This is a genomic window from Bradyrhizobium sp. CCBAU 11430 (genome assembly GCF_028128855.1).
GTDB classification, from domain to species: domain Bacteria; phylum Pseudomonadota; class Alphaproteobacteria; order Rhizobiales; family Xanthobacteraceae; genus Bradyrhizobium; species Bradyrhizobium ottawaense.
The window spans coordinates 315,243-430,585 of record NZ_LBJV01000007.1 but is presented as its reverse complement, the minus strand read 5'-3'; the positions used below and the strand labels follow the sequence as shown (position 1 = coordinate 430,585).

Sequence of the window (115,343 nt, the reverse complement as noted above, 5' to 3'; positions counted from 1 at the left end):
ATCGAAGCCATCCTGATGGGCGTCTGGGAGAATCTCGGCCGCGTCGGCGCCGAATTCGCCCATATGGATCACGTCTGGGATTACGACCGCGACCATCCCGAAAACAGCCGGATCGAACTCCCGGCGCGCAGCATCGAGCTGTTCGACCAGATCCGCGACGACGGCAAGCCGGCGCTGATCTTTGCAGCTCACCTCGCCAATTGGGAGTTGCCGGCGCTCGCCGCCGTCTCGCATGGCCTCGATGCCGCGATCCTCTACCGTCGGCCGAACATCGCATCTGCCGACCGCATCATCCAGGAGATGCGCCAGGTCAACATGGGCACGCTGATCCCGGCCGGGCGCGACGCGCCGCTCCGCCTCGCGCAGGCGCTGAAGGACGGCAAGCACGTCGCCATGCTGATCGACCAATATCTGACCGGCGGCGTCGAGGTCACCTTCTTCGGCCGCAAGACCCGCGCCAACCCGATGCTGGCCCGCCTGCTCCGCCAGGTCGAATGTCCGATCCACGGCGTCCGCATCATCCGCCTGCCCGGCGACCGCTTCACCGCCGAGATCACCGAGGAGGTCCGACCGGTGCGCGATGCCGACGGCAAGATCGACATCCAGGGCACGACCCAGGCGATCACCAGCGTCGTGGAAGGCTGGGTGCGCGAGCATCCCGAGCAGTGGTTGTGGCTGCACCGCAGGTGGCGGTAGTTGCCGTCACTGCGAGGAGCTAAGCGACGAGCAATCCAGAGTGCCCTCACCGAGAGATTCTGGATTGCTTCGCTCCGCTCGCAATGACGAGTGCTGCCCCTCTACCTTCCCGTCTTCACCTTAGTCCACAGCCGGTTGATGATCCGCTGCGTCGCCGGCTCGCGCGCGGTGATGACGAACAGCTTTGCGAGCGTCGCCTCGTCCGGATAGATGTTCTTGTCGTTCAAAATCTTCGGATCGACCAGCTTCTGGCTGGCGAGGTTGCCGCTTGCGTAGGACAGGAAGTCCGAGTTCTTGGCGGCGACGTCCGGACGGTAGAGATAGTTGATCAGCTCGTAGGCTTCCCTCACGTTCTTTGCGTCCGCGGGGATCGCGAGATTGTCGAAGAACATCTGCGCGCCCTCCTTCGGGATCGCGTAGCCGATCTCGATGCCACTGCTGTTGTCTTTCTTGGCCTCGGCCGCGCGGGCGCGCGCCTGCATGATGTCGCCGGACCAGCCGACCACGAAGCAGATCTCGCCGGTCGCGAGCGCGCTGAGATATTCGGAGGAGTGGAATTTGCGCACGGAGGGGCGGACTTTTGCGACGACATCGGCGGCCTTCTCGAGGTCAGCCTGCTTGGTCGAGTTCGGATCGAGCCCGAGATAGTTCAGCGCCGCCGGAAAGATGTCGTCGGCGGAGTCGAGCATGTGGACGCCGCAATCTCTAAATTTGGCGAGGTTCTCCGGCTTGAAGACGATGTCCCAGCTGTCGATCTTCGCGTCGGGCCCCAGGATCTGCTTCACCTTGGCGACATTGTAGCCGATGCCCGTCGTGCCCCACATATAGTTGGCGGCGTAATTGTTGCCGGGATCGTAGGTCGCAAGGTTCTTGGTTACCATCGGCCAGGCATTTTCCAGGTTCGGCAGCTTCGACTTGTCGAGCTTCTGGAAAATGTTGGCCTTGATCTGGCGCTGCAGGAAATAGGCCGTGGGCACCACGACGTCGTAGCCGGACTTGCCGGCCATCAGGCGCGTCTCCAGCGTCTCGTTGGCATCGAAGGTGTCGTAGACCACCTTGATGCCGGTCTCCTTGGTGAAGGCCTCGAGGACGTCTGGCGCCATATAGTTGGACCAGTTGTAGAAATTGACGACCCGCTCCTCGGCCCTGACAGGGGCGGAAAGCAAATTCAGCGTGGCGGCGATCGCGAGGCCAAGGCCAAATCCGCAGCGGCCGACATTCGTCATCTCTACCTCTTGCGACCGCGCACCGCGTCCGACAACCGTTCCAGGGCGGTGTCGAGGGTCTCGTCCTTCTTGGCAAAGCAGAAGCGCACCACTGAGGTCACGGGATCCTGCTCGTAGAAGGCCGAGACCGGGATCGCCGCGACCTTGTAGTCCTTCACGATCCGCCAGCAGAACTCGATGTCGCTCTCGTTGAGCCCGAGCGGCGACAGGTCGACGGTGAGGAAGTAGGTTCCTTGCGACTTCAGCACGGGGAAGCCGAGGCTCTCCAGCCCCTTGGTCAGGCGGTCCCTGCTCCGCGTCAAATCCTTGCGCATCGACAGGAAGTAGTCGTCGGACTTGCCGAGGCCGTAGGCGACGGCGGCCTGCAGGTTCGGCGCGGTGGTGAAGGTCAGGAACTGGTGCACCTTGGCGGCGACGCGCAACAGCGGCGGCGCGGCGCAGACGAACCCGATCTTCCAGCCGGTCAGCGAGAAGATCTTGCCGGCCGAGCCGACCTTGATGGTGCGCTCGCGCATGCCCGGAATAGTGATCAGCGGGATGTGCTTGTGCTCGTCGAAGGTGACGTGCTCCCAGACCTCGTCGCAGATCGCGATGACGTCGAACTCCTGACAGTAGCGCGCCAAGAGCTCGAGATCCTCGCGCGGAAAAACCACCGCGCTGGGATTCAAGGGGTTGTTGAAGAGCACCGCCTTGGTCTTTGAATTGAAGACGCTTTTCAGCATGTCCTCATTCAGCCGCCAGTGCGGCGGCTCCAGCCGCACGAGGCGCGGGATGCCGCCGGCCTGGCGGATGATCGGCAAATAGGAATCATAGACCGGCTGGAAGCACACCACCTCGTCGCCGGGCTGCACCACCGCGAGGATCGCCGAGGTCAGTGCCTCGGTGCCGCCGGAGGTGACCATCACCTCGCTCATCGGATCGAGCTTGAGCCCGTGCCAATGGCCGTAATGGGTCGCGATCGCCTGGCGCAGCTCCGGCAGGCCCATCATCGACGGGTATTGGTTATAGCCGTTCAGCGAGGCCTCGGCCGCGGCGCGGCGGATGTCCTCCGGACCCGGATCGTCGGGAAAGCCCTGGCCGAGATTGATGGCGGCATTGTCGCGCGCGGCCTGCGACATCGCCTCGAAGATGGTGACGGGAAGGTCGGCGAAGACCTTGTTCAGCGAAGAGCTCTTGGACGTCATCGCGGGGCTAGCCACCGACCTTGCTGGGAAGCCCCGCCGCCTTCCAGCCCAGCATGCCGCCGGCCAGATGCTTGTCGTAAGGCAGGCCCGCCGCCTGAGCCGCGAGCGAGGCCGTCACCGAGCGTTTTCCGGAACGGCAGGCGAACACGACGTCCTTGCCTTGGGGATCGGGGATCGCCTTGGGATCGAAGGTCGAGAGCGGCACCACGACGCCGTAGGGATAGGCCTCGGCTTCGACCTCGTTCGGCTCGCGCACGTCGACGAGGAGATAGCGGCCCTCCGCCACACCCTTGGAGACCTCGTCCGGGGTCAGATCCTGCACCTGGTTTGCCACATCATCCTCCAACGTCGCGCGTGCCAGCCGGACCTATCCCGGCCGGCGGCAACCTCGCCTCTCGGCTCACGAAAATCAAGCGCTACAAAGGCTTGAGCCGCGCGGCGCAAGTTAAAGCTAAATCGCAGCGACTTGAAGTGGGGCGTTCAGGACGCCCGAATCTGCTGCTGCACCTCTCACCACTCGTTCGGCGTCATTCCCCCCGAAGGCGGGAAATCCAGCACGCCGCGGCTCCTCGGTCCTAGCCGGGCGATGACAGCGGTGGAACTAGATCGTCACCTGCGTTCCGACCTCGACCACGCGGCCAGAGGGGATCTGGAAATAGTCAGTGGCGTCGTTGGCCGAGCGGCTGAGCGAGATGAACAGCCGGTCCTGCCAGCGCGGCATGCCGGAATGGACGGCGGGCTTGAGCGCTCTGCGCGACAGGAAGAACGAGGTCGACATGATGTCGAACTGCCAGCCGAGCTTGCGGGCGATCGCCAGGGCTTTCGGCACGTTGGGCGATTCCATGAAGCCGAACTTCAGCGTCACCTTGGAGAAGGTCGGTGAGATCTGCTCCAGTTTCACGCGCTCGGCCGGATCGATCCGTGGGGTCTGCGCCGTCTCGATGGTGAGAATGACATTCTTCTCGTGGAGCACTTTGTAGTGCTTCAGACTATGCATCAGCGCGGTCGGCGCGCTGAGCGGGTCGGAGGTCAGGAACACCGCGGTGCCGGGCACCCGCTGCGGCGGCCGCTTCTCCAGCATCGCCACGAGATCGGCGAGCGGGAACTCGAGTTTGCGCGACTTCTCGAACAAGAGGCGGCTGCCGCGCCGCCACGTGTACATCAGGATGATCATGAGCGCGCCGAGCGCCAGCGGCACCCAGCCGCCTTCGAACACCTTGAGCAGGTTGGCGGCCAGGAACGTGAGGTCGAGAAACAGGAACGGCGCAATCAGCGCTCCGGCCGCGAGCGGCGACCAGCGCCAGACCTTCCAGATCACGACGAAGCCCATCATCGCCGTGACCACCATGGTCCCGGTGACCGAGATGCCGTAGGCCGAGGCGAGCGCGCTGGACGAGCGAAACAGGAGCACCAGCAGCACCACCGCGACCAGCAGCAGCTGGTTGATGCGCGGGATGAAGATCTGGCCGGAATGGGCTTCCGACGTATGGCGAATTTCGAAGCGCGGCAACAGGCCGAGCTGGATCGCCTGGCGCGTCAAGGAATAGGCGCCTGTGATGACCGCCTGGCTGGCGATGACGGTCGCCATGGTGGCGAGCACGACCATGCAGCCGCGGAAGAAGCCCTGCGGGAAGAGCTGGAAGAAGGGGCTGACGATGGCGCCGGGATCGCCGAGCACGAGGGCGCCCTGCCCGAGATAGTTCAGCGCGAGCGACGGCAGCACGATGAACAGCCACGCGGTCTGGATCGGTCGCTTGCCGAAATGGCCGAGATCGGCATAGAGCGCCTCAGCCCCGGTGACCGCGAGGAACACCGCGCCCAGCGTCACGAAGCCGATGATGCCGTGGTGGAACATGAAAGAGACCGCATAGAGCGGGTTCAGCGCATACAGCACTTGCGGCTGTTGGATGATCGGATGGATCGCCGCCGCGGCAAGGACCGCAAACCAGACGCACATGATCGGGCCGAAGAAGGCGGCGACGCGGGCGGTTCCGCGCGACTGCACGGCGAACAGGCAGACCAGGATGACCACGGTTAGCGGCACGATATAGGGCTCGAACCGCAGCGTGACGTCCTTCATGCCTTCGATCGCGGACAGCACCGACAGCGCAGGCGTGATCACGGCATCGCCATAGAACAGCGCGCCGGAAATGATGCCGAGCAGGACGACGGTCGCCCCGCCGGTGCCGACCGCGCGCTGGGCCAGCGCCATCAGCGCCAGCGTGCCGCCCTCGCCGTTGTTGTCGGCGCGGAGCAGGATCACGACGTATTTGAGCGTCACCACGACGATCAGTGCCCACAGGATCAGCGAGACCACGCCGAGCACCGCCGCCGGCGTCGGCAGCCCGTCCGCGCCCGATGCCGCCATCACCGCCTCGCGGAACGCGTAGAGCGGGCTGGTGCCGATATCGCCGTAGACGACGCCGATGCTGCCGAGGGTCAGCGCGCCGAAACGGGCGGTGGTATGGGCCTCGCCATGCCCATTGGCCGCCGCCGTTTCCGGGGCGGAAATCACTATGTCGCTTGTCATGGGAGAGCCCAGTGGCCTCTAAAATGCTTCACTGCACAATGGCGGAAGAGCGCGCGGCTTATAGTCCTGCGCTACCGGCATAGCCTAGCCCGATTCCGGGGCTTAGACATGCAAATTTGCATGACTAAGGCAGTTGCGTTCTAGATGGTGACTTGGGTTCCGACTTCAACCACCCGTCCCGTGGGGATCTGGAAGTAATCCGTGGCGTCGTTGGCGGACCGGCTGAGCGCAATGAACAAATGGTCCTGCCACAGCGGCATGCCCGACTGCGCTGACGCCTTCAGCGACCTCCGGGACACGAAGAACGACGTCGACATGATGTCGAACTGCCAGCCCTGCTTGCGCGCGATCGCAAGTGCCTTGGGCACGTTCGGCTGCTCCATGTAGCCGAAGCGCAGCCGGACCTTCGAGAACTTCTCGCTGATCTTCTCCATCCGGAATCGCTCGGACAGATCGACCCGCGGCGTATGCGCGGTCTCGATGGTCAGGATCACGTTGTGCTCGTGCAGCACCTTGTTGTGCTTGAGATTGTGCAGCAGCGCGGTCGGCACAAAGGAGGGATCGCTGGTCAGGAACACCGCGGTGCCCTTGACGATGTGCGGGGGCCGCTTCTCCAGGCTGCGGATCAGATCGTCCAGCGGCACCTCGATCCGGCGCGTCTTCTGGATCAGGATCCCGGAGCCCTTCCGCCAGGTCCAGATCGTTCCCGCCATGGCCACGCCGAACAGCAGCGGCACCCAGGCGCCCTCAAGCAGCTTCAAGAGATTGGCGCTGAAGAAGCTCAGATCGACGATGACGAAGGGCATGATCACGGCCGCAGCCGTGGCAGCGCGCCAGTTCCACAATTTCCAGATCACGATGAAGCCCATGATGCCGTCGGCGACCATGGTGGTGGAGACCGCGATGCCGTAAGCCGACGCCAGATTGCTGGGGGTGTGGAACAAGAGCACCAGCAGCATCACGCCGATCAGCAGCAGTCGATTCACCCGCGGCAGGTAGATCTGGCCGGCGTGAGTCTCGGAGGTGTAGCGGACCTCGAAGCGCGGCAAGAGGCCGAGCTGCACCGCCTGATAGACCAGCGAATAGGCGCCGGTGATCACCGCCTGGCTCGCGATAACGGTCGCGGCCGTCGCAAGCCCGACCAGCGGCAGCACCAGGCTCTCGGGCACCATGCGATAGAACGAGTGCTCGATCGCGCTGGGATCAGACAGCACCAGCGCGCCCTGCCCGAAATAGTTGATCAAGAGCGCGGGCAGCACAAAGAACATCCAGGCCGACTGGATCGGCTTGCGCCCGAAATGGCCGAGATCCGCATAGAGCGCCTCGCCCCCGGTCACCGCCAGGAACACGGCGCCAAGGGTGACGAGGCCAATCGTGCCGTGGGACAGCACGAACTGCACGGCGTAATAGGGATTGATCGCCGCCAGCACCGAGGGATCGTCGGCGATGTGGACCGCTCCCATCACGGCGATGACGGCGAACCAGATCACCATCACCGGCCCGAAGGCCGAGGCCACCAGCGCCGTCCCCTTGCTCTGGACCGCGAACAGCAGCACCAGGATGAGGACGGTGAGCGGCACCACGTAATGCTCGAGCGCGGGGGTTGCGAGCTTCAGGCCTTCGACCGCCGATAGCACCGAGATCGCCGGCGTGATCATGGAATCGCCGATGAACATGGAAGCGCCGACCACGCCGAGGGCGAGCAGGAACCAGCTCCGCCGCCCGAGCGCGCGCTGGCCGAGCGCCATCAGCGAGAGCGTGCCGCCCTCCCCGTTGTTGTCGGCGCGCAGCAGCAGCAGCACGTATTTGGCGGTGACGACGATCAGCAGCGCCCACAGGATCAGCGAGAGCACGCCGAGAACCATGACCCGCGAGACCGGCTCGCCATGAGCGGCGCCCCTGACCGCCTCGTGGAATGCGTAGAGCGGCGAGGTGCCGATATCGCCGAACACGACGCCGATGCTCCCGAGCGTAAGGGACCAAAAGCCCGAGGTGACCGGCCCGTCCTGGGTCTCGGTCTGTGTGATGCTCGCCGTCATGAAGATGGAAAACGCTTCTTCCCTGGAATTGATCCGGCGCCTTTTGACGCTTCCGGTGCGCCTGTCAATCGGCGCACCACCATAGCAGGCGCAGAGCCGGATGCTGTGACGCTGCAGCCACGCTCATTGCCAGCGCGACGACATGCCTCAGGTAGAATGGTAGCGCAAGGGGCCTATTTTCCGGGCAGGATCTCGTCGGAAAAAGGTGCTCACCGTGCCCGGGTGATGCTCACGGCTTCAGATTCGGCGGCAGCGGCGGATCTTCGCGCATCAGGGTGATGGTCACCCGCCGGTTGGCCGCGAGCGAGGGATCGTCCGGAAACAACGGCTGGGTATCTGCCTTGCCGGAGACGGCGAAGATGTGCGACGGCGGCAGGCCCTCGCGTTCGAGGATCTGGCGAACGGCATTGGCGCGGTCGGCCGACAGATCGAAGGCGCCGTAGTCGCTGCGGGTCGGCACGAAGCCGGCCGCTGTGTGGCCGGCGATGGAGACGCGGAGCGGCGTGGCCTTGAGCGGGATCGCGAGCTTCTCGACCAGGCGGCGGGTGCGGTCATAGGGCACCTTGGAGCCGTCGGCGAACATCGAGCGGCCGTCCTGGTCGACGATCTCCAGATTGAGACCCTGCTTGGTCTCCTCGAACATGATGTGCTTGGACATCTCGGTCAGCTCCGGCATGTCCTGCAACGCCTGGCGCAGCGAGGCCGCGGCGAGCGCGAAATTGCGGTCGACCTTGATCTTCGCGCCCGACGTCTTGTCGCGATCTTCCTGGTCCGGGGTCGGCGTGTTGGAGGCATCCTCGGGCTGGATATGGTCGACGTTCTTCAGCCGCGGGCGGGTCGGCAAACCGTCGGACTCGACGATGCCGGCATAGCGCGCCTCGCTCTGCACGCCGAAGGCGTCGCGCATCGATCCCGCGACGATCTTCAGCTTGTTGGCGTCCTGCGTCGAGAACGCCACGAGCATCACGAAGAAGCTCATCATCAGGCCCATGAGGTCGGCGAAGGTCACGAACCAGCCGTGACCGCCTCCATGGGCATCGCCGCGTTTCTTCTTGGCCATGTCTCAAAATCCCGGCGGGCGGGCTTACGCCGGCACCGGCTCGCCCTCGGCGTGGCGATGCTTCTCCGGCAGGTAGGCCAGCAGCATTTCGCGCACCAGGGTCGGGCTCTTGGAGTCGCGGATCATCAGGATGCCGTCGATGATCAGCGTGCGGTTGGTCTCCTCGTCCAGCAGCTTGCCGTGCAGCTTGTCGGCGATCGGCAGACAGAACAGGTTCGCGACCAGCGCGCCGTAGAGCGTGGCGAGCAGCGCGGTCGCCATGAACGGGCCGAGCTTGGAAGGGTCGGTCATGTTGGCGAACATCTGCACCATGCCGATCAGGGTGCCGATCATGCCGAAGGCCGGAGCGCAGTCGCCGATGGCGCGATAAATCTTGCTGCCCTCGTCGAGGTGCATGAGGAAGTTGTCGCGGTCGCGCTCGAGATTGTCGCGGATGAAGTCGAGGTCATAGCCGTCGGCGACGTAGCGGATGCCCTTGGCGAGGAAGGGCTCGTCGGTCTCGACCTTTTCCAGACCCACCGGGCCCTGCTTGCGGGCGATCTCGGCGATGCGGGCGAGCTCGTCGACGAGGTCGTGCGCCGACAGGCGGCTCATGGTGAAGGCGAACTTGGCGCCGAGCGGAAGGCCGTGCAGGAGTGCCGAGAGCGGAAAGCGGATCATGGTGGCGGAGATCGAGCCGCCGAAGATGATGATCATGGCATGTTCGGAGATGAACATGTGAAGGTCGCCGCCCATGAAGATCATCATCGTGATGACGATGATGCCCGCAATGAGCCCGACGCTCGTCATGATATCCATGGGATACTCCAACGCGTACGCAACAACGGCCGTCCTGGCCGCTGGCGCGGCCCAACCCCGAACCGCATCGGAAACCCTAGAGTGCCGCCCTTAAAGCCGCGTAAAGGTTAAGTTGAGCCGGCGCGCCAGACCGGGGCAACGCATCGGGATGAGGCCGGCTTTGCCGACTGCCGACACGAATTTCAACGCTTTGCTAACCATGATTGCGGCGCGCTAGCGTGCCAGGCCCGTCAGCTTCAGGCTCAGTTCGCGCAGGCGCTTGCGGGCAGCTGCATCGTAGCCCTGCGGATTGGCACGCGCCTCGCTCATGCCGTTGAAGAACAGGCCGCTCTTGCCTGCGACATCGTCGCCCCCGACGAGGCGCAGGATCGCCGCGCCGCCCTGCTCCACCGTCGAGATCGGCGTGACGCCGCCGGCGCGCACCATCGTGGTGTTCATGTAGGTCGCCGGATGCAGCGCGTTCACGGTGATGCCCGCGCCCTTCAGTTCGTCCGCGAGATCGATGGTGAACATGATCTGGGAGAGCTTGCTCTGTGCATAGGCACGCGAACCGCTGTAGCCTTTCGTGATCATGACGTCGTCGAAGTCGATCGGGTGCTGGCCGAGGGAAGCGACGTTGACGATCCGCGACGGCGCCGCAGTCTTGAGCAGCGGCAACAACAGATGGGCCAGCAGGAAACCGGAGAGGTAGTTCACGGCAAAGCGCAGCTCGTGACCGTCGGCGCTGACTTGTCGCTGCGGCCCATCGTTTTGCGAACCGATGCCGGCATTGCTGATGAGGACGTCGAGACGTTGATGATCGCGGATGACCGCTTCGGCGAGCGCTCGCGTACCCGACATCGACGACAGATCGGCCTGGTAGAAGGCCGGCGCGGCACCGCCGGCTTTCGCGATCTCGTCGCTCAACACCTTCGCGCGCGTCGCATCGCGGCCATGGATCAGGACCCTTGCACCGTCTTCGGCCAGCCGGCGCGCGACGTAGCGGCCGACGCCGTCGGTCGAGCCGGTTACCAGGATCGTCTTGCCATTCATCTTCATCGTGCGTCCTCCGGCTGCGGCCCTGCGCCACGGGGGCGGAACGAGGGATGACTGCTATTCTAGGGCCCTGCGGCATGCTCCATCGCGGGAGCCGTTTTGCAATGTTGACGCTGTTCAGCCTTCTCACCGCGCTGCCTGCGGTGTTGGCGCTCCACCTGCTCGAGCCGGAACTCGTTCTGCCGGCCTTCAGCCTCGTGCTCTTTGCCGAGGCCGCCTTCGCGGTGATCGCAGCGCGCTTGATTCACCTTCCGGACAATGCGGAGGACATCACGCTGTGGGACCTTGCAGGCGGCTTCACCCTGATCGGGTGCGCCGCCGCGATGTTCGGCGAGCCGGATCAGGCCGCCCTGTTTCTGACGGAACAGGGTGACCCGCGACCGGTGTCGCGGCCTTAGGCCGCCTCATCACCCCTCAGTGGATCTCCGCCGAACGCTTCAGCGCGGCCTTCAGCTTCTCGAGCGAAAAGTCGGGGCTGCGGGCGATCTCCAGAATCGGCGTCTCGCGGCGGCCGCAGAGCTCGGCGGCCTCCGGCAGCTTTGCTGCGATGTCGAGCGGGATCACGATGGCGCCATGCTGGTCGGCGTGGATCAGATCGTCAGACTTCACGGTCATGCCGGCAACGCGAACCTCGCCGCCAAAGCTCTCCGCATGCACCCAGGCATGCGACGGACCGATCGAGCCGGCCAGCGCCTGGAAGCCCGGCGCCCATTGCGGGATGTCGCGGATCGAGCCGTCGGTGATGACGCCGAGGCAGCCGAGCGCCTTGTGCACGTTGCTCTGCACCTCACCCCAGAACGCGCCGTAGCCGACGTCGGGACCATCGATATCCTGAATCACCGAGATGCGCGGACCATGGCCGGTGCCGACATATTCGTAATACTCGATGCGGCGCCTGGACTGCTCTTCGGCCGGAAGCGAGGATTTCAGCACCGAGCGGATCGCGACCGTACGGGCATAGCCGACGATCGGCGGCAGGTCGGGAAACGGGCAGACCAGTTGCTTGGTGGTGTAGCCGATCAGCCGGCGCTCGGGCGCCACAATCTCCATGGCATTGCAGATCGTCGGCGTGTCGTAGCGGCCCAGCGCTTCGAGGACGGAAGCGGGCAGCGGCCCGGTCGCTTTATCAGTCACGGCGTTCTCTCCCAGATTGGCGGTCGCTGTTGGCGCGATGCCGCCGGCACAGGGCGATATAGCCGAGATCAGGTCTCAGCCCAACTCGGGGAGCCTCATGGCAGATATCCGCGTGTGGCCGCTCAGTGCAGCCGTCCGGGCCGGTCGTCGTCGTCGTTGGGCGGCTCCGACAAATTCGCCAGCGTCGGCGCCGACGGCGGTGAGGTGACCTCGCCTCCCGACGGCGCGGAGGCTTCCATCGCGCGGGCCTGGTCGCGATAGGATTTGTAGCCGAGCGGCAGGCAGAGCAGGTACAGGACGGTGCCGGACGAGAGTACGTGCCAGGGATAGGCGATCAGCAGCGCGATGAAGACGATCACCGCGACGAACGCCGGCAGCACCAGCTCCGGCGGCACGCGCATGCGCTTGGTCTTGCCGGAGAACACCGGCAGGCGCGACACCATCAGGAAGGCGATCAGCAGCGTATAGGCCGCCGTCATCGCGGCGGGCCAGCGGCCGAGATCGAGGAACGCAACATAGATCGGCAGCAGCACGGTGATCGCGCCGGCCGGCGCCGGCACGCCCGTGAAGAAATTGGCAGCGAAGGCCGGCTTGTTCGGGTCGTCCATGGTGGCATTGAAGCGCGCCAGGCGCAGGCCGCCGGAGATCGCGAACACCATGGCGGCGATCCAGCCGGCATTGCCGAGCTCGTGCAGCTGCCAGAAATACAGCATCAGGCCCGGCGCGACGCCGAAATTGACGAAATCGGCGAGGCTGTCGAGCTCGGCGCCGAACTTGGACTGCCCCTTGATCATGCGCGCGATGCGGCCGTCGATGCCGTCGAGGGCGGCCGCGAACACGATGGCGTAGACGGCGAGCGACATCCGCCCTTCGATCGACAGGCGGATCGAGGTCAGACCGGCGCAGATCGCCAGCAGCGTGATGACGTTGGGCACCAGCATCCGCACCGGAATCGGGCGGAACCGCCGGCGGCGTACGTCAGGGTCTTTGAAGTCATAGGGCGTCATCGCGGGTCCTCACCTCAAGGCGAGATATAGCAAGCCGCGTCTCGCTCCGCCATTGCGGCGGAAGGCCCCCACAGACCGACTTATTGGTTAATTGGCGCGGAAGGCGCGACTGGGGTCGTCTCCGGAAAGATCGGCCAGAATCGTCTCGCCGGCGATCGCGGTCTGCCCTTCCGAGACCAGCGCCTTGATCCCCACAGGCAGATAGACATCGAGCCGGGAGCCGAAGCGGATCAGGCCGAAGCGCTCGCCGGCGCCGATCGCCTGGCCCTCCCTGACGAAGCAGACGATGCGCTTGGCGACGAGCCCTGCGATCTGCACCACGCCGATCCGCGCCGTCGCCGTCGAGATGACCAGCGAGTTGCGCTCATTGTCCTCGCTGGCCTTGTCGAGCTCGGCATTGATGAAAAGGCCGGGCCGGTAGGCGATGCGGTCCACCCTGCCCGCCACGGGAGCGCGGTTCACGTGGCAGTTGAACACGCTCATGAACACCGAGATGCGCGGCAGCGGCCGGTCGCCGAGCCCGAGCTCGGCCGGCGGCAGCGCCATGGTGATCATCGAGACGCGGCCGTCAGCCGGCGACACCACAAGCCCCTCGCGCACCGGCGTCACACGGACGGGGTCGCGGAAGAACAGCGCGCACCACACGGTCAGGATCGTGCCGATCCACCCCAAAGGCGACCACAGCCAGAACAGGACGAGGCTTGCCAGCGCAAAGCCGCCGATGAAGGGATAGCCCTCCTTGTGGATCGGCGGGATCTGACGCTGGATCGAATCGAGAATGGACATCGGTATCTGCCGCTCGGGGTTAATGGCACGGGTCGTCGCGCGGGCCTGTTTAGGCCAGAGTTGGGACCGGAGACAAGGTCACTCCGCTGCCGCAGGCGCCGTCAGGGCGTCATCGACCGGCGGCGGCTCCCGGTTGGGGGCCTCGCTGGTATCGGCCATCTTGGCCAGTTTCTCGCGTGCCGCCTCGGCCTCACGCTGCCTGTTCCACATGCTGGCATAGAGACCGCCATGCGCGAGCAGCTGGCCATGGGTCCCCCGCTCGGCAATGCGGCCCTGGTCCAGCACGATGATCTCGTCGGCCCCGACGATGGTCGAAAGCCGGTGCGCGATCACCAGCGAGGTGCGGTTCTTCGCCACGCGGTCGAGCGCGCCCTGGATCTCGTGCTCGGTATGGGTATCCAGCGCCGAGGTCGCCTCGTCCAGCACCAGGATCGGCGGCGCTTTCAGGACGGTGCGCGCGATCGCGACGCGCTGCTTCTCGCCGCCGGACAGTTTGAGCCCGCGCTCGCCGACCTGGGTCTCGTAGCCCTTGGGCGCCATGCGGATGAAATGGTCGATCTGCGCCAGCTGCGCGGCCTCTTCGACTTCGGCGTCATCGGCGTCCCAGCGGCCGTAGCGGATGTTGTAGCGGATGGTGTCGTTGAACAGCACCGTGTCCTGCGGCACCATGCCAATGGACGCGCGCAGCGAATCCTGCGTCACCGCGCGGATGTCCTGGCCGTCGATCAGGATCTTGCCGCCGGAGACGTCATAGAGGCGGAACAGAAGGCGCGAGATGGTCGACTTGCCTGCGCCCGACGGGCCGACGATGGCAACGGTCTTGCCGGCCGGCACCTCGAAGCTGATGCCCTTGAGGATCGGGCGGGTCGGCTCATAGGCGAAGCGCACGTCCTCGAAGCGCACGGTGCCGGCGGAGATGACCAGCGGCATTGCATCGGGCGCGTCCTTGATCTCGGCCTCGCGGCCGATCACGCCGAACATCTTCTCGATGTCGATGATCGCCTGCTTGATCTCGCGATAGACCATGCCCATGAAGTTCAGCGGCTGGTAGAGCTGGATCATCATGGCGTTGACCAGCACGAAGTCGCCGACCGTGTTGGTGCCGTTGCGCACGCCGATCGCGCACATCAGCATGGTCGCGGTCAGCCCCAGCGTGAAGATCACGGCCTGGCCGGTGTTGAGCACCGCGAGCGAGGTGTAGGTGTGGACGCTCGCCTCCTCGTAGCGCGCGACCGACTTGTCGTAGCGCTGCGCCTCGCGGGCCTCGGCGCTGAAATACTTCACGGTCTCGTAGTTGAGCAGCGAGTCGATCGCCTTGGTGTTCGCCTCCGTGTCGGAATCGTTCATCCTGCGGCGGATGCCGATGCGCCACTCGGTCGCGATGTAGGTGTAGTACATGTAGAGCGTGACCGTGATCAGGGTGGCGACCACGTAACGCCAGTCGAACTGCCAGAGCAGCACGGCCATCAGCAGCGAGACCTCGACGATGGTCGGGATCAGCTGCAGGATCACCATGCGCACGATGACCTCAATGCCCTCGCGCCCGCGCTCGAGCACGCGCGTCAGGCCGCCGGTCTTGCGCTCGAGGTGGAAACGCAATGACAGCTCGTGCATGTGGACGAAGGTGATGGTGGCGAGCTTGCGCACCGCATGCATGGCCACGCGCGCGAAGATGCCGTCGCGCCATTGCGTCAGCAGCGCCATCAAAATGCGCATCGCACCGTAGCTCACGGTCAGCAACAGCGGCGAGGCGATCACCCAGAGGTGCCAATTGTCCGCCTGCACCGGCGCCGTGTTGGCGCCGGTCAGCGCGTCCGTCGCCCATTTGAAGCTGAACGGCACCGTCAGCGTAATCAGCTTGGCAGCGAGCAGCAGCACAAGCGACCACACCACGCGCATCTTCAGGTCGAAGCGGTCGCCCGGCCAGATATAGGGCCACAGATGCGCCAGCGTTCCCATCAGCGTCGCCCGCTCCGGTGGTCCGCCGGGAGGAGGATCGGGAACGTCGGCGCCGTCGAACGATTGAGGTTGGTCCATCAAAAAGCCTGAAAGCCCGCCGGATGCGGGCGTCGCTGCGATTTACGATTTTCGCACGTCATATAGAGCCTTCCCGATGCCAGCGCACCCCGCCAGATGGCGATTCTTTGATTGTTTGCCGTCGTTTACCAGTAGATTTCCGGGAGTATCGAATCACCGATTGGGCTTGACGCCTCTTCGCTGCAATGCATCATGGCACCAATGAGCACGATCAAAACTGTCTGTGTCTATTGCGGCTCCGGCCCCGGAACCAATCCCCGCTTCACCGAAGGCGCCAAGGCGTTCGGCAAGGCGCTCGCCGAGAACAACGTCCGGCTCGTCTATGGCGGCGGCTCGCTCGGCCTGATGGGCTCGGTCGCGACCTCCGTGCTCGATCACGGCGGCACCGTCACCGGCATCATCCCGGAATTCCTGCGGATGCGCGAGAACGCGCTGACACGCGTGCAGGAGATGATCGTCACCCCCGACATGCACGAGCGCAAGCGCTTGATGTTCGAGCGCTCCGACGCCTTCGTGGCGCTGCCCGGCGGCGTCGGCACGCTGGAAGAGCTGGTCGAGCAATTGACCTGGAAACAGCTCGGCCGCCACGCCAAGCCGGTGCTGCTCGCCAACATCGACAATTTCTGGGAGCCGCTGTTCTCGCTGCTGTCGCACATGCGGCAGACCGAGTTCATCCGCGCCGGCCTTTCGGTCGACATCCTCAAGGCCGATCGAGTCGAGGACATCTTGCCGAAGCTGAAGGCGGCCGCAGCCCAGATCGACGAGGCCGAGAAGAAGCTCGCCCCGGAAGTCGCGCGCAAGCTCTGACGTCCTACTCGCTCGGAAACGTCACCGCCTCGATCCGGTTACCATCGGGGTCGGTGACGAAGGCCGCGTAGTAGCGCACGCGATCATGCGGACGGATGCCGGGCGCACCGTCCGAAGCGCCGCCGGCGGACAGCGCTGCGGCGTGAAACGCATCGACCTCGCTTGTCGTCTTCGCCCGCAGGCAGATATGAACGCCGCTTTCGGGCGGCACGCGCGGCATGGCCTCGCGTAGATTGATCCAGAATTCCGGATAGGCCTTGCCGAAACCGACCGTGCGCGGCCGCGTGACGAGGCGCGAAAGGCCGAGGGCGGCGAGCGTTGCCTCGTAGAATTTCGCGGCGCGATCGAGATCGCTGACGCCGACGGAGATGTGGTCGATCATGCCGTACTCCCTCCCCTCGCAATGACGGCGTTTGTGGCCACGCCGTCGCTTACGCCGGCGCGCCCGACTTCACGAGCTTGTAGATCACCGAATCCATCAGCGCCTGGAACGAGGCGTCGATGATGTTGGGGGAGACGCCGACCGTGGTCCAGCTGTCGCCGTTCTCGTCCTCGCTCTCGATCAGGACGCGCGTGACCGCGCCGGTGCCGCCGTTGAGGATACGCACGCGGTAGTCGATCAGCTTCAGCCCCTCGATGTATTTCTGGTACTTGCCGAGGTCCTTGCGCATGGCGACGTCGAGCGCGTTGACGGGACCGTTGCCTTCGGCAGCCGAGATCAGATGCTCGCCGGCGACGTCGACCTTCACCACGGCCAAAGCGACGGTGACGCGTTCGCCATGCGAATTGTAGCGCTGCTCGACATTGACGTCGAACTGCTCGACCTCGAAATAATGCGGCACCTTGCCGAGCGTGCGGCGCGCCAACAGCTCGAACGAGGCGTTGGCGGATTCATAGGCGTAGCCGGCCGCCTCGCGCTCCTTCAATTCCTCGACGAGGCGTGTCAGCTTCGGATCGCTCTTCTCGTAGGGAATGCCGGCGCGGTCGAGCTCGGCGATGACGTTGGAACGTCCGGCCTGGTCCGAGACCAGGACCTTGCGGTGGTTGCCGACCGTCTCCGGCAGCACGTGCTCGTAGGTCTGCGGGTCCTTCAGCACCGCGGACGCATGGATGCCGGTCTTGGTGACGAAGGCGCTCTCGCCGACATAGGCCGCATGCCGGTTCGGCACCCGGTTGAGCATGTCGTCGAGCGTGCGCGAGACCTTGACAAGCGTCGCCAGCTTCTCGGCCGTGACGCCGATCTCGAGGGCGTCCGAAAACTCCGGCTTCAGCTTCAGCGTGGGGATCAGTGAGCAGAGATTGGCGTTGCCGCAGCGCTCGCCAAGGCCGTTCAGCGTGCCCTGGATCTGCCGCGCGCCGGCCCGCACCGCGGCGAGAGAATTGGCCACCGCCTGCTCGGTGTCGTTATGGGCGTGGATGCCGACGTGGTCGCCAGGGATGTGTTTCGTCACTTCAGTGACGATGGCCTCGACCTCGTGCGGCATGGTGCCGCCATTGGTGTCGCACAGCACCACCCAGCGCGCGCCGGCCTCGAAGGCGGCCTTGGCGCAGGCGAGCGCGAAGCTCGCATCTTCCTTGTAGCCGTCGAAGAAATGCTCGCAGTCGAGCATGACCTCGCGACCGGCGGCCTTCGCGGCCGCGACGCTGTCGCGGATGGAGGCGAGGTTTTCCTCCTTCGTCGTCTCCAGCGCGACGCGCACCTGATAGGCGGATGCCTTCGCCACGAAGCAGATCGCGTCGGCCTTCGCTTCCAAAAGCCCGGCCACGCCGGGATCGTTCGAGACCGAGCGTCCGGCCCGTCGCGTCATGCCGAACGCGGTGAAGCGCGCATGGGCGAGCTTGGGCTTGCTGCCGAAGAACTCTGTGTCGAGCGGATTGGCGCCGGGATAGCCGCCTTCGACATAGTCGATGCCGAGGTCATCGAGCATCGCGGCGATGACCTGCTTGTCGGTCAGCGTGAAATCGACGCCGTTGGTCTGCGCGCCGTCGCGCAGCGTGGTGTCGAACAGATAAAGGCGCTCCTTGCTCATTGCGGCGCTCCGAGCGTCTTCTTCATGGTGGTGTTGGCGAGCCACTCGTCGTTGATCGTGATGCTGTTACGCTGCATGGCGACGTAGCCGCGCTTGGCGAAAAAACCCTGCGCGGTGTCGCTGGCATCGACCGAGAGGTTTTGCGCGCCGCGGCCGCCTGCAAGCTTTTCCAAAGCGTCGACCAGCAGGGTTGCGATGCCCTGCCCGCTGACTGCCGGATGCACGTAGAGCATGCGGATGTGGTCGGTACCGCGCAGCGAGGCAAAGCCAACCGGCGAACCATCGAGCGTCGCGATCAGCGTCAGGTCGGACGCGAGGTGCTTGCCGAACTCTTCGCTGTCCGCCGCCTCCATCCAGGCCTGCTGCTGCGCCTCACTATAGTCGTCGCCAGTCAGCTCCTCGATGCTGGCGGCGAAGATCGCAGCAAGAATTGGCACGTCCGCCGGCAGGAACGGCCGCAAGCCGGGCTTTGGCAAAGTCTGTCCCATCGTCCTCACCACATCCCATAAAGCTTGAGCACCAGCGCCACGGCACCAGCGAGCAGCGCGATCTTCAGCGCGATGTAATAGAGCCAGTGACGCGGGAAAGGCGTGTCGGGCCGTTTCATCGCGAAAACTCCCAGGTGGTGCCGTCCTTGGAGTCCTTGATCGCGACGCCCATTGCAGCAAGCAGATCGCGAATGCGGTCGGATTCCTTGAAGTCCTTGCGGCTACGGGCCGCCGTCCGCTCTGCGAGCAGGCGCTCGACCTCCTTGGCGTCGACGCCACTCGCCTGCTGCTTGCGGCCTTCCCACTGTGCGGCGCTCTCGGACAAGAAGCCGAGCAGGCGCAACGAGCCCGCCAGGGCACCCACGTCACCTCCACGCAGGCTGTGCAGCGCCGCGATCGCCAGCGGGGTGTTGAGATCGTCGAGCAGCGGCTCGACCACGGACGCAGCCGGCTCGCCGGGTGCGACGTCGGCCGCGACGCGATACCAGTCGTCGAGCGTCTTGGCGCTCTCCTCCAGCGACTTCATGGTCCAGTCGATCGGCGAGCGGTAGTGCGTCTTGAGCATGTTCAGGCGCAGCACCTCGCCAGGCCAATCCGCGAGCAGCTCATGGATGGTGATGAAGTTGCCGAGGCTCTTCGACATCTTCTCGCTTTCGACCTGCAGGAAGCCGTTGTGCATCCAATAGTTCGCCATGCGCTGCTGGTGGAAGGCGCAGCAGGTCTGCGCGACCTCGTTCTCGTGATGCGGAAACACGAGATCGATACCGCCGCCATGGATGTCGAAATGCTCGCCGAGATGCTTCCAGGCCATGGCCGAGCACTCGATGTGCCAGCCCGGACGCCCCTCGGCCTTGATACCGGCCGGTGACGGCCATGACGGCTCGCCCGGCTTGGACGGCTTCCACAGCACGAAATCGGTGGCATCGCGCTTGTAAGGCGCGACATCGACGCGGGCGCCGGCGATCATCTCGTCGAGCGATCGCTTCGACAGCGCACCGTAGCGGGGCAGCGAGGAATTGGCCGCGTTCATCGCCTGCGGCGAGAACAGCACATGGTCCTCGGCGGCATAGGCAAAGCCGCCCTTGATCAGCCGCTCGATGATCTCGCGCATCTCGGCGATATGCTCGGTCGCGCGCGGCTCGACGCTCGGCCGAAGCGCGCCGAGCGCGTCGACGTCGGCGTGAAACTGCCTGCCGGTCTGCTCGGTGACCTTGCGAATGGCCTCGTTCAGTGGCAGGCCCGGGAAATCGCGCGCGGCGCGGTCGTTGATCTTGTCGTCGACGTCGGTGATGTTGCGGACATATTTGACGTACGCCTCGCCATAGAGGTGGCGCAGCAGCCGAAACAGCAGGTCGAACACGATCACCGGCCGCGCATTGCCGATATGGGCGAAGTCATAGACGGTCGGCCCGCAGACATACATGCGGACGTTCTCCGCATCGAGCGGCGCGAAGATGCGTTTTTCCTTCGTCAGCGTATCGTAAAGGCGCAATTCCATATGGATACCCGTCGGCTGTTGGCCGGGCGTCCAGGGCTCTCAATGTTTTGAGAAAAGACGGCTCCAGCCAGCGAATCGCTAGCTCGTAATCTCGCGGCAAATGGCGCAAATGGCGAGGAGACCGTTCATGCGGCCACATATGGGCTATGAGGCGGCCCCGCGTCAAGGGAGCCGCGAAAATGCCGTTTTACGTCCGCAAAGCGCGCCGCCGCCGGGATCGTTCATGATCCTTAACTATTTGAGTCCATTCTGGAACCAGATTGTTCCTTTTTGCCTCCCGGTATTTTCATGCGATCCTTGCCCGCGCTCATTTTCAGCGCCGCGATTCTCGCGACATCCGGCGCCTGCGCCGAGACCCGCGTCTTCATCATCGCCAACCAGGCTGACGGCTACGGCGTCGATCAGTGCCTGGCCAAGGGCGAGAAATGCGGCGCCTCCGTCGCCCGCACCTACTGCCAGTCACGAGATTTTGCCCAGGCATCAAGCTATCGCCGGGTCGACCCCGACGAAATTACCGGCTCTGTCCCCAAATCCGGCGCAAACTGCTCCCATGGCCATTGCGACGAATATGTCGCAATCACTTGCCAGCGCTGAATTCGCTCGGAGCTGGCGCAGCTTAGGCCCGGTCCATTGGCCCCCAAAACGACGTGACGATGCCGCAGGAAGCGGCTATTGGGAGGGCGCGCTTCGGGGCCCAAATTGCTTCGGCGTCCAAGTCGCTTCGGCGTCCAAGTCACTTCAGCGTCCAAGTCACATTGGGCCATGACCTCGCTAGAATGGCGGATATGCCTGAATTCCTATCCCTCTCCCGTGCTCGCTTGCTTCTTGCCTGTACCGTGCTCTTGAGCACGGCCGTGCTCGTCACCGGCGCTCTCGCGCAGGCCGGTCCGCCCGGACCGCCGCCTCAGCCCGGTCAGAACGGACTCGGGCCCAATCCGATGTGCGTGCGTTTGGAAGGCCAGCTCGCGGCGCTGGACCGCGGCGGCGGTGGTGACCCCGCGCGCGAAGACCAGATCCGCCGTTATCAGGATTCCCAGGCCAAGCAGCAGGCCGAACTCGACCGGGTCACCATGCAGGCCAAGCGCATGGGCTGCGATTCCTCCGGCTTCTTCTCGCTGTTCAACGGCCAGTCGGCCCAATGCGGACCGGTCAACACCCAGATCCAGCAGATGCGCGCCAATCTGGACCAGATCACCGGCAATCTCGAGCGCCTGCGCGGCGGCGGCGGCTTCAGCCCGGAGCGCGACAGTCAGCGCCGCTCGGTGCTGGTTGCGCTGGCGCAGAACAATTGCGGCCCGCAATATGCCAACGCCGTGCAGTCACAAGGCGGCGGCAACTTCCTCAGCAATCTGTTCGGCGGCAACAACGCGGGCAATCCGCAAGGTGTGCCGCCGTCCGATCTCGGCCCGCCATCCGGCACCTACCGCACCGTGTGCGTGCGCACCTGCGACGGCGCCTATTTCCCGGTCTCGTTTGCAACGGTGCCGGCGCGCTTCCCCGACGACGAGAAGACCTGCAAGGCGCTCTGCCCGGCCGCGGAAGCCGTGCTCTACACCCATCGCAATCCCGGCGAAGACATGAACTCCGCGGTCTCGGTCAGCGGCCAGCCCTACACGGCGCTGCCGACCGCCTTCAAATTCCGCAGCGAGTTCAACCCGTCCTGCTCCTGCAAGGCCGCAGGACAGACCTGGGCGGACGCATTGAAATCAGCCGACGACAAGGCGGCAGCCGAGCAGCAGGGCGATATCATCGTCACCGAAGAGAGCGCCAAGAAGATGCAGCAGCAGCGGCTCAACAAGGGCACGCCTGCGAACGCCAAGAAGGGCGCAGCCCCCGCGCCGGCGACGGCGAATGCACCGGCCGCGACGCCGCCGGCAGATACCGGCACGGCAGCATCGAGTTCGGAGAACAAGCCGATCCGCTCGGTCGGGCCGACCTTCCTGCCGCAGCAGCAGAAGTAAATCACCTTTTGCTCAACTGTCATGCCCCGCGACCCGGCTACGCCAAGGCTTCGCCGGGGTTTGAGGTCTTGGCGCGCCGAAGCTTCAGCGTAGGCGGCAAGCGGGGCATCCAGTACTCCGTGTCGACACTTGGCTCGCACCGGCAGCGCCGCGGCGTACTGGATCATCCGCTTTCGCGAATGATGACAACAATCAATGGGCGCAATCGCCCGTCTCACTCACGCTCGCGGCTCCACGGGAAGAGATTGGCCGGAAAGTCCGCTGCGTAGCGCCTTCCCTTCGTGGGCGGCGGCGGCGCGTCCGGTGGATTCGGATTCGGCTCGACCACCCGCCGATAGAGGTGCCAGGTGGCATGGCCAAGCACCGGCAGAACGACAGCGAGACCGACGAAGAGCGGTACCGAGCCGATCACGAGTAGCACCGCGACGATGAGGCCCCATCCGGCCATCGCAACCGGGTTCGCCGCTACTGCTCGGAGCGAGGTACGGATCGCGTCGATCGCAGTCGCATGCCGGTCGAGCATCAACGGAAACGACACGACGCTGACACACAAAGCCACAACCGCAAACAGGAAGCCGACACCGCAACCGACGATGATGAGCGACCAGCCTTCCGGTGTCGTCAGCACGCGCGTTGCGAAGTCGGGAATGCTTGCGGCCGCCGCATGACCGAAGATTGAGACATAGATTGCGTTCGCGACACCGATCCAGGCCCCGAACAGGACCAGCAGGAGCACGCCGAGTTCTACCATGGCCCCGAACGACGGTGCGCGCAGCACCTTGACCGCATCCCATGCAGCGACCTCCTCGCCGCGCTCACGACGCCGGCTGAGTTCGTAGAGACCGATCGCGGCAAACGGGCCAATCAAGGCAAAGCCGGCGGCCAGTGGAAATAGCAGCGGCAGCACCGAATAGCCGAGAACCATCCTGAACAGGACGAGACCGAGAACGGGATAAATCACGCACACGACGATCGCGTGACTCGGCATCGCCTGGAAATCTTCCCAACCCAGGCGCAGGGCCTCGGTCAGATCGGACAGGCTGATCTTGCGAATGGGATAGGAGGCCGCTTCGCCGAATACGTGCCGCCTGATGATGTCGTGGGAGTACAGAGTGGCCATGAACGGACCCTCCCGTGCTGAAAATCGCGGTTTCGATAACACGCGCTTTCCAGCCACGCGTGTCCGCCTGATGAGCAGGAAACGCGATGGGTCGAGTACGGCAACTCAGGTTCAGCGAACGAGCCTGGCCGGACGGAACCCGTCGCGACCTGCCTCGCAAAGTTTAGCGCTTGCGGCGCAAAGCTGCACTCACGGTTGAGTGAATTGTGCACCAGCACGGATTTGTGCGTTGCATCACCCAGACCCAACATGCGCGCCAGATGCTTCGTCGGCTTGCCAGCACGGCGATCACCCCACGTCGGGCACCTACCATTGCGCTATTGACGCCGGGTTAGGCTGGTATCATTTTAGAAGCAGACGCCCTTAGAGTTGATGGTCGCGAACATTCTCTTGATTTCGCGGCCGGTGGAATGGGCGAGGCAAGAGGCCGCGATGGCATAAGTGCCAACCGAGAAAGGCCAGCCATCGCGACAGACATGAGCTCCGCCCTGGATTCGTATCCGTAGCCTTTGATGGCAAGGATGGATCAGGATGGCTGTCGCACTGATACTGCTTCTGGTCGCGATCGGCTCGGTGCTGTTTCACCTCTACAGCCCATGGTGGTGGACGCCGATCGCCACGAACTGGGCCTATATCGACCACACCATCAACATCACGTTCTGGATCACGGGCTTTGTTTTCGTCGCCGTAATCGCCTTCATGGCCTATTGCGTCTTCCGCTTTCACCACAAAGAGGGAAGACGGGCTGATTACAATCCCGAGAACAAAAAGCTCGAATGGTGGCTGAGCGTCGGGACCGGAATCGGTGTCGCGGCCATGCTGGCGCCCGGCCTCGTGGTCTGGCATCAGTTCGTGACCGTGCCTGCGGACGCCACCGAGGTCGAGGTCATGGGCCAGCAATGGCAATGGAGCTTCCGCCTTCCGGGCAAGGACGGGCGGCTCGGCACATCCGATGTCCGCAACATCGCTTCCGACAATCCGATGGGACTCAATCGCGACGATCCGCATGCGCGGGACGACGTCGTGATCGAGAACGGCGACCTGCACCTTCAACTGGGAAAGCCGGTCAAGGTTCTGCTCCGCTCGGTTGATGTCCTGCACGATTTCTACGTGCCCGAATTCCGAGCCAAGATGGACATGGTTCCAGGCATGGTGACTTACTTCTGGATCACGCCGATCCGAACCGGAACGTTCGACGTTCTCTGTGCGGAGCTTTGTGGCGCGGCTCACTATCAGATGCGGGCCAAGGTCATCATCGACGAAGAGCGTGAATATCACGCTTGGCTGGAGCAACAGAAGACGTTTGCAGAATTGTCGCCGGCAAACACCGTCGTGAAGGCGGCATATCAATCCGGCGGCAAGTAGCAAGGCGCCGCCGCGAAGATGAATCGGGTGCGTGAGACCAACTCGTCGCCCCCGATGGAAACGACCGAGGAGGTTCTCTATGGTCGATATTCCATATGAAGGGATCGCTGGCGCGCCGCCTGCCGAAGTACCCGATGTCGAGCTCTATCATCCGAGGAGCTGGTGGACACGGTATGTCTTCTCGCAGGACGCCAAGGTGATCGCCATTCAGTACTCGCTGACGGCCTCGGCCATCGGGCTGGTGGCCCTGGTGCTGTCGTGGCTGATGCGACTGCAGCTGGGATTCCCCGGCACGTTCTCTTTCATCGATGCCAACCAGTACCTCCAGTTCATCACCATGCACGGCATGATCATGGTGATCTACCTGCTCACCGCGTTGTTCCTCGGCGGCTTCGGCAACTACCTGATCCCGCTGATGGTTGGCGCCCGGGACATGGTCTTCCCTTATGTGAACATGCTGAGCTACTGGGTCTATCTGCTCGCAGTGCTGGTGCTGGCCTCGACATTCTTCGTGCCTGGCGGCCCCACCGGCGCCGGCTGGACGCTGTACCCGCCGCAAGCAATCCTCTCCGGAACGCCCGGGCAGGATTGGGGCATCATTCTCATGATGTCGTCCCTGATCCTATTCATCATCGGCTTCACGATGGGCGGGCTGAATTATGTGGTCACGGTGCTCCAGGCGCGCACCCGCGGCATGACCTTGATGCGCCTGCCCCTGACGGTGTGGGGGATTTTCACGGCGACGGTCATGGCGCTCTTGGCATTCCCTGCGCTCTTCGTTGCCTCGGTCATGCTGCTGCTCGACCGTCTGCTGGGCACCAGCTTCTTCATGCCCTCGCTGGTCGAGATGGGCCAGCTGTCGAAATATGGTGGCGGCAGCCCGCTGCTCTTCCAGCACCTGTTCTGGTTCTTCGGCCATCCCGAGGTCTACATCGTCGCCCTCCCCGCCTTCGGCATCGTCTCCGATCTGATCAGCACCCATGCGCGCAAGAACATCTTCGGCTACCGCATGATGGTCTGGGCAATCGTGGCCATCGGCGCGCTCAGCTTCGTCGTATGGGCGCACCACATGTATGTGAGCGGCATGTTCCCGCAATTCGGGTACTTCTTCGCCACCACGACGCTCATCATCGCCATTCCCACCGCGATCAAGGTCTACAACTGGGTGCTGACCCTGTGGCGCGGCGACATTCATCTCCGGGTGCCGATGCTGTTCGCCCTCGGCTTCATCATCACCTTCGTGAACGGCGGGCTCACCGGCCTCTTCCTCGGCAACGTCGTCGTGGACGTGCCCCTCTCCGACACCATGTTCGTAGTCGCGCATTTCCACATGGTGATGGGCGTGGCGCCGATCATGGTCGTGCTGGGTGCGATTTATCACTGGTACCCCAAGGTCACGGGGCGAATGTACAATGACGCACTCGGCAAGTTTCACTTCTGGGTCACTTTCCTCGGCGCCTACCTGATCTTCTTCCCCATGCACTATCTTGGACTGCTCGGGGTTCCGCGCCGGTATTTCGAACTCGGAGATACGTCGTTCATCCCGTCCTCGGCCCATTCACTGAACGCCTTCATCTCCGTGGTGGCCTTGACCGTCGGCTTCAGCCAGATGGTGTTCCTGTTCAATCTTGCCTGGAGCCTGTTCAAAGGTGAGGCCTCAGGCGGCAATCCGTGGCGGGCGACGACGCTGGAATGGCAGACGCCGGAGACCCCTCCCGGGCATGGCAACTGGGGCAAGGAGCTGCCGGTCGTCTACCGCTGGGCCTATGACTACAGCGTACCCGGCGCCGAGGAGGACTTCATTCCGCAGAACCAGCCGCCGCGCGCGACGCACGTCGTTCAAGGAGCTGCTTCGTGAGTGCCGTCATCCTGTTCGTGGCTGTGATCGCGGTCGTCGCCGGATGGTGGCTGTCGCAGCAGCGGCTGACGGCCAGGCCCTGGCTGGAGGAAGGTCCGGCCGGTGACTTCCCCGGCGGCGACGCCATGACCTGGCCGGCAGCGAAGATCGGACTTGGCGTGTTTCTCGCCGTCGCGAGCGCATTGTTCGTCCTCTTCATCAGCGCCTACTCGATGCGCATGAACGTGGTGGACTGGCGGGCGCTGCCTGTGCCGCGGCTGCTGTGGTTCAACACGGGGGTCCTGGTCCTGAGCAGCATCGCGCTGCAATGGTCCTACGTGGCCGCGCGCCGAGACGACGCTGAAGGCGTCATGATCGGCCTGCTCGCGGGCGGCGCAGCTGCCGTGATCTTCCTCGGCGGACAGCTTCTGGCCTGGCAACAGCTCGGTGCGGCCGGATATTTCGTGGCGTCCAATCCGGCGAACTCCTTCTTCTACCTGTTGACCGCAGTGCACGGGCTGCATCTGACGGGCGGTCTGGTGGCTTTGGGCCGAACCTCGACCAAGATGTGGCGTGGCGCCAGGATCGCCGACATGCGCTTGAGCGTGGAGCTGTGCGCCATCTACTGGCACTTCCTGCTGCTGGTCTGGCTTGTGCTGCTCGGTCTTCTCACGGGCTGGACCGACGATTTCGTCGACGTCTGTCGCCGATTGCTGAGCTAGGGAGGCGTGACCAGATGGCCGAAACCGTGCTGACAAATCCGGGCCAATCGACTGCGGAGCTTGAAGGCTGGCGCGGCATCGCCGCCGACTGGGCGTCCGATCAGCGCGCCTTCAAGAACGTGTCCTGGGGCAAGGCCATGATGTGGATCTTCCTCCTCAGCGACACCTTCATCTTCAGCTGCTTCCTGCTCTCCTACATGACGGCGCGCATGTCGACGACCGTGCCCTGGCCGAATCCCAGCGAAGTCTTCGCCCTCAATATCGGCGGCAACCACATCCCCCTGATCCTGATCGCCATCATGACCTTCGTGCTGATCAGCAGCAGCGGAACGATGGCGATGGCGGTCAATTTCGGCTACCGCCGCGATCGCGTGAGAACCGCAATCCTGATGCTGGTCACAGCGGCATTTGGCGCAACATTCGTCGGAATGCAGGCGTTCGAATGGACCAAGCTGATCATGGAGGGCGTTCGCCCCTGGGGCAATCCATGGGGCGCGGCACAGTTTGGCTCCAGCTTTTTCATGATCACGGGTTTCCACGGCACTCACGTGACGATCGGCGTGATCTTCCTGATCGCGATCGCGCGAAAAGTCTGGCGGGGAGACTTCGATGTCGAGAGGCGCGGCTTTTTCACAAGCCGCAAGGGGTATTACGAGATCGTCGAGATCACGGGCCTGTACTGGCACTTCGTCGATCTCGTGTGGGTGTTCATCTTTGCATTCTTCTATCTTTGGTGAGGTCGGCGCATGACAAACGCGACAATACATATGGAAGGACAGCTCCACGCTCCGGCGCATGGCGCAGTCGCAACAGGAGCCGTTCACGCCAAGGGTCAACAGCACCCGATCAAGCTCTACCTCGTGGTCTGGGGCTGGTTGTTTGTCCTCAGCACGTGCTCCTACCTCGTCGACTACTTTGGCCTGCACGGCTACCTGAGGTGGTCGCTGATCCTGCTGTTCATGATGTTGAAGGCCGGCCTGATCGTCGCCGTCTTCATGCACATGGCCTGGGAGCGACTGGCCTTGGCCTATGCAATCCTGCTGCCGCCGATCGCGGTATTGGTATTTGTGTCGATCATGGTGCTCGAATCCGAATACACCCACTTGCTTCGGGTGCTGTTCTTCGCAACCCCGTCGTAGCACCGGCAGGCCAGTCTCCAACCTCACCCCTCGAACGCGTCGATCGACGCCTTGCTGCCGCGCGAGACCAGCGTCTCGTCCCCGGCGGGCAGCCCCTCGCCCTTGTCGCGAAAGCGGTTGGTGATGGGATAGCGGCGGTCGCGGCCGAAATTCCTCGGCGTCACCTTCACGCCGGGCGCGGCCTGGCGGCGCTTGTATTCGGCGACGTTGAGCAGATGGTCGATGCGGGTGACCGTTTCGCGATCGAAACCGGCCGCGATGATCTGATCCAGCGGCTGCTCGCGCTCGACAAGACGCTCCAGGATGGCATCGAGCACCTCATAGGGCGGCAGCGAATCCTGGTCGGTCTGGTTCTCGCGCAGCTCTGCGCTCGGCGGCCGTGTGATGATGTCGGGCGGGATCACCTCGCCCGCCGGCCCGAGCGCGCCATCGGGCTTCCAGCCGTTGCGCAGGCTCGCCAGCCGAAACACCTGCGTCTTGTAGATGTCCTTGATCGGGTTGAAGCCGCCGTTCATGTCGCCATAGAGCGTGGCGTAGCCGACCGACATTTCGGACTTGTTGCCTGTCGTCACCACCATCAACCCGGTCTTGTTGGAGATCGCCATCAGGAGCGTGCCGCGGCTGCGGGCCTGGAGGTTCTCCTCGGTGATATCAGGCGGCAGATTCTTGAAAAGGCCCGAGAGGATGGTCTCAAAGCCGGTCACAGCCTCTGCGATCGGCAGCACCTCATAGCGGATGCCGAGATGGCCGGCGAGCTCGCCCGCATCGGCGATCGAGTGTGCTGCGGTGTAGCGATACGGCAGCATCACGCCATGCACCTGATCGGCACCGAGCGCATCGACCGCGATCGCCGCGCAGAGAGCCGAGTCGATGCCGCCGGAAATGCCGAGCAGTACGCCGGGAAAACCGTTCTTGGCGACATAGTCGCGCAGGCCCAGCACGCAGGCGGCGTAGTCGGCCTTGTCGCCCTCGGGTTGCTCGGCGATCGGTCCCGTGCAGCGCCAATCGTCGCCGTTGCGGATGAAGCGCAGCGTGACGATGCTCTCCTCGAAGGACGGCAATTGCGCCGCGAGCGAAAGATCGCCGTTGAGCGCGAAGGAGGCGCCGTCGAACACCAGTTCGTCCTGGCCGCACACCTGGTTGAGATAGACCAGCGGCAGCGCGCTTTCGGTCACGCGCGCCACCGCGACCGACAGGCGCACGTCGTTCTTGTCGCGGGCGTAAGGCGAGCCGTTCGGCACCAGGATGATCTCGGCGCCGGTCTCGGCCAGCGTCTCGACCACGTTCTCGTAATCCTCGGACTCTTCCAGCCAGATGTCCTCGCAGATGGGGACGCCGATGCGCACGCCGCGCACGGTCACAGGCCCCGCCGCCGGGCCGCGCGCAAACAGCCGCTTCTCGTCGAACACGCCGTAGTTTGGCAGATTGCATTTGAAGCGAAGTGCGGCGATGCGGCCGCCGTCGAGCAGCGCGCAGGCATTGTAGAGTTTGCCGTCTTCGACCCAGGGCGTGCCGACCAGCATGGCCGGCCCGCCATCGGCGGTCTCTCGGGCCAGTGCCTCGATCGCGGCGCGGCAGGCCGCCTGGAAAGCAGGCTTCTGCACGAGGTCCTCCGGCGGATAGCCGGCGATGAACAATTCCGGAAACAGCACGAGATCGGCGCCGTCGGCGATGGCTCTCGCGCGCGCATTGCGCGCCTTGGCGGCGTTGCCCTCGATGTCGCCCAGGGTCGGATTGAGCTGGGCGAGCGTGACCGCGAATGCTTTGAGACGTTCGGTCATGGCCGCCGCGCTCCGATCAGATAAATCCCAGTCGCTCGATGATGGCGATGATCCAGAACGCGCCGGCCATCAGCAGCGCGACGCCGACGGCGGCCGAGCCCATGTCCTTGACCCGCCCGATCTGCTTGTCGTGATCCATCGTCAGCCGGTCGGCAAGCTTTTCGATCGCGGTGTTGAGCAGTTCGACCGTCAGGACGAACGCAACCGAACAGACCAGCTCGACCGCGCGCATCGCGGTCGCGCCGATCAACCAGGCCAGCGGCAGCGAGGCGAGGAGCGCAAAAATCTCCTCGCGGACGGCCTGCTCCGATCGGAACGCAAAGGCCAGACCGTTACGGGAATTGATCGTGGCCTTCCAGATCCGCAGCAAGATCCTAGAGCCCCGCTGCGGCCGGCATCGGCGTGGCCTTGCCCGCGCGTTCCTGCTTGAGGAGCTCGGCGATCAGGAAAGCCATGTCGATGGATTGCTCGGCATTGAGGCGGGGATCGCAGACCGTGTGATAGCGATCGTTGAGGTCCTCGTCCGTGATCGCGCGGGCGCCGCCGATACACTCGGTGACGTCCTGCCCGGTCATCTCCAGATGCACACCGCCGGCATGGGTGCCTTCGGCGGCATGGATCGTGAAGAAAGACTTCACCTCAGACAGAACCCGGTCGAAGGGGCGCGTCTTGTAGCCCGAGGTCGAGGTGATGGTGTTGCCGTGCATGGGGTCGCACGACCAGACCACCACTTTGCCCTCGCGCTTCACGGTGCGGATCATGTTCGGCAGATGCTCGCCGACCTTGTCCGAGCCGAAGCGGCCGATCAGCGTCAACCGGCCCGGCTCGTTGTCGGGATTGAGCACGTCGATCAGCTTCAACAGCTCGTCGGGCTTGAGCGACGGGCCGCATTTCAGCCCGATCGGGTTCTTGATGCCGCGGAAATATTCGATATGGCCGTGATCGAGCTGGCGGGTGCGGTCGCCGATCCAGATCATGTGGCCGGAGGTCGCGTACCAGTCCCCGGTGGTGGAATCGACGCGGGTCATCGCCTGCTCGTAGCCGAGCAGCAGCGCCTCGTGGCTGGTGTAGAAATCGGTGGCGCGAAGCTCGGGATGGGCCTCGAGATCGAGGCCGCAGGCGCGCATGAAGTTGAGCGCATCCGAGATGCGGTCGGCCAGCTCCTTGTAGCGGCGGGACTGCGGCGAATCCTTGAGGAAGCCGAGCATCCACTGATGCACGCTGCCGAGATTGGCGTAGCCGCCGGTGGCGAAGGCGCGGAGCAGGTTCAGCGTCGCCGCCGACTGGCGATAGGCCATCAGCTGGCGCTGCGGATCGGGCACGCGCGCTTCCTTGGTGAAAGCGATGTCGTTGACGATGTCGCCGCGGTAGCTCGGCAGCTCGACGCCATTGATCTTCTCGGTCGGCGAGGAGCGCGGCTTTGCGAACTGGCCGGCAACGCGCCCGACCTTCACCACCGGCACCGCGCCGGCGTAGGTCAACACCACGGCCATCTGCAGCAGCACGCGGAAGAAATCGCGGATGTTGTTGGCGCCGTGCTCGGCAAAGCTCTCGGCGCAGTCGCCGCCCTGCAGCAGGAAGGCCTCGCCGGCCGCAACGCGCCCCAGCGCCTTCTTCAGGTTGCGCGCCTCGCCGGCGAACACCAGCGGCGGAAAGGTCGCAAGCTGCGCCTCGACGTCGGCCAGGGCCTTGGCGTCGGGATAGTCGGGCACCTGTAGCACCGGCTTGCTGCGCCAGGACTCGGGCGTCCACCGCTCGGACATCGCAATCTCTCCGTGAAGCAAAAAAGTGCAACCTGATCTGGGGGTTGCGAGGGCCGCCTTATACACAGGCTGGCACGACATCGCCAGTTGTAAATCCATTTGGTACTGCAAACCCTTGCGGGGAAAGCCAAATTCGCATTTGCTGGGAGGGCGAGGCAACTGGCAGGATACCTTGCGCCCATGGACGCGGCACTGGACGACGTTTTCATCGACGAGATCAACTTCCCGGCGACCGACGGGTATGCCCTGACCGGCACCCTGTTCCTGCCGCGCGGCACCAAACGCCATGCCGTCCTGATCAACTCGGCAACCGCCGTTCCGCGCAAGATCTACCGGGGCTTTGCCTGCTATCTCGCCCATCGCGGCTGCGCGGTCCTGACCTACGACTATCGCGGCATCGGCGATTCCCGGCTGCCGGCGATGGTCGGCTACAACCAGCCGAAATCGCTGGTCGGCTTCAAGGCCTCGATGTCGGATTGGGCCGCGCTCGACGTCACCGCCGCGGTCAGCTGGATGCGGGAGCGGTACAACACCCTGCCGCTGGCCTATGTCGGCCATTCCTTCGGCGGTCAGGCGCTGGGGCTGATCGCCAACAACAGCGAAATCTCACGCGCCGCCTTCGTGGCCTCGCAGGCCGCGACCTGGCGGCTGATGACCTCGCCGGAGAAATACCGCGTCTTCGCCTTCATGAACCTCATCGGCGTACCGCTCGCCCATACGCTCGGCTATGCCCCCGGCTGGGCCGGCGTCGGCGAGGATCTGCCCAAGGGCGTCTTCCTGCAATGGGCCGATTGGGTCTCGAGCCCCCGTTATCTCTTCGATTCCAAGCTGCCGGCGCTGGAGAATTTTGCGAAGTTCAAGGGCGAGCTGCGGGCGCTGTGCTTCTCAGATGATCCCTGGGCCACGCGGCCGGCGGTCGAGCTGCTCGCGAGCGGGTTCACCGCGATCAAGCCGGAGGTGCTCAACGTCAAGCCGTCCGAGGTTGGCGCCAAGGGAATAGGCCATTTCGGCTTCTTCCGCCCCGAGCACCGCGACACGCTGTGGCGCGGCGTCGCGGAATGGATTCAGGGGGACTGAGACACGCCTTCGCGTCCTCGCGGCGCATCTCGTCCGGGCTTCCGGAATGCCTTCGCGGAGACAGTCTCGATTGCTTGTGCAAAGGCTTCTTGCAATGAGGGCGCGTGTGGCGATCTGCGTCTCTCTCGTGTCCCGGACGCGCTGCAGCGTTCTTACGCTGCTGCGCAGAGCCGGGTCCCAGGAAGCCACGGCACTCGTTGATGCATGGGCCCCGGCTCTGCAGCGCATCGTCGAAGGGACGCTGCGCCGCGTCCGGGGCACGAGACCTTTGTTCAATGACACACATGATTGATCATCCTCGCGGCGCATTTCGCCCGAGCTTTGCTTGATCGCTTCACCCTCACTTGAAAGAGGGCGCAGGGAAGACCGGGCGCCGGCTGGCACCCGCGGTCCACTGTGCGAATTCTGCGTAACAAGAAGCTGCACAGCGGCATACAGGTGAAGCCGTACATCCGGCCTTCCCTGCGCAGTGGGTTTACGGCTTATGTCGTGCTCTCCCCGGGGAGCGTTGCACTATTGCCCCCGTCGCCTTGTAGATGACTGATGCGCGTGCCCGGTCGGGCCGCCACATCACCGCAAGACTTGGCGCACAGACCCCGGGCGCCAGGACGACACGATTTTGCCGTACGCCGATCACACCGGTCGTGTGCGCCAGGTGTTTCGCTCACGGTTGCCCGCCCTGCGGAATCCTTGGCGCCGATGTGACCCACGTCCACCGCCGCCCGGCCCGCGTTCGTGACGATCGCGATACGCCCCTCTTCGTTGGGCCGGGATGCCGCAACACATACGCGATATCCGAATTTCGGTAAAGTGGAATATTTTCGGTGATCAGAGTTGCCCCAGCGCTCGCGTGTTTCGCCCGTCGGCAGCACAAGGTGTTGTAGATATCGTGCCCGGCCGCGGCTCGGGCGTTGCCGTGGAAGCGCTGAAGGCGTGCGATTCCCGACGCACAGCCGCGCCTTCACCGACAAGGAAGCCGCCAAGCTGAAGGCTTCGGGACCGCCGGCGTGCGCCTTGAACCAGGGCGTGGACTCATAATGTTGGGTCGCTATCGTAAAGCGGAAGTCGACCACCTTGACCGTGATCTGCGGCTTGTAACCCCTTGCCGACCTTCTCTACCTGCTTTGCGGTGGTCCGTAGTTTGAGATAGGCTTCGGTCTCAGATGCAACCTTTGGACGAAATCGTTAGTGCGAATGGCACTGAGTAGACATACACTTAAGGGGCTGTTCCTCATATCCTGTCTGATAGGCATGGGGATGATCACCTTCCTTAGGGGGCGCGATCTCTTCCAGCAATTCGGCTTCTCTATCGGCCTCGGTGCGGTTCTGATCATTGCGGGGTCCTCTGTGATCTTCGTCGCTATTGCGATCCGGCAAACCTTAGCGGTTTCGGGAAAACGTCCGCAGGCGATCAATAGACAATCAGATGAGGCTGACTTGGACATGCCTCAATGAGCTTTCCTCGCATCGCTGTTTTCATCGCGACAATTTCTCGGCTGGGGCAGCGGCGCTTCCGCTCCTGACCCATCAGCGACCTCGGAAGCCATCCGCTCCTCGGCCGATGCCGGCGGTAAACCGGACGTCAGGCGGATAGCCGATCAATGAGCAGCGGCCCTACCGGATGATCGTCGTCAGCGACGAGTAACGCCTGTTCGGCTTGGCCTCGCCCGCCGAGAACTGGGCGAACGCGTCGCTGACGCGCGCCGCCGGCGTGGTGCCGTCTGCGAAGCGGAATTCCTTCGGCCGCGGCGCGTAGAAGCTGGCGCGGTAATAGGCGTCGTCGAAGCGCACCTCGCCGACCCCGAACAATGCGTCGCAGGCGAACAGGAGCGCGTAAACTCCCGCGAGCGCAGCGACGACCTCCTTGAGAACTGACATGTTGATGCCCCACCCTTTTGCGGGAAGGATGCATGCCGGTTCCAAAGCCCTGGTTTAAGACCGCGCGGTTCTTGTCCGCAGGGTTTGCCACGGCTGAGCGGATTGCAGACAATTTTATCGATCTCAAAAAAGAGCCCGCCGATCGGACGATCAGGCGGGCTCAGGATTGGCCGCTCGGGAGGTTTCGGACGGCCAGGTTCATCAGCCGTGGCCGGCCTCCTTGCGATGGCCGCTCTCGCTGAGGCGGTCGACCCAGGCGATGCCGATCGCCGAGATGATGAAGGTCAGATGGATCAGCACCTGCCACATCACGCCGGTCTCGGTGAAATTGCTGCGCGTGGTGCCGAGATTGCCGGCCTCGATGAAGGTCCTGAGCAGCGAGATCGAGGAGATGCCGATGATCGCCATCGCGAGCTTGATCTTGAGCACGCTGGCATTGACATGGCTCAGCCATTCCGGCTCGTCGGGATGACCGGTCAGATTCAGGCGGGAAACGAAGGTCTCGTAGCCACCGACGATCACCATGATCAGAAGGTTCGAGATCATGACGACGTCGATCAGCCCGAGCACGACCAGCATGATCTGCTGCTCGCTGGCGTCGAACGAGTGCGCGACCAGATGCCAGAGCTCCTTCAGGAACAGCAGCACATAGACGGCCTGCGCGACGATCAGGCCGACATAGAGCGGCACCTGCAGCCAACGCGAGCCAAAGATGAGCTGCGCAAACAGGCCTAGGCGCGGCGGCTCGGCCTGCGCCGAAGGTGCTTGGGGTTCGGACGTCATGAATTACTCCGGATTGCGGAAAGAGTTGTCGCCTCAGAGACTCGCTATGACCGGCGCGAGCTCGAGCGAGCCCCGATAGATCATCTCGAAGGCGACGTAAATGATGATGGCGAGGCCGATATAGGCGACCCAGCGATGCTTCTGGAGCACCCGGCCAAGCAGATCGGCGGCGACGCCCATCATCGCGACCGACAGCAACAGCCCGAAGACGAGAATGTAGGGATGCTCGCGCGCGGCGCCCGCGACCGCGAGCACGTTGTCCAGCGACATCGAGACGTCGGCGGCGACGATCTGCACCGCGGCCTGACCGAAGGTCTTTCGCTGCACGGCCGCACCATCCGCGCCGCCGCCATGGCCGAACGCCAGCTGCCGCGCATGCGCCTGCTCGCGCAGCTCGCGCCACATCTTCCAGCAAACCCAGAGCAGCAGCACGCCGCCGGCAAGCAACAGGCCGATGACCTGCAGCAACTGGGTCGCGACGCCGGCGAAGACGATGCGCAATGCCGTGGCGGCGGCGATACCGACGATGATGGCGCGGCGGCGCTGCTCGGCCGGCAGTCCCGCTGCGGCGAGGCCGATGACGACGGCATTGTCGCCGGCGAGAACGAGGTCGATCAGGACGACTTGAAGGAGGGCCGTAAGCGCTTCGGGTGTGATGAATTCAGTCATGTTTGATCATTTTTTGGGGCAGACGGATCGAGCCAATGCGGCTTGCGGCGCTCGATCCAGTCGAAGACCTTCGAACGCGACGAGCGCAGCGCAGGCACGTCCTCGGCGAGCAGCGCGAGGCCGAGCGGCAGCATCCAGATGCCGAGCACCGGCAGGATGGAGAGCACACCGCCGACGACCAGCAGCGTGCCCGAGGGGATTCGCACCCAGCGGCTGGACGGCTTGAGCAGATAGGCGAAGGTGTCGCCCATGCGCGGCGGCAAACGGTGGACGAGCTTGTCCAGACGCGGGTCTCCGCCGGCCATCTGACCGGCGCCCTCGGTTTTCGCCGTGCGCTCGTCCGAAACTGTGCTCATGCTTACTCCTTCAAGGCAGCCTGCCGCTCGGCGCCCGCGGCACTCGGCACGATCGGCTTCGCGCGCGGCAGCACCAGTGTCAGCAAGCGCAACAATTTGATCGCCTGCACTTCATGGGGATGGACGTCCTCATCCGCCGCAGCCACGCGCTCCGACAGCTCCATCAGATGGGACGAGAGCGGCAGGTTCGAAACCGGCCGCAGCGTGTCGATCACGACATTGGCAAAATCCGGCTCCTCGAGCCGTTCGGCCAGTTCGTCGAACATCGCGTAGAGCCGTTCTTCCGAAATGTGCGGCGCCAGCTTGCGATCCCTGATGAAGCGGATCACCTCGTCGCGCTCGACCGCCGAAACGCGCCGGTCGGCAACCGCGACCAGCGCGCCCACGATTACCAACGCGGCCGCGGCCTGCTCGTTCAGGCGGGACGGTTCCGTGATCTCGATCTCGATGGGATTTGAGGATTTGGCGTCAGACATCGTTGCTCCCTTAACTTGCGAAATGACCGCACGGAGCTGCGATGGGGACGAATGGTCGGAGAGAACGTACAGAGGCCCGACGATCGGCCGATCCATCGCATTCGCGCGGGACAGGTCATCCGACATCACGAGGTTTGCCGACGTCGTCGGCGTCCTCGCCAGAGGGGCCCGGATTCTTGTTCGTGTCAGAGATAAAGGTGGGCCTGTCGGAATCAAGGCGGCACGGCTGCGACCAGCCGCCGCATCGGTTCCGTGGTCGGGCATCGTGTTCCGGACGCGCTGCGCACCGCTAAGTCGGCGCTGCGCTGCGTCCGAGGCAAGAGGCCACCATTTCGTCGCGCACCTGCATCAACGCGTCTCACCCCACCGGCTCGACCAGATGCGCACGGGATGGCGCGGGATCGAAGCGGTCGCCGAAATATTGCGTCTCGCGCGTCACCAGTCCGTCGTGGAATTCCATGATGCTCACGACATGAGACGGCACCCCGTCATAGCTCAGCACGAATTCACTGACCCAGAGATCGCCGCCGCCAACGATCCGCCGAACCGTGAAGCGCTTCTGGTTCGGCTGCACGAACCTGCTCTCCTGAATGTTCCTGCGACCGCGGATGCGCTCGCCCGACTGCGGATAGTCGAGCACTGCGTCCTCGCGATAGATATCGTGCTCGACCTCGAAATCATTGGCATCCGAGGCGTCCCAATGACGCTGAAGCGCGGCCAATACGGCTTGATCGTTCATCGCGGTCTCCAATTTCGAATTGCCGCATCGTAACACTGAAGCCGCCTCTGGTCGTGATCGCTGCTTGGCGCCGGGAACCACGAGGCCGGCACGTCGGTTAGTGCAGCTCACGACCCATCCGCCGCCTCACAGGAACCCCATGTGCCGCTGGATCGCATACCGAGGCGAGACCACCTCGTTTGAGCCCTATGTCACCGAGCCCGAACATTCGCTGGTCGCGCAAAGCATCCGCTCGCTGCAATCCACGGCGGGCTCGAATGGCGACGGCTTTGGTCTCGGCTGGTACGGCGAGCATCCGGAGCCCGGCCTTTATCGCGAGACCCGCCCTGCCTGGTCGGACGAAAACCTGCGCTACCTCTGCCGGCATCTGCGCTCGCATTTGTTCTTTGCCCATGTGCGCGCCGCCACCGGCACGGCGGTGACGCGGCAGAATTGCCATCCCTTTGCCTGCGGCCGCTGGATGTTCATGCACAACGGATTCGTCGGGAGCTGGAATCGGCTGCGGCGGAAGGTCGAGGCGCTGATCCCCGATGCCTATTATCCGTCGCGGCTGGGCACGACCGACTCGGAAGCCGTGTTCCTGGCGATGATGGGCGCCGGCCTCGACGGCGATCCGCTTGGAGCGACGCGGCACGTGCTGCAAGCCCTCGTCGACCTCGTCAATGAAGGCCAGCTGCGCGAACGGCTGCGCTTCACCAGTGCGATCGCCAACGGCCGGGATCTCTATGCGTTTCGAGTTGCGGTCAACGACGCCGCAAATACGCTTTATTACCGCGAGGACGGCGGCCAGGTCATCGTCGTGTCCGAACCCTTCGACAAGGAATCGGACTGGACCGAAGTGCCGCCAAATCACGCGCTGATCGCGCGCGCGTCCGAAAACGTGAAGATTGTTCCGTTCGACGCGACAATTTGCAGTAGCGCCGACAGGGAACCCGCCCCTACCAGAAGGATTAGTGCCCGCAGGTGATCTTTGCCGGGTGGGATATGACATTTGCTTCAGACGTTTTGAAACTGCTTCGCCTCGATTCCTCGGGCGACAAGCAGAATCTCGTGATTCGCTCCGCTGGCGGCGGCGGCAAGGCGGCTGAATATTCCTTCGGGATCGAGGAGGAATACTTCCTGGCCGATCGTCGCACGTTCGACGTTGCGATCGAAACGCCCAACGAGCTCTTCGAGTCGGCGAACTGGTCGACCGGCGGCCAGGCCATGCGGGAGATGCTGCAATCCCAGCTCGAGGTCGCCACCAACGTCCACGTCGACGTCAACGACGCCCGCGAAGAGCTTCGCTTCCTGCGGCGCGAAGTCGCGAACGTCGCCGCGCAATATGGTTTCGTGATCATGGCCTGCGGCACGCACCCGACCGCGGTCTGGCGCATGTCACAGCCGAGCCCGAAACCGCGCTATGAGGAGATGATCGAGGATCTGCGCAGCATCGGCCATCGCAACATGATGTGCGGCATGCATGTGCACGTCCAGTTGCCCGATCCCGAGAAGCGCATGGCGGTGATGCGGGCGATGCTGCCGCATCTGCCGCTGTTCATCGCGCTGTCCGCCTCCTCACCGTTCTGGAATTCGCACAAGACCGGACTGAAGGGCTACCGGCTTGCCGCCTATTCCGAGCTGCCGCGCACCGGCCTGCCCGAACTGTTCGAGAGCAGGCAGGATTACGACGATTATGTCGGCGCGTTGCAGCGCTCCGGCGTGATTCCCGACGAGAGCCACATCTGGTGGGCGATGCGCCCGTCAATGCGGCATCCGACCCTCGAGCTTCGGGCGCCCGACACCTGCACCTTCGTCGACGACGCCGTCGCCATCGCCTCGCTCTATCGCTGCCTGACGCGCCACCTCTATCTGCGACCGGATCTCTCCAAAGGGGTCACCGCGGTCGAACGCGCAATTGCCGTGGAGAACAAATGGCGCGCCCAGCGCTACGGCACCGATTGCATCTTCGGCTCCAGAGACGGACCGGTCACGATCTCCGAGATGCTCTCCCGAATCATCGACGACACCGCCGGGGACGCCGACGCCCTGGGCTGCGCCGCCGAGATCGAGCATTGCCGCACCATTGTCGACCGCGGCAGCTCGGCCGAATTCCAGCTTCGCGCCTATCGCGAAAGCGGCGACGACATCGCGGCCGTGTCACGATGGATCGCGACATCGACGACTTCAGGGACGAGCGCGCCCATCGGGCGCAGCGCTCCAGCGCCGTCATAGCGCCCGCGCAAGCTTCGCGGACGAGAACGTCATTTCTGAATTTGCTACGCCGTGGGGGAATGCATGACTGACATCGCCTGGTGCGCCGGTTGCGGCCACAGCCTGGTCCCGATCCTGTCCGAGAACGGCCGCGCGCGGCCAAGCTGCTTCTGGTGCGAGGGCGTCGACGCACGGACCATGGAGATGGCAAAGTGGGCTGACAGCCCGGCCGGCAAGCCGGATCGGGCCGCGCCTCACGCCTTTGATTGAGCTGGCCTCTGCGTCAAACCCGCGCCACCACGCGCGGACGGAACACGGAATCCACGGTCGGGGAAAGAGCCGCGACCGGCTTTCGCGTCGGCCGGCGCCGCGGGATGAAGAAATTGTTCACGAGGATCGGCTCGTCATCGCCGAGCGCGATCCGCTCCTTCACGAGCAGGCTCATGACCGAGCGCATCTTGATGACTTCCTGCGCCACGAAGCTGCAATCCTCGTCGCGGTTGATCTGCTCATGCATGATCGCTTCCGCTTCGCGCATGCTCACGCGGAGCGCTCTGATGGTTCTGCGGATTTCGTTGATGCGGTTGTCCATGGCGGCCTCCATCTCGGTCGCAGCATAAGAACAAAACATGAACATTCTGTCAATCACCGCCCTGCCCGGTCGCGACGTTTTCGCTGAATCCCGAAGGCGCCATCGGACCGATCCGGCACCGCCGCCGCTGCACGCGCACTCGCGCCTGCCGACAAATTAGACAGCCCCCTCGCTACGCCGAAAGTGCGCGTCCCTGGTACGCGTCCGACCCATCAGGACAAGCCGTCGATCTAACCCTCCGTGCAGCCACCGGATTTTTCCCGAACGGGCACGCCGGCATCGCGGCGCCAGGCCGGCTTGCTCCTTCGCAAACCAACTGGCCCAAAATTCGCAATGACGGTGCAAGCGAAGCAACGGCGCAGAGCGGAGAACGTCATGAACGTGCATGCTGCGGGCGATCTCAAGACGACCGGCCTCACCCATCCGAATGGCGCGCCGCTCCGCCTCAACACCCAGGACTTCGTCGCAATCGATCGCGACCGGAATGCGAAGTTCGAGGCGACGTATCGTCCGCAAGCGCTCTACAATCGCGCCAATGAAGGCTTTCACGCCAACAACGAGACCTTCCTGCTGCACGAAGTCGCGACCAATCTGCCGATCTACCGTCCCGACACCGGTCCCACCGACTTCCATCTGCATCTGCCGCCCGGCGGCTTTCAGCTCGTGCTGGTCACCTCGGGCGCTTTCACCTTCGACTATGACGGGCGCTTCTACAATGTCGGCCCCGGCGCGGCGATGCTGCAAAGCGCGATCGTGCATCGCCAGTTGTTCTACACCTGGTCGGGCCTGACGACCGAAGAGAATTTGAAGACGCCGCAGACGGTGGTACCGGATCCGGTCTCGATGGGCTATTCGGGCAAATTCCTCGAAGCCTTCATCACCGATCCCACCACCTTTCCGAATCCCACCATCGTCGGTCCCGATCAGATCAACGAAGCCGAAACGCCGCGCGTGGCCTGGAGCCATCCGCTGCACGATCGCCCGGCCAATGCCGGCTTCTGGCTTCAGGATCCGCTGGCGCTGGATGCGTTGTTCAAGCCGCTTTGCGACGGCTCGATCAAGTCAGCGCTGCCGGTTTACGTGCGCGATATCGGCATCGAGGCGCCGAGCGGCCAGCTCGTCACCGGCCACATCATCGCAACCGACCCGCGCGGCGGGTCGCTTCTGCCGAAGAGTACATTGGCATCCGCGGACGCCGCCTCGTTCGCCAAGGGCGAGGTCGTGATCTATCGCGTCATTCGCGGCACGGCCGAATTCAGGACCAAGGCGGGCGAGACCTTCGAGCTCGCGGCCGGCGACGTCGTGACCGCAGGCAAGAGCTCGATCAGCCTCATTGCGGTCGGCGAGAACACGCAGGTGCTCCGGCTCGGCCTTCTCAGGGGTATCGACGACCTTCGCGGCTGGACGCCGACGCAGCGCGACGAGATCGACGGTCTCGCCGGCCAGATCATCACACGGAAGGACATGCGTCCCCTGCGGACCGAAGGCAAGCCGGTCGGATATCTGTACGACCGAGCGTAGAAGGTCCCGTTGGCTATTCCGGGACCCGGCGCCCCGGAAAGGTCAGACAGGCATTGATATCGACAGCCATCTTGTTGCGGTGCGCTTTGTTCAGGAGCGCGTCGCGCTCTGCACCGGGTTCAAGGCGCGCGGCCTGTTCGCGCAATCTCAGTGCATCGGCCGCCAGACGCTCGGCAAGTGAACCCGCCTGATGGATGCGGCTGCGATTCTCTGTCATGACAAATGTCCTTGGTGCCTTGGGAGAGTCGAGGTCGATCAAGCCTGCGCCTTTTTAGGGCGCAGGACCGGCGGGACCGCGCCGTCGAGCCAATCCTCAGTTTCCGCGAGAGCGAGCCAGGCATCGCCCATTCGCCTGTACCGCTTGCGCGCCGCGTCGCTGGGAGCGGTGCCTTCCAGGGTCAGACAGCGTCCGGCATTCTCCCGAAGATGCCGGGACCGACTGACCTGGATCTCCGTGCCGCTCGCGGGATCGGCAGAAGTCTGCCAGGAGTGTCGGCACACAGAACACCGCCATTGATAGACGAACTTGCCTATGGGCAAGTAGGTCGAGTGCACCGGGGCCGCAGCGAGCCGCCCGCACACGCCGCAGCCGACCGTCGCTTGCGACGCGGTCATTTCGCCGTCGTCCTGAACCACTTTCGCGCTCCAGCGGCGTTCAAACTTGCGACAAAGATGCAGGGGATATTGCAAAACGTTCAATGCGCGCCTCCTGTTTCGGCGGGAGCGCTGTAACGTCTCTCGGCCACTAGCGCCTGTCGTGTGTTGTGCTAGCGATACATTCAATGTGGGGTCTCAATCGCCATTCACCAGAGCGCGGCGCCGAAAATACGTTCCCGGCATCCGGCCCGTGGCCATACCCCGACCACACTTCACGTGCCGATGAACGATGCTCCGGCGGGGCTTCCGTTTGAGTGACAGTCTTCCTGCCGTACCAATCCGTGGGACTTAGGAACATATCGCGGCCTCTCCTGTTGCGTCTGCCCATGGATGCATGCGTCCCCGAGATCAGGCCATGGGCGTACGCTCCCTTTCTTCCCTTCCAATATCTTCATCGAAAGTTTTCAGATGCGCATACTGAAGAAACGTTCGCCATCTTTGGCGGCCACGAGCCTTCGCGTTCTTGCAGAAAATCCGGTCGCGTCCGCGATTGCCGCGCCTGTCGCCTTGATGGCCACGGCTGCGGTCGTCAATCGAAAGCTCGCCGACAAGGCTCAACGCGAGAACCCGCCGCAGGGGCGCTTCATCGACATCGACGAACAGTCCGGTCGCCTCCATGAGGAAATCAGGCACAGCAAGATGCGACGCGTCGCGAGAGCGGGTCATATGATCCAACAGTCGGATACGGCCGATTTGATGGCCGCAATCGACGAAGCCGCGGCCGAAACGCTGCATTGATCTGAGAATGTATGAAGCTGTCGGAAAGGAACGACCATGGCCCCGAAAATCAAAGAGCGGACCTGCCCGGCGTGCAGCGGAACGGGCTTTCCTCTGTCCATCAAGGCGGCTTCGCCGGGCCGCAAAGTCTACCCGGTCAAATGCGAGGCCTGCGAAGGCAAGGGAAAGATCACCGAAACCGAGTGAAGTGACTTCGTGAGTAAGGCCTACTCCGCGGCCTGGCGCACGTGGCGCGCGGTCGGGGTGCGCATGGTGACGAGCTCTTCGGCCGCCGTCGGATGCAGCGCGATCGTCGCGTCGAAATCGGCCTTGGTCGCCTTCATCTTCACCGCGATCGCGACGGCTTGCGTGATCTCGGCGGCCGCATCGCCGACGATGTGGCAGCCGAGCACGCGATCGGTCGAGCCGTCGACCACGAGCTTCATCAGCACGCGGGTGTCGCGGCCGGACATCGTCGCCTTGATCGGGCGGAACGAGGTCTTGTAGATGTCGACGTGACTGAACTGCGCGCGCGCTTCAGTCTCGGTGAGACCGACGGTGCCGACCTCCGGCTGCGAGAACACCGCGGTCGGGATGTTGGCGTGGTCGACCTTCACCTCGCGCTTGCCGAACACGGTGTCGGCGAAGGCGTGGCCCTCGCGGATCGCGACCGGCGTCAGGTTGAAGCGATGGGTGACGTCGCCGATCGCGTAGATGCTGTCGACCGAGCTCCTGGAGAAATGATCGACCGCGATGCCGCCATTGTTCGGGTTGATGGCGACGCCGGCATTCTCGAGGCCGAGATTGGCCACCGCCGGATGGCGGCCGATCGCGAACATCACCTGCTCCGAGGCGATGCTCGATCCGTTCGACAAATGCGTGGTGAACTCCTCGCCGTGGCGATCGACCTTGCTCACCGTGCAGCCGGTGAGAATGGTGATGCCCTGCTTCTCCATCTCGGCACGAACGTGGGTGCGAACATCCTCGTCAAACCCGCGAAGGATGTTGTCGCCGCGATAGATCACGGTGACGTCGGAGCCGAATCCGGCGAAGATGCCGGCGAATTCCAGCGCGATGTAGCCGCCGCCCTGGATCACGATCCGCTTCGGCAGCTTCTTCAGGTGGAACGCTTCGTTGGAGGAGATCACGTGCTCGATGCCGGGAATCGACGCGCCGTGGTTGGGCGCGCCGCCGGTGGCGATCAGGATGTATCTTGCGGTGATCTTGCGGTCGTTTTCGAGCAGGCGGACGGTGTGCTTGTCCTCGATCACCGCCCGGCTCTTGACGATCTGCGCGCCCGACTTCTCGACATTGGCGGTGTAGGCCGCCTCCAGCCGCGCGATCTCCTTGTCCTTGTTGGCGATCAGCGTCGGCCAGTCGAAGCTGGCGGGCGGAACGGTCCAGCCGAAACCTGCGGCGTCCTCGAGCTCTTGGCGAAAATGCGAGCCGATCACGAACAGCTTCTTCGGCACGCAGCCGCGGATCACGCAGGTCCCGCCCATGCGGTACTCCTCCGCGATCGTCACGCGGGCGCCGTAACCGGCCGCGATGCGGGCGGCACGCACGCCGCCCGAGCCGCCACCGATGACGAAGAGGTCGACGTCGAATTCAGCCATTGTCCACTCCGACCCCTGTCAGGAAGTCCTGATCAGATAGTGTCTGTCAGATCTCCTTGCCACGCTTGCGCATCTCGGCGCGGAAGGCTCCCATCACGGTCTCGGAGAAGTTCTGGGCCCAGGAGTTCATGAAGGCCATGGACAGGCCGATGGCGCGCGGCTCGGCGTCGATCAGCTTCTTGCCCAGCGGCGACTTGTAGAAGGTGACGAGATCCTTCAGCTCCTGCTCGGTGAACTCGCTGGCATAGATCTGCGCCATGCCGTCGCCAATCTCGTTCTGGCGGCCGTTGAGCTGCTGGGCGACGACGCCGGCAACCTCGTTGAGATCCTTCTGGTAGTTGAGATTCTGCTGGATCAGCGCGATCTTGGTCTTCTCGACCAGGCCCGGCACCGCGCCTTGATACATCGCGGTGGCATTCTTGATCTGCAGAATTTCCCTGGCCGCCGCGACCGCCGCCGGCGTGGCCTTCGGCTGGGCGGGTGCGGCGCCAGCCTTCGGCGCCGCCTGCTGCGCGGCGGCCGGGACGACCGAGAGGGCCAGTCCCACAGCGAGGGTCGCAGCCGGCAAAATCTTCAAAACGCTCTTCATTCCTAGTCTCCTTTCGGCTTACGCCGTTCAATCACGCGAATTCCCTCGCCGCCCGCCAGAACAGCCGAGCTGGCCAAGCCGATGAACAACCCATGCTCGACCACGCCGGGGATCGCGCTCAACGCGCTGGCGAGGCCGGCAGGATCCCCGATCTGTCCGAGCTGGGCATCGACGATCCAGTGGCCGCCGTCGGTGACGAAAACGTGGCCATCCTTGTCCCCGCCCTTGGCCTTGCGGACCGCCATTTGCCCGGAAACGCCGCACTCGGCAAATGCCTTCTCGATCGCACGGCGTGTTGCGCCAAGGCCGAACGGAATGACCTCGATCGGCAGCGGAAATTTGCCGAGCGTCGGCACCCATTTGGTGTCATCTGCAATCACGATCATGCGATCCGAGGCCGCTGCCACGATCTTCTCGCGCAGCAGCGCGCCGCCGCCGCCCTTGATCAGGTTGAGCGCGGGATCGATTTCGTCGGCGCCGTCGATGGTGATGTCGAGATGGTCGATCTCGTCGAGCGTGGTCAGCGGCACGCCGCACCGCGTCGCATCGAGGCGAGTCGCCTCGGAGGTCGGCACGCCGATCACCTTGAGCCCGGCGGCGACGCGCTCGCCGAGCAGCTCGACGAAATGCTTGGCGGTCGAGCCGGTGCCGAGCCCGAGCTGCATGCCGTCCCGCACCTCCTCGAGCGCGCGCGCCGCGGCCTGTCGCTTCAACTGGTCCATATTCACGTTTGCGCCCGCCTCTAAAGTCTCGAACGTGCCGCCGATCGTGGCCGCTTTCGGCGGCCTATGTAGCCTCGTTTTCCGCCGGAGAACAGTGTCTGGGGAACCAGGCTATAAGCTGATCTTATGGCGCCGCCCCTTGCACTGACCTTGCCGGGCCGGTAGCGCTTGGACCATGACCTCCCCTCACACCATCGTCTTCGATCTCGACGGCACGCTTGTGGATACGGCGCCCGACCTGATCACCGCGCTGAATCACGTGCTCGACCGCGAAGGGCTGCCGCCCGTGCCGATGGCCTCGGCCCGCAACATGATCGGCGCCGGCGCCCGCAAGCTGATCGAGCGGGGGCTGGAGGCCGAGGGCCGCACGGTCACCCCCGCCGACATGGACCGGATGACCGCGGATTTCATCGCCTATTACGCCGATCATATCGCGGTCGAATCCCGCCCCTTCGAGGGGCTCGAGGCCGCGCTTGACCATTTTTCCGCGCAGGGCCATCGCCTCGCCGTCTGCACCAACAAGCTGGAATGGCTGTCGAAGCGGTTGCTGGACCAGCTCGACCTCAGTCGCCGCTTCGCGGCGATCTGCGGCGCGGACACCTTTGGCGTCCAGAAGCCCGACCCGACCATCTTTCGTGAAACGGTGGCGCGCGCCGGTGGAGCGGTCAAAGCCAGCATCATGGTCGGCGATGCCGGAACCGATATCGGGGTGGCCCGCCGGGCCGGAGTGCCGGTGATCGGGGTCAGTTTTGGCTACACCGACGTGCCGATCGCCGACCTGAAGCCGGACCGGCTGATCCATCACATGCGTGACCTGCCAGCCGCCGCCAGCAGCCTGATGACGGCAGCTCTATCAAGCTATTGATATGGCGTCGTTATTCCGCGAAATAGCCCCTTAACCATTCATTATTTATGCGCAGCCCGCCGGTTGCCCTCCCCCAGACGACGCTCCTAAAGTCCGCGCGGGGTTATGTGGCGGTTCGTCGCAGTTGAAGTGGATGGGTCATGCGTCATGTCATCGCGGTTGCGTTAGCCGGAGCGAGTCTATTGGGAGCGACAAGTCTTGGGGGCTGCTCCTCGATGTCCTGGGACGTGTTCAAATCGGCCCCGCCGACCGTCCAGGTCCGAATCGAATCCAACCCGCCAGGTGCCGACGCCACCACCTCGCTCGGGCCGGGCTGCAAGACACCCTGCTCCGTCTCGGTTCCCGCACCCGAGGCCCCGTTTACGGTCGCTTTCGCGCTGCCCAAGTACCAGCCGGCGAGTGTCCCGGTGAACGTGATCAAGAATCCCGGGGATTTCACCACCCCGGCCTCGGTGGCCACCGACCCGAATCCGGTGGTTGCGGAACTCCAGCCGGCCACCCCGCCGAAACCGATCCGCAAGCCGCACCGGCCCAGGAAGCCCAAACCGGCCGCCGCGGCGCCTGCTGCGGCACCGACTGAGGCCGCAACGGCCGCGGGCTCACCGTTCCCCGATCCGAACGCCGGCAGGCGCTGATCTACGTATACCACCCGATTGTCCTCGTCGCGTCCGATGCTTAGATTGGGTGCCGAGCACCGCCGAAGCCAAGGTGCGCCCGTCGCCGTCAGTGACAAGGCCTCTCGCATGAACGGATCCGCCGCGCTGTCCACCCCGATGACCGATCCGTTCGGGCGGACCATCAGCTATTTGCGCGTTTCGGTCACCGACCGCTGCGACCTCCGCTGCTTTTACTGCATGTCGGAAGACATGACGTTCCTGCCCAAGGCGAACCTGTTGACGCTGGAGGAGCTCGACCGGCTCTGCTCGGCCTTCATCGCCAAGGGCGTCAAGAAGCTGCGGCTCACCGGTGGCGAGCCGCTGGTCCGGCGCAACGTGATGACGCTGGTCCGTTCGCTGTCGCGGCATCTGTCGAGCGGCGCCCTGAACGAGCTGACGCTGACCACCAACGGCACCCAGCTTGCGAAACACGCAAGCGAGCTCGCCGATTGTGGCGTGCGCCGCATCAACGTCTCGCTCGATACGCTCGATCCCAAGAAATTTCGCGAGATCACCCGCTGGGGCGAGATCGACAAGGTGCTGGAAGGCATCGAGGCCGCGCGCGCCGCAGGACTTGCCGTGAAGATCAACGCGGTGGCACTGAAGAACCTCAACGAGGACGAGCTTCCCGACCTGATGCGCTGGGCCCACGGCAAGGGCATGGGCCTGACGCTGATCGAGGTCATGCCGATGGGCGAGATCGGCTCGGGCCGCATCGACCAGTATCTGCCGCTCTCGCTGGTGCGCGCGCGCCTCGCCCAGCAATTCACGCTGACGGATTTGGCGGAGAGCACCGGAGGTCCGGCCCGCTATGTCAGCGTCACCGAGACCGGCGGCAAGCTCGGCTTCATCACGCCGATGACGCATAATTTCTGTGAATCATGCAACCGGGTTCGCATTACCTGTACGGGAACGCTGCACACCTGCCTCGGCCACGAGGATGCCTCCGATTTGCGCAAACCTCTGCGTGCATCCGATGACGACATGCTGCTTGCGGATGCGATCGACCGCGCCATCGGCTTGAAACCCAAGGGCCACGATTTCATCATCGACCGCCGCCACGACCGTCCCAGCGTCTCCAGGCACATGAGCGTCACCGGCGGCTGACACCATCGGCTGCGGCCTTATTCCCCTTAACTCTCAACAAACTTCCAATTGACGTGCGGCATGGCCGCTGGTTTGGTGCGACAGCCTCATGCCTGCGCGGCGAGACAAGCCACGCGCCCGCTTCGGCAGTCAAGACGGCCGGGGCACGATCGGGAGGATCCGTCGTTGCAAGCGCTCCTGAAGCTGAGCCGAGGAATCGACGCGTTCACACGCTGGACGGGCAAACGCCTGGCGTGGCTGATCGTGGCCGCCGTCATCATCTCCGCGGTCAATGCGATCGTCCGCAAGACGTTCGACACGTCATCCAATTCATGGCTCGAGCTGCAATGGGTGCTGTTCAGCATCGTGTTCCTGCTGTGCTCGCCGTGGACGCTGCTCGACAACGAGCACATCCGCATCGACATCGTGAACAACGCGCTGCCGAAGCCGGTCCGCAACCTGATCGACGTGATCGGTCACCTGTTCTTCCTCATTCCGCTCTGCATCGTCATGATCATCACGGGCGTGCCGTTCTTCCAGCGCTCGTTCGAGATCAACGAGCAGTCCGGCAATGCCGGCGGTCTGCCGCAATGGCCCGCCAAATCCCTGATCATGATCGGATTCGCTTTCCTGCTCGTTCAAGGCATCTCCGAGCTGATCAAGCGCATCGCGGTCATGCGCGGGTTGATCCCGGACCCGCATGAATCCCAGGTGTCGGCGCTCGAGGCGGAAGTCGAGCATCTCGTCGGAGCGATCGAGAAGAAATAGCCGTTGGCGACGGTTTAGGGGAAGTCATGACCGCATTCATCATCGCCAATATGGCGCCCATCATGTTCGCGTCGCTGGTCGTCATGCTGCTGCTGGGCTATCCCGCGGCATTCTCGCTCGGCGCCGTCGGCCTGTTCTACGCCATCATCGGCGTCGAGCTCGGCCAATTCCACCCGGACTTCCTCCAGGCCCTTCCCGAGCGCGTCTACGGGGTGATGAACAACGACACGCTGCTCGCCATCCCGTTCTTCACCTTCATGGGACTGGTGCTGGAGCGGTCAGGCATGGCCGAGGACCTGCTCGACACCATCGGCCAATTGTTCGGAACCATCCGCGGCGGCCTCGCCTACGCGGTGGTGTTCGTCGGCGCGCTGCTCGCCGCAACGACGGGCGTGGTCGCCGCTTCCGTGATCTCGATGGGACTGATTTCGCTGCCCATCATGCTGCGCTATGGCTACGACCGGCGCGTGGCGACGGGCATCATCGCCGCTTCGGGCACGCTCGCGCAGATCATTCCGCCCTCGCTCGTCCTGATCGTGATGGCAGACCAGCTCGGCAAGTCCGTCGGCGACATGTACGAGGGCGCCTTCATCCCGGGCCTCGTGCTCGCGGGCCTCTACGCCCTCTACGCCTTCCTCGTCAGCGTGATCTTCCCGAAGGCCGTCCCGGGCCTGCCAAAGGAGGCCATCGGCTTTCGCGAGGAGAGTGGCGATCGTGGCCTCCGCTCGCTCGGTGTGCTCTTCATCGCGAGCTGCGTGTTCGGCTGGTTCATGATGCGCCATTCGGAGACGCACGGCGCCGATTACGTCGTGCTCAGCATGTTCTACGGCATCATCTTCGCGTTCGCCGTCGCCGTGCTGAACTGGGTTATCGACAAGCTCACCGGCTTCCGTTTCCTGTCCAAGATGGCGCAGCAGACCACCTTCGTCATGGTGCCGCCGCTCTTCCTGATCTTCCTGGTGCTCGGCACGATCTTCATCGGCATCGCGACCCCGACCGAAGGCGGCGCGATGGGCGCCGCCGGCGCCCTCATCCTCGGTGCTGCGAAGCGGCGGCTGAGCTGGGACCTGATCCGGCAGGCCACGGAATCGACGGCCAAGCTGTCCGCTTTCGTCGTGTTCATCCTGGTCGGCGCCCGCGTCTTCTCGCTCACCTTCTACGGCGTCAACGGGCACGTCTGGGTCGAGCACCTGCTCACCTCGCTGCCCGGCGGCCAGGTCGGTTTCCTGATCTTCGTCAACGCGTTCGTGTTCGTGCTGGCCTTCTTCCTCGACTTCTTCGAACTGGCCTTCATCGTGATCCCGCTGCTCGGACCTGCCGCCGAGCATCTCGGCATCGACCTGATCTGGTTCGGCGTCATTCTCGGCGTCAACATGCAGACCTCGTTCATGCATCCCCCGTTCGGCTTCGCGCTGTTCTATCTCCGCTCGGTCGCCCCGAAGGAGCGCTACACCGACCGCGTCACCGGCAAGCGGATGGACCCTGTCACCACCGGCCAGATCTATTGGGGCGCGGTGCCATTCGTCGTCATCCAGATCATCATGGTCGCTCTGGTGATCGCGTTCCCGTCGATGGTCATGCACTACAAGGGCGTCCAGTCGACCATCGACCCCAGCACGATCAAGATCGAGGTGCCGCAGATCGAGTTGCCGCCGCTGGATCTCGGACCGCCGCAGAAGTAGCCGCGGACGCCCCTCACCGTCGTGCTCCGCTCAAGCGGCGCATGACGCGCGACGGCGCGCGTGACAAGCACCGGAAACGGAGGCATACCGGGCCATCCTCAATCCCATGGATGGCCGCTCATGCCCCGATCGCACCCTGCCGCATCGCTCATTGGCCCGTTGATCGCCTCACTCTGGCTGACATATGCCGCAACGACGGTGCAGGCTGAGCCGATCGCCGATGTCCACATGCTGGCGCAAAAGGAGCAGCAGCCGCTGCTCGACACGCTGCGCGATCTCGTCGCCATCGAATCCGGCAGCAAGGACATCGAAGGCCTGAACCAGATCGCCGAGCGCGTCGCAGGCCAGCTCAAACAGCTCGGCGGCACGGTGGAGATCCTGCAACCCACCGACATCTATCGCCTCGACGACACGCCCGAGAAGATCGGACCGGCCGTGCACGCCACATTCAAGGGCACAGGCAGCAAGAAGATCATGCTGATCGCCCACATGGACACAGTGTACCTGAAGGATCAACCGTTCCGCATCGACGGCGACAAGGCCTACGGCCTCGGCATCGCCGATGACAAGCAGGGCGTCGCGCTCATTCTCCATACCGTGGCGTTGCTGCAGAAGCTGGCCTTCAGGGATTACGGCACGCTCACGGTGCTCGCGAACGGCGACGAGGAGATCTCCTCCCCCGGCTGGCGCAGCACCATCACCAAATTTGCCTCTGACCAGGACGCGGTGTTCTCATTCGAAGGCGGCGGCACCGACGGCACGCTGCGCCTCGCCACCAGTGGCATCGGCTCGGCCTATCTCACCGTGCAGGGCAAGTCATCACATGCCGGCGCAAGGCCCGAGGGCGGCGTGAATGCGCTGTACGAGCTCTCGCACCAGGTGCTGCAGATGAAGGACCTGTCCAAGCCCGAGCAGGGCCTGAAGCTGAACTGGACGGTCTCCAAATCCGGCACCAACCGCAATGTGATCCCTGCCGACGCCACCGCCCAGGCCGATGCGCGCGCGCTTAAGGTGTCCGATTTCGACGAGTTGGAGAAGGCCCTCCAGGACAAGATCAAGGATCGCCTGCTGCCGGACTCCAAAGTCGATTTGAAGTTCGAGGTGCGGCGCCCGCCGTTAGAGGCCAACGAGGCCTCGCGCCGCGTGGCGGCCTACGGCAAGACGATCTATCAGGAGCTCGGAATGTCCCTCAAGGTCGACGAGAAGGCGACCGGGGGCGGCACAGACGCAGCGTTTGCCGCGCTGAAGACCAGTGGAGCCGTGGTGGAGGGCATGGGCCTGTCGGGCTTCGGTGCGCACTCCAACGACGCCGAATATGTGCAGATCAACAGCATCGTGCCGCGGTTGTATCTGGCCACACGCATGATCATGGATCTGTCCACGGGTAAACTGAAGTAGCGACGGCCTTTCTTCCTTCTCCCCTTCTTGTGCAGGGCAATCGCATATGGCAGCGATTTCGCCTGTAGCCATCCTTCGAGACGCCCGCCGTTGGCGGGCCGTCAGGATGAGGACCGGACGTTCGGCACTCGCTTCGACGAGCACCGATGCTGCTTAGCCTCATCCTGAGGAGACCGCGAAGCGGTCGTCTCGAAGGACGAGGCGCGCGCTCGGGTCTCTCAATGCGCCATATGCGATTACCCTGCCTTCTTGCGGGAGAAGGTGGCGCGAACGCGATTCGCGCCGGATGAGGGGTCTCTCTCCGCGCATTCAATTGAGAGTGAGACTAGCGGAGAGAGACCCCTCACCCGTCTCGCTGCTATCGCGGCGAGCCACCCTCTCCCACAAGGGGAGAGGGTGAAGCGGTGTTGCTGTCCGCCAGCCGAAACCGCAGCGTGAACTCGGCTCCACCCCCCGGAAGATTCTCCACCGCAATCGTCGCGGCGTGATCGTCCGCCACCGCCCGCACGATGGAAAGCCCAAGTCCCGCGCCGTCGCTGCGCCGGCGGTCGGCGCGCCAGAAGCGCTGGAAGATCAGCTCACGCTCGGCCTCCGCAATCCCCGGGCCGCTATCGCGCACGCGCACCGAACCGTCCTCGCGCACCTCGACGTCAACGGTCGTGTCTTTTGCCGTGAACTTGATGGCGTTTTCCGCCAGGTTGAACACCGCGCGCTGCAGCATCTCCGCATTGCCGTGGATCGTGACCGGCGCGTCGGTACCCCGGAGCGCAATGTCCTTGTGCTGCGCGATCGCGAACGGGGCGATCGAGGCGACCACTTCGGCGCAGACGGCGCGCAAATCCGCAGTCTCGCCGGGATCGAGCACCAGGGTGTCGAGCTCGGCGATCTCCAGAAGCTGGGCGACGAGGCGGCTCATGGTTTCGATGTCGGCATGCAGCGCATGCCGTGCCGCCCGATCGTCGAGCGTCTCGATCCGCGTGCGCAGGATCGCGAGCGGCGTGCGCAATTGATGCGCGGCATCCGCGGTGAACTGCCGCTGTACCCGAAAGCCGCCTTCGAGGCGGTCGAGCGCCTGGTTGACGGCGGTGACGAGCGGCAGGATCTCGCGCGGGATCTGCTCCGTCGGCAGGCGGATGTCGGTGCGCGCCGGACCGATATTGCTGGCCTCCTCGGAGGCCTTCCACAGCGGCGCGATCGCGCGGCGGAAGATGATGATGTCGGTGGCGAGCAGGACCAGCAGGATCGGGATGGTGATCCATCCCACGCGCCGGAAGAAATTCGACACGATGTCGTCGATGATGACGTCCCGGTGCGCGAGGTCCTCGGCAACCTGGATGCGCACCGTCTTGCCGTCGATGTCGCGGGTGACGGCGGCGCCGGAAATGCTCTCCGACGAGCGCGGTGCAGCGGTGGCGGCGGAGCGCCGATGGGAGGAGAACAACAGCCGGCCATCGGCATCGCGAATGTCGTACTGATAGCGGCCATACGCTTCCGAATAGAGACCCTTGAGACTGTCGGGCAGATTGAACGTCAGCAATCCGCCCGGCTGAACAACGATGCGCTCCGCCAGCACCTCGGCCTGGGCGCGCATGGCATCGCGATGCAGCTGGTCGATCTCGGAATTGAGCAGCCAGAACAGCACCAGCGGCAGGAAGATCGCGACCACCGCGACCGCCAGGATGTGCAGGAACACGATGCGCCAGATCAGCGATTTGAACGTCGGAGACCTGCCATAGGACCCGGCATAGGATCCGACGTTGGATCCGAGCTGGGTCACGCTATTTCTCCACGTCCATGAGATAGCCGACGCCGCGGATGGTATGGATCACGACCTTGGCGCCGTGTTCAGCGAGCTGCTTGCGCAGCCGCGAAACATAGACCTCGACCGCGTTGGAGGCGACCTCGCCGTCGAGCCCGAAGATGTGATCCTCGACGTTCTTCTTCGGCACCACCCGCCCCTGCCGGCGCAGCAAAATCTCCAGCACCGAGGTCTCGCGCGCGGAGATGATCCGCGGCTGGTCGTCGACGAAGATCTGGCGGCTCTCGGTGTCGTAGACGAGGTTGGCGAGACTGAGCGAGCGGCCGAGCAGCTGGCCCGGCCGGCGCAGGATCGCCTCCAGCCGCGCCACCAGTTCCTCCATCGCGAACGGCTTGGCGAGATAGTCGTCGGCGCCGCTGCGCAGGCCGCTGACGCGGTCCTGCAGGCCGCCGCGGGCGGTCAGCACCAGCACGGGGAGCGGTTCCATCTTGATGCGCAACTCGCGCAGCACCGACAGGCCGTCGCCGTCGGGCAGCCCGAGATCGAGGATCATCGCGGCATAGCTGACGCTGCTCACCGCCTCGCGCGCCTCGGCCGCGCTGCCGACGATGTCGCTCTGATAGCCAGCCGCCGCCAGCCCGCCAGCGACGAGGCGCGACAGCTCGGCATTGTCCTCGACGATCAGAAGGCGCATCGCATATCTGCCGGATACTCAGGTCACCGCACGCCTCGCGCGGCATCTTCGCTGTCTTCCATCATTCCGGACGCCTCGGCCAGCGAAAAAGCGTCCGGCCGAACCAGTCGTCTGTCAGGTTTGTGTAAGCCGACCAGGTGTACCCCCCAAGAGGCGCAGGCCAATCGCATTTGGAAGCGACTTCTCTATGGCCATCCTTCGAGACGCCCGCCGTTGGCGGGCCCTCGGGATGAGGACACGGTGCGCGGCAGCAATCCTCACGGGCACCAGTGCCGCCTAGCCTCGTCCCTCGAAATAGGCGCAAAGCAGGGTCGTGTCCCTTGGAGCTATGGATTTCCGGAACAGCCGGCACTTGAAGTGACGACCCTTCCCCTCTCCGCTCTCGATCAGGAACATGCACCTGCCGCAGACGTCGGCATTGTGACGGCGCTTGGCAACATCGAGCCCATCGAGGACGCGGCGAAGCGTATCGCGCAGCTGAGATCGATCGGGGAGCTCAAGTGTCACGAGCTGATCTCGAAGGACGTTAATTGGATCGCGCTCGAGGAACTTCTCGCCTTCGCTCGTGATGCAGAGCGCAATCGAGCGCTTGTCTTCTGCAGATGGCTTGCGAACCATCAACCCCTTGCTCTCGAGCACGGCGGCGATCTGCGATGCGACGCTGCGGGTCGTGCCCAGAAAGCTGGCGAGAGCCGTGGGCGTCCGCGAAAACCTGTTTGCGCGGGCGAGAAAGCGCAAGGCCATCCATTCCCGATCGCTCAGCCCCGCAAGGCTCCCTTCAAAAAGCCAGCTGTCGGCCGATTGGACCAGGAGTTGTAGAATTTCAATTGCCAGTCTCATTTGAGAAGTCCCACGGGAAACGGCGGCCCTGGCATCTCGATCAACGATCGAGAGCCGCCGTGTTCGGTGAATGCTGCATTCCCGTCGGGACTGGTTGAGTCCGGTATACCGTACCGTGAAGCGCGACCGGCGTGATGACACGCCGCAGCTTCAGCCCGATTGCCGGATTCCGATAACTCGACCGTTCCGTAAAAGGAACACCGAAAAACTACGCATCGCGTGGGCGTTGAATGACACGAAATCTCGCGCCTCCGGACGCGATGGTCTCTCCCGGCGCACCGCTGATGAGCGGCATCAAAGAAGGCCACGCTTGTCAGGTTTGTGTAAGCAATGGCGCTTCAGCATGCAGGGATGGAGAGAGCGCAGCGAAGAACCACCTTATGGATGGATCCGCTCCGAACAAACACCTTCCGCAAATCTCAACGGAGGGCAACGCATGCACATGGTCAGCTTCACACTCGCACTCGCATTCGCCTTCTGCCTGATGGCGCTAGCCTGACTTGGTATGGCTCTGCTGAAATGCTGCCCTTAGTTCGGCTAATTGATCGTTCGTTGCTCCCAGCAACGCGTCGGCCCCATCTGCAGGCAAGTCCGTATAAGCGATCGGCCGGTCGAACTGGCTCGCCGTGAAGTCGTACCTCTTGCCTTCGATCCGATTGTAAAAATGGTCGCCGGCCGGCAGTGGCGTCTTCAGCAGGTCGCCGCCGAAGAGTTCATGAACGAGCAGCGACGTGACGTTGCATTGTCCTGCGGCCGGATTGTCCGCCGTCCATTGGCTCGCGGTCGACCGCGACCACGCCTTGAGCAGCGCGCTTTGAACGGCCTCGGGATCGAAACTCATGTCACGTCCAAACGGCTGCCGACGAACCATATTCCGGATCATTGGATCCTAACATTCTGCTTTGCCCGACAAGTCAACTACTCCTGGTTTCAAAGAAGCAGGACGCACAAGAAACGCCCCGAAGCTTCCGCTCCGGGGCGTTGCATTCGGCGGCGTGACGCGATCAGCTCTGCGAGCGCCGCGCCATGAAGATGTCGTAGCCGACCTCGGCGACCTGGAACCAGGCGTAGCCGTCGCTCGTGAACTTGGCGAGGGAGTCGTGCACCTTCTTGAAATTGGCGTTGGTCGCGCCGACTTCGGCATGCAGCTCCTTGGCGGCCTTGTGGCAGGCATCCATGATCGACGGCGAGAAGGCGTGCAGCTTGGCGCCGCCCGCGAGCAGCTTCTTCAGCGCCAGCGGATTGGCGGTGTCGTAGCGCGCCATCATGTAGTTGTTGGCGTAGTGGCCGGCCTGCTCCAGCACGCTCTGGTAATATTTCGGCAGCGCGTTCCACTTGTCGAGGTTGACGAAGGCCAGCAGCATCGGCCCACCCTCCCACCAGCCGGGATAGTAGTAGTGCGGCGCGATCTTGTAGAAGCCGAGCTTTTCGTCGTCATAGGGGCCGACCCATTCGGCGGCATCGATGGTGCCCTTTTCCAGCGCGGGATAGATGTCGCCGCCGGCGAGTTGCTGCGGCACCACTCCGAGCTTCTGGAGCACGCGGCCGGCAAAGCCGCCGATGCGGAATTTCATGCCCTTGAGATCGTCGGGTGCGTTGACCTCTTTCCTGAACCAGCCGCCCATCTGGCAGCCGGTGTTGCCCGCGAGCAATGAGACGACGTTGTAGCTCTTGTAGAATTCGTTGAGCACGTCGCGCCCGCCGCCCTGCATGTACCAGGCCTGGTTGATGCGCATGTTGGGGCCGAACGGCACGGCCGAGCCGAAGGTGAAGGTCGGATCCTTGCCGAAATAATAGTAGGACGCGGTGTGGCCGATTTCGCAGGTGCCGTTCTGAACGGCGTCGAGCACCTGGAGGCCCGGCACGATCTCGCCGGCCGCGAAGATCTGGATCTGGAATTTGTTGTCGGTCGCCTCGGCGACCATCTTGCACATCATCTCGGCGCCACCAAACAGCGTGTCGAGCGATTTCGGCCAGCTCGTCGGCATGCGCCATTTGATTTCCGGCATCGACTGCGCGATCGCGGGAGCCGCGAGCGTGGCGGCGCCGGCCGCACCGAGTCCTGTGACCTTGATGAAGTCTCTTCTCTTCATGATTTCCTGCCCTGATGTACCAGTGATTGTGGGCCTTCTTGCCGAGGCTTTGCACCACCATGACGCAAGCCGCCGCCCAATTCCATCCCGATCGCACTGCGGCAAAGAAAAAGCCCGGCCTCCAATGGAGGCCGGGCTTTCCGGTCTTTGCGACTTTAGGCCTAGGCGATCAGCCGCGCGTGCGCGAGCGGATCATGAAGCTGTCGTAGGTATATTCGGCAACCTGCCACCACAGATATTCGTCGGAGCGGTAGGCCTGCATGGCGTCGATCGACTTCTTGAAGTCGGGGTTCTTGGCCGAGATCTCCGCCCACAGCTCGTTGGTCGCCTTGAGGCAGGCTTCCAGCACCTCGTTGGTGAAGGGACGAAGCTGGGTGCCGCCGGCAACCAGACGCTTCAGCGCCGCCGGGTTCTGCATGTCGTAGCGCGCCGCCATCCAGGTGTTGGCATTGGTCATCGCGTTGGTGAGGATCGCCTGGTAGTTCTTCGGCAGCGCATTCCACTTCTCCAGGTTGGCGAAGGCGTGGACGGTCGGACCGCCTTCCCAGAAGCCCGGATAGTAGTAGTACTTGGCGACCTTGGCGAAGCCGAGTTTCTCGTCATCGTAGGGGCCGACCCACTCGGCGGCGTCGATGGTGCCCTTTTCGAGCGCCGGATAGATGTCGCCGCCGGCGAGCTGCTGCGGCACCACGCCGACCTTCTGAAGCACCTGGCCGGCGATGCCGCCGATGCGCATCTTGAGGCCGGAGAGGTCGGCAACGGTCTTGATCTCCTTGCGGAACCAGCCGCCCATCTGGGTGCCGGTGTTGCCGCAGGGGAAGCCGATCACGTTCGACTTCTTGAAGAACTCGTTGCCGAGCTCCATGCCGCCGCCCTGATACCACCAGGAGTTCTGCTGGCGCGCATTGAGACCGAACGGCACCGAGGCGTAGATCGCGAAGGTCGGGTCCTTGCCGACATAGTAGTACGAGACGGTGTGGCACATCTCGACGGTGCCGTTGGAGGTCGCATCGAGCGCCTGGAGGGCCGGGACGATTTCACCGCCCGCGAACACCTGGATCTGGAATTTGTTGTCGGTCATCTCGGCGACGTACTTCGCCACCTGCTCGGCACCGCCATAGATGGTATCGAGCGACTTCGGGAAGCTCGAAGTCAAGCGCCACTTCACCTCGGGCGAGGACTGCGCGATCGCCGGCGAGGCTACCGCGGTTGCCGCCGCGCCTGCTGCCGACACTTTCAGAAAATCACGACGCTTCATCTTCAGGTCTCTCCTTGCTGGGGCGTTTCCCCTTAACTTCTCTTCTTGCCGCCGCTCATTCCGGCGACGCGTTAGGGCCGCGTCGAACCGAAGGGGCTTGACTGCCGTGGGCCTTTACCACGGAAGCCCCGCTTGCGGAACGCGACAATGGCATGACGGGGCTCTACGAAAGTCGCATGCCCCCCAAAAGGACGAGGAAGGCGTGCCCCGGGCGGCCGGCTCAGGCCGCCGCGATGACGCCCTTGAGCTGGTCGCGGACCTGCCCTGCAATGGCGCGGTAGATCGCCGCATGAGGACCGTCCGGCTCGCTGTCGACGACGGGATTGCCGGCATCCGAGGTAGCACGAATCGCCATGTGCAGCGGGATCTCGCCGAGGAAGGGGACTTCGAGCTTCTCGGCCTCGTGCCGCGCCCCGCCATGGCCGAAAATGTCCGACCGCGTGCCGCAATGCGGGCATTGGAAGTAGCTCATGTTCTCGACGATGCCGAGCACGGGCACGTTGACCTTCTTGAACATGGCAAGCCCCCGTCGCGCGTCGATCAGGGACAGATCCTGCGGGGTCGAGACGATCACGGCGCCCTTCAGCGGCACGTTCTGCGCCAGCGTGAGCTGGGCATCGCCGGTGCCCGGCGGCATGTCGACGACCAGCACGTCGAGCTTGCCCCATTCGACGTCGCGCAGCATCTGCGTCACCGCCGACATCACCATGGGACCGCGCCAGATCATCGCGGTCTCTTCCTCGACCAGGAAGCCGATCGACATGATGGCCAGACCGAAGCGCCGAAGCGGAATCATTTTTCGCTCGTCGTTCAGCTCCGGCTTGTCGTGCAGGCCGGTCAGCCGCGGCACCGAGGGGCCGTAGATGTCGGCATCGAGCAGCCCGACCTTGAGGCCGAGGTCGCGCAGGCCCAGCGCCAGGTTCAGCGCGGTGGTCGACTTGCCGACGCCGCCCTTGCCGGAGGCGACCGCGATCACGGCGGCAACGCCGGGAATTTCCGACTGCCGCGCCATCGGCGACCCGCCGCCCTGCGGCGGCTTGTGGGCATGGACCGGTTGCACGCCGGGCGTGCCGCGGCTGGGTTGCGGGGGCGGCGGCGGCGCGGAGCCCGGCTTGCGCTCGGCGGTCAGCGCCACCATGACGGTGGTGACGCCGGGAATGGTGCGCACAGCGGCCTCGGCTTCGGCCCGGATTGGCTCCCAGGCCCTCGCCTCGGCGGCATCGACATTGATCGAGAAGAACACCTTGCCGTCGGACGCGCTGATCGCGCTCAGCACGTTGGCATTGGTGAGCGCGACCCCGCGGGGAGATTTGATCCTGGCGAGGCTGTCGAGAACCTGTTGCTGCGTCACGCTCAAAGCGCATCTCCTGAACGGAGCATGATCCGGAGCCGGAGGACGGCGCCAGCGCAAGGCGTGGCGCGGCTTTCCGGCAAGGTCATGCTCGAGACTCTAGGATGCCCCATTAGAGCGGAAACGCCCAAAAGGCTACTGCCTGCCGATATCGTCGGCCTTCTCGGCGGGCGCCGCCCCCTGCTCCCTGGCGGCCTCGTAATTCAGCTCGATCATGACCCCGTTGGGATCGTTGACGAAGATCTGCCAGAGGTCGCCGCCGGGCACCTGGCGGGACTCGAACTTCATGTCCTTGGACGCCAGCCGCCGCTTCATGCCGTCAAAGCCGCGACTGACGAAGGCGACATGATGGACAACGCCGGAATCCGGCTTTTGTGGCTCGGCGGTCGCAGAAATATCGACGAGATGCACCACCGCCTTGCCCTCGCTGTACATCCAGGCGCCGGGGAAGGCGAAATTCGGCCGGGCGCCTTTTTCCAGGCCGAGCACATCCTCGTAGAAGCGGACGGTCTCGGCCAGATTCCGGGTCCGGATGTTGAAATGATCGAGGACGCCAACGCTCACGCCGCCCATGCTTTCGCTCCCTTTTTTGAAGTCCTTAGGTCCGCCATCCTAGCACAGGGGGCCGCCAAACGAAGCCGTTGCCCTCCCGGCTTAACGGTTTATGGTGCGCCTCCGATCCGCCCTCGCGGCGGAACTTGGAGGACGCCGCCCTGGCGCCCTCGCCCGGCTGCAACCGTAAAACTCAAGCTACGGACAAGGTACCACACATGGCTAAAGTCGCTTTCCTCGGTCTCGGCGTCATGGGCTACCCCATGGCCGGACACCTCGTGAAAAAAGGGGGCCATGAGGTCACCGTCTACAACCGCACCGCGGCCAAGGCGAAGGAATGGGCGGACAAGTTCGGCGGCAAGACCGCACCGACCCCGAAGGCCGCCGCTGAAGGCCAGGATTTCGTGATGTGCTGCGTCGGCAACGACAACGATCTGCGCGCGGTCACGATCGGCCCCGACGGCGCGTTCGCCGGCATGAAGAAGGGTGCGACCTTCGTCGACCATACCACCGCCTCCGCCGAAGTCGCGCGTGAGCTGGACGCGGCCGCGACCAAGGCCGGCTTCAGGTTCATCGACGCGCCGGTCTCCGGCGGCCAGGCCGGCGCCGAGAACGGCGTGCTGACGGTGATGTGCGGCGGCGCGCAGGACGCCTATGCCGGCGCCGAGCCGATCATCACGGGCGCCTATGCGCGGATGTGCAAACTGCTCGGGCCCGCCGGAAGCGGCCAGCTCACGAAGATGGTCAACCAGATCTGCATCGCCGGTCTGGTGCAGGGTCTCTCCGAGGGTATCCACTTCGCCAAGAAGAGCGGCCTCGACGTCGCCGCAGTGATCGAGACCATCTCCAAGGGCGCGGCGCAGTCCTGGCAGATGGAGAATCGCTACAAGACCATGAACGAGGACAAGTACGATTTCGGCTTCGCGGTCGAATGGATGCGCAAGGACCTCTCGATCTCGCTGGCTGAAGCCCGCCGCAACGGCGCCAACCTGCCGGTCACCGCGCTGGTCGATCAGTTCTATTCCGAGGTCGAGAAGATGGGCGGCAAGCGCTGGGATACGTCCAGCCTGCTCGCGCGCCTGCAGCGCTGAGGAGCGCATCGACGGTCGCTGCCGGGCAGCTGCGACCGTCCCCCCGGCCTTGACGCGGCGCCGCGTCGAGGTCTTGCAAGCGCATCGAGCCGAAGAACGAACACCGCGGGGACTGACTTGCTGAGCGTGATAGCCGTCGTCTTCATCGTTGCGTATGCGGCCATCGCGCTCGAACACCCGCTCGGCGTCAACAAGAGCGCCTCGGCTCTCCTTGGAGCCGGCCTGCTCTGGACGATCTACGCGCTGTCCGTCGGCGACGCCTCGCTCGTCAACCATCAGCTCGACGAATCCGTCGCCTCGACCGCGCAGATCGTCTTCTTCCTGATCGGTGCCATGACGATCGTCGAGGTGATCGACGCCCACAACGGCTTCGAAGTCATCACCTCGATCATCCGCACCACGAAGCAGACCACGCTGATGTGGATCATCGGCTTCGTGACGTTCTTCCTGAGCGCGATCCTCGACAATCTCACCACCACCATCGTGATGATCTCGTTGATCCAGAAGCTGATCGGCAGCAAGACCGATCGCCTGCTGTTCGCCTCGATCATCGTCATCGCGGCCAATGCCGGCGGCGCCTGGACCGTGATCGGCGACGTCACGACCACGATGCTCTGGATCGGAGGGCAGATCACTCCCCTCAGCATCATGAAGTCGGTGTTCTTGCCCTCACTGCTCAACCTGCTGATACCGCTGCTCATCGTTGGCTATTCCATCAAGGGGAAGGAGATCGTCCCTCCGCTGCAAGGCCAAGCACAGGCCCTCAGGGTCGAGGTGTTCGAGCGCAACTTGATGTTCTATCTCGGCCTTGGCACCCTGGTCGCCGTTCCGGTCTTCAAGGCCGTGACGCACCTTGCGCCTTTCATGGGTATTCTTTTCGGGCTTGGCATCCTCTGGCTGGTCGGCGAGGTCGTTCACCGCCACAAGGACGAGGATGCGCGGCGTCCCCTCACCCTCGCCCATGCGCTGACGCGCATCGACATGAGTTCCATCGTGTTCTTCGTCGGCATCCTCATGGCCGTCGCATGCCTGGAGCATGCTCGCGTGCTGGAACTGTTGGCGAAATGGCTCGACGCCACGGTCGGGCGTCTCGACGTCATCGTCATCCTGCTCGGCCTGTTGAGTGCCATCATCGACAACGTGCCGCTCGTCGCGGCCACGATGGGCATGTACAATCTGGTGCAACATCCGCCCGACAGCTTCATCTGGGAGTTCATCGCCTATTGCGCCGGCACCGGCGGCTCGATCCTGATCATCGGCTCGGCCGCGGGCGTTGCCGCCATGGGACTCGAGAAGATCGAGTTCTTCTGGTACGCCCGCCGCATCGCAGGCCCCGCCCTGGTGGGGTATCTGGCGGGCGCGATGGTCTACATCGCGCAGTACGCAGCGCTGCATTGACGGCGCAGGCGAGATTCAAAATTAACGCCGGGTTAACGTAATTCTTTAGCTCCTTAAGTCACCTCTTAAGGATTTCTTGCCAGAGATAGACAATGCAGAAGGCCCGCGTCCGGCGTGGGCAGGAATCGTGTTGCTTGATGAGTAACCCCGCTGAAAAGCCTGAGGTTGTGGAGCTTCCGGCCGAGCCGGTGAGCGCTCCATCGGCGAGCAGCCGAAGGGCTGCGGCGCAGCGGGTGCGCGAGGCGCGGGACAAGTTAACGTCGACCAGTGGAACCCGGCCGGCGTTCGACGCCGAGATGCTGCGCCAATACGCCCAGACGCGGCTGTCGGCTTCCTATGTCGTGATGCTGCTGGTGGTCGCGACCGGCGTGCTGTTCGGCCTGTGGATGCAGCCGATCCCGGCCGCGGCCTGGACCGCCGGCATGCTCTGCATCCACAGCGCCATGACCCGCAGTTGCCGGCGCTTCCTGACCGAGCCCGCCTCGCCCGCGGCGACGCGCGCCTGGCGGACGCGCTTCGTCGTGCTCGACCTGCTCTATGGCCTGTGCTGGATGGCGATCCTGATCCATCCCGTGCTCGACATGGTCACGGAATCGCTGATGATGTTCCTGATGCTGCTGGTGATCGCAGTGTCGAGCATGCTCGCCGCCAATCTGCCGATCGCAGCCCTTGCCGCCACCGCGCCGGTCGCGGTCGCCATGGCGCTGAGCTTCGTGATGACCGGCTCGCTGGACAATTACATTTTGGCCGCGCTCGCGCTCGCCGCCGAAGGCTATTTCGTGCTGCTGGCGCACCGCCTGCACTCCTCCACCTTCGCCACGCTGGAAGCGCGCGCCGAGAAGGACGCGCTGATCGGCGAGCTCGAACAGGCCAAGGCGATCTCGGACGAGGCGCGCCACCGCGCCGAATCCGCCAACGTCGCCAAGTCGCGCTTCCTCGCGCAGATGAGTCACGAGCTGCGCACGCCGCTGAATGCCATCCTCGGCTTCTCCGAGGTGATGAAGAGCGAGATCTTTGGCGCGCATGCGGTACCGGTGTACAAGGAGTACTCGGCGGACATCCATAATTCCGGCGTGCACCTGCTCAACCTCATCAACGAGATCCTCGACTTGTCGCGGATCGAGGCCGGCCGCTACGAGCTCAACGAAGAAGCGGTGTCGCTGGTCGGCATCGTCGCCGACTGCCATCACCTGATGAAGCTGCGCGCCTCCAGCCGTGGCATCACCATCCACGAAGTGTTCGAGCAGGCCATGCCGCGGCTGTGGGCCGACGAGCGCGCGATCCGCCAGGTCGTGCTCAACCTGCTCTCCAACTCGATCAAGTTCACTCCGCAAGGCGGCGAGATCTGGCTCAAGGCCGGCTGGACCGCCTCGGGCGGACAATATCTCTCGGTGCGGGATTCCGGCTCCGGCATTCCCGAGGACGAGATCCCGGTCGTGCTCGCCTCGTTCGGCCAGGGCTCCAACTCGATCAAGTCCGCCGAACAGGGCGCCGGTCTCGGCCTGCCGATCGCCAAGAATCTGATCGACCTGCATGGCGGCACGTTCACGCTGAAATCGAAGCTGCGCATCGGCACCGAGGTGATCGTCACCTTCCCGCCGGAGCGCGTGATGAGCGCGCTGGCGCCGCTGTCGGATGATTCCCCGCCGCTCCAGCCGGAGAGTTCCGTACTGCCCGAGGAGAAGCGCCGGCCGCGCCACAAGCCGATCATGAGCGCAGGTACAGGCTCCTAACCAGATGCTTGCAGACATGCCCGACAATCCCCCACTATGTCCGAATGAGCAAAGAAACGCCGTGCGTCGCCGTCTGCATGATCGATCCCAGGACCAAGCTGTGCTTCGGCTGCGGCCGGACCTTGCCCGAGATCGCGCGCTGGCACGCCATGGAAAGCGCGGACCGGCTCGCGGTCATGGCGCTGTTGCCGGCACGCATGACGGAAGCTGGACTGGCGCCGATCGCGGCATCGCCGAAACGCAACTGACCGGCCTGCTCGCCTGCGGAGGCGCGCGATGATCCGCTTCCTGCTCGTTCTCGTCATGCTTGCAGGCACGGCAGGCGCGGTCGTCGCCTATGGCGACCCCGAGCAGATCGCGCGCGCCAGCCACAAGGTCTCCCACATTTTTCGCGCGCAGACGGCAACGCCCGCTCCCGCCGTGCAGATCCCACGCGGCCAGGGCGGCGAATTCGCGCTGCGCGCGAAGATCAACGGCATCGCCGCGCCGATGGTGATCGATACCGGCGCGACGTCGGTGGTGCTGACCTGGGAAACCGCGAAAGCCATCGGGCTGCCGCTCGAGATGCTCGAATACGATGTCGACCTCGAAACCGCGGGCGGACATACCAAGGCAGCCCGCCTCACCCTCGACCGTCTCTCCGTCGGCCATCTCGTCGAAAAATCGGTGCCGGCCCTCGTCGTCCAGCGCGGGCAGATGAAGACCAATTTGCTCGGCATGAGCTTCCTCGACCGCCTGGAGAGCTGGGGGGTGCGCGCCGACAAGCTGATGCTGACCGGCTATCCCGAGCTTCAGAGCAGCCATCGCCGCTCGCGCACGGCGATGGATTAGCCGCCTTACGCCGCCTCGGCCGGCGCACGCGCACCGACGCACGCGATCGCATCGCGCAGCACCTCGAGGCCGGCGCCCGCCTTAACCCCCTGCTCGGCCAGATGGCGGCGGAAGGCCCGCGCGCCGGGCACGGCATGGAATGCGCCGACGAAATGCCGCGTGATCGCGTGCAGCCGCGTGCCGCGCGCAAGCTGCTGCTCGATATAGGGCATCATCGCCTCGAGCGCGTCCTGCACGGTCGCGTGCGGGCTCGCCTCGCCGAAGATCTCCCGATCGACGCCGAGCAGCCGCCACGGGTCCTGATAGGCGGCGCGGCCGAGCATCACGCCGTCGACATGTTCGAGATGCGCTCTCGCTTCGTCGAGGCCTCGAATGCCGCCGTTGATGATGACAGGCACGTCAGGCATCGCGCGCTTGAGCCGATAGACGCGCTCATAGTCGAGCGGCGGGATGTCGCGGTTCTCCTTCGGAGACAACCCGTTGAGCCAGGCCTTGCGGGCATGCACGATCAGTGCGTCGCAGCCGGAGGCGACCACCGCGCGCGCAAGCGCATCAAGAGCCACTTCCGGATCCTGGTCGTCGATGCCGATACGGCACTTCACCGTGACGGGAACCGCGACAGCCTGCTTCATCGCATCGACGCACCGCGCCACGAGTTCCGGCTCCGCCATCAGGCAGGCGCCAAAGCGGCCATCCTTCACGCGATCCGACGGGCAGCCGACATTGAGATTGATCTCGTCATAGCCGAACGCCTCGCCGATCCGCGCAGCCTGCGCCAGCTCGCGCGGATCCGAGCCGCCAAGCTGAAGCGCCACGGGATGTTCGCTCGCGTCGAACCCAAGCAGCCGCTCCCGGTCGCCATGAATGACGGCGCCCGTCGTCACCATCTCCGTGTAGAGCAGCGCCCGCCGCGTCAGGTGGCGGTGGAACACCCGGCAGTGCCGATCGCTCCAATCCATCATGGGGGCTACGGCGAATTTTCGTTCTAAGCTATTCATCTTATTGAGGTATTTTAACTTCGATCAGCCCTTTGTGTAATTGGACCGACTGAGAATTCTCATTTGACGAGGCTTCCGTAGCTTGGCTCTTCTAGGACGATATTTGCATGAATTGGAAGCGGAAATCGCTTCTTCGGATTCTCAATGCACACGTCAGACGGAGGCCGAGGTGTGCATGTGCAGTCTAAGCGCTTCGCTCGCACTTTTCTGAGGCAGCCCTCAACAACTTATCGATGTCGCCAAACGGTACGAAGAGCAATCCATCATCTAATGATGAGGTCGCCTCGCTCAGCGATTGCTCGAACTGCCAGCTCTTCCGAGATCTTCCAATCGCTCCATGACCGTTCAGCGAAGTCAGTTTGCCTTCGCTTTCACATATCGGCCTGGTGCCACTTCCCCCGGAGGATAGAGGTTGCTGCCGAGTTGCGTCCGGGCGGGCACCTGATCTTCAGCCCACGGCTTGAGCCACGCGATCCAATCGTTCCACCAACTGCCTGGCTTTTCGTCAGCGCTCGCAAGCCACGCCGCCGGGTCTTCGCATCGCTTGTCCGACAGCCAATAGCTTCGCTTGTTCTTCGACGCAGGGTTGATCACGCCGGCAATGTGCCCACTCGCTCCGAGCACGAAGCGGGTGTTGCCACTGAACAGGCCCGTGGTGCGATAGGCCGATCGCCACGGCACGATGTGATCTTCAACGGTCGCCAAGACATAGGCAGGCAGGTCGACTCGCCCCAGATCGACGGACGTGCCGCACATCGTCAACCGGTTCGGCTCCCGAAGTCTGTTCTCCAGATACATGTTCCTGATGTACCAGCAATACATCGGCCCCGGCAGGTTGGTCACGTCGGCGTTCCAGAACAGAAGATCGAAACGCTCAGGCGATTTTCCCTTCAGATAGTTGTTGATCACGTTCGGCCAAATCAGCTCCTTGGAACGCAGGGTTTGGAAGACGAACCCGAGCTCCGAGCCGCGGTAAATGCCGCCGTTGCCAATGGTCTGCTCGCGCTGCCGCACACCCTCCTCGTCTACGAACACGCCGAGATCCCCCGGTTCACGGAAGTCGAGCATCGTGGTCAGCAACGTCACACTGGCGACCGACTCGTCGCCGCGCGTCCGCAGGATCGCCAGCGCAGATGACAGAATGGTTCCTCCGACGCACCAGCCGACCACGTTGACCTTGTCGACACCCGAGATCGAGCGGGTCACCTCGATGGCGCGCATGGCGCCCTGCCCGACGTAATCGTCCCAGCCAAAGTGCCCGCACGAGGCATCCGGATTGCGCCAGGAGACCATAAAGACGGTCAGGCCGTGCTCGACCGCAAAGCGGACGAAGGAGTTGGCCGGTTGCAGGTCGAGGATGTAGAACTTGTTGATGCATGGCGGCACGATCAGCAGCGGCCGGGCCGTCACCTGCTCGGTCGCGGGTTCATACTGAATGAGCTGAAACAGCTCGTTCTCGAACACGACCGCGCCCCTGGATGCGGCGACGTCTTTTCCGACCTCGAACGCCTCCTCGTCCGTGATCGTCAGGCTGCCTCGGCCGAGATCGGCCATGAGATTGTCCAAGCCCGCCTTGAGGCTCTGCCCCTCGCTGTCCGTCGCAAGCTTTATGACGTCAGGATTGGTGGCGAGAAAATTAGTCGGGCTCATCGCCTCGACCAGCTGGCGCGTGAAGAAGCGCAGCCGATGCTTTTCCTTCTCGTCGAGATCGAGTGCTTCGACGAAGTCGACGCAATAGCGCGCATTGAGTAGATAGCATTGCTTGAGCAGGCTATAGGTGGCATTGTCCCGCCATTCCGTCGCGTTGAACCTGCGATCGCCGCGCGCGGGCTCGATGCCTGCTTCGCTCTGGACGCCGGCGGCCGATTTGAGGACATGCTCGGTGAGCTTGTACAGCCGCATCATGTGGTCCGCCTGCAATTGAGCGAGGCCTGACGAATTCAGAGCCGGGCCGGGATCGGCCCCGTTACGATCGCCCTTCGGCGCCCATCCGAGCGAGCGCCACAGGCTTTCACCCGCCTTCATGAAGCCCTCGACAAATTCGTCAGGCATGTTGAATGGCCGATTCATGGCGTTCCTCGCTTGGCAAGATTGATTGGTTCGTTGACGTCCGGTTTTCGGGCCGCTTCTGCCTGGCGCCCTTTGCCCCGCATGCACCGAGAGCTTGCCGTCTCATCCGCCGCGGTCTCAGGATCCGGAGCGGACGGTCGCGCCCTCCCTGATTCCGTCGACATTGACGCAGAGGCGCTTGATCTTGTCGTACAGCGTCTGCTTCGGAATGCTCAGAAGGGCAGCCGTTGCCTGGACATCGCCTTGCCTGCGCCGCAGCGCATCCTCGATGATCGATCGCTCGATGTTCTCCAGTTGCCGCGGCAATGACATATCGGACGCGCCGAAGCCCGACTTGTTGATCGACTTGCCGTCGAGGACACCGAGCACGAAACGGTCGGCGACGTTGCGAAGCTCGCGCACGTTGCCCGGCCACGAATAGGCCAGGAGGTGAGACATGGTCGGGTCATCCAGGATCGGGGCGTCGCGCTCGAAACGCCTGGCGGCATCCAGAGTGAAGTGCTCGAACAGCAGCGGGATGTCCTCCCGCCGTTCGCGCAGCGGCGGCAGCTCGATGAAAGCGACGCCGAGGCGATAGTAAAGATCGGCACGAAACAGCCGCTTTTCGCTGAGCTCCAGCAGATTCACCTTGCTGGCGGCCACGACACGGCAATCTACAGCGATCGGCTTGTTGGTGCCGACGCGCTCGATCGAGCGATCCTGCAGCGACCTCAGCAACTTGACCTGCACGCTGAGCGGCATGCTTTCGATCTCGTCGAGGAACAGCGTTCCGCCGCTGGCGTATTCGATCTTTCCGATCCGCTGACGCGTGGCGCCGGTGAACGCGCCGACCTCGTGGCCGAACAGCTCGCTCTCGACCAGCGATTCCGGCAGGCCGCCGCAGTTCACCGCAACGTAGTTACCGCCGCGGCGGCCGCTATGATTGTGCAGGCAGCGCGCCACCACATCCTTGCCCGTCCCGGTCTCACCATAGATCGTGACGTCGACATTGGTCGCAGCCAAGGTGGAGACCAACCGGCGCACCTCCTGGATCTGCGGCGACCGACCGAGCAGGCTGGCCTCGATTCCCTGGCGGTCCGCCAAGGCGGATCGCAACGATCGCACCTCGAGCGTCAGCCGCCGCTTCTCCGCCGCCCGGCGCACCACCGAGATCAGCTGCTCCGAGGAGCAGGGTTTCTCGATGAAGTCATAGGCGCCGGTCCGCATTGCCTGCACGGCCATCGAAATATCGCCGTGACCGGTGATCAGGATCACCGGCAGATCCTGATCCAGCCGACGCAGATCAGACAGCCAATCGAGGCCGCTGCGCCCGCGCAGGCGCACGTCGCAGACCACGACAAAGGGCATGTCGGCGCGCACGGAGCTGTGGGCGGTCTCGACCGAGGCAAAGCCCGAAACGGAAAATCCCGCAAGCTCGAGCGCCTGGACCCCGCCGATCCGGACGTCGTCATCATCCTCGACATAGATCACGCCGATCGATTGGTCATCGCCCATGCGGGAGCCGCCTCTGTAATCTCAGCCAATGGAAGGGTCACAACAAATTCGGCGCCGCTCGGCGCCAGGTTTCGCGCATGCAGCTCGCCACCGAACGAGCGTGCAATGTGGTTGGACAGCATCAGGCCCAGCCCAAGCCCCTTGCCCGCGGGCTTGGTCGTCACGAACGGCTCGAACATGCGCTGCAGGACGTCGGGGGCGATCGCGGGCCCGCTGTTGCTGATCGCAATGCGGCAGCGCGCGCTCTGCGCCTCCTCCCTGCCCGCCCGGATCAGGATCGACTTCGGCTCGACATTCTCCACCGCATCCAGCGCATTCGCCACGATGTTGCACAACAGCTGCTCGAGCCGCGTCTGATCGGCGATGACGCAGAGTTTTGCGTCAATGTCCGTCGCGACGGCAACCCCGCCCTCCTTGACTCGCCCGGACAATATTTTGAGCGATTCAGCCACGGCCCGCTCAACGGAAACCGCGCCAAGCGGGCTGCTCGACTTGTATGCGAACACCCGCAACTGGCCGGTCAGGCGTCCGAGCCGCCGCACCAGCTCGCCAATGCGGGTGAGATTTCCACGGGCATCTCCGATTGATCCGCGGTCGACCAGCAAAACTGCATTGTCGGCGGCCGTCTGCAAGGCCGCCAAGGGCTGGTTCAGTTCATGAACGATGCCCGCCGACATCTGGCCGAGCGCGGCCAGCTTGCCGGCATGAACGAGTTCATCCTGCGTAGCGCGCAATTCGGCTGTGCGCTCCTGCACCCTGGTTTCGAGCATGTCGTTCGCCGCCTGCAATGCGGCCTGGCTCGCCAACCGCTGCTTGATCTCTCTGCGGCGTTGCTCCACAAGTCCAAGCGCCAGCAGCGCGACGAGGGCGGCTAATCCCGATATGACCCCGATGACGAGCGCAGTCTGCCGTATGGGCGCCTCGTCGTCGAGAAGCACGAGTTTCCACAGCCCGCGGTTGATCGGAAGCTCGCTGACGGTATAGGCGGTGCCGTTCTCCGCGGAGATCCGTGCCGTGCCGTTCTCGGACTGGGCGACGAAGGTCCATCCGAGCGGCGCAAGATCGTGGTTTCCGTAGGGCTTGGATCGCGCGATGTCATCGCGCGTTTGAACCGACAGCGGCTCCATCGGGCGATAGCGCCACTCGTCGCGAGAGGCGAGTATCGTGACCTTGCGCTCGTCGACCAGTAGAATGTCGTTGTCGATGTTGCGCCACGCCCGCTCGAACGAATCCAGATTGACCTTGACGGTCGCGATCCCCTTGGTCGTCCCGCTGTCCTTCAGGGCATAGGACAGATAATAACCGGCGCGCGCGGTGGTGATACCGACACCGAAGAATGCACCGCGACCGTTCGCAAGCGCTTCGCTCACATAGGGACGATACGACAGGTTTTCGCCGAAGGGTGTTCCGGGCTGGTCGAAATCGGCCGCGGCCAGGGTCGCGCCGGTGACACCGAGGACGTAGAGGTTGTCGGCCCCCGCCAGCAGGTTGATCGATTTCAGATAGAGGCTGACGGCTTGCTGCAACGCGGGATCGCCGGGCGCCTCCAGCAGCCGGAACACGCCGGGGGACGTCTCCAGGAGAGACGGGAGATACTCAAATCTCGAAAGATGGCCGTCGAGTCTGGCAGCCTCGACGGCCAGCCGCTGCTGGGCCGCGGCGTGCAGATGGTCCAGTCCCCGGCGGAACATGACCGCATATCCGAGCCACGCCGCGGCGGCGACCAACGCAAGGGCAAATGCACCGCGAATGAACCAACGCGTGGAAGCAGGCGCCACCGAACCAACCTTGGCAGGCTCCTTGACGTTCACCAGGGATGAGAGCTCCGCCATCTTGTGAACCAGCACAAACCCGGGAGCGCCGGCAATTGCGGCAGGCCACTCACGCATAGTCTAACTCTATGGTCTTGCCCCGGAATACGCGATAGGAAAATCCGGTATAGGCGATGATGACCGGCAGCGTCACGCAGACCCCGATCAGTATGACTCGGAGCGACTCCGGACTGCTGGCGGCCTGCCAGACCGTGAGCCGGTCGATCACGACATAGGGGTAGATGCTATAGCTGAGACCAAGGAAGCTCAGGAGGAACACGAGCACCAATAGCGCGAAAGGCAGCCAGCAAAGCGCGCCGCGCACGGCCGGTGCACCCAGCAGAAGGCGGACCGTCAGCAGCGCGACGCTGGACGTGATCGGGATCGAGGCCACCGCGATCATCGCCGGCAGGGTGAACCACCTGATGCGGACCGTCTCGCTGATCCACGGCGTTGCCATCGAGATCAGGATCAGACCGAGAACCATGGGTGCGAAGGCGATCTTGCTCCACTCGATCGCCTTCTCCTGCAGCTCGCCATGCGTCTTCATCACAAGCCACGTCGCGCCGAGCAGTGCATAGGCCATCGGCAACGCAATCGCGATTGCGCCGGCGAAGATCGGATAATTCCAGCCTTCGCCGAACCCGCTGATGTAGCGGCCGAGCATCCAGCCCTGGCACACCGACGCCAGCATCGACCCGGCGATGAACATGCGATCCCACATCGCCTTCCGGTCGGCTTTGGCCTTGACCCGGAAATCGAAAGCTGCACCGCGCAGGATCAGGCCGACCAGCATGAGCGCGGTCGGCAGGTACAATTCCGACAGGACCAGTCCATGCGCCTTTGGGAAGGCGACGAGGAGAAGGCCGACGCCGAGGACGAGCCAGGTCTCATTCGCATCCCAAAACGGGCCGATCGAGGCGACCATGGTATCCCGCTCGTCCGGCGTCGCCCGATGCATCAGCATGCCGACCCCGAGATCGTAGCCGTCGCTCACGACATAGACGAGCAGCGATACGCCCATCAGTCCGATGAAGATCAGTGGCAGAAGCTCGTCGAAGGACATCGACATCATGCGAACTCTCCGCGGCTCTGATAGCGAAGCGGATCCTGTGCAAGGTCCTCCGACGTGACCGCCGCCGGACGCTTTTCCGGCTTCTCCGACATATATTTCAGCACGCCGACATAGGCCACCAGCAAGCCCACATAGAGGGTCACGTAGATGACCAGGGTCAGCGCGATGCTCGCCGATGGAACGCGCGAGGCGACCTCGCTCGTTCGGATCAGGCCTGACACGATGAACGGTTGCCGTCCAATCTCCGTGACGTACCATCCGGCGATGGTTGCCACCCATCCGGCAAAGGTCATTCCCGCGAACAACCTGAGCAATGGCCGCGGCATCAGGGAAAACTCCCAACCGTCGCGCCAATGCCTCCAGAGGCCGACCCAGCTGACGAGCAACATCAGGATGCCCGTTCCCACCATGATCCGGAACGACCAGAACAGCGGCAGCACCGGCGGATGCGCCGATGGAAACTCGTTCAACCCCTTGAGCTCCCCGTCAGGATCGTGACGGAGGATAAGGCTCGCGAGTTTCGGCACGGCCAGTTCGAAATGGTTCGACCGGGTCGCATCGTCGGGAATCGCGAACAGAAGCAGCGGCGCGCCGCGCGTGGTTTCCCAGATGCCTTCAACCGCCGCGATTTTCTGCGGCTGATACTTGAGCGTATTGAGCCCGTGAAAATCGCCCGCCACGATCTGCGCCGGCGCGGCCAGGGCCGCGAACACGAGCCCGGTTCGCAGCACCCGCGAGGCGCTCGCCGTCGCGACGCCCTTGAGGAGCTGCCAGGCGCTGATCCCGATCAGCAGGAACGCGCACGTCAGCGACGACGCAAGCACCATGTGGACGAAACGATAGGGAAAGGACGGATTGAAAACGATCTCCAGCCAATTCCGTGCATGGAACTGGCCGTCGACAATTTCGTATCCCGCCGGTGTCTGCATCCAGGAATTGAGGGCGAGGATCCAGAACGCACTCATCAGAGTGCCCAGCGCCACCAGAAAGGTCGCCCCAAGGTGAATTGCTTCGCCGACGCGGCGGTGGCCGAACAGCATCACGCCAAGAAAGCCCGCCTCGAGAAAAAAAGCGGTCAGCACCTCATAGCTCAGCAACGGGCCTGCGATATTGCCGACCCGCTCCATATAGCCCGGCCAGTTGGTGCCGAACTGGAAGCTCATGGTGACGCCACTGACGACCCCGAGCGCAAATGTCAGGGCGAATACCTTGGTCCACAGCCGATAGGCGCGAAGCCAGTCCAGCTTCTGCTGTGGGTCGGTTGCGCGCAGATGCTTCAGGCGGAAGAACAGCAGCACCCAGCCCAGGGCGATCGAGATCGATGGAAATAGAATATGAAACGTGATGTTCGCGGCGAACTGGATACGCGCAAGGAGCACAGCGTCCATCAGCATCCCCTCCGGGCTCGAGCCGGCGCCGGGTGCGCAACGGCCGACACGACATCCATCTCCTTCGCGACCGCAATCAATGAAGCTTGACGTGCGGCTCGGTCCGCCGGGTGATCAGGCGGGCCAGCGTGTCGAGCGCCACCTTGGCCGGACCATGCAGGGCGTATTCGTGCATCTTGTAGAGCGACAGGTACATCATCCGCGCGAACAGCCCCTCGAAGACCAGGCTGCCGCCCACCAGTGCCCCCATCATCGAGCCGACCGTGCTGAACTCGCCGAGCGAGACCAGGGATCCGAAGTCCCTGTAGCGGTAATCCTTCAGCGCTTCGCCCCGCAGATGCCGCGGGATCTGGGAATAGAGATGCGAGGCCTGCTGATGGGCTGCCTGTGCACGCGGCGGCACATTGCCCCGCTCGCCCCATGAGCAGGCCGAGCAGTCGCCGATGGCAAAAATGTTGTCGTCGCGCGTGGTCTGCAACGTGGGCCGCACCACCAGCTGGTTGATGCGGTTGGTTTCGAGCCCGGCAATGTCCTTCAGGAAATCGGGCGCCTTGACGCCCGCGGCCCAGACGATCAGTTCGGCGGGAATGGTCCGCCCGTCCGTCAGGCTGACGCGGTCGGACCCGACTACGGACACCTTGGCGCCGACCAGCAGATTGACACCCAGCCTGAGCAGCAGTTTCTCCGTCTCCTTCGAGACGCGTTCCGGCAATGCGGGAAGCACCCGATCCGCCGCTTCAATCAGCGTGATCCTGACGTCCTTCTGCGGATCGACCTGATCGAGGCCGTATGCCACCACTTCGCGCGTCGTCCGGTGCAATTCCGCCGCAAGCTCGACACCGGTCGCACCGGCGCCGATGATCGCGACCTTCAACTGATGTTCGCCGAGCGGTGACGATTGGGCATGGGCGCGGATGCAGGCATTGACCATGCGTTCGTGGAACCGCTTGGCATCGACCTGCGTTTCGAGCTTGATCGCGTGGTCCACGACGCCCGGCGTGCCAAAATCGTTGTTCTGGCTGCCAATAGCCATGACGAGGATATCGTAGTCGAAGCTCCGCTTCGGCGTCACCTCGCGCCCTTCGCCATCGAGATAGGGCGCCACCAGCACCTGACGCCGCTCCCGGTCGATCCCGATCATCTCGCCGATCCGGTAACGAAACCCGTGCCAGTAGGATTGCGCGAGATAGTCGACCTCGTGGGCAGCGATATCCATGCTGCCGGCCGCGATCTCGTGCAGCTTCGGCTTCCAGACATGCGTGCGGTTGCGCTCGATCAGCGTGACGTCGAGCTTGCCCTTGCGGCCATATTTGTCGCCGAGGCGGGTCGCGAGTTCCAATCCTCCCGCCCCGCCTCCGACGATCACGATCCGGAGCTTTCCCGATTGCGCCTCACTCATGATGGCCTCGCCCGATCGCGTTCACAGTCCGCCCAATCGTGTCCTTCCGATCAGGCTCTCTCGGACACCGCATCCGCGGCTGCGACGGCAGCCATGTTCACGATGCGGCGGACGGTCGAGGATGGCGTGAGAATGTGGGCGGGCTTGGCCGCGCCGAGCAAAATGCCGCCGACCGTCAGCCCCTGCCCCGCAGCCATCCGCAAAAGATTGTACGAGATGTTGGCCGCGTCCAGATTGGGCATCACCAGCACGTTCGCCGGACCTACGAAACCGGAATCGGGAAACTCGTGGTCACGCACCGACTGCGACAGCGCCGCGTCGCCGCGCATCTCGCCTTCCACGGCCAGATCGGGCGAGCGCGCGCGGATGATCGTGCGCGCCTCCCGCATCTTGTGCGCCTCCGGCACCGCCGAGCTGCCGAAGCTCGAATGCGACAACAGCGCCACTCGAGGCGTGATGCCGAATCGCCTGACTTCGGCGGCCGCCAGCAGCGCGATGTCGGCAACCTGCTCGGCAGTCGGATTGAGATTGCAATGCGTGTCGCAGATGAACAGCTGATGCTGCGGGAGAATGAGCATTTGCATTACGGCGAGCGTCCGCACGTCGTCCCGCGTTCCGATCACGTTCTTGATCGCCGCCAGGTGATCGGCGGTTCGCCCGATCACTCCGCAAAGCATCGCATCGCCGATCCCTCGCTCGAGCAGGATCGACGCCAGCACCGTCGCATTGCTCCGCGTCTCCGACAGCGCGAGGGCCGCCGATACGCCATCGCGCCTCCTGCGCGCATGATACACGTCAGCGCATTTGGAATAGACCTGCGCATCGTGCGGATCGATGATCTCGCAGTCCTGGCCGGGCCTGAGCCGGAGACCGAAAGCCTTGATCTGCTGTTCGATGGTGGCAGGCCGGCCGAGCAACAACGGCTTCGCGATCCGCTCGTCAGCGATGACCTGTGCTGCCCGCAGCACGCGCTCATCCTCGCCTTCGGCCAGAACGAGGGATTTTCCGCTCCCCTTCGCCACCGAAAACACCGGCTGCATCGCATTGCCGGACTGGTAGACAAAACGGCTCAGCTTCTGCCGATAAGCGTCCATATCGGCGATCGGACGCCTTGCAACACCGGTATCGGCGGCCGCCTTTGCCACCGCCGGCGCAATCATCTCGATGAGACGTGGATCGAACGGCTTTGGAATGAGATAGTTGCGCCCGAAGCGAAGGTCCTCGCCCTTGTAGGCGGTTGCGACCACCTCAGGAACCTCGGCCAGGGCGAGGTCTGCGAGTGCGCGGACCGTCGCAAGCTTCATCTCCTCGTTGATGGTGGTCGCACCGCAATCGAGCGCGCCACGGAAGATGAACGGGAAGCACAGGACGTTGTTGATCTGGTTGGGATAGTCCGAACGCCCCGTGCCGATGATCGCATCGGGACGAACCGCCAGCGCGTCTTCCGGCATGATCTCCGGAACCGGATTGGCCATCGCGAAGATCAGGGGATCGCGGGCCATCCTCTTGACCAGGTCTGATGTCAGCACCTTGCCGGCCGACAGTCCGAGGAAGATGTCCGCATCCTGGATGATGTCGTCCAGCTTCCGCGCATCCGTCTTCACGGCATAGCGCGCCTTGTTGTCGTCCATGCTTTCGGTACGGCCGGCATACACGACACCCTTGGCGTCGGTCACGATGATGCGCTCGCGGCGCAATCCAAGGCTCACGATGAGATCGAGGCAGGCGAGCGCCGCAGCACCCGCGCCGGAGCAGACCAGCTTGACCTCGGCGATGTCCTTCTTGACCAGCTTCAGCCCGTTGAGGATCGCGGCTGCAGCGATGATCGCGGTGCCATGCTGATCATCGTGGAAGACGGGTATCTTCATCCGTTCGCGGAGCTTCTTCTCGATGTAGAAGCACTCCGGCGCCTTGATGTCCTCGAGGTTGATGCCGCCGAAGGTCGGCTCCATCCGCGCGATCGTCTCGATCAGCGCGTCGGGATTCTCCTCGGCGAGTTCGATGTCGAACACGTCGATGCCTGCGAACTTCTTGAACAGGCACGCCTTGCCCTCCATGACCGGTTTTCCGGCCAGCGCGCCGATGTTGCCGAGGCCGAGCACGGCGGTGCCATTGGTGACGACGGCGACGAGGTTGCTGCGGGCCGTCAACACGTCCGCTTGCAACGGATCCTCGGCGATGACCAGGCAGGGCTCGGCCACACCAGGTGAATACGCCAGCGCCAGATCGCGCTGGGTGGCCATCGCCTTGGTCGGCACCACGGAGATCTTCCCCGGCGTCGGCAGGCGATGATATTCGAGTGCGGCTTCCCTGAGATCCTGGTCCATCGTGTTCCTCGACTTGATTCTTCGGTTCGGGAGGCCGGCATGCGGCCTCAGATCATGTGCTGGCCGCCATTCGCCGATATCGTCGATCCCGTGATGAAGCCGGCATCGTCGGAGGCGAGAAACACCACCGCGCGCGCGATCTCGTGCGGTTCACCCAGACGGCCGACCGGAATCTGGGGCAGAATGTTCTTGGCCACGATCTCCGGACTGATCGCCTTGACCATCTCGGTGGCGATATAGCCGGGGCAGATCGTGTTGACGGTGATGCCGGCGCGGGCGCCCTCCTGGGCCAACGCCTTCACGAAGCCGATGTCGCCGGCCTTGGCAGCGGAGTAGTTGACCTGGCCCATCTGGCCCTTCTGGCCGTTAATCGAGGAGATGCAGATCACGCGACCGAACTTGCGCTCGCGCATGCCTTCCCACACCGGCCGCGTCATGTTGAACAGGGAGTTCAGATTGGTGTTGATGACCGCGTACCATTGCTCCGGCGTCATCTTGTGGAACATGCCGTCCTTGGTGATGCCGGCGTTGTTGACCAGCACATCGACCGGCCCCAGGTCGGCCTCGACCTGTTTCAAGCCGGCGACGCAGGCCTCGTAGTTCGAGACGTCCCATTTGTAGACGTTGATGCCGGTCTGACTCTTGAACTTCGCAGCTGCCTCGTCGTTACCGGCATAACTCGCCGCCACCTTGTAGCCGGCCGCCTTGAGTGCGACCGAGATCGCCTCGCCGATGCCGCGCGTTCCGCCGGTCACCACCGCAACTCTGGACATGATTTCCTCCTGATCCTGATCGGTTATTCTTCTGCCGGCCGCTGTCGTTCGCGGATGGTGTGGTGCCGTCCGCGTTCATTCTGCTCCGGCGCTTATGGCCGGTGTTCTCTGCTACCGTTCGACCGTCAGGGCGACGCCCATGCCACCCCCGATGCACAACGTTGCAAGCCCCTTCTTCGCACCCCGCTTCTGCATCTCGAACAGCAGCGTCGTCAGCACGCGGGCGCCAGACGCACCGATCGGATGACCGATGGCGATGGCACCGCCGTTCACGTTCACGATCGAGGGATCCCAACCCATGTCCTTGTTGACGGCGATGGCCTGGGCCGCGAAGGCCTCGTTGGCTTCGACGAGATCGAGATCCCCGACCTTCCAGCCGGCCTTTTCCAGTGCCTTGCGCGAGGCCGGGATTGGCCCCGAACCCATTACCGCCGGGTCGACGCCGGCGGTCGCCCAAGAGACGATTTTTGCAAGCGGCGTCAGGCCGCGCTTGCTGGCTTCCTCCGCGCTCATCAACACCAGCGCGGCCGCGCCGTCGTTGAGGCCCGAGGCGTTGCCCGCAGTCACCGAGCCTTCCTTGTTGAAGGCGGGCTTAAGTTTGGCGAGAGCATCCTGCGTCGTGCCGGCACGGATATACTCGTCCTGGTCGACGACAACGTCGCCCTTCCTGGTCTTGACGGTGACGGGAACGATCTCGTCCTTGAACCGGCCGCCCTTTTGCGCGTCCTCGGCCTTGTTCTGCGAGCGGGTGGCGAAAGCGTCCTGCTCCTCGCGGGTGATCTGCCATTTGGCGGCGATGTTCTCCGCCGTGACGCCCATGTGGTAGCCGTGGAAGGCGTCCATCAGGCCGTCCTTCAGCATGGAATCGACGAATTTGACGTCACCCATCTTGGTGCCGCCACGCATATGCGACAGATGCGGCGCCATCGACATCGACTCCATGCCGCCGGCAACGATGACCTTTGCGTCGCCATTGGCGATCTGCTGCAGCCCAAGCGCCACCGACCGCAGACCCGAGCCGCAGAGCTGGTTCATGCCCCACGCCGTCTTCTCCTGCGGAATGCCGGCCGCCATGGCGGCCTGCCGCGCCGGATTCTGCCCCTCACCGCCGGACAGCACCTGGCCCAGGATGACCTCGTCGACATCTTCAGGCGAGACCTTCGCGCGTTCGAGGGCACCCTTGATCGCGACGGCTCCGAGCTCGTGCGCGGTCAGCGATCCAAGTGCACCGTTGAAGGAGCCGACCGGCGTTCGCGCGGCGGACACAATCACCACATCAGTCATGACCATTTCCTCTTGTCTGTCTGTTAAATCTCTCGCAATCCAATCGCTAGATGCCCCTGCCCTCTGCCACGGCGGTCTCGAAGTCTGTCGGATCGATGTCGCGCTCGAGACCGACACGAAGCTTCTCGCGATCGAGTTCGCCCTCCCACCAGGCCACCACCACGCAGGCAACACCGTTGCCGCAGAGATTGGTCAGCGCGCGGCATTCGCTCATGAACTTGTCGATACCGAGCACGATCGCCATGCCGGGAAGCAGCTCCGGCCTGACGGCGGCGAGCGTGCCGGCCAGCGTAATGAAGCCGGCACCCGTGATCCCCGATGCGCCCTTCGAGGTGAGCATGGCAACGACGAGAATCGTCAACTGCTCGCCGAAACTGAGCTGCACGTTCATCGCCTGGGCGATGAACAGCGTCGCCAGCGTCATGTAGATGTTGGTGCCGTCCAGATTGAAGGAGTAGCCGGTCGGCACGACGAGGCCAACGACCGGCTTGGAGCAGCCGAGGCGCTCGAGCTTCTCCATCATCTGCGGAAGCGCGCTCTCCGAGGACGACGTGCCAAGCACGATCAGCAATTCATCCTTCAGATATCTGAGGAACTTGAAGATCGAGAATCCGGCGAAGCGGGCGATCAGACCAAGGACCACAAAGACGAACAGGAGCGCAGTGACATAGAAGGTTGCGATAAGCCCAGCGAGATTGCCCAATGCCTGCGGACCATACCGGCCGATCGTATAGGCCATCGCACCGAACGCACCGATCGGGGCCGCCTTAACAATGATCGAGATGACGCCGAACATCGCGTGAGCCACGTCATCGATGAACGCCCGCACGGTATGGGCGCGCTCGCCGAGCCCCATCAGCGCAAAGCCGAACAGGATTGCAAACAGCAGGACCTGCAGGATTTCTCCCTGCGCAAACGCTCCCACGACCGTGTCCGGGATGACGTGCAGGACGAAATCGATCGACCTCATTTCGCTCGCCTGCTTGGCGTAACCCGCGACAGCAGCGGCGTTGGATTGACCCTGAAAGCCTGCTCCAGGCTGCACCACATTGCCGACGATCAAGCCGAGTGCCAGTGCAAGCGTCGACACGATCTCGAAATAGATCAGCGCCTTGATCGCGACCCGACCGACCTTCTTGACTTCGGAGATATGGGCGATGCCGGAGACGACGGTACAGAAGATGATGGGCGCAATCACCATCTTGATGAGCTTGACGAAGCCGTCGCCCATCGCCTTGATCCACTCGTTCTTGCCGAGTTCGGGCGAGACCCAACCGACGATAATGCCGAGCACGATAGCTGCGAGCACCTGAACGTAGAGCACCCGGTAAAATGGCTTCTTCTGCGTCACGGCCTTCTTATCGACCGTCGCACTGGTCGCTCCAGACATTATGTCTCCTCCCTCATTTCGCTGCGTTCCGCGCGGGCAGTCCTACTTCTTCTTCTGCGGCGGCAGATCGGTACAGTGGCCCTCAAAGACCTCCGCCGCCATGCCGATGGACTCGCCGAGCGTCGGATGCGGATGAATGGTCTTGCCGATATCCGCGGGCTCGCAGCCCATCTCGATCGCGAGACAGACCTCGCTGATCAGATCGCCCGCATGTGTGCCGACGATGCCGCCGCCGATGACGCGTTGCGTCGCCGTGTCGAACAGAAGCTTTGTGAAACCCTCGTCACGACCGTTGGCGATGGCGCGGCCGGAGGCTGCCCAGGGGAAAACCGCCTTGCCGAACTTGATGCCTTCGGCCTTGCACTGATCCTCCGTCTTGCCGGCCCAGGCGACTTCGGGATCAGTGTAGGCCACGGACGGAATCTGCCGCGCGTCGAAATAGGATTTTTCGCCATGGGCGACTTCCGCGGCCACATGACCTTCATGCACGGCTTTATGGGCCAGCATCGGCTGCCCGACGATGTCGCCGATCGCGAGGATATGCGCCACGTTGGTCCGCATCTGCCTGTCGACGTCGATGAATCCGCGATCGGTCACCGCGACACCCGCCTTCTCGGCGCCGATCTTCTTGCCGTTCGGGCTGCGGCCGACCGCGACCAGAACCAGGTCATAGAGTTGCGGCGCCGACGGCGCCTGCTCGCCCTCGAAGGAGACCTCAATCCCGGCCTCGGTGGCCTTCCCACCGACCGTCCTGGTCTTCAGCATCACCTTGTCGAAGCGACGCGCGTTCATCTTGTCCCAGACCTTGACCAGGTCGCGGTCAGCGCCCTGCATCAGGCCGTCGAGCATCTCGACCACGTCGATGCGTGCGCCGAGTGTCGAATAGACCGTCGCCATCTCCAGCCCGATGATGCCGCCGCCGATCACCAGCATGCGCTTCGGGATCGATGTCAGCAGCAGGGCGCCGGTCGAGTCGACGATGCGCGGATCCTCGGGCAGGAACGGCAGCTTCACGGCCTGGCTGCCGGCGGCGATGATGGCCTTGGCGAACTTGATCGTCTTCTTGCCGCCTGCCGAGGTAACCTCGAGATGGTGCGGGTCGAGGAAGGCGCCGACGCCGGTCACGACCTCGACCTTGCGGGCCTTTGCCATTCCGGCAAGGCCGCCGGTCAGCTTCTTGATCACGCCGTCCTTGAACGCACGCAGCTTGCCGAGATCGATCTGCGGCGCGCCAAAGGAGATTCCGTGGTCCGGGAGGTGCTTGACCTCGTCGACGACGGACGCCGTATGCAGCAGCGCCTTGCTCGGAATGCACCCGACATTGAGGCAGACGCCGCCGAGTGTGTCGTAACGCTCGACCAACACGGTCTTCATGCCGAGATCGGCGGCTCGGAAGGCGGCGGAGTAGCCGCCGGGACCGGCGCCGAGCACCAGCACCTCGCATTCCATATCCGCCTTGCCGGAATGGAATGCTGCGACAGGAGTCGCTGCCGGTGCCGCGGCGGCGGGGGCAGGCGGCGGCGTGGCCGCGGCGCCCGCGGCTTCCAGCATGAGGATGACGGCCCCTTCGCTGACCTTGTCGCCGACCTTGACCCTGACCTCCCTGACAACGCCGGCATGCGAGGACGGAATCTCCATCGACGCCTTGTCGGACTCGACCATGATCAGGCTGGTGTCGACCGCGACGGTCTCGCCGGGCTTGACCATGACTTCTATCACCGCGACGTCCTTGAAGTCGCCGATATCAGGCACCTTCACTTCGACCTGCTGAGCCATGCCGCCCTACTCCCGATCTCAGAACAGCACGCGCCGCAAATCGGCGAGCACGCTGGCGAAATAGACGTTGAAACGTGCGGCCGCCGCACCGTCGATGACGCGGTGGTCCCACGACAGCGACAGCGGCAAGGTCAGGCGTGACGTCCAGGTCTTGCCGTCAGGCGAATGCTGCTTCCAGTATCCCTTGCACACGCCCATGATCGCGACTTCCGGCGCGTTGATGATCGGCGTGAAATAGATGCCGCCGATGCCGCCGAGCGAGGAGATCGAGAAGGTGCCGCCCTGCATCTGGTCTGGCTTGATCTTGCCTTCGCGCGCAAGCTTGGCGAGCGCGTTCATCTCATTGGCGATGTCAGGCACCGATTTCTTGTCGGCATCGCGGATGACGGGCACCATCAGGCCGTTCGGCGTGTCGGCGGCAAAGCCGATGTGCCAGTAGTTCTTGTAGACCAACGTGTCGCCGTCGAGGCTGGCATTGAACTCCGGAAACTTCTTCAGCGCCGCGACGGCTGCCTTCACCATGAACGGCAGCAGCGAGAGCTTCACGCCGCTCTTCTCCAGCTCCTTGTTCATCTTGACCCGGAACTGCTCGAGCTCGGTGATGTCGGCCTCGTCATGGGTCGTGACATGCGGGATGACGACCCAGTTGCGATGCAGATTGGCTGCCGAAATCTTCTTGATGCGACCGAGCTCCTTGCGCTCGACCGGGCCAAATTTTGCGAAATCGATCTTGGGCCAGGGCAGCAGATCGATGCCGCCGACACCGCCCCCGCTTGCGGGCGCAGCCTGCGGCTTGGCGGCGGACGCCCCGCCCTTGGCAACGGCCTCGACGTCTTCGCGAACGATACGGCCGTGATTACCGGAGCCTTTGACCTTGCCGAGATCGACACCCATCTCGCGTGCCAGCTTGCGCACCGCCGGTCCGGCATAGGCGAGCGCGAAGGCCTTTTCGTCGACCCCGCCGACTTGCGCCACGGGAGCCGCTGCGGGCGCCGACGACACTGCTGCAGGCGCAGGCGCCGCAGAGGCGGCCGTCGTGGACGCATCGCTGGTCGCGAGCACGAGAATGATCGCGCCCTCGCTGACCTTGTCGCCGGTCTTGACCTTGATCTCGCGCACGGTCCCCGAGAGGGGCGCCGGCACTTCCATCGTCGCCTTGTCGGATTCAAGCGCGATCAGCGGATCCTCAGCCTTGACGCTGTCGCCGGGCTTGACGAAGATTTCAATGACCGGAACGTCCTTGAAGTCACCGATATCGGGGACGCGCACCTCGGCGACACCGGCCGGTGCGCTGACTGGCGATGGCGGCGCGCTGACGACCGGGCGAGCCTCGGCCTGCTCCGCGCCAGCGCCCACGAACTGCACGATCACGGCGCCTTCACTGACCTTGTCGCCAACCTTCACGGCCACCGACTTCACCACGCCGTCGCGCGGCGACGGCACTTCCATGGTCGCCTTGTCGGACTCCAGCGCGACCAACGGATCCTCGGCCTTCACCGTGTCGCCCGGCTTGACGAAGATCTCGATCACGGGGACTTCCTTGAAGTCGCCGATATCGGGAACCTTGATGTCGATCAGACCACTCATCGCTCTGCCCTCGGCTCCCTGGCTCACACAGTCCACGGCGCAGCGCGCCCGGCATCGATTTGATATTTGGCGATGGCCTCGGCCACGATTGCGGGCTTGATCGTCCCCTCATCGGCGAGCGCCTTGAGCGCCGCGACCGCGACGTAGTGCCGGTCGACCTCGAAGAACTTTCTAAGCTTCACGCGGTAGTCGCTGCGGCCGAACCCGTCGGTGCCGAGCACGACGTAGCGACGCCCGGCCGCCTGGACATATTCCCGGATCTGGTCGGGGTAGTTGCGCATGTAGTCGGTGGAGGCCACGACCGGCCCTGGATGTCCCTTGAGCTGCGATTCCACCCAGCTCTCGCAACGCGGCTCGGTCGGATGCAGCAGGTTCCAGCGCTCCGCCGCCATGCCATCGCGGCGTAGCTCGTTGAAGCTGGTTGCGCTCCAGACGTCAGCGGTCACGCCGAAGTCTGCCTTGAGCAAATCGGCGGCCGCGATCACCTCGCGCAGGATCGTGCCCGACCCGACAAGCTGGACGCGGAGGCCCTTCTTCGCGGTCTCGCCTCCGTTCTTCAGGAGATAGAGTCCCTTGAGGATCCCCTCCTCCGCCCCTTCGCCTGCATCGGCAAGCGCGGGATGCGGATAGTTCTCGTTCATCAGGGTGAGGTAGTAGTAGACGTCCTCCTGCGCCTCGTACATCCGGCGCATGCCTTCGCGGACGATCGTCACGACCTCATAGGCGAAGGTCGGATCGTAGGAGATGCAGTTCGGGATGGTCGCGGCGAGCACGTGGCTGTGGCCGTCCTCGTGCTGCAATCCCTCGCCGTTCAGCGTAGTCCGGCCGGCGGTGCCGCCGAGCAGGAAGCCGCGGGCCCGCATGTCGCCCGCAAGCCAGGCGAGATCGCCGACGCGCTGCAAGCCGAACATCGAGTAGTAGATGTAGAACGGGATCATCGGCACGTTGTTCGTCGAGTAGGACGTCGCCGCAACGATCCAGCTCGACATCGCGCCGCCCTCGTTGATTCCCTCCTGGAAGACCTGTCCGCTCTTGTCTTCGCGGTAGTACATCAGCTGATCGGCGTCCTGCGGCCTGTAAAGCTGGCCGACCGACGAGTAGATGCCGAGTTGCCGGAACATGCCTTCCATGCCGAAGGTGCGGGATTCGTCCGGTACGATCGGCACGATGTGCTTGCCGATCACCTTGTCGCGCACGAGCGCACCGAGCAACTGCACGAAGGCCATCGTCGTCGAGATCTCGCGCTCGCCGGTGTTTTCGAGCAGCCGCTGGAACGTCGAGAGCGGCGGAATTTGCAAGGACGCGGATTTCCGCCGGCGTTGCGGTAGGTAGCCGCCGAGCTTTTCGCGCTGCGCCCGGAAATACTTCATCTCCGGACCATCTTCCGGCAACCGGAGGAAGGGCACCTTGGCCAGGTCCGCGTCGGCGACCGGCACCTGGAAACGGTCACGAAAGCCGCGCAGCGCGTCCTGCGTCATCTTCTTCGCCTGATGGGCGATCATCTGGCCCTCGCCGGACTCGCCCATGCCGTAGCCCTTGACGGTCTTCGGCAGAATGACCGTGGGCTGGCCCTTGTGGTTCACGGCCGCGGTGTAGGCGGCAAAAACCTTCTCGGGATCGTGGCCGCCGCGCGCAAGCTGCCAGATCTCGTCGTCGCTCATGTCAGAGACGAGTTGCTTGGTTTCCTCGTACTTGCCAAAGAAGTGTTCGCGAATGTAGGCGCCGCTCTTGCTCTTGAAGTCCTGGTATTCGCCGTCGACGCATTCTTCCATGAGCCTTAGCAGCAGCCCGCTCTTGTCCTTCTCCAGCAGGCGGTCCCAACCCGAGCCCCATAGCACCTTGATGACGTTCCAGCCCGCACCGCGGAAGACACTTTCGAGCTCTTGCACGATCTTGCCGTTGCCGCGGACGGGCCCGTCGAGCCGCTGGAGATTGCAGTTGATGACGAAGATCAAATTGTCGAGGTTCTCGCGGCCGGCGAGCGAGATCGCGCCGAGCGATTCCGGCTCGTCGGTTTCGCCGTCGCCCATGAACGCCCAGACCTTCCGGTTGGACGTCTCGGCCAACTTGCGGTTCTCGAGATATTTCAAGAACCGCGCCTGATAAATCGCCATCAACGGCCCCAGCCCCATCGACACCGTCGGGAACTGCCAGAAGTCCGGCATCAGCCAGGGATGCGGATAGCTCGACAAACCCTTGCCGCTGGTCTCCTGCCTGAAGCTGAGGAGCTGCTCCTCGCTCAGTCGCCCCTCAAGGAAGGCGCGCGCATAGATGCCGGGGGAACAGTGCCCCTGCACGAAGATCAGGTCGCCGCCATGGGTCTCGGTCGGTGCGTGCCAGAAATGGCCGAAACCGATGTCGTAGAGCGTGGCGGCAGACTGGAAGCTGGCGATGTGGCCACCGAGCTCCGAGCTCTCCTTGTTGGCGCGCAGAATTATCGCCAGCGCATTCCAGCGGATGATGGAGCGAAGCTTGTGCTCGATCGCGCGGTCGCCCGGCAGCGCCGGCTGCTGCTCCAGCGGGATCGTGTTGCAATAGGGTGTCGTCAGCGACTGCTCGATCTGAAGGCCACCGCGTCGCGCGGCGTCGAGCATCGCATTGACGACGAACTCCGCGCGTTCGTTGCCGCGGTGCCCCCGGACCGCCGACAGGGCATCGAGCCACTCCCGGGTTTCCTGCGGGTCCTGATCGTGAGCGTCCGCGATCGTCATTACCTTCTCCATTGCATGCCAAGCCGCAGTCGCGTGCCAACGTTCATTGCGGTCCGCATTCATGCGGACACGCGCAATGCCGATCGGGTGATGTCCCGGTCGTTTCAGGTGATGGGTTGTGTGTTGGCTGGCATCTGAACGTCCCCTCGCGCTGCATGTTCTGAAGCTGTCGCTTCTTTTGGCAGATGCTTAAGCAGCATTCATGCCAGACCGCGAAAAGAACGGCATTCGCGTCGATGTCGTTCAACTTGCTCGGTTTTACCGGGCGGGTCGGAGCCCCCGCCCATGCATCCGGGCTCGATCCGTCTGAAGCTCCGGAAAACCGGCTAGAGCATCGCCCGAAATCTCGGATCAGCAGATGGAGGGTTCCGAATGCCGCGCGCAATGCCGGTAACCGGCCTTGCACGTCGGGAACGAAAGCGCCCGCGCAAGGCAGCGCGCCCGGTCACCGCGTGAATCAACGCGGGACCACAAATCATGTTGACGTGCTTCACCGCGATAGCTGAATGTCGGCGACCGCGCGCGGGACGGCGTTGTTGTCACGCCACGGCTCGCGCAAGACGGAACGTGTCGCACAATCTGAGCGGAGCCGCCGCCATGTTCGGCTCTCGCACATCGCAAGGGGTGGGCGCATGACGGTGCTACTTGATTTCCTCAACGACGATCCGCGAACGAAGCTGCGGACCGATCGGCCGCGCCATCCCGAAAAGGTCAACCGCCCGGACACGCCGCTACAAAAAAAGCCCGCATGGATCCGCGTGAAAGCCCCCGGCTCCGCCCAATGGACCGAGACGCGACGTATCGTGCGCGAAAACAAGCTCGTGACCGTCTGCGAGGAAGCCGGCTGTCCCAACATCGGCGAGTGCTGGGCGAAGAAGCACGCGACCTTCATGATTATGGGTGACACCTGCACGCGCGCCTGCGCGTTCTGCAACGTGCGCACCGGCCTGCCCGACCCACTCGATGCCGACGAGCCCGGCAAGGTCGCCGACGCCGTCGCCAAGCTTGGGCTCGAGCATGTGGTCGTGACCTCGGTCGATCGCGACGACCTCGCCGACGGCGGGGCCGCCCATTTCGCAGCCACAATTGCGGCGATCCGCGCAATGAGCCCGGCGACCTCAATTGAAATCCTCACGCCTGATTTCCTGCGCAAGCACGGCGCACTCGAGACGGTCGTTGCCGCAAGGCCAGATGTGCTCAATCACAATCTGGAAACGGTGCCGTCAAAATATCTCGCGGTGCGTCCAGGTGCGCGCTATTTCCATTCGGTCCGACTCCTGCAACGCGTGAAGGAGCTCGACCCGCGCATCTTCACCAAATCGGGAATCATGGTCGGCCTCGGCGAGGACCGCAGCGAGGTGCTGCAGTTGATGGACGATCTGCGTTCCGCCGACGTCGATTTCCTGACCATCGGCCAGTATCTCCAGCCGACGCGCAAGCACCATGCCGTGATGCGCTTCGTGCCCCCTGATGAATTCGAGGCCTATCGGAAGACCGCCTATGCCAAGGGATTTCTCATGGTCTCGGCCACGCCACTGACGCGATCCTCACACCACGCCGGTGACGACTTCCGCAAGCTGCGCGAGCGCCGAAGCATTTAGCTATCTATGCGGCTCGATCGCGCTTCTCCACAAACCAACACCTAGCGCAAACCGACGCTCAGATTCACAGCCGTAGCTCAGGCTGAGCGGATTGGCAGGCAATATACGCTCGTCGTGCTCTCAAACGGATGGAGGCCGTTGGCGCTCTCGAGATTTTCTTTGATCTCCCGGTGCACACGTCGTGCGCACGCCGCTTCCTAACCGATTGAAAAACTAGAACTCTCGCTCCAATCCAACATCGGGGCCATGGAAAATTTCCGATCTAACCCGTTAATTTTACTGAGATATTCCGCCTCTGCCCGACCCTTGATGTGATTGGAACGATTAAGAAATCTGGTGTGACGAGGCTTCCGCAACCTGGCTCTTCTAGAACCACATATGCACGAATTGGAAGTGGAAATCGCGTCTTCGGAGTCCCGGTGAACGCGTCACGCAAACGCTCAGCGAGAGGGCACACGCCACTCATAGGACACGCATCAAAGGCCCTCGAGCACTCAGCTTGGAGATATCGGCTTCGATCATGTCGGTCGGTCATGTGAATCCAGGTTGCGCAGACGCTGCGCCATTCAATCGCGACCGCGCAGACCGAAGTTTCCGTCCCTGGTCAGACGACACACCCGGTTGCTCACATCCGCGCATGATCCGCTTGTCTTGTGTGAATTACATTTGTCACAAGGACAGATCATATGTATAGTTGATTGAGATGACACAAGCGGCTTAAGCGGCATCGTCAGCCAGGGAGGGCGCCGGAAGCTTCAGATCTCACGACTACAATGACCACTCCGCGCGGCGCGGGGCAGCGCATTCGATTCGAACGACAGACCGCTGCGCGCCCAACGCACGGCATGACACGCGACCCAAAGCAGAGGCGTCATGGTCCGAGTTATTCAGATTTCCGATACGCATCTCAGCCCGAGCAAGCAGCACTTCGACGCGAACTGGGCGCCACTTGCCCGTTGGATCGCGCAGCATAAGCCAGATCTCGTCATACATACCGGCGACGTGACGGTCGATGCGGCCGATCAGGAAACCGACGCAGCATATTGCGCGACCCAACTGGCCTCGCTCGGCGTCCCTGTCGTGGCGGTTCCGGGAAATCATGACGTCGGCGAGGTCGGCAATCCGCATCAGCCGGTAAATGGCGAGCGGCTCGATCGCTTTCGCCGCCACTTCGGCGACGACCGCTGGCTACGCGATGTGGACGGTTGGCGCCTGATCGGCCTCAATTCGATGATCTTCGGCGGCGGCCCCGAAGAGGCGCGGCAGACCGAATGGCTCGAGGCCGCGATGGCCGATGCTGCGGGGCGTCGCCTTGCCTGGTTCACCCACCGGCCGCTGTTCATAGAATTACCGACCGAGGCCGACACCGGTTACTGGTCGGTCAAGCCGGAGCCGCGCCGCGCCCTTCTCGATCTGCTGCAACGCTACCAGGTGGAGATCGTGGCCAGTGGACATCTGCATCGCTGGCACGAAATCCGGCTGAACGGCACGCACTACATTTGGGGGCCGGCGGCCGGCTTTCTGGTCGGTGAGAAACTGGCGCCGCCGATGAGCGGCGCTGCACGGCTTGGGGCGGTGGTCTACGACATCGACGGCGAAAATATCGACGTGAGCATTCGTCCGGTGCCCGGCCTCACCGATTACTGGATCGACGACGTCGTGCACGAAGTCTATCCACCGCGCGATGCTGAGGCGTGATCTGCGATGGCCGGCCTCACATTGCGCGGCATCCATAAGGCTTTCGGCGACACATCCGTCCTCAACGACATCGACCTCGATATTGCGGACGGCGAATTTCTGACGCTGGTTGGCCCCTCCGGCTGTGGCAAGTCGACGCTCCTGCGCATCATTGCCGGCCTCGAATCGCAGGACCGCGGTTCGGTGTCGATCGGCGGGACTTCGGTCGACCATATGCGGCCTCACGAGCGCAGAATCGCCATGGTGTTCCAGAATTACGCGCTCTATCCCCACATGTCGGTGTTCGACAACATAGCGCTGCCGCTCACCATGACGCGCCTCAACCTGTTCGAGCGCCTGCCCTTGATGCGTCATTTGTCGCTCCGCCGCAGTCGCGTCATGGACGAGATCGCGCGCGAGGTGCGGGCCGTCGCGGAGCAGCTTCGAATCGACACCTTCTTTCACCGCCGCCCCGGACAGCTTTCGGGCGGTCAACGGCAGCGCGTCGCGCTCGGCCGCGCAATGGTGCGTCATCCGCAGGCTTTCCTGATGGACGAGCCATTGTCGAACCTCGACGCCAAGCTGCGTGTGCACATGCGTGGCGAGCTGACCGAGCTGCACGCGCGTCTCGGCGCCACGATGATCTACGTGACACACGACCAGATCGAAGCGATGACGATGTCCGATCGCCTTGCCGTGATGGATCACGGCAACATACTCCAGCTCGGCACCCCCGCCGAGGTCTACGAACGGCCCGCCACGACTGCGGTCGCGCAGTTCATTGGCAGTCCGGCGATCAATCTATTTCCGGCCCATGTGGGCCCCGGCGGCCAGGTCGAGCTGCTCGGCCGGACGCTGCCGATCGATGTCCGCAACGCGCCGACGCCGGAACTGACGGTCGGCGTGCGTCCGGAAGCAATGCGGATCGGAGGCGGACCGTGCGCCGTCACGTGCAGGTTCCGGCGCCGCGAAAATCTCGGCTCGGAAAGCATCCTTCAATTCGATCTCGCGGCCTCCCCGGAAGTGGCGGTGCTCTGCCGGGTCGACAACAGCATCCCCATCCCCGAGGGCGAAGTCCCGCTGGCCTTCGAGCCACGGGATTGCCACGTCTTCGACAACAACGGCCGCCGCCTCGAGGTGGAAAGCCGCAATGCAGCCGGCCGCGATGTGCGCCGCGCGAGCGAGGCCCGATGACCACGGTCGCTGCTCAAGTCACTCCGCTCGACGCGGCGCCGCCAGCCGGCCGCCAGCGATGGGTCGAGCGGTTCGCGGGCTTGGGCTTTGCCGCGCCGGCCTTCATCCTGCTGGTCCTGACGAATCTGGCGCCGCTGGCTGCTCTCGCCTTCCTGAGTTTCACCAACTACGAGCTGGGTGCGCTCGACTTCTCGTTCGTCGGCTTCAAAAACTTCGGCGCGGCGCTGCAGGATCCCGTGATTCGTCGCTCGGTGACCAATACCCTGCTCTACGTGGCGATTGTCGTGCCCGGCGGCGTCCTGATCTCGCTGCTGGTCGCACTCCTGATCCACCAGCGCAAGCGCACGCGCAGCCTCTATGAGGTTATCTATTTTCTCCCCGTCACCTCGACGCTCATCGCAATGGCCACGATGTGGCAGTTCCTGCTGCACCCGACCCTGGGGCTCATCAATCAGGCGCTCAAGGGACTGGGGTTCGCGGAGACAGCTTTCCTGAGCGAGCCGCGCCTCGTCATCCCGACGCTCGCCGCGATCGGCATCTGGCAGCTCGTCGGCTTCAACATGGTGCTGTTTCTCGCCGGCCTCTCGGCTATTCCCCGCGATCTCTACGAAGCTGTCGATATCGATGGCGCGAGCCACCCCATTGACCGCTTCCTGAAAGTGACGTGGCCGATGCTCGGTCCGACGACGATGTTCGTGACCGTGACGACCTTCATCACCGCCTTCAAGATCTTCGACACGGTTGCGGTGATGACGCGTGGAGGCCCCGGAGGCGCATCCGAGGTGCTGCTGTATGCCATCTATCTGGAGGGGTTTCAGTACTTCCACATGAGCTATGCGGCGACGCTCACGCTGGTATTCCTGGCGTTCACCCTCGTGTTCTCGGTGCTGCAGACCTTCATCCTCGACCGACGGGTGCACTATTGATGCGCACATCGGCCACGATCACTCGCCCGCCGACGCCGGTGGCGATCCGGATGCGGCGCCTCGTGTCGCTTGCGCTCGTCCACGCGGTGCTGATCGGCGGCGCCGTCTTCATGCTGCTGCCGTTCGTTTTCATGCTGACGAGCGCGATCAAGCCGCCGGGCGAGATCTTCGAGGCGACGTTCCGGCTCTGGCCGCGCCAGTTCTACGGATGGCAGAATTTCGAATCTGCCCTGAGCACCGCGCCACTGCTGCGTTTTCTGCTCAACGGACTCATCGTCTGCGGCGGAATCCTCGTCGTCCAGCTGCTGGTCGCAATTCCCTGCGCCTATGCGCTCGCCAAGCTGAAGTTTCCGGGACGGCCGATCCTGTTTTCGCTGGTCCTGCTCGGACTCTGCATTCCGGTCCAGGCGCCCTCGCTCCCGCTCTACATCGCGTTCGCCGAACTCGGCATCCTCAACACCTACCTCTCGATGATGATGCCCTTCTTCCTGTCGGTGTTCGCGATTTTCCTGTTCCGCCAGTTCTTCAAGTCCTATCCGGATGAGATCATCCAGGCCGCGCGGCTCGACGGCGTCGGTGAGTTCGAAATCGTGTGGCGCATCGTCGTGCCGAGCGCATGGCCGGCGATCGCGGCGTTTTCGATCTTCTCTGTCGTGGCGCACTGGAACGACCTGTATTGGCCGCTCATCGTCGTCTCCGACACCAAGCTCGCGACGCCGCCGCTCGGCATGATGTATTTCGCCGATTCCGAGTTGGGCTCGAATTACGGGGCGCTCGCCGCCGGCGCCACCATCATCACGGCGCCGCTGGTCATCGCGTTCCTGATCGCGCGGCGGCATTTCCTTGCCGGCATCACGATGACCGGAATCAAATGACTTCAACATCCGCTAGGGAGACACCGTCATGCTGCATCGCCGAGACCTCCTGAAAAGCGCCGCGGCCGTTGGGACGACCGCGCTTTCAAGCCCGCTCCTGACGCGATCGGCCCACGCGCAGGACGTTACGCTGGATGTCCTTTATGCCTTTCCTGCCTTCGCGAAATTCCATGAGCCGATCGCCCAGGAGTTCATGAAGCGGCAGTCGGGCATCAAGATCCAGTTTCGGGCGCCGGCGGCGAGCTATGACGAAGGTCATCAGACTATGCTGCGGCAGGCCGTCACCAACCAGCTGCCCGACGTCTACTATTCGGGTTATCACCTCCTCGCTGAGCTCGTGCGCACGCTGGTGAAACGCAACCAGATCACCGAGGTCGCCTCGCTGCTGCAGAAGGAGGACGCCGCCTGGCGCAAGGCCAACTATTCCGACGGAATCCTGGCCCTCGGGGCGGTCGACGGCAAGATCTACGGCCTCGCATTCAATGCGTCGCTGCCGGTCATCTATTTCAACACGCAGCTCGTGAAGGAGGCGGGCGGCGATCCGGACAGGATGCCCGACAACTGGACGGACATGATCGCGCTCGCCGTCAACATCAAGAGCAAGGGACCCGATGTCGCCGGAATAGCCTATAACATCCATGACTGGCCCGACGACTGGCTGTTCCGTTCCCTGATCCTGCAAGGTGGCGGGCAGATGCTCGACGCGTCGGAAACCACTGCCGGTTTCGGCAAGGATGCCGGGCTGAAGGCTCTGGTCCACTGCCGGCGGTTCGTGGCCGATGCCAAGATGCCGCTGATCGATTGGGACTCCTCGCGCCAGCAGTTCATCGCCGGGAAAATCGGCATCTTCGCCGACACGCCGGCCCGGTTGCGCCAGGTCACGGATCTGATCGGCGACAAGTTCACCTTGCGCACCTGCACCTTCCCGATCGACGACAAGCAGAAAGGTGGGCTGCCCACCGGCGGCAACGCGGCAATCATCACGGCGAAAGATCCGGCGAAGCAGCGGGCCGCCTGGGAGTTCCTGAAATTCGTGAGCGGACCTGAAGCGCAGAAAATCGTGGTGGAGACCACGGGCTACATGCCGACCAATTTGCGCGCCTCGGGGCCCGACTTCCTGGCTCCGTTTTACGACAAGAACCCGAATTTCCGCACCGTGTCGCAGCAGATCGAGCGCGCGAAGCCATGGCAGGGCTATCCGGGCGGACAGTCCGTGAAGATCTGGCGCACGCAGCGCGAGATCATCCATGCCGTCATGCGCGGCGAGACGACCGCCGAGGCCGGGCTCGATCGCATGGTCAAGGAAAGCAACGCCTTGATGAAGAGTTCGTAAGCAACGGACAGCCGCCCACAGCAGGTGACCAAGCGCTGTTAAAGGCCCTTCTCCCCGGAACAGGACTCCCGTGTTCATCATTGCCCAGCTGAGCGATTTCCATGTGCGTCCGCATGGCAGGAAAGCTTACGGAGACATCGATACCAACGCGATGTTTCACGACGCGATCGACGCCGTGCTGAACCTCGGTCCGCAACCCGACTGCGTCGTGGTCAGCGGCGATCTGACCGACTGCGGGCTCGAGGAGGAATACGAGATTGTCGCCGCCGGCCTGGCAAGGCTGCCGATGCCGGTATTCGTCATTCCCGGCAACCACGACCGGCGCGAGCAGTTCATACGGTCGCTGCGACCACGCCACCGCTATCTTCCGTCCGACGGCTTCATCAACTTTGTCGTGGATGAATTCCCGGTCCGGCTGATTTTCCTCGACAGCGTCGAGGTCGGACATATCCACGGGACCTTCTGCGCGGCGCGGCAACAATGGCTGCGCGAAGTGCTCGCGGAAGGCCCCAGCAAGCCGACGGTCATTATCATTCATCATCCGCCGTTCCTCGTCGGAGCCGACGGAATGGACGAGCTGGGTATCAGCGACGCTACAGCGCTCAACGCAATCATCAAGGACCATCCGGACACCGAACGTGTGCTGTGCGGTCACTATCACCGCTCGATCACGGTGCGCTACGCGGGGACCGTGGGCTATGTGGCGCCGAGCACGGCGCACCAGGTCGCGCTCGACCTGCGGCCAGGTCGCGGTAACCGCTTCATCAAGGAGCCGCCGGGATTTGCCTTGCACTGTTGGCGGCCGGACATGGGCATCAGCAGCCATCTCGTCCCGATCGGAGACTTTGGTCGTCCGTTCGACATCGCGCCCGATCGGGACGATCCGGGAACCGAGGAGCGCAAGAGCCTTCCAACGCTGCTATGGCGCGCAGAGGCCGTCGTTGCTGAGGCTGCAGCCAGGCTGGTCGCGATGCAATCCACGCCGCTACGCACAGAGCGCAAGGACGGGCTCGATATCGTCACCGAGGCGGATCTTGCCTCCGAGGCGGTCGTCGTCGCGGGCTTGAAGGCGCTGACGCCGGATGCCGGCATCCTGGCCGAGGAGAGCGGCGCGAGCCAAGGGGACAATGCGGCGCGCTGGATCATCGATCCGCTCGACGGCACGATCAACTACGCGCAGGGACTGCCGTGGTTTTCCGTGACGGTCGCCTACGAGGTCGACGGTGAGACGAAACTTGGCCTGATCAACGCTCCCAAGATCGGACTGACTGCGCGCTATCTCGCGGGGGCAGGCGCAACGATCGATGGCGTGCCCGCCCGCGTCTCCACGACGCGTTCGCTGTCAGATGCGGTCGTCTCGGTGATTCTGACCTCGCATTTCTCGCCCGACGAAGTCCAGCGGACGACGCGTGTAATCGAACTGCTCGGCAAAGTGGCGCGCGGCGTGCGTATCGTCGTCTCGGGCGCCTTCGAGACGACGATGGTGGCCTCGGGTCGCCTGGACGGCTTTGTCTCATTGAAAGCCGACATCGTTTCGCACGCTGCCGCGTTGCCGATGGTGTGGGCCGGCGGCGGGAAGGTCACGACACTGACGGGGCGCCCGTGCCGCAACGACGATCTCGACAAGATCGCCTCCAACGGATTGATCCATGAGGAACTGCTGACTCTCCTGCGCCAGGCGCTGCGATGACGGAGTTTTATCTCGGAAACAGCTTATCGCGGATGTAGCGCGACGTCGGGGTCAGTCTGGCGCCGCGCGGCTTGCGCCAAACCGCTCGATCGATCTCCTTCTTGTCGCCGACCTTCAGGCGCCCCGACACCTTCTTGGCCAGGAAGATCGCATCACTCATCCGCCGGCCGGTTCGGCTCTTTCTCGCTTTCACTTCCTTCCATAGTTTCAACGGCCCGAGCTTCAGCTTGGGAAGCTCCTCCTTGATCTCGCGACGAAGGCAACTCCTGTCGCTCTCGCCTGCTCGCCTTCGGCCGCCGGGAAACATCCAGAGCCCGTCGCGCCTGCGTCTGACCATCAGGACGCGTCCCTTTCTTGCGACGACCAGCTTCGACGATTTCGCCATTGGCACCCGTCCTGCCGAGCACTTGCGAGAGAGCGCTCAATCTACGGGCAGATGATTGCCTTGATGATGCCGTCGCGCCGCGCGACCTGCTGCTCGAACGCGGCAGGCGTCTGGTCGAGCGAGAAACGATGCGTGGCCAGCGGCGCCAGCTTGACCTGCCCGCCTTGCGCAAGCGCGATGGCGCGCGGATAAACTTCCGGCATGCGCCGTGAAAACTTGATCGACAGGCCCTTTCGACGCGACTCCGCGCCGCTGAGGACGTACTGATTATTCTCCGGGATGCCGACGAGGACGACCCGGCCACCGATGCGGGCGCAGCGCGCCGCATGCTCGAAGCCGTGCGATGAGTCGGTTGCCTCGATCACCAGATCGACGCCGCGGCCTTCGGTGGCGTCCCCGACCTCGGCGTAGCTGCGGCACGCCACGTCCGCCCCGAGGTCGCAGGCCAGTGCAGTACGCTGCTCGACAGGGTCGATCGCGATGATCTTTCCGCTACCTGCAAGCCGCGCCAGTTGCACGAGCAGCAATCCCACCGGCCCGCAGCCGAGCACGGCCACGCTTTCCAGAAGCCGCGGGCGCGCCAGATCCATCGCATGGATCGCGACGCCAAGCGTCTCCAGGATCGCCGCGCCGGCCGGGTCGATGCTGTCAGGCACCAGATGCACGGCGGATCGGGGCACACAGACGAATTCGGCCATGGCGCCGTTGTGAGGCGCGTAGCCCAGGAATTTCACGTTGGGGCAGAGATTGGTGTGACCGCGGTGACACCATTCGCAACGGCCGCAGGGAATGGAAGGATCGACCGCCACCAAAGCGTCGGCCGAGAACCCCGCTTTTCGCGCCGAGTCCGGCGTGAGGACACCCGAGAACTCATGGCCCAGGACGAACGGCCTGACTTGGGTCGGGCCAGTTGTTCCGCCCTCGAGATAGGAATGCAAATCGCTGCCGCAAACGCCGACAGCCTTGACGCGGATGATGAGTTCGTCCTCCGCGAGCGGCTTCGGCTCGGGGATATCGAGGACGCGGATGTCACGAATGTCCTGGAGCACCGCAGCGCGCATGTCGACGCCATCCTTCTGAGCAGTTGTCTCTCTCATAATACATATGTAATCCTTAAGTGACAAATGCTTTTGCACGCCGTTCGGCGCGCACGGGGCCTCGCGCCCTCGGTGCCGAAGGCGTGGATCCCCTCTTCGTTGTGAGAAAGCGGCTATTTCTGCTTGTCGATCAGTTTCAGCGCGGCGACGGCGGTGTTCTCGTCCGTCACCAGCACCTTGCCGATCCGCCCGCGCAGCACCGCGGCGATGATCGGCGCCTTGTTGAGCCCCCCGGCGATCAGCATCGACGTCGGCACGCGCGCCAGCTTCTCGAGCGGCAGCGCAATGGCGCGGCTGTTGATGCCGTGATCTATGGGCCGGCCGGTCTTGTCGAGAAATTGCGCCAGGACGTCGCCGACGGCGCCTGCCGCCCGCAGGTGCTCGGCACGAACGTCCGGCGGCAGCCCATGCCGCATCAGCAGCGAGCGCGGCGTCAGATCTCCCATGCTCAACAGCGCTAGATCGATCTTCTCAACGCTGTTCAGCACCTCCTGATAGACCTCCTGGGCCAGGAAGGTGTCGCGCGAGCGCCGGCTGCTGACAAAGATCGGGGCGGCCAGATAGCTGCACTGGGCGTGCAGCCGGTGCGCGAGCTCGCCCGCAATCTCGAAGGTGTTGAGCTCGAGTCCCCGCGACAGGCCCCCCATCATGGAGACGATGGAGAGCTCGGGATAGTCCGCCGGCGTGACGTAACGGATGGTCTCACGCAAGGTCGCGCCCCATCCGATACCGATGATGCGCGGCCGCTTCTGTTCGAGGAATTTCGATAAATACGCGCCCGCCGCCATCCCGATCAGGCTGCCGACCTGCTCGGGATTCCCCGGGCTCGGGATGACGACCGCGTCCTCCAGACCGCATTCCCGGCGCAGGCGGTGCTCCAGCTCCGTGCAGCTCGCAAAGGCGGAGTTGAGGCGGATGTTGACGATACCGGTCTGCCGGGCATCCGACAGCATGCGATTGACGCGGGCGCGGGTCAGCCCCAGCCGCTCGCCGATCTCGGCCTGGGTCAGGTTCTCCATGTAGTAGAGCCAAGCGACCCGCAGGATGGTTTGATCAGTCACGGCGCAGCCCCCCGCAGCGGCCCCAAGGCACAGTCAGACGTCGGAGCATTTGAGGCGATCTTTCGTTGGTCGTCAAATCTCTGCGATGCGGATTTCGTCATGCGGCCTTCGCGCCCGGCACGCCATCCTCGACCACAAAGCTCGTCAGCCGGCGCACCGCGCTCGCGGCATCCTTGACGTCGTCGAGCGCCTCGAATCCCACAGTGCAATGCCGGGCGTCGAGCTCCACGGTCGCATAGCCGCGCTTGTCGCCTCGCGCGTAGGCCAGATGCGGATTCTCCGCCAGCGCCTTGCGCACGCTGGCTTCGCTCGGACCGTCTGAGGTGATCGACGTGCCGACGAACTCGGTCGCAATGGTCGGTCGATCTGGCCGGGCGAAATCATGCTTCAGATCGGCGGCAAAGAAGGCGTGACGGTCGCCGCCGATCACGATCGGATTGCGTCGGCGTTGCGCCACGAGCGAATCGAGGAGACGGCGGCGGGCGTTGGGATAGCCGTCCCAGCCGTCCATCCAGAAGTGAGCACCATCGTCCCCTTCCCGCTTGTCCTGCGCCATCAATGTCTGCTGCGCGACGATCGTCCAACGGCCGCGACAGTCGCGCAGGCGGGCATCGAGCCACTGTTCCTGTTGTTCGCCGAGCATTGTCCGCGCTTCATCCGTCCGGCTCGCACAGTCAGCCACCCAGGTCGGACGCCCGCTTCCGACGCAGGCCGATGCCGAGCGATATTGCCGGTCGTCGAGCAGCAGCACGTCGAGCATCTCGCCGAAGCGATAGTGTTCATAGATCGTGGCGTCGGCGCCGCGCGGGCGCGCCGAGGGAGGCAGCGGCATGTGCTCGTAATAGGCCTGATAGGCTGCCGCACGGATCTTGAGGAACTGAGCAGCATCGCGCGCCGTATAGGAGCGATCATTGGCATAATCGTCCATCACCTCGTGGTCGTCCCAGACCGAAAGCCAGGGAAAGGCAGCGTGCGCGGCTTGCAGGTCGGGATCGCTCTTGTAGAGCGCGTAGCGGTTGCGGAATTCCTCGAGCGTCGTCGGAATTCCGACGCCATGCTGGCGGACGTGGCGCGATCCCCAGGATTTCTCGTAGATATAGTCGCCCAGATGTACGACGAGGTCGAGATCACGCGCGGCCATGTCGCGGTAGGCGGTAAAATAGCCTTGCTCGTATTGCTGGCAGGATGCGAAAGCAAAACGTAAAGGCCGCGCCGCCCTGGCGGGCGCGGTTCGGGTGCGTCCGACCGGGCTGAGCGCCGGGCCGGCGCGGAAGCGATACAGGTAGACGCGGTCCGGCAGCAGCCCCGTCGCCTCGGCATGCACGGAATGCGCAAGCTCCGCGGTCGTCCGCACGACGCCGCGGGAGGCGATGCGCGAGAAGGCCTCGTCCTCCGCAACCTGCCATTCGACGTCCACTGCCGCGTCCCGCATGCCGCCGCCCTCGAGCGGCTGCGGAGCAAGGCGGGTCCACAGGATGACGCGATCCTCCCGCGGGCATCCGGACGCAACACCGAGCGTGAACGGATCCGCGCTGAACGAAACCGGCGCTCCCCGCACGAACCCGGCGGGTGCAGCCAAGGCGGCGCTCGCCAGCGATCCCACGAGAAAGCGGCGGCGGGGAATCATGGGCGCGCCGGCATCGTTTCGAGCCTGCGGCGAATGCTCACGGCGATATCCGGCCGATCGGTCGTGATCTGCCGCACCGGTTGCGAGAGCCAATAGGCGATATCCTCCGGCTCGTTAGTCACCCATGCGCCAAGACGCTCGGATCCGAGCACCTTGAGGGCGAGTGGCAACGCCAGCCCAAGGAGGGTTTTTTCGACCGCGACAATGCAGCCGGGAATGGCGGCCAATTGCGTCAGCGCAGGCTCAATTCCGCCCATCATCTCCGCCGAACGACGGTCGAGCGAAACGAGCACCCGCGCCTCCGGCCACAGCCGGAGCACGGTCTCGATCACGCCGGGCACGAAGCAGGTGATGATTGCACGCCGTTCCAGGCCCCGGCGCTTGATCTGGTCGATCAGCCTCGCTTCGAGGCCCGAATAGGAATTGCCAAGCGCATCCGTCTTGATCTCGATGTGGAGCTCAAGCGTGGTTTCGCTGAACACGTCGAGCACCTCGTCCAAGGTCGGAATGCACTCATCACCCGCATCACGAAGACGCATTGCCGTCAAGCGTTGCAGGCTGCGCTCGCCCACCGGTCCGCTCTCGAATGTGGTGCGGTCGAGCAGCGGATCATGGATCACGACGACACCGCCATCCGTGCTCTGATGGACGTCGAACTCGACTGCGTCGACCCCTTCCCTGCACAGGTTGCGGAAGCCCGTCAGGCTGTTCTCTGGCCAAAGATTGCGTCCGCCGCGATGCCCGGCGATGAAAACCATGATCAGTCCCTATTTGCTGCTGTCGACAAGACCCTTGATGAACCAGCGTTGCAACAGCAGGACGACCAACACCGGCGGCAACATCGTGAGGAGCGCACCACTCATGGCGATGTTCCAGGCTGGCTCGCTGTCGGAGCGGGGAATCAGGCCCTTCAACGCAATGACCGCCGTTGCCATCTCCTTATCGGTCGTGAACAGCAAAGGCCAGAGATATTGATTCCAGCCGAACAGGAACAGGATGATGGCGAGCGCCACCATGTTCGGCACGGATAGCGGCAGCAGGATGCTCCAGAAGAAGTGCAGCGGCGAGGCGCCATCCAGCCTCGCCGCCTCGCACAGTTCCTCCGGGATCGTCAGGAAGAATTGGCGAAACAGGAACGTGGCGGTGGCCGAGGCGATCAGCGGAAGGATCAGCCCCGGATAGGTGTTGACCATGTTCCATTCGAGCGCGATCGCGACCTCGTGCCCGCTGATCCAGCGCCAGAGATCGGCGACACGCAGCGTATCCAAGAGCCATTGCAGCGGCAGCGCGGCATTTGCCACGGCTTCGAAGGTCGGCACGATCCGGACCTCGATCGGCAGCATCAGCGACATGAAGATCAGCCAGAATGCGAGCATTCGATAGCGGAATCGGAAGTAGGTGATGGCGAAGGCCGAGAGCAGCGATACCGCGATCTTGCCGGCCGTGATGCCGAGCGCCACGATAATCGAATTCGTGAAGGTGCGGCTGAAATTGCCCTTGCTCCAGGCCAGCTGCAGATTGTCGAAGAACTGGCCTCCCGGCAGCCATGGCAACGGCACCTTCTGCACCTCGGCCACCGTGAGCGAGCCGGCCACGAACGCGAAATACAGGGGTATGCAGACCGTCAGTGCGCCCGCGATCAGGATCGCGTGGCAGAGCATGTTAAGGACGGGTGAGCGTTCCACCATGCGGCTAGACCCCGTAATTGACCTTGCGGTCGAAGTAGCGGAATTGCAGCAGCGTGCAGATCAGCGCAAAGCTCATCAAGAGAACCGACTGTGCAGCCGAAGAGCCGAGATCGAGATTGACGAAGCCGTCGACGAAGACCTTGTAGACCAGAATGTTGGTTGCACCGGCCGGGCCGCCTTTGGTTACGGCATCGATGATGGCGAAGGTTTCGAAGAAGCCATAGATGAAATTCATCACCGTGAGGAAGAAGATGGTGGGCCCGAGCATCGGCAGCGCGATCGAGACGGAGCGGCGGATCGGTCCCGCGCCATCCACGGCGGCAGCCTCCATCAGCGACACCGGCACCGCGAGCAGCCCCACGACCAGAAAGATATAATCGTAGCAGATGTGCTTCCATGACGCGGCCAGTGTCACCAGGATCAGCGCATCGGTCGGATTGAGGTTGGGGTCCCATGCAATACCGAGCCCGTGCAGCACCTGCGCGAGCGGGCCGACCGCCGGATTGAACAGGAAGGCCCACAGGATGCCGGCGATCGCGGGCGCAATGGCATATGGCAGCAGGATGATCGTGCGATAGGCCGAACGGCCACGCACGATCCTGTCGGTGGCAAAGGCCAGCACGAGCGCGCTGCCCAATGTGAGCACGTTCTGCGCCACCGTGAACCAGAACGTCACCGCGATCGACTGGCGGTAGTCGCCGCTCGCAAGCAGCGTCTTGAAATTGTCGAACCACACGAACTGAACGTTGGTCCCGAACGGATCGCTGAGCAGAACGGACTGCATCAGCGCCCGCAGCGACGGAATGAAGAAGAAGAACAGCAGGATCAGCAATTGCGGCAGCAAGAGCAAAGTCGGCAGGCCCGGACTGTCGCCGAAATTGGCGCGCTTCAGTCCGGCCTCCTCACGCGGCCGCCTTCTGCCCGACCGACGCGAGCTGCCGGCGACTGCCGCCGGCACGGCCTTGAACCCACCACCCCCGCGCCTTCCATGAAGCACGGGTGCGCGTGCCTCGCGCCATGGGATGGACAGGCGCAACGTCATGGACGCTCGGTTTCCGGAGTCTTCCCGGCATTCAGCTTTTCGAACTGCCGCAGGATCTCGTTACCCCGCTTGACTGCGTCATCCATGGCCTGCTGCGGCTGCTTCTGACCGGCGAACACCGCCTCGACCTCCTGGCGCTGGGCCAGCATCGTCTGCACGAAGTTGCCGAAGCGAAAGCCGCGGGAGTTCTCGTTCGGCGTGCCGCGCGAGAGCTGCAGCACCGCGATCTCCCTGGTCGGATGATCCTTGTAGTAGCCCCGCTCCCGCGCGACCGCATAGGCGCGATTGGTGGCGGGAACATAGCCGGTTGCGCCATGCCACCAGACCTGGGTTTCCGGCTGCGCGACGAAATCCAGAAAGGCTGCGACGGCCTCGTATCGCTCCGGCGTGTGGCCCTTCATGACCCAGATGGCCCCACCCCCGATCGTGCTGTTGAGAGGCGGATTGATGTCGCTCTCGTGCGGCAGGAAGGTGGCGCTCCAATTGATGGTCGCATTGCGCTCGATGTTGCCGTGCGAGGCGGTCGAATTGACGAAGGTCGAGCACCGCCCCGACGTGAACAATTGTTCCGGACTGAAGCCCTGACCCGCGATCTGCATCACGCCGTCATCGAGCCATTTCTTGAGCCGCGCGACTTGCGACACCACCTTCGTCTTGTTGTAGACGAACTCGGTGCCGAGCCCGTCGAAGCCGTTCGCTAGCGTACCGTAGGGCTGATTGTTGATGGCGCTGTAGTTCTCGAGCAGGCTCCAGTAGAAATCGCCTGGCAGGACCGTGCCGCACTCGCTGATCCCCTTGGACTTGATGGTGTAGAGCTGCTTCTCCAGCTCCTGCCAGGTGTCGGCCGGCTTGTCGAAGCCGGCCTTCTGGAAGTGATCCTTGTTGTACCAGAAGATCGGCGTCGACGAGTTGAAGGGCATCGCCGACATCCGGCCCTTGTAGCTCCAGAAGCTTGCGACGGGCTTGATGAAGTCCGAGAAGTCGATCTTGTAACCTTTCTGCTCCACCAAATCCTGCACGGGGACAATGGCCCCTGAAAGCAGCATCGTCATGTAACCGCGCTCGGCGATCTGCACCATCTCCGGCGGCCGCTTGGCGCGATAGGCGGCGATCACCCCGTTGGTCACCTCGTCATAGTTCCCCTTGGCGACCGCGACGATCGTGTACTTGTCCTGCGACTTGTTGAACTTCTCGACCAGCTCATTGAGCCGATCGCCGAGGACGCCACTCATGGCGTGCCACCACTGGACCTCGACCCGCGCCTGCGCCGGACCCACCAATGCCAACGCGCCGAACAAGGCCGCAATGAATGCGACTTTCCTACCCATGGGCAGCCCTCCCTTCGCCGGACAAAAATGCCCGTCATATACATTTGTATTCTTACAATGACATATGTGTCGAGATGATGAAAGAGGGGCGAATGCCCTTTCCTACGCAGGCAGCGCCGACGTGGATGCAAGCCGTGCCTGGATACGCCCGGTCCAGCTGGCAATGGGCTACGAAGCGCTTCTGATTGCCCGACCGACCTTCTGCAGGGCCTCGAAAGCTCGAAAGCGCCGATCGGCCCAGTCTGCGAGAGCGGCCTGGGGTCGAGAGATGTCTCCCAGAACCGACATCGCCTCCATCGCCTCGCCGAGATTGTCATGGTCGCCCGATGCAACTGATCCAAGCATGGCGGAGCCGAGCAGGACGGCCTCCGGGGATGCCGACGCAGCCACCGTCAAACCCGTCATATCGGCGAGGACCTGCCGCACAAGGCGGCTCTTTGCGGCGCCCCCGCTCACCACGATCGTATCGACCGCGATGCCCTTGTCCTGCTGGGCGCGAACGATCTGCCTGGCCCCGCAACCGAGACCGCACAGGCCGGCAAGATAAAGCGCCAGCAAGCTCTCCAGATCCGAGCGCATATCGAGCCCGGCAATCAGCGCACGCGCTTCGGGGTCCGCGAACGGCGCGCGATTGCCGAGGAACTCGGGGACGACATGAACCTCGCCGACCAATTGCGGAATCATTCCGTCACCGCCGCGCGATTCGGTTTCCGAAGCGAGCCAATCGGCAAGCGTCTGCTCCTTCTGGCGTGCCGCCTGCGTCGCTTGCGCGGAATGCGGATGCATCTGCAACAGATGCTCGATGGCAGCGCCGGCGGCCGACTGCCCGCCTTCATTGAGCCAAAGCCCGGGCACCATGGCGGAGAAATAGGGTCCCCACACGCCGGGGACGAAGGACGGATCCGGCGTGGTCGTCATGGTACAGGCGGACGTTCCGAACACATAGGCCATGCGCGTCAGCACCGTGCCCGCCGTGCCGCGCGCGCCCACCGTACCAACACCGCCGGCATGTGCATCGATGAGGCCGGCAGCGACCGGCGTACCCGTCGCAAGTCCGAGATCGGCCGCAGCCTCCGCCGTCAGGCCCGCCGCAAGCCTCGTTCCGCCGGGCACGATCTCGGTGCCGATCCTCCGGAACTGCTCGTCCGCTAGCACGCCGAGGCCGACCCTGCGGAAGAATTGATCGTCCCAACGGTTTTCGTGGCCCAGATAGGTCCACTTGCACGTCACGGTACAGATGGAGCGAGACAGGCTCCCCGTCGCACGCCAGGTGAGAAAATCGGTCAAGTCCATGAATTGCCACGCACGGGAAAACGTATCGGGCATGTTTTCGGCGAGCCACAACAGTTTCGGCGTCTCCATCTCGGGGGAGATCGTTCCGCCGACATAGTCGAGAACCGTCTCGCCCGTCTGGTTGATCCGGCGAGCCTGATCGGCGGCGCGGTGATCCATCCATACGATGACATTGCGAGCAGGATCGCCGGACGGCCCGACGGGCAGCGGCGCGCCCCCTTCGCCCAGCACCACCAGCGAGCAGGTCGCGTCGAAGCCGATGCCGGCGATGCAGTCCGGCGCGATGCCGGCCTGCGCCACCGCGCCGCGCACGCTGCGGCATACGGCACGCCAGATGTCCTCGCTCGAGTGCTCGACGATGTCGCCTGGCTCCCGCCAAAGTGCGATGGGAGCGTTGTCACTCGCAAGGAGCTTGCCCGAGCGATCGAACACGCCGGCCCGCGCGCTGCCGGTGCCGACATCGATGCCAAGAAAATGTTGGTCATCGGATTGTTTGGTCATCTGGATCGCCAATCGGAGAGAGCTACAGATCGTTGCTCTGCGGCAGAATGACGAGGTCGCGGATGGTGACGTTCCTCGGACGCGTCAACATGAAAAGCACCGCCTCTGCGACCTCCACCGGCTGCATCAAGCCACCTGCCGCCATTTCTTCCTCGATCTTCTCTTTGGGCCAGTCTTTGATGAGCGCGGTCACGACCGGACCGGGTGCAACGGCGCCGACGCGCAAACCGTGTTTGGCGACCTGGCGGCGCAGCGTATGCACGAAAGCCTGCACTGCGTGCTTAGAGGCGGTATAGATCGGCTCCCAGACGACGGGGACGAGACCTGCGATCGAACTGGTGACGATGATGTCGCCGCTTTTGCGTTCGACCATATGCGGCAGCACCGCATGGATCGACCGGAACAGCGCATTGATGTTCAAATTGAGCATGCGGTCCCAGGCGTCGGGATCGCCGCCAAGCACCTCACCGCCGACATAGGCACCTGCATTCGCATGGAAGATGTCCAGCTGGCCCGCCTTCTCCAGCACCTGCGGCATCCCGGCTCGCATGCTCTCGGGATCGGTGAGGTCGATGCGTAACGGAATCGCCTGATCGCCCAGCTCCACGCAGGCTTTGCTCAGCGCCTCCTCCGCCCGATCGATCAGCACCACCCGCGCGCCCGCGCCGATCAAAGCTCTGGCGCATTCGAGACCGATGCCCGATGCGGCTCCGGTGATCGCGGCAACTTTTCCTGCAAGTTCCTGGGCCAAGGCTTGTCCTTTTCTTGTTCGAGTTATTCAAGCTCGGCCATGGGAGAGACGCGAGCGCCGTGCCAGCGAATCGACAATGACCGCAATGGCAAGGACCGCACCCGTAATCATGTACCGTAGCGACGAGGAGAGATCGAGCAGCGTCAGGCCGCTCGCGATGGACTGGATGACGATCACGCCGAGCAGAGCGGAATAGGCGGTCCCGCGACCGCCGAACAGGCTCGTGCCACCGATGACCGCGGCGGCGATCGCGTTGAGGTTCACATCCCCGGTCCCGGCCTGCTGGCTGGAAGATGCCAGCCGCGCCGCGGCAAGAATGCCGCCGGCCGCCGCCAGCGTGGAGCAAAGCACGAACGCGGTCAGATAGACCCGGCGAACGTTGATGCCGGCCCGGCGGGCCGCCTCGCGATTGCCGCCGACGGCAGACATCGAGCGGCCCCATTTGGTCCGCGTCAACGCGTAGTTCATGACCACGCACAGGCCGACAAACAGACCGAACATCCACGGAATGCCGCGGCCGAGATTGAGATAATAGACGACGAATTCGAGCATGACGGTGACCAGCAGCGCCTTCAGCACCATGCGGCCGAGCGAACTGGCCGATAGCCCCGCCTGCCGCCGGCGCATCGCTGTGCGATAGCTGGTCACGAACATCACAAGGCTCGCAACCGCCGCCAGCACGTAGGACACGATTGGCGGCATGACGAGCATCTGCCCGAAATTGACCAGTGGCGATCCGTACGGAAGGTTGATCGAGCCCGAGGAGCCGAGCAGATACAGCTGCAGGCCGAGCCAACCCAGCAGGCCCGACAGGGTCGAGACGAAGCTCGGCATCCCCAGGCGATTGAACAGGAATGCGTAGAGCGCGCCGATGGCAGCGCCCAGCACCAACGCCGTGACGATCGCCACAGCGACGGGCCAATCCTGACCGACCCAAAGCACGCCGACGAGCGCTGAAGCGAACCCGCTCACCGAACCGACCGAGAGGTCGATCTCGCCGACCATCAGGATACAGACGATGCCCAGGGAGATCACCCCCACCGTCGAACAATCGAACAGCAAATTGACCAGATTGTTAGGCGCCAGAAAAACAGGATTGAGACTCTCGAACGCCGTGCAGATGACAATGAGCCCGACGACCACCGGCAGCGAACCGAGGTCGCCCGACCGCACGCGGTCCACAAAGGCGCTGACCGTATTGCCGAGCGTGTCCGCGTGCCTGACCCGCTCGTCGCTGCGGTCGAGCAGGCGCGCGGTCGAAATCTGTTGCGTGTCGTCGGTCATCGCCCAAGCTCCGGCGACTGATGGGCCCGGCGCCGGCTGGCGCGGCGCGAGACCGAGTTTTCGTCCGCACCGGTGATCGCGGTGACGAGATCCTGGTTGGAAGCGTCGGGCTCGAACTCGCCGTTGTTGCGGCCGAGGCGCAGCACCACGATCCGGTCCGCGACCGCGCGGACGTCCTCCATGTTGTGGCTGATCATGATGACGCCGAGGCCGCGGGCGCGGACGCGCTCGACGAGGTCGAGCACCTCGGCGGTTTGGGCGACGCCGAGCGCGGCGGTGGGCTCGTCGAGCAGGATGAGCTTCGGCTCGGTCAGCAGTGAACGCGCGATCGCCACGGTCTGGCGCTGTCCGCCGGAGAGCGAAGCAACCGGCTCACGCACGCTCGGGATCCGCGCCGACAATTCGTTGAGCAGCGTCCAGGCGCGGAGCTCCATCGAGACCTCGTCGAGCCGCATCGGATTGAGCTCGCGGCCGAGGAAGATATTTGCGACCACATCAAGATTCTCGCAGAGCGCAAGGTCCTGGAACACGGTGGCGATACCAAGACCGAGCGCCGCGGCGGGATCGGATAGGGTGACAGGCTCGCCGCCGAAGGCGATCGTTCCAGAGCTGGGCTGGTGCACGCCGGCAAGGATCTTCACCAGCGTGGATTTTCCAGCACCGTTGTCGCCCACGAGCGCCACGACCTCGCCGGCATGCACGTCGAGATCGACGTTGGTCAGGGCGGACACGGCGCCGAAATGCTTGGAAATTCCGCGAAGACTCAAGACCGGCTTGCGCGGTCCGCCCTGCGCGTGATCGACATCCGAGATCGTGGTCATGTGCCAGTCCGTCCTCTCGTCGTTCGTCCCGGCCGCCGCGAGCGGCCGGGACGGACGCAGTTACTGCGTGATGGCGAGCTTCTTACAGCCGGCGGCATAGCGGCCCGTGCAGAGTTGATCGGCCGTCTGGATCTTCTTGTCGATGATCTCCGCCTTCAGGTTCTCCTGAGTGACGACCGCCGGCACGAACAGCTTCGATGGCGCATTGAAGAGCGTGGTTTCCGCCTTGGGTGTCTCGCCGGAGAGGAACTTCACCGCGGCCTGGGCCGCCGCGGCGGCCACGATCTCACTGGGCTTTGAGATCGTGTTGTACTGATCGCCGGCGATGACGAGCTGAAGCGCGGCGATCGTCGCATCGTTGCCCGTCACCGGCGGCACTGGATCGACGCCAGCGGCCTTGAAGGCGGCAATTGCGCCGCCGCCGGTGCCGTCATTGGCCGCCACGACGCCGAGAATCTTCTTGCCAAAGCGGGTGACCTGGCCGCTCGCCCATTGCTGCGCCTTCGGCGGCGCCCAGTCCGGCGTGTCGTATTCGGCGAGAATTGGATAGCCGCTCTTGTCGAGACCGGCGTGAATGCCCTTCTTGATGAGCCCCGCGGCGGCATCGGTCGGCGATCCATTGATCTCAAGCACGCCCTCACCTTCCTTGGCCGCGACGTTGGCGGCCTTCAGATGCTTGATGAGCGATTCGGAGATGGCCTTGCCGATGGCTTCGTTATCGAAGGAGACGTAGAAATCGACCTTGGCGTCCGGGACCGGCCGGTCATAGGCAATGACCTTGATGCCCTGCGACTGTGCCATCTTGACCAGGGAGGCGGCGGCGGTCGAGTCGACGGGGTCGAGCACAATCACCTTGGCGCCCTGCGAGATGACCGAGTTGAACTGCTGTTGCTGCCGTGTGGCATCAGCACTGGCGTTCTGATAGATCACCTTGCAACTTGCGCAGAGCTTCTTCATCTCCGCGGCGAAGCCCGGATAGTCATGTTGTTCGTAGCGGGTGGACGCCTGATCCGGCATCAGGAAGGCAACGGTCGCGTCCTTCACCTCTGCGGCCTGCGAGAACATGGCTGTTGTGCCAAGCAGCGACAGGGCCAGGGCCAGTGTGCCCGTATGTTTCGGGGAGAACCTTTTCATTCGGACTTTCCTTTCCAGAACTAGAGTGCTGTGGTTGATCCTTGAAGACGGGCCTTCGCGGCTCCCGTCGCCGGCGACGATGAGTGCCGGTGCTCCGAAGCCGCGCGGAATTCCTGGACAAGCGATTCCTGTCGCGGGCTGCCATCGGCATGCCCGCGTCATTCTTCCCGTGGTGGTCTCCTCCTTTGCTTTTTCGCCGGCTAGGCCGCGCGTGCCGAATTGATGTTCTGCGCGAGCAATCGCCTAAAGCGCGAAGGCGGCATGCCTTTCTCGGCCAAAAACTGCCGGTTGAAATTGGAGAGATTGTTGAAGCCGACCTCGAAGCAGATGTCGGTGATCGACGCCTGCTCGTCGCTCATCAAGATCTGGCAGGCGAGATTGATGCGCAGCCGCTTGACGTATTGCACCAGCGACATGCCCGTGTGCCGGCGGAAGGAGCGCGAAAACGCGCTCTGCGATTGGCCGGCGATGGCCGCAAGCTCGGCTTCACCGAAAGGCTGCGTCAGGTTCTGCCGGATGAAGGCGAGCGCCTTGTTCATCCCCGCGGACATGTATCCTGAGGGGTCAGGCAAATAGTTCGGGCTCGAGAGCGGACGCGCGCTTCGGGCGCGGGAGAGCGTTCCCAGGATCATCAGGAACAGCTCGATCCGGCGCACACCGTTCGCCGTCGCGATCTCCTCCATGAGTGGCGCGACCGCTTCGCTTGTGCTGCGGGTGAAAAGCGCGCCGCGGCGGGAGAATTCCAGCAGCGAGGCAAGGCCCGAAAGCTCAGGCATGACCTTTATCAGGTCGCCGATGAATTCTTCGCTGAACTGGAGGACGCGTCCCCGCAGCGGAATGGTGGTCTCCGCCGGCAGATCGCTCACCCAATTGTGCGGCAGGTTGGGGCCGGTAAGAACGAGATTGCCCGGTTCGAATTCGCCGATGAAGTCGCCGACGAAATACCGACCGCTGGTCGCCACGACCTGGTGCAGCTCGTATTCTGGATGGAAATGCCAGCGGACCGTGTGGAATGGGTAGCCGTGCGACCACGCCTTGAACGACTCGCCGCGCCGTATCTGGACAACTTCCAGGTCCGGTTCCATATCCGCTCCCTTCGGGCCGGTGCGGTTTTTGATGATCCGCCCCTGTTCCCTTGTCGGCTGAATTTGCTCAGCGCTTCCTCTCGTTAGGGATCGTAGCGACCGGTATCCGGGCCCGCCACCACGATTTCAATGTGCAACTGATACTTTTTTGATGTGCAACTCACAGCGGCCCCGTAACCGGGTCCGGCGCCTCACAACACCGGCTCGACCGAAAGTGCGGTCTCGCACACGCGCGGCGGTTGCGCACAGCAGGTCACGATTGCGCGGAAGGCTTACGGTGATTGAGCTAATGTTGCCACTCGCATTCACCCCACGGAATGAGCTGCGACAACCGCGGCCGTGCTCTTCAAAACGTACGCTCACACAAATGATCATGAGTGGATTTTTATGGATCCTCTCGGTGCACACGCCGCGCACACGCAGCCGTCTAACCAATTGAAAAACTTGAATTCTCGGTCCGATCCATCATGGGGGCCACGGAAAACAAAGACCCCTAAGATTCAACGGCTTCGCCCCAGGTATCCGATGGAGTGAGCATAAAAAGCGGCCTCTCTCAGCTATCCGGCTAAAGATAAACATCCATCGCCCAAGCAGAACGGTCCGTTCAACCATTGATCCGAGAACTCAATGACTGTGAACCGACGGGCTCAAATTTGGACACGCTACATCGATCAATAGATCTGTCTGAGTCGCTCCATAGGGGGTAACGGCGCGTAAGAATTGACGTCAGAAGGTCGCGCCGCCTTCCGGCTCGTGCGTTGCAAGGGAGCTCACCGCCATCTTCGCGGACGATGCGATAGCCGATCCAGGCCAAGCCCCGTGCTGCCCTCGCCGATCTGCTTGGTCGTAAAGAACGGCTCGAAGAAGCCGCTGATGTGATACCTATCGATTCCCGGGCTGTTACTCGAAATTCGCGGAGCCGCAAGGACGGTGGATGCGGAGGGCTCCCACATCTGTAACGATGGGACGCTTCAAATCAGCAAGTCATGAGGCGCGGGTACAACGGCGTGATGCGGAACGTTATGAACGGGGGCGACCGCGTGTTCGTCCAGTGCATCAGGGATCGATTTGCCGATGGTGTGGAGGTCCACTTCCTGACCGGGCGGAACGTGCCGACCTGGCGGGCCATCAAGCTCAACTACCGCGCCGAATGTGGGAGGAGTCGCATAGCTATCGAAGCGAAACGCCAATTCCGCACCCCCAATCTCGAAGGCAACTTTAGCCGGCTGTACGGGGTCCAACGCGGTTGCAGCAGGTTGCGCAGCCTGCGGCCAGTTTCCGGAGTCACCGCCATTTGCGACGCTCGGTTTGACCATCTCAGCTGCTTCGGGTGCGTCTTTAGAGCCATGTAAATCGTGCTCGGAGTTGCCATGCTCCACGACGGTCGGTTCTTCCCCGGCTGACGCTGCCGCAACATCCAAGACCGGAGCTTGATGCTCGGCGCCATTTCCCGGCGCGAAGCCAGCCTCAGTCAACTCTGTGGCTGCCGCCTTTGCAGGGCCTGGTTTTGAAACGTGCTGTGAGTCACCGCGGCCCTCGCTACCGGCCGTTGCGACGCTTGGCTCATCGAGCTCAGCTGCTTCAGGTGCGTCTGCAAGAGTTGAGTGCCCCGAATTGCCGCGTTCCACGCCATCTGCGTCTGCCGTCTTCGCCGAACCCGGCGAAGCATCCGAAGCCGGGAAATGATGCTCGTTGTCGTTACCGAAGCTGTGTCCTTGCACAGAACCAGATTCAGTCAGCTCTGTGGCTGCCGCCTTTGCAGGCCCGTGCTGTGAGTCACCGCGGCCCTCGCTACCGGCCGTTGCGACGCTTGGCTCATCGAGCTCAGCTGCTTCAGGTGCGTCTGCAAGAGTTGAGTGCCCCGAATGGCCGCGTTCCACACCATCGGCGTCTGCCGTCTTCGCCGAACCCGGCGAAGCATCCGAAGGCGGAAAATGATGCTCGTTGTCGTTACCGAGACTGTGCCCTTGCGTAGAACCAGCTTCAGTCAACTCTGTGACTGCCGCCTTTGCAGACCCTGGCTCTGAATTGTGCTGTGAATTATCGCGGCCCGCGCTACCGAGGCCAGGCTCAGGGTCGGCTGCTTCCGGTGGTTTTGCAGAGCTTGAGTGCCCCGAATTGCCGCGTTCCAAGCCATCTGCGTCTGCCGTCTTCGCCGAACCTGGCGAAGCATCCGAAGCGGGG

General features: G+C 63.7%; 104 protein-coding genes and 1 pseudogene (1 of these 105 only partly in view). 36 read left to right on the top strand and 69 right to left on the bottom strand.

The window, feature by feature from the left end; translation table 11 throughout:
* A protein-coding gene (locus XI04_RS06735) for a lipid A biosynthesis lauroyl acyltransferase (protein WP_271608263.1) crosses the window boundary here: on the top strand, positions 1–696 show its 3' portion. 237 nt of this gene lie to the left of the window's left edge; the window shows 696 of its 933 coding nt (coding positions 238–933); the start codon falls outside the window, past its left edge; it ends in the stop codon at positions 694–696.
* Between the two features lie 101 nt (positions 697–797).
* On the opposite strand, the gene XI04_RS06730 is transcribed toward XI04_RS06735, so the two are convergent.
* From XI04_RS06730 to XI04_RS06695, 8 genes are all read right to left on the bottom strand, one after another.
* Positions 798–1,922, bottom strand: a complete 1,125-nt coding sequence (locus XI04_RS06730; protein ID WP_095425876.1) for a polyamine ABC transporter substrate-binding protein — start codon at positions 1,920–1,922, stop codon at positions 798–800.
* Positions 1,923–1,924: 2 nt separating this feature from the next.
* Positions 1,925–3,106: an aminotransferase gene (locus XI04_RS06725; protein ID WP_271608264.1), complete on the bottom strand. Its 1,182-nt coding sequence runs from the start codon at positions 3,104–3,106 to the stop codon at positions 1,925–1,927.
* A gap of 7 nt (positions 3,107–3,113) precedes the next feature.
* Positions 3,114–3,440 carry a rhodanese-like domain-containing protein gene (locus tag XI04_RS06720; RefSeq protein ID WP_026202463.1) on the bottom strand — a complete coding sequence of 109 codons (327 nt, stop codon included), beginning with the start codon at positions 3,438–3,440 and terminating at the stop codon, positions 3,114–3,116.
* Between the two features lie 267 nt (positions 3,441–3,707).
* On the bottom strand, positions 3,708–5,636 hold the full coding sequence (locus tag XI04_RS06715) for a potassium transporter Kup (protein ID WP_271595030.1): 1,929 nt from the start codon (positions 5,634–5,636) through the stop codon (positions 3,708–3,710).
* A gap of 140 nt (positions 5,637–5,776) precedes the next feature.
* On the bottom strand, positions 5,777–7,675 hold the full coding sequence (locus XI04_RS06710; protein ID WP_038946304.1) for a potassium transporter Kup: 1,899 nt from the start codon (positions 7,673–7,675) through the stop codon (positions 5,777–5,779).
* 229 nt (positions 7,676–7,904) lie between these two features.
* The gene (locus XI04_RS06705) at positions 7,905–8,735 is read right to left on the bottom strand and encodes an OmpA/MotB family protein (RefSeq protein WP_028145261.1); all 831 of its coding nucleotides are present in this window, start codon (positions 8,733–8,735) and stop codon (positions 7,905–7,907) included.
* A gap of 24 nt (positions 8,736–8,759) precedes the next feature.
* Positions 8,760–9,533, bottom strand: a complete 774-nt coding sequence (locus tag XI04_RS06700; protein ID WP_018320941.1) for a motility protein A — start codon at positions 9,531–9,533, stop codon at positions 8,760–8,762.
* Positions 9,534–9,746: 213 nt separating this feature from the next.
* Complete coding sequence (locus XI04_RS06695) at positions 9,747–10,571, bottom strand: SDR family NAD(P)-dependent oxidoreductase (RefSeq protein WP_271596795.1); 825 nt, start codon at positions 10,569–10,571, stop codon at positions 9,747–9,749.
* A gap of 101 nt (positions 10,572–10,672) precedes the next feature.
* Between XI04_RS06695 and XI04_RS06690 the strand changes: the two genes are divergently transcribed.
* Positions 10,673–10,966: a hypothetical protein gene (locus XI04_RS06690; RefSeq protein ID WP_028145263.1), complete on the top strand. Its 294-nt coding sequence runs from the start codon at positions 10,673–10,675 to the stop codon at positions 10,964–10,966.
* Between the two features lie 16 nt (positions 10,967–10,982).
* Here XI04_RS06690 and XI04_RS06685 read toward each other — a convergent pair whose 3' ends face one another.
* From XI04_RS06685 to XI04_RS06670, 4 genes are all read right to left on the bottom strand, one after another.
* On the bottom strand, positions 10,983–11,702 hold the full coding sequence (locus XI04_RS06685; RefSeq protein ID WP_028145264.1) for an RraA family protein: 720 nt from the start codon (positions 11,700–11,702) through the stop codon (positions 10,983–10,985).
* A 122-nt stretch (positions 11,703–11,824) separates the two neighbouring features.
* A complete protein-coding gene (locus XI04_RS06680; RefSeq protein ID WP_038946300.1) occupies positions 11,825–12,709 on the bottom strand; it encodes a CDP-alcohol phosphatidyltransferase family protein in 885 nt (294 codons plus the stop codon).
* Between the two features lie 87 nt (positions 12,710–12,796).
* Positions 12,797–13,519 carry a phosphatidylserine decarboxylase gene (locus XI04_RS06675; RefSeq protein WP_271608298.1) on the bottom strand — a complete coding sequence of 241 codons (723 nt, stop codon included), beginning with the start codon at positions 13,517–13,519 and terminating at the stop codon, positions 12,797–12,799.
* Positions 13,520–13,573: 54 nt separating this feature from the next.
* A complete protein-coding gene (locus tag XI04_RS06670; RefSeq protein ID WP_038946298.1) occupies positions 13,574–15,532 on the bottom strand; it encodes an ABCB family ABC transporter ATP-binding protein/permease in 1,959 nt (652 codons plus the stop codon).
* Positions 15,533–15,733: 201 nt separating this feature from the next.
* Here XI04_RS06670 and XI04_RS06665 point away from each other — a divergent pair, with 201 nt between their 5' ends.
* Positions 15,734–16,339, top strand: coding sequence for a TIGR00730 family Rossman fold protein (locus XI04_RS06665; RefSeq protein ID WP_026202462.1), 606 nt, complete (start codon positions 15,734–15,736; stop codon positions 16,337–16,339).
* A 4-nt stretch (positions 16,340–16,343) separates the two neighbouring features.
* On the opposite strand, the gene XI04_RS06660 is transcribed toward XI04_RS06665, so the two are convergent.
* The 4 genes from XI04_RS06660 to cysS all read right to left on the bottom strand — a co-directional run bounded on the left by XI04_RS06660 (position 16,344) and on the right by cysS (position 20,355).
* Positions 16,344–16,721 carry a VOC family protein gene (locus XI04_RS06660; protein ID WP_028145268.1) on the bottom strand — a complete coding sequence of 126 codons (378 nt, stop codon included), beginning with the start codon at positions 16,719–16,721 and terminating at the stop codon, positions 16,344–16,346.
* Between the two features lie 49 nt (positions 16,722–16,770).
* A complete protein-coding gene (gene cimA / locus XI04_RS06655; protein ID WP_038970982.1) occupies positions 16,771–18,369 on the bottom strand; it encodes a citramalate synthase in 1,599 nt (532 codons plus the stop codon).
* Positions 18,366–18,857: a GNAT family N-acetyltransferase gene (locus XI04_RS06650; RefSeq protein ID WP_028145270.1), complete on the bottom strand. Its 492-nt coding sequence runs from the start codon at positions 18,855–18,857 to the stop codon at positions 18,366–18,368. The genes cimA and XI04_RS06650 overlap by 4 nt, the downstream gene beginning before the upstream one ends.
* A 115-nt stretch (positions 18,858–18,972) precedes the next feature.
* Complete coding sequence (gene cysS, locus XI04_RS06645) at positions 18,973–20,355, bottom strand: cysteine--tRNA ligase (RefSeq protein ID WP_038946296.1); 1,383 nt, start codon at positions 20,353–20,355, stop codon at positions 18,973–18,975.
* A gap of 288 nt (positions 20,356–20,643) precedes the next feature.
* Here cysS and XI04_RS06640 point away from each other — a divergent pair, with 288 nt between their 5' ends.
* On the top strand, positions 20,644–20,949 hold the full coding sequence (locus XI04_RS06640) for a hypothetical protein (RefSeq protein WP_038946295.1): 306 nt from the start codon (positions 20,644–20,646) through the stop codon (positions 20,947–20,949).
* 182 nt (positions 20,950–21,131) lie between these two features.
* Positions 21,132–22,316 carry a DUF2865 domain-containing protein gene (locus tag XI04_RS06635; protein WP_097668068.1) on the top strand — a complete coding sequence of 395 codons (1,185 nt, stop codon included), beginning with the start codon at positions 21,132–21,134 and terminating at the stop codon, positions 22,314–22,316.
* A 214-nt stretch (positions 22,317–22,530) separates the two neighbouring features.
* Here XI04_RS06635 and XI04_RS06630 read toward each other — a convergent pair whose 3' ends face one another.
* Positions 22,531–23,436, bottom strand: coding sequence for a DUF2189 domain-containing protein (locus XI04_RS06630; RefSeq protein WP_038970985.1), 906 nt, complete (start codon positions 23,434–23,436; stop codon positions 22,531–22,533).
* Positions 23,437–23,967: 531 nt separating this feature from the next.
* Between XI04_RS06630 and XI04_RS06625 the strand changes: the two genes are divergently transcribed.
* The 5 genes from XI04_RS06625 (at position 23,968) to XI04_RS06605 (ending at position 28,499) form a co-directional block, all read left to right on the top strand.
* A complete protein-coding gene (locus XI04_RS06625; RefSeq protein ID WP_028145275.1) occupies positions 23,968–24,801 on the top strand; it encodes a cytochrome c oxidase subunit II in 834 nt (277 codons plus the stop codon).
* Between the two features lie 79 nt (positions 24,802–24,880).
* The gene (locus XI04_RS06620; protein ID WP_038946291.1) at positions 24,881–26,659 is read left to right on the top strand and encodes a cbb3-type cytochrome c oxidase subunit I; all 1,779 of its coding nucleotides are present in this window, start codon (positions 24,881–24,883) and stop codon (positions 26,657–26,659) included.
* On the top strand, positions 26,656–27,360 hold the full coding sequence (locus XI04_RS06615; protein WP_097668067.1) for a cytochrome c oxidase subunit 3: 705 nt from the start codon (positions 26,656–26,658) through the stop codon (positions 27,358–27,360). Before XI04_RS06620 ends, XI04_RS06615 begins: the two co-directional genes overlap by 4 nt.
* A 14-nt stretch (positions 27,361–27,374) precedes the next feature.
* On the top strand, positions 27,375–28,097 hold the full coding sequence (locus XI04_RS06610) for a heme-copper oxidase subunit III family protein (RefSeq protein WP_028145278.1): 723 nt from the start codon (positions 27,375–27,377) through the stop codon (positions 28,095–28,097).
* A 9-nt stretch (positions 28,098–28,106) separates the two neighbouring features.
* Positions 28,107–28,499, top strand: a complete 393-nt coding sequence (locus tag XI04_RS06605) for a cytochrome C oxidase subunit IV family protein (RefSeq protein ID WP_028145279.1) — start codon at positions 28,107–28,109, stop codon at positions 28,497–28,499.
* A gap of 23 nt (positions 28,500–28,522) precedes the next feature.
* Here XI04_RS06605 and XI04_RS06600 read toward each other — a convergent pair whose 3' ends face one another.
* Genes XI04_RS06600 through XI04_RS06590 form a run of 3 tightly spaced genes read right to left on the bottom strand, consistent with a single transcriptional unit; the run spans position 28,523 to position 32,043 of the window.
* On the bottom strand, positions 28,523–30,280 hold the full coding sequence (locus XI04_RS06600) for an NAD+ synthase (RefSeq protein WP_097668066.1): 1,758 nt from the start codon (positions 30,278–30,280) through the stop codon (positions 28,523–28,525).
* A 16-nt stretch (positions 30,281–30,296) separates the two neighbouring features.
* Complete coding sequence (locus XI04_RS06595; RefSeq protein WP_028145281.1) at positions 30,297–30,650, bottom strand: diacylglycerol kinase; 354 nt, start codon at positions 30,648–30,650, stop codon at positions 30,297–30,299.
* 4 nt (positions 30,651–30,654) lie between these two features.
* Positions 30,655–32,043 (bottom strand): class II 3-deoxy-7-phosphoheptulonate synthase, encoded by a 1,389-nt coding sequence (locus XI04_RS06590; protein WP_028145282.1) that lies wholly within the window; start codon positions 32,041–32,043, stop codon positions 30,655–30,657.
* A 180-nt stretch (positions 32,044–32,223) separates the two neighbouring features.
* Between XI04_RS06590 and XI04_RS06585 the strand changes: the two genes are divergently transcribed.
* Complete coding sequence (locus tag XI04_RS06585; RefSeq protein WP_097668065.1) at positions 32,224–33,120, top strand: alpha/beta hydrolase family protein; 897 nt, start codon at positions 32,224–32,226, stop codon at positions 33,118–33,120.
* A gap of 1,251 nt (positions 33,121–34,371) precedes the next feature.
* Positions 34,372–34,575 carry a hypothetical protein gene (locus XI04_RS06580; protein ID WP_131233226.1) on the top strand — a complete coding sequence of 68 codons (204 nt, stop codon included), beginning with the start codon at positions 34,372–34,374 and terminating at the stop codon, positions 34,573–34,575.
* Between the two features lie 159 nt (positions 34,576–34,734).
* On the opposite strand, the gene XI04_RS06575 is transcribed toward XI04_RS06580, so the two are convergent.
* From XI04_RS06575 to XI04_RS06550, 6 genes are all read right to left on the bottom strand, one after another.
* Positions 34,735–34,998 carry a hypothetical protein gene (locus XI04_RS06575; RefSeq protein WP_028145286.1) on the bottom strand — a complete coding sequence of 88 codons (264 nt, stop codon included), beginning with the start codon at positions 34,996–34,998 and terminating at the stop codon, positions 34,735–34,737.
* Positions 34,999–35,199: 201 nt separating this feature from the next.
* On the bottom strand, positions 35,200–35,781 hold the full coding sequence (locus XI04_RS06570; protein ID WP_028145287.1) for a TIGR00645 family protein: 582 nt from the start codon (positions 35,779–35,781) through the stop codon (positions 35,200–35,202).
* Positions 35,782–35,814: 33 nt separating this feature from the next.
* A complete protein-coding gene (locus XI04_RS06565; RefSeq protein ID WP_028145288.1) occupies positions 35,815–36,450 on the bottom strand; it encodes a TerC family protein in 636 nt (211 codons plus the stop codon).
* Positions 36,447–36,806 (bottom strand): hypothetical protein, encoded by a 360-nt coding sequence (locus tag XI04_RS06560; protein WP_038946281.1) that lies wholly within the window; start codon positions 36,804–36,806, stop codon positions 36,447–36,449. The genes XI04_RS06565 and XI04_RS06560 overlap by 4 nt, the downstream gene beginning before the upstream one ends.
* A 2-nt stretch (positions 36,807–36,808) precedes the next feature.
* Entirely contained in the window at positions 36,809–37,282 is a 474-nt protein-coding gene (locus tag XI04_RS06555; RefSeq protein WP_271608265.1) for a TerB family tellurite resistance protein, read from the bottom strand.
* A 358-nt stretch (positions 37,283–37,640) separates the two neighbouring features.
* Positions 37,641–38,021: a nuclear transport factor 2 family protein gene (locus tag XI04_RS06550; RefSeq protein ID WP_038946279.1), complete on the bottom strand. Its 381-nt coding sequence runs from the start codon at positions 38,019–38,021 to the stop codon at positions 37,641–37,643.
* A 139-nt stretch (positions 38,022–38,160) separates the two neighbouring features.
* Between XI04_RS06550 and XI04_RS06545 the strand changes: the two genes are divergently transcribed.
* The 3 genes from XI04_RS06545 to XI04_RS06535 all read left to right on the top strand — a co-directional run bounded on the left by XI04_RS06545 (position 38,161) and on the right by XI04_RS06535 (position 40,484).
* A complete protein-coding gene (locus XI04_RS06545) occupies positions 38,161–38,988 on the top strand; it encodes a class II glutamine amidotransferase (RefSeq protein WP_212477086.1) in 828 nt (275 codons plus the stop codon).
* A 17-nt stretch (positions 38,989–39,005) separates the two neighbouring features.
* Positions 39,006–40,235, top strand: a complete 1,230-nt coding sequence (locus XI04_RS06540) for a carboxylate-amine ligase (RefSeq protein ID WP_271608266.1) — start codon at positions 39,006–39,008, stop codon at positions 40,233–40,235.
* A gap of 63 nt (positions 40,236–40,298) precedes the next feature.
* Positions 40,299–40,484: a hypothetical protein gene (locus XI04_RS06535; RefSeq protein WP_018319991.1), complete on the top strand. Its 186-nt coding sequence runs from the start codon at positions 40,299–40,301 to the stop codon at positions 40,482–40,484.
* Between the two features lie 13 nt (positions 40,485–40,497).
* Here XI04_RS06535 and XI04_RS06530 read toward each other — a convergent pair whose 3' ends face one another.
* Positions 40,498–40,806, bottom strand: a complete 309-nt coding sequence (locus XI04_RS06530; protein ID WP_240536297.1) for a hypothetical protein — start codon at positions 40,804–40,806, stop codon at positions 40,498–40,500.
* 375 nt (positions 40,807–41,181) lie between these two features.
* On the opposite strand from XI04_RS06530, the gene XI04_RS06525 reads away from it, so the two are divergent.
* Entirely contained in the window at positions 41,182–42,327 is a 1,146-nt protein-coding gene (locus XI04_RS06525; RefSeq protein ID WP_095425952.1) for a hypothetical protein, read from the top strand.
* 13 nt (positions 42,328–42,340) lie between these two features.
* On the opposite strand, the gene XI04_RS06520 is transcribed toward XI04_RS06525, so the two are convergent.
* Positions 42,341–42,544, bottom strand: a complete 204-nt coding sequence (locus XI04_RS06520; RefSeq protein WP_049824288.1) for a hypothetical protein — start codon at positions 42,542–42,544, stop codon at positions 42,341–42,343.
* 38 nt (positions 42,545–42,582) lie between these two features.
* Positions 42,583–43,026, bottom strand: a complete 444-nt coding sequence (locus XI04_RS06515; protein WP_271608268.1) for a hypothetical protein — start codon at positions 43,024–43,026, stop codon at positions 42,583–42,585.
* 366 nt (positions 43,027–43,392) lie between these two features.
* Here XI04_RS06515 and XI04_RS06510 point away from each other — a divergent pair, with 366 nt between their 5' ends.
* Positions 43,393–43,722 carry a hypothetical protein gene (locus XI04_RS06510; protein ID WP_240536299.1) on the top strand — a complete coding sequence of 110 codons (330 nt, stop codon included), beginning with the start codon at positions 43,393–43,395 and terminating at the stop codon, positions 43,720–43,722.
* A gap of 36 nt (positions 43,723–43,758) precedes the next feature.
* Complete coding sequence (locus XI04_RS06505) at positions 43,759–43,908, top strand: hypothetical protein (RefSeq protein ID WP_154694136.1); 150 nt, start codon at positions 43,759–43,761, stop codon at positions 43,906–43,908.
* A 20-nt stretch (positions 43,909–43,928) separates the two neighbouring features.
* Here the strand turns inward: XI04_RS06505 and gor are convergent, their stop codons facing one another.
* The 3 genes from gor to rpiA are packed head-to-tail and all read right to left on the bottom strand — an operon-like array spanning position 43,929 to position 46,634.
* Positions 43,929–45,317, bottom strand: a complete 1,389-nt coding sequence (gor, locus tag XI04_RS06500; RefSeq protein ID WP_095425860.1) for a glutathione-disulfide reductase — start codon at positions 45,315–45,317, stop codon at positions 43,929–43,931.
* A gap of 46 nt (positions 45,318–45,363) precedes the next feature.
* Positions 45,364–45,906, bottom strand: a complete 543-nt coding sequence (locus tag XI04_RS06495; RefSeq protein WP_028145297.1) for a DUF2059 domain-containing protein — start codon at positions 45,904–45,906, stop codon at positions 45,364–45,366.
* A gap of 2 nt (positions 45,907–45,908) precedes the next feature.
* Positions 45,909–46,634 carry a ribose-5-phosphate isomerase RpiA gene (gene rpiA / locus XI04_RS06490; RefSeq protein ID WP_038946268.1) on the bottom strand — a complete coding sequence of 242 codons (726 nt, stop codon included), beginning with the start codon at positions 46,632–46,634 and terminating at the stop codon, positions 45,909–45,911.
* Between the two features lie 169 nt (positions 46,635–46,803).
* Here rpiA and XI04_RS06485 point away from each other — a divergent pair, with 169 nt between their 5' ends.
* From XI04_RS06485 to XI04_RS06460, 6 genes are all read left to right on the top strand, one after another.
* Positions 46,804–47,493 carry an HAD family hydrolase gene (locus XI04_RS06485; RefSeq protein ID WP_271608270.1) on the top strand — a complete coding sequence of 230 codons (690 nt, stop codon included), beginning with the start codon at positions 46,804–46,806 and terminating at the stop codon, positions 47,491–47,493.
* Between the two features lie 140 nt (positions 47,494–47,633).
* Positions 47,634–48,128 (top strand): hypothetical protein, encoded by a 495-nt coding sequence (locus XI04_RS06480; RefSeq protein ID WP_271608271.1) that lies wholly within the window; start codon positions 47,634–47,636, stop codon positions 48,126–48,128.
* 108 nt (positions 48,129–48,236) lie between these two features.
* Complete coding sequence (moaA, locus tag XI04_RS06475) at positions 48,237–49,256, top strand: GTP 3',8-cyclase MoaA (protein ID WP_018319985.1); 1,020 nt, start codon at positions 48,237–48,239, stop codon at positions 49,254–49,256.
* Between the two features lie 165 nt (positions 49,257–49,421).
* On the top strand, positions 49,422–50,003 hold the full coding sequence (locus XI04_RS06470) for a TRAP transporter small permease subunit (protein ID WP_028145301.1): 582 nt from the start codon (positions 49,422–49,424) through the stop codon (positions 50,001–50,003).
* A gap of 26 nt (positions 50,004–50,029) precedes the next feature.
* Positions 50,030–51,685 carry a TRAP transporter large permease gene (locus XI04_RS06465; protein ID WP_212428867.1) on the top strand — a complete coding sequence of 552 codons (1,656 nt, stop codon included), beginning with the start codon at positions 50,030–50,032 and terminating at the stop codon, positions 51,683–51,685.
* A gap of 120 nt (positions 51,686–51,805) precedes the next feature.
* The gene (locus XI04_RS06460; protein WP_271608272.1) at positions 51,806–53,083 is read left to right on the top strand and encodes a M20/M25/M40 family metallo-hydrolase; all 1,278 of its coding nucleotides are present in this window, start codon (positions 51,806–51,808) and stop codon (positions 53,081–53,083) included.
* A gap of 358 nt (positions 53,084–53,441) precedes the next feature.
* On the opposite strand, the gene XI04_RS06455 is transcribed toward XI04_RS06460, so the two are convergent.
* The 8 genes from XI04_RS06455 to XI04_RS06420 form a co-directional block, all read right to left on the bottom strand.
* Complete coding sequence (locus XI04_RS06455; RefSeq protein ID WP_271608273.1) at positions 53,442–54,860, bottom strand: sensor histidine kinase; 1,419 nt, start codon at positions 54,858–54,860, stop codon at positions 53,442–53,444.
* Between the two features lies 1 nt (position 54,861).
* Positions 54,862–55,536: a response regulator gene (locus XI04_RS06450; RefSeq protein WP_018319980.1), complete on the bottom strand. Its 675-nt coding sequence runs from the start codon at positions 55,534–55,536 to the stop codon at positions 54,862–54,864.
* Positions 55,537–55,812: 276 nt separating this feature from the next.
* Complete coding sequence (locus XI04_RS06445) at positions 55,813–56,376, bottom strand: MarR family winged helix-turn-helix transcriptional regulator (RefSeq protein ID WP_152103128.1); 564 nt, start codon at positions 56,374–56,376, stop codon at positions 55,813–55,815.
* A gap of 490 nt (positions 56,377–56,866) precedes the next feature.
* A complete protein-coding gene (locus tag XI04_RS06440; protein ID WP_095425856.1) occupies positions 56,867–57,217 on the bottom strand; it encodes a YunG family protein in 351 nt (116 codons plus the stop codon).
* 163 nt (positions 57,218–57,380) lie between these two features.
* On the bottom strand, positions 57,381–58,469 hold the full coding sequence (locus XI04_RS06435) for a TRAP transporter substrate-binding protein (RefSeq protein ID WP_028145308.1): 1,089 nt from the start codon (positions 58,467–58,469) through the stop codon (positions 57,381–57,383).
* Between the two features lie 169 nt (positions 58,470–58,638).
* Positions 58,639–59,727 (bottom strand): TRAP transporter substrate-binding protein, encoded by a 1,089-nt coding sequence (locus XI04_RS06430; RefSeq protein WP_028145309.1) that lies wholly within the window; start codon positions 59,725–59,727, stop codon positions 58,639–58,641.
* A 220-nt stretch (positions 59,728–59,947) separates the two neighbouring features.
* Positions 59,948–61,084, bottom strand: coding sequence for an Mrp/NBP35 family ATP-binding protein (locus XI04_RS06425; protein ID WP_028145310.1), 1,137 nt, complete (start codon positions 61,082–61,084; stop codon positions 59,948–59,950).
* A 129-nt stretch (positions 61,085–61,213) separates the two neighbouring features.
* A complete protein-coding gene (locus XI04_RS06420; RefSeq protein ID WP_038971002.1) occupies positions 61,214–61,651 on the bottom strand; it encodes a VOC family protein in 438 nt (145 codons plus the stop codon).
* A 197-nt stretch (positions 61,652–61,848) separates the two neighbouring features.
* Here XI04_RS06420 and XI04_RS06415 point away from each other — a divergent pair, with 197 nt between their 5' ends.
* From XI04_RS06415 to XI04_RS06395, 5 genes are all read left to right on the top strand, one after another.
* Entirely contained in the window at positions 61,849–62,721 is an 873-nt protein-coding gene (locus XI04_RS06415; protein ID WP_028145312.1) for an NAD(P)-dependent oxidoreductase, read from the top strand.
* 117 nt (positions 62,722–62,838) lie between these two features.
* Positions 62,839–64,119: a sodium:proton antiporter NhaD gene (nhaD, locus tag XI04_RS06410; protein WP_271608274.1), complete on the top strand. Its 1,281-nt coding sequence runs from the start codon at positions 62,839–62,841 to the stop codon at positions 64,117–64,119.
* A 137-nt stretch (positions 64,120–64,256) separates the two neighbouring features.
* Positions 64,257–65,852: a sensor histidine kinase gene (locus XI04_RS06405; RefSeq protein WP_028145314.1), complete on the top strand. Its 1,596-nt coding sequence runs from the start codon at positions 64,257–64,259 to the stop codon at positions 65,850–65,852.
* 44 nt (positions 65,853–65,896) lie between these two features.
* Positions 65,897–66,100: a DUF1289 domain-containing protein gene (locus tag XI04_RS06400; protein WP_271608275.1), complete on the top strand. Its 204-nt coding sequence runs from the start codon at positions 65,897–65,899 to the stop codon at positions 66,098–66,100.
* A gap of 28 nt (positions 66,101–66,128) precedes the next feature.
* Positions 66,129–66,683, top strand: a complete 555-nt coding sequence (locus XI04_RS06395) for a TIGR02281 family clan AA aspartic protease (RefSeq protein ID WP_028145315.1) — start codon at positions 66,129–66,131, stop codon at positions 66,681–66,683.
* Positions 66,684–66,688: 5 nt separating this feature from the next.
* On the opposite strand, the gene dusA is transcribed toward XI04_RS06395, so the two are convergent.
* The 14 genes from dusA to aceE form a co-directional block, all read right to left on the bottom strand.
* Positions 66,689–67,681: a tRNA dihydrouridine(20/20a) synthase DusA gene (gene dusA / locus XI04_RS06390; protein WP_271608276.1), complete on the bottom strand. Its 993-nt coding sequence runs from the start codon at positions 67,679–67,681 to the stop codon at positions 66,689–66,691.
* A 354-nt stretch (positions 67,682–68,035) separates the two neighbouring features.
* The gene (locus tag XI04_RS06385) at positions 68,036–69,751 is read right to left on the bottom strand and encodes a PHA/PHB synthase family protein (protein WP_271608277.1); all 1,716 of its coding nucleotides are present in this window, start codon (positions 69,749–69,751) and stop codon (positions 68,036–68,038) included.
* Between the two features lie 117 nt (positions 69,752–69,868).
* Complete coding sequence (locus XI04_RS06380; protein ID WP_038946247.1) at positions 69,869–71,245, bottom strand: sigma-54-dependent transcriptional regulator; 1,377 nt, start codon at positions 71,243–71,245, stop codon at positions 69,869–69,871.
* Entirely contained in the window at positions 71,218–73,134 is a 1,917-nt protein-coding gene (locus XI04_RS06375; protein WP_271611537.1) for a sensor histidine kinase, read from the bottom strand. Before XI04_RS06375 ends, XI04_RS06380 begins: the two co-directional genes overlap by 28 nt.
* The gene (locus XI04_RS06370) at positions 73,127–74,131 is read right to left on the bottom strand and encodes a cytochrome d ubiquinol oxidase subunit II (RefSeq protein ID WP_085967607.1); all 1,005 of its coding nucleotides are present in this window, start codon (positions 74,129–74,131) and stop codon (positions 73,127–73,129) included. The genes XI04_RS06375 and XI04_RS06370 overlap by 8 nt, the downstream gene beginning before the upstream one ends.
* Entirely contained in the window at positions 74,128–75,519 is a 1,392-nt protein-coding gene (locus XI04_RS06365) for a cytochrome ubiquinol oxidase subunit I (protein ID WP_271611536.1), read from the bottom strand. Before XI04_RS06365 ends, XI04_RS06370 begins: the two co-directional genes overlap by 4 nt.
* 76 nt (positions 75,520–75,595) lie before the next feature.
* Entirely contained in the window at positions 75,596–76,918 is a 1,323-nt protein-coding gene (locus XI04_RS06360; RefSeq protein ID WP_152103136.1) for an NAD(P)/FAD-dependent oxidoreductase, read from the bottom strand.
* Positions 76,919–76,968: 50 nt separating this feature from the next.
* Complete coding sequence (locus XI04_RS06355) at positions 76,969–79,245, bottom strand: NADP-dependent malic enzyme (protein WP_271608280.1); 2,277 nt, start codon at positions 79,243–79,245, stop codon at positions 76,969–76,971.
* A 47-nt stretch (positions 79,246–79,292) separates the two neighbouring features.
* Positions 79,293–80,018 (bottom strand): acetoacetyl-CoA reductase, encoded by a 726-nt coding sequence (gene phbB, locus XI04_RS06350; protein ID WP_028145337.1) that lies wholly within the window; start codon positions 80,016–80,018, stop codon positions 79,293–79,295.
* Positions 80,019–80,129: 111 nt separating this feature from the next.
* A complete protein-coding gene (locus XI04_RS06345; protein WP_212246821.1) occupies positions 80,130–81,302 on the bottom strand; it encodes an acetyl-CoA C-acetyltransferase in 1,173 nt (390 codons plus the stop codon).
* 46 nt (positions 81,303–81,348) lie between these two features.
* A complete protein-coding gene (locus XI04_RS06340; RefSeq protein ID WP_028145339.1) occupies positions 81,349–82,692 on the bottom strand; it encodes a dicarboxylate/amino acid:cation symporter in 1,344 nt (447 codons plus the stop codon).
* 42 nt (positions 82,693–82,734) lie between these two features.
* A complete protein-coding gene (gene lpdA / locus XI04_RS06335) occupies positions 82,735–84,468 on the bottom strand; it encodes a dihydrolipoyl dehydrogenase (RefSeq protein ID WP_271608281.1) in 1,734 nt (577 codons plus the stop codon).
* An 18-nt stretch (positions 84,469–84,486) separates the two neighbouring features.
* On the bottom strand, positions 84,487–86,055 hold the full coding sequence (locus XI04_RS06330; protein WP_038971016.1) for a dihydrolipoyllysine-residue acetyltransferase: 1,569 nt from the start codon (positions 86,053–86,055) through the stop codon (positions 84,487–84,489).
* A gap of 23 nt (positions 86,056–86,078) precedes the next feature.
* Positions 86,079–88,766 carry a pyruvate dehydrogenase (acetyl-transferring), homodimeric type gene (gene aceE, locus XI04_RS06325; RefSeq protein WP_085968297.1) on the bottom strand — a complete coding sequence of 896 codons (2,688 nt, stop codon included), beginning with the start codon at positions 88,764–88,766 and terminating at the stop codon, positions 86,079–86,081.
* 632 nt (positions 88,767–89,398) lie between these two features.
* On the opposite strand from aceE, the gene lipA reads away from it, so the two are divergent.
* From lipA to XI04_RS06290, 7 genes are all read left to right on the top strand, one after another.
* Positions 89,399–90,367: a lipoyl synthase gene (gene lipA / locus XI04_RS06320; protein ID WP_038946239.1), complete on the top strand. Its 969-nt coding sequence runs from the start codon at positions 89,399–89,401 to the stop codon at positions 90,365–90,367.
* 873 nt (positions 90,368–91,240) lie between these two features.
* Entirely contained in the window at positions 91,241–92,065 is an 825-nt protein-coding gene (locus XI04_RS06315) for a metallophosphoesterase family protein (protein WP_271595068.1), read from the top strand.
* A gap of 6 nt (positions 92,066–92,071) precedes the next feature.
* A complete protein-coding gene (locus tag XI04_RS06310) occupies positions 92,072–93,238 on the top strand; it encodes an ABC transporter ATP-binding protein (RefSeq protein ID WP_271623543.1) in 1,167 nt (388 codons plus the stop codon).
* Entirely contained in the window at positions 93,235–94,164 is a 930-nt protein-coding gene (locus XI04_RS06305; RefSeq protein WP_271608282.1) for a carbohydrate ABC transporter permease, read from the top strand. The genes XI04_RS06310 and XI04_RS06305 overlap by 4 nt, the downstream gene beginning before the upstream one ends.
* Positions 94,165–94,214: 50 nt before the next feature.
* Positions 94,215–95,039: a carbohydrate ABC transporter permease gene (locus XI04_RS06300; RefSeq protein WP_028145347.1), complete on the top strand. Its 825-nt coding sequence runs from the start codon at positions 94,215–94,217 to the stop codon at positions 95,037–95,039.
* Between the two features lie 28 nt (positions 95,040–95,067).
* Entirely contained in the window at positions 95,068–96,372 is a 1,305-nt protein-coding gene (locus XI04_RS06295; RefSeq protein WP_038974189.1) for an ABC transporter substrate-binding protein, read from the top strand.
* A gap of 70 nt (positions 96,373–96,442) precedes the next feature.
* Complete coding sequence (locus XI04_RS06290; RefSeq protein WP_063615351.1) at positions 96,443–98,062, top strand: inositol monophosphatase family protein; 1,620 nt, start codon at positions 96,443–96,445, stop codon at positions 98,060–98,062.
* Between the two features lie 7 nt (positions 98,063–98,069).
* Here XI04_RS06290 and XI04_RS06285 read toward each other — a convergent pair whose 3' ends face one another.
* The 15 genes and pseudogenes from XI04_RS06285 to XI04_RS06215 all read right to left on the bottom strand — a co-directional run.
* A complete protein-coding gene (locus tag XI04_RS06285) occupies positions 98,070–98,447 on the bottom strand; it encodes an NUDIX hydrolase (RefSeq protein WP_028145349.1) in 378 nt (125 codons plus the stop codon).
* Between the two features lie 41 nt (positions 98,448–98,488).
* On the bottom strand, positions 98,489–99,508 hold the full coding sequence (locus tag XI04_RS06280; protein WP_028145350.1) for a zinc-dependent alcohol dehydrogenase: 1,020 nt from the start codon (positions 99,506–99,508) through the stop codon (positions 98,489–98,491).
* A 149-nt stretch (positions 99,509–99,657) separates the two neighbouring features.
* Positions 99,658–100,605 (bottom strand): sugar-binding transcriptional regulator, encoded by a 948-nt coding sequence (locus XI04_RS06275; protein ID WP_197905462.1) that lies wholly within the window; start codon positions 100,603–100,605, stop codon positions 99,658–99,660.
* Between the two features lie 97 nt (positions 100,606–100,702).
* Positions 100,703–102,232, bottom strand: a complete 1,530-nt coding sequence (locus tag XI04_RS06270; protein ID WP_271623542.1) for an alkaline phosphatase D family protein — start codon at positions 102,230–102,232, stop codon at positions 100,703–100,705.
* Complete coding sequence (locus tag XI04_RS06265; protein WP_095425758.1) at positions 102,229–102,990, bottom strand: glycerophosphodiester phosphodiesterase family protein; 762 nt, start codon at positions 102,988–102,990, stop codon at positions 102,229–102,231. Before XI04_RS06265 ends, XI04_RS06270 begins: the two co-directional genes overlap by 4 nt.
* A gap of 9 nt (positions 102,991–102,999) precedes the next feature.
* Positions 103,000–103,920, bottom strand: coding sequence for an ABC transporter permease subunit (locus XI04_RS06260; RefSeq protein WP_028145354.1), 921 nt, complete (start codon positions 103,918–103,920; stop codon positions 103,000–103,002).
* A 4-nt stretch (positions 103,921–103,924) separates the two neighbouring features.
* Positions 103,925–104,878 carry an ABC transporter permease subunit gene (locus XI04_RS06255; protein WP_271623541.1) on the bottom strand — a complete coding sequence of 318 codons (954 nt, stop codon included), beginning with the start codon at positions 104,876–104,878 and terminating at the stop codon, positions 103,925–103,927.
* Between the two features lie 80 nt (positions 104,879–104,958).
* Complete coding sequence (locus XI04_RS06250) at positions 104,959–106,290, bottom strand: extracellular solute-binding protein (protein WP_063615352.1); 1,332 nt, start codon at positions 106,288–106,290, stop codon at positions 104,959–104,961.
* A 168-nt stretch (positions 106,291–106,458) separates the two neighbouring features.
* The gene (locus XI04_RS06245; RefSeq protein WP_271608283.1) at positions 106,459–108,084 is read right to left on the bottom strand and encodes an FGGY-family carbohydrate kinase; all 1,626 of its coding nucleotides are present in this window, start codon (positions 108,082–108,084) and stop codon (positions 106,459–106,461) included.
* Positions 108,085–108,106: 22 nt separating this feature from the next.
* Positions 108,107–108,835: an SDR family oxidoreductase gene (locus tag XI04_RS06240; protein ID WP_271608284.1), complete on the bottom strand. Its 729-nt coding sequence runs from the start codon at positions 108,833–108,835 to the stop codon at positions 108,107–108,109.
* 27 nt (positions 108,836–108,862) lie between these two features.
* Positions 108,863–110,119, bottom strand: coding sequence for a sugar ABC transporter permease (locus XI04_RS06235; protein WP_271608285.1), 1,257 nt, complete (start codon positions 110,117–110,119; stop codon positions 108,863–108,865).
* Positions 110,116–110,940 (bottom strand): ATP-binding cassette domain-containing protein, encoded by an 825-nt coding sequence (locus XI04_RS06230; RefSeq protein WP_271608286.1) that lies wholly within the window; start codon positions 110,938–110,940, stop codon positions 110,116–110,118. The genes XI04_RS06235 and XI04_RS06230 overlap by 4 nt, the downstream gene beginning before the upstream one ends.
* A gap of 60 nt (positions 110,941–111,000) precedes the next feature.
* A complete protein-coding gene (locus XI04_RS06225; protein WP_271608287.1) occupies positions 111,001–112,074 on the bottom strand; it encodes an ABC transporter substrate-binding protein in 1,074 nt (357 codons plus the stop codon).
* Between the two features lie 200 nt (positions 112,075–112,274).
* A complete protein-coding gene (locus tag XI04_RS06220) occupies positions 112,275–113,159 on the bottom strand; it encodes an AraC family transcriptional regulator (protein ID WP_028145362.1) in 885 nt (294 codons plus the stop codon).
* Positions 113,160–114,130: 971 nt separating this feature from the next.
* Positions 114,131–115,343 (bottom strand): annotated as a pseudogene (locus XI04_RS06215) (LuxR C-terminal-related transcriptional regulator); the annotation flags it as partial.

Excerpts from the sequence above, each read along its gene's own strand:
- XI04_RS06495 (WP_028145297.1), bottom strand. The coding sequence starts at position 45,906 with ATGAAGAGCGTTTTGAAGATTTTGCCGGCTGCGACCCTCGCTGTGGGA.
- XI04_RS06570 (WP_028145287.1), bottom strand. The coding sequence starts at position 35,781 with ATGACGTCCGAACCCCAAGCACCTTCGGCGCAGGCCGAGCCGCCGCGC.
- XI04_RS06565 (WP_028145288.1), bottom strand. The coding sequence starts at position 36,450 with ATGACTGAATTCATCACACCCGAAGCGCTTACGGCCCTCCTTCAAGTC.
- cimA (WP_038970982.1), bottom strand. The coding sequence starts at position 18,369 with ATGAGCAAGGAGCGCCTTTATCTGTTCGACACCACGCTGCGCGACGGC.
- XI04_RS06590 (WP_028145282.1), bottom strand. The coding sequence starts at position 32,043 with ATGTCCGAGCGGTGGACGCCCGAGTCCTGGCGCAGCAAGCCGGTGCTA.
- XI04_RS06420 (WP_038971002.1), bottom strand. The coding sequence starts at position 61,651 with ATGGGCGGCGTGAGCGTTGGCGTCCTCGATCATTTCAACATCCGGACC.
- XI04_RS06580 (WP_131233226.1), top strand. The coding sequence starts at position 34,372 with ATGGGGATGATCACCTTCCTTAGGGGGCGCGATCTCTTCCAGCAATTC.
- lipA (WP_038946239.1), top strand. The coding sequence starts at position 89,399 with ATGACGGTGCTACTTGATTTCCTCAACGACGATCCGCGAACGAAGCTG.
- XI04_RS06415 (WP_028145312.1), top strand. The coding sequence starts at position 61,849 with ATGGCTAAAGTCGCTTTCCTCGGTCTCGGCGTCATGGGCTACCCCATG.
- XI04_RS06375 (WP_271611537.1), bottom strand. The coding sequence starts at position 73,134 with ATGCGTGAGTGGCCTGCCGCAATTGCCGGCGCTCCCGGGTTTGTGCTG.
- XI04_RS06265 (WP_095425758.1), bottom strand. The coding sequence starts at position 102,990 with ATGGTTTTCATCGCCGGGCATCGCGGCGGACGCAATCTTTGGCCAGAG.
- XI04_RS06545 (WP_212477086.1), top strand. The coding sequence starts at position 38,161 with ATGTGCCGCTGGATCGCATACCGAGGCGAGACCACCTCGTTTGAGCCC.
- XI04_RS06305 (WP_271608282.1), top strand. The coding sequence starts at position 93,235 with ATGACCACGGTCGCTGCTCAAGTCACTCCGCTCGACGCGGCGCCGCCA.
- XI04_RS06710 (WP_038946304.1), bottom strand. The coding sequence starts at position 7,675 with ATGACGGCGAGCATCACACAGACCGAGACCCAGGACGGGCCGGTCACC.
- XI04_RS06610 (WP_028145278.1), top strand. The coding sequence starts at position 27,375 with ATGGCCGAAACCGTGCTGACAAATCCGGGCCAATCGACTGCGGAGCTT.
- XI04_RS06280 (WP_028145350.1), bottom strand. The coding sequence starts at position 99,508 with ATGCGCGCTGCGGTGCTCCAGGACATTCGTGACATCCGCGTCCTCGAT.
- phbB (WP_028145337.1), bottom strand. The coding sequence starts at position 80,018 with ATGTCCAGAGTTGCGGTGGTGACCGGCGGAACGCGCGGCATCGGCGAG.
- XI04_RS06535 (WP_018319991.1), top strand. The coding sequence starts at position 40,299 with ATGACTGACATCGCCTGGTGCGCCGGTTGCGGCCACAGCCTGGTCCCG.
- XI04_RS06360 (WP_152103136.1), bottom strand. The coding sequence starts at position 76,918 with ATGAGTGAGGCGCAATCGGGAAAGCTCCGGATCGTGATCGTCGGAGGC.
- XI04_RS06285 (WP_028145349.1), bottom strand. The coding sequence starts at position 98,447 with ATGGCGAAATCGTCGAAGCTGGTCGTCGCAAGAAAGGGACGCGTCCTG.
- XI04_RS06660 (WP_028145268.1), bottom strand. The coding sequence starts at position 16,721 with ATGATCGACCACATCTCCGTCGGCGTCAGCGATCTCGATCGCGCCGCG.
- XI04_RS06370 (WP_085967607.1), bottom strand. The coding sequence starts at position 74,131 with ATGATGTCGATGTCCTTCGACGAGCTTCTGCCACTGATCTTCATCGGA.
- XI04_RS06380 (WP_038946247.1), bottom strand. The coding sequence starts at position 71,245 with ATGGGCGATGACCAATCGATCGGCGTGATCTATGTCGAGGATGATGAC.
- XI04_RS06625 (WP_028145275.1), top strand. The coding sequence starts at position 23,968 with ATGGCTGTCGCACTGATACTGCTTCTGGTCGCGATCGGCTCGGTGCTG.
- XI04_RS06345 (WP_212246821.1), bottom strand. The coding sequence starts at position 81,302 with ATGACTGATGTGGTGATTGTGTCCGCCGCGCGAACGCCGGTCGGCTCC.
- XI04_RS06630 (WP_038970985.1), bottom strand. The coding sequence starts at position 23,436 with ATGGCCACTCTGTACTCCCACGACATCATCAGGCGGCACGTATTCGGC.
- XI04_RS06540 (WP_271608266.1), top strand. The coding sequence starts at position 39,006 with ATGACATTTGCTTCAGACGTTTTGAAACTGCTTCGCCTCGATTCCTCG.
- moaA (WP_018319985.1), top strand. The coding sequence starts at position 48,237 with ATGAACGGATCCGCCGCGCTGTCCACCCCGATGACCGATCCGTTCGGG.
- gor (WP_095425860.1), bottom strand. The coding sequence starts at position 45,317 with ATGGCTGAATTCGACGTCGACCTCTTCGTCATCGGTGGCGGCTCGGGC.
- XI04_RS06715 (WP_271595030.1), bottom strand. The coding sequence starts at position 5,636 with ATGACAAGCGACATAGTGATTTCCGCCCCGGAAACGGCGGCGGCCAAT.
- XI04_RS06330 (WP_038971016.1), bottom strand. The coding sequence starts at position 86,055 with ATGAGTGGTCTGATCGACATCAAGGTTCCCGATATCGGCGACTTCAAG.
- XI04_RS06520 (WP_049824288.1), bottom strand. The coding sequence starts at position 42,544 with ATGACAGAGAATCGCAGCCGCATCCATCAGGCGGGTTCACTTGCCGAG.
- XI04_RS06510 (WP_240536299.1), top strand. The coding sequence starts at position 43,393 with ATGCGCATACTGAAGAAACGTTCGCCATCTTTGGCGGCCACGAGCCTT.
- XI04_RS06635 (WP_097668068.1), top strand. The coding sequence starts at position 21,132 with ATGGCGGATATGCCTGAATTCCTATCCCTCTCCCGTGCTCGCTTGCTT.
- XI04_RS06450 (WP_018319980.1), bottom strand. The coding sequence starts at position 55,536 with ATGCGCCTTCTGATCGTCGAGGACAATGCCGAGCTGTCGCGCCTCGTC.
- XI04_RS06230 (WP_271608286.1), bottom strand. The coding sequence starts at position 110,940 with ATGACCACGATCTCGGATGTCGATCACGCGCAGGGCGGACCGCGCAAG.
- dusA (WP_271608276.1), bottom strand. The coding sequence starts at position 67,681 with ATGAATAGCTTAGAACGAAAATTCGCCGTAGCCCCCATGATGGATTGG.
- XI04_RS06620 (WP_038946291.1), top strand. The coding sequence starts at position 24,881 with ATGGTCGATATTCCATATGAAGGGATCGCTGGCGCGCCGCCTGCCGAA.
- XI04_RS06505 (WP_154694136.1), top strand. The coding sequence starts at position 43,759 with ATGGCCCCGAAAATCAAAGAGCGGACCTGCCCGGCGTGCAGCGGAACG.
- XI04_RS06405 (WP_028145314.1), top strand. The coding sequence starts at position 64,257 with ATGAGTAACCCCGCTGAAAAGCCTGAGGTTGTGGAGCTTCCGGCCGAG.
- XI04_RS06725 (WP_271608264.1), bottom strand. The coding sequence starts at position 3,106 with ATGACGTCCAAGAGCTCTTCGCTGAACAAGGTCTTCGCCGACCTTCCC.
- XI04_RS06680 (WP_038946300.1), bottom strand. The coding sequence starts at position 12,709 with ATGACGCCCTATGACTTCAAAGACCCTGACGTACGCCGCCGGCGGTTC.
- XI04_RS06245 (WP_271608283.1), bottom strand. The coding sequence starts at position 108,084 with ATGACCAAACAATCCGATGACCAACATTTTCTTGGCATCGATGTCGGC.
- XI04_RS06260 (WP_028145354.1), bottom strand. The coding sequence starts at position 103,920 with ATGGTGGAACGCTCACCCGTCCTTAACATGCTCTGCCACGCGATCCTG.
- XI04_RS06440 (WP_095425856.1), bottom strand. The coding sequence starts at position 57,217 with ATGAGTTTCGATCCCGAGGCCGTTCAAAGCGCGCTGCTCAAGGCGTGG.
- XI04_RS06480 (WP_271608271.1), top strand. The coding sequence starts at position 47,634 with ATGCGTCATGTCATCGCGGTTGCGTTAGCCGGAGCGAGTCTATTGGGA.
- XI04_RS06315 (WP_271595068.1), top strand. The coding sequence starts at position 91,241 with ATGGTCCGAGTTATTCAGATTTCCGATACGCATCTCAGCCCGAGCAAG.
- XI04_RS06640 (WP_038946295.1), top strand. The coding sequence starts at position 20,644 with ATGCGATCCTTGCCCGCGCTCATTTTCAGCGCCGCGATTCTCGCGACA.
- XI04_RS06485 (WP_271608270.1), top strand. The coding sequence starts at position 46,804 with ATGACCTCCCCTCACACCATCGTCTTCGATCTCGACGGCACGCTTGTG.
- XI04_RS06225 (WP_271608287.1), bottom strand. The coding sequence starts at position 112,074 with ATGAAAAGGTTCTCCCCGAAACATACGGGCACACTGGCCCTGGCCCTG.
- XI04_RS06385 (WP_271608277.1), bottom strand. The coding sequence starts at position 69,751 with ATGAATCGGCCATTCAACATGCCTGACGAATTTGTCGAGGGCTTCATG.
- XI04_RS06690 (WP_028145263.1), top strand. The coding sequence starts at position 10,673 with ATGTTGACGCTGTTCAGCCTTCTCACCGCGCTGCCTGCGGTGTTGGCG.
- XI04_RS06560 (WP_038946281.1), bottom strand. The coding sequence starts at position 36,806 with ATGAGCACAGTTTCGGACGAGCGCACGGCGAAAACCGAGGGCGCCGGT.
- XI04_RS06525 (WP_095425952.1), top strand. The coding sequence starts at position 41,182 with ATGAACGTGCATGCTGCGGGCGATCTCAAGACGACCGGCCTCACCCAT.
- XI04_RS06250 (WP_063615352.1), bottom strand. The coding sequence starts at position 106,290 with ATGGGTAGGAAAGTCGCATTCATTGCGGCCTTGTTCGGCGCGTTGGCA.
- XI04_RS06695 (WP_271596795.1), bottom strand. The coding sequence starts at position 10,571 with ATGAAGATGAATGGCAAGACGATCCTGGTAACCGGCTCGACCGACGGC.
- XI04_RS06435 (WP_028145308.1), bottom strand. The coding sequence starts at position 58,469 with ATGAAGAGAAGAGACTTCATCAAGGTCACAGGACTCGGTGCGGCCGGC.
- XI04_RS06705 (WP_028145261.1), bottom strand. The coding sequence starts at position 8,735 with ATGGCCAAGAAGAAACGCGGCGATGCCCATGGAGGCGGTCACGGCTGG.
- XI04_RS06365 (WP_271611536.1), bottom strand. The coding sequence starts at position 75,519 with ATGGACGCTGTGCTCCTTGCGCGTATCCAGTTCGCCGCGAACATCACG.
- XI04_RS06465 (WP_212428867.1), top strand. The coding sequence starts at position 50,030 with ATGACCGCATTCATCATCGCCAATATGGCGCCCATCATGTTCGCGTCG.
- XI04_RS06650 (WP_028145270.1), bottom strand. The coding sequence starts at position 18,857 with ATGGGACAGACTTTGCCAAAGCCCGGCTTGCGGCCGTTCCTGCCGGCG.
- XI04_RS06300 (WP_028145347.1), top strand. The coding sequence starts at position 94,215 with ATGCGGCGCCTCGTGTCGCTTGCGCTCGTCCACGCGGTGCTGATCGGC.
- XI04_RS06585 (WP_097668065.1), top strand. The coding sequence starts at position 32,224 with ATGGACGCGGCACTGGACGACGTTTTCATCGACGAGATCAACTTCCCG.
- XI04_RS06700 (WP_018320941.1), bottom strand. The coding sequence starts at position 9,533 with ATGGATATCATGACGAGCGTCGGGCTCATTGCGGGCATCATCGTCATC.
- XI04_RS06310 (WP_271623543.1), top strand. The coding sequence starts at position 92,072 with ATGGCCGGCCTCACATTGCGCGGCATCCATAAGGCTTTCGGCGACACA.
- XI04_RS06430 (WP_028145309.1), bottom strand. The coding sequence starts at position 59,727 with ATGAAGCGTCGTGATTTTCTGAAAGTGTCGGCAGCAGGCGCGGCGGCA.
- XI04_RS06355 (WP_271608280.1), bottom strand. The coding sequence starts at position 79,245 with ATGGACCAGGATCTCAGGGAAGCCGCACTCGAATATCATCGCCTGCCG.
- XI04_RS06460 (WP_271608272.1), top strand. The coding sequence starts at position 51,806 with ATGCCCCGATCGCACCCTGCCGCATCGCTCATTGGCCCGTTGATCGCC.
- XI04_RS06295 (WP_038974189.1), top strand. The coding sequence starts at position 95,068 with ATGCTGCATCGCCGAGACCTCCTGAAAAGCGCCGCGGCCGTTGGGACG.
- XI04_RS06340 (WP_028145339.1), bottom strand. The coding sequence starts at position 82,692 with ATGTCTGGAGCGACCAGTGCGACGGTCGATAAGAAGGCCGTGACGCAG.
- XI04_RS06220 (WP_028145362.1), bottom strand. The coding sequence starts at position 113,159 with ATGGAACCGGACCTGGAAGTTGTCCAGATACGGCGCGGCGAGTCGTTC.
- lpdA (WP_271608281.1), bottom strand. The coding sequence starts at position 84,468 with ATGGCTCAGCAGGTCGAAGTGAAGGTGCCTGATATCGGCGACTTCAAG.
- XI04_RS06270 (WP_271623542.1), bottom strand. The coding sequence starts at position 102,232 with ATGATTCCCCGCCGCCGCTTTCTCGTGGGATCGCTGGCGAGCGCCGCC.
- XI04_RS06530 (WP_240536297.1), bottom strand. The coding sequence starts at position 40,806 with ATGGACAACCGCATCAACGAAATCCGCAGAACCATCAGAGCGCTCCGC.
- XI04_RS06395 (WP_028145315.1), top strand. The coding sequence starts at position 66,129 with ATGATCCGCTTCCTGCTCGTTCTCGTCATGCTTGCAGGCACGGCAGGC.
- XI04_RS06575 (WP_028145286.1), bottom strand. The coding sequence starts at position 34,998 with ATGTCAGTTCTCAAGGAGGTCGTCGCTGCGCTCGCGGGAGTTTACGCG.
- XI04_RS06730 (WP_095425876.1), bottom strand. The coding sequence starts at position 1,922 with ATGACGAATGTCGGCCGCTGCGGATTTGGCCTTGGCCTCGCGATCGCC.
- XI04_RS06605 (WP_028145279.1), top strand. The coding sequence starts at position 28,107 with ATGACAAACGCGACAATACATATGGAAGGACAGCTCCACGCTCCGGCG.
- XI04_RS06550 (WP_038946279.1), bottom strand. The coding sequence starts at position 38,021 with ATGAACGATCAAGCCGTATTGGCCGCGCTTCAGCGTCATTGGGACGCC.
- XI04_RS06445 (WP_152103128.1), bottom strand. The coding sequence starts at position 56,376 with ATGAGACTGGCAATTGAAATTCTACAACTCCTGGTCCAATCGGCCGAC.
- cysS (WP_038946296.1), bottom strand. The coding sequence starts at position 20,355 with ATGGAATTGCGCCTTTACGATACGCTGACGAAGGAAAAACGCATCTTC.
- aceE (WP_085968297.1), bottom strand. The coding sequence starts at position 88,766 with ATGACGATCGCGGACGCTCACGATCAGGACCCGCAGGAAACCCGGGAG.
- XI04_RS06665 (WP_026202462.1), top strand. The coding sequence starts at position 15,734 with ATGAGCACGATCAAAACTGTCTGTGTCTATTGCGGCTCCGGCCCCGGA.
- XI04_RS06670 (WP_038946298.1), bottom strand. The coding sequence starts at position 15,532 with ATGGACCAACCTCAATCGTTCGACGGCGCCGACGTTCCCGATCCTCCT.
- XI04_RS06235 (WP_271608285.1), bottom strand. The coding sequence starts at position 110,119 with ATGACCGACGACACGCAACAGATTTCGACCGCGCGCCTGCTCGACCGC.
- XI04_RS06400 (WP_271608275.1), top strand. The coding sequence starts at position 65,897 with ATGAGCAAAGAAACGCCGTGCGTCGCCGTCTGCATGATCGATCCCAGG.
- XI04_RS06555 (WP_271608265.1), bottom strand. The coding sequence starts at position 37,282 with ATGTCTGACGCCAAATCCTCAAATCCCATCGAGATCGAGATCACGGAA.
- XI04_RS06600 (WP_097668066.1), bottom strand. The coding sequence starts at position 30,280 with ATGACCGAACGTCTCAAAGCATTCGCGGTCACGCTCGCCCAGCTCAAT.